Genomic DNA, 115343 nt, shown 5'->3' with positions numbered 1-115343 from the left:
CCTGTTCTATCTGTTTCAAATTCTTTTTTATTAAGAATTATTCCAGTATTCTTTTTAACATCAAGTTTTACAGTCATTTCAATGCCTTTTAATTCATTTCCATCTTTGTATCTTGATCTTATTTTTACTGGTTGTCCTGTAGTCATCTGTGATAATAATACACATCCACTACATCCTAGACCTTGTTGACCTCTAGATTGTATATTTCTGAATTTACTTCCAGCAAACATTTGACAGTATACCTTTGTTATGTAATCTTCAGGAATACCAGGTCCATTATCTGCATGTTTGAGTAGGTAATGATCTTTTCCTAATCTTTTTAATTCTATTGTTATATCAGGCAGTATTCCTACTTCTTCACATGCATCTAGACTGTTTGTTATAAGTTCGTGAAATACTATTGTTAATGATCTTATTTTTCCAGAAAAACCTAACATTTGTTTATTTCGTCTGAAAAATTCAGATGCTGTTAATTCCTTAAATTCTTCAAATAATTCTGATGTATCACGTTCCAAGGATTTCATTCCTCCGATAAATTATTACTTTTATTTTAAATAGTATTAAATTTTGTATTTGTCTAAGTTATAGTTTTAAGTTAATTCCTTCTCTAAATATTAAATAACTATTAAAAATATGACTTATTTTTTTTATTTCATACATATGTACTATTTAAAAAATGTTGATTTTTTATACTATATTTTATGTAAAACATGTAATATAAACGTTAGGATATATATCCTTGTTGAATATATTTATATAGGTTAGGGGGGGGTCTTGATAAGTAATAGTTGTTAGTAAAAATATTTAAATAGATTTTTATATAATCACTTATTTTAATAATGTAAAAATAATAATAAAAAAAAAATGTAAAAAGAGATTTTTTACAAGGTTTCAGATTCTTCTTCAAATTCATTATCTTCATCATCTTCACTAATAGCATTCTTATTGTAATCTTCCTCAGCATCAGTGAAGTCTTCATCAGTATCCAGGTCTTCTCTTAAAATATCTTTCATGTCTGGTTTACCATTAACCATTTCATCAAATTCTTTTCTTTTAAGTTTATCATGCATTTTTTCAAGATATGCATATACAGTTTTTTGTCTAGATCCTTCAAGTATCATTTCAATAGCTTCTCTTGCCATTTGTATATTTTCAATTTCTCCAATTAAAGATACTGTTTTACCATAGATACTAATTTCAACATCAAGCATATCATGCATGATTTGTCTTGTTCTTCCATTTTTACCAATGATTCTACCTTTTTGTCTTACTAAAGCTTTTTTAGATTTTCCAACATAATCTTGTAAATTAATAATTTCCAAAATTAAATCATCATTTTCAAGAGTTAAAGCAATATCAGGATTGAATCCTCTTCCAATAGCTTTAATCATATATCTAGCTTTCCAAATTGCTAAAGGATCATCTGTTTCATCAGTAGAACTTATAGCAATATTTCCAGTATCACTATCAATTTTAAGTTCTGTTTTTGTAATAATTTCTAATTGATGTTTTATTTTTCCATTTTTACCAATTGTTACACCGACTCTATCTTTCGGAATTTTAAGGTATTCTGTGTTAACCATTATAAAAAAGCTCCTTTATAACTTCTAGTCTTCTCTAATAGTAATAATATAAATCGATTGATTAATCGTATTTATGAATAAATAAGAAGGTTTATGATAACTTAATTTAACCAATCTTCATTAAATAGTAATAAATAAGATTGTTTTCTATTTAATTGGTGATATATAATAAATATCTGATAATTAGTTATAATCATTCTATAACCTATTTAATATTTATTATGGTTTATCTTAATACGAAGTTTATATTTATTATTTCTAAATTCTCTGTATCTTACTTTGTTTTAACTATTATAAAAAAGTATATGTAAAATATTGCTTCTACATACTATCCAAGAATATACTTAGTCATTTTTAATAATTCTATTTCTAACATATTCATATGTTAAATTTAATTTGAATTTCTTACTATCATATAGTATATTTTTAATATCGCGTTCAAGTAAACTTCTACTTGAAGGATGACTATCTAGTGTAGATTGTGAAACATCAATAATATAGGGGTGTCCATGTGATAAGAGAATATTGTATCTAGAAAGATCACCATGAACAAGATGTGCCTTGTTATATGCAACATCCATAAAATCAATAATCTCCTCAAAAACCTCACTAGCATTATCTAATTTGGCCTTACTCAGTGGAGGTGCTGCACTATTATCATCATCAGAGTATTCTAAGTATTCCATTACCAACACATTTTCCATGGCAATATATGGTTCAGGAACTCTAAGACCTAACTTATATAACCTACTAAGATTTTTAAATTCCTTCTGAGTCCATGCAGTAATAATCTGTCTTGTATTATTTCCATGACTCTTGAATCTAGGATCACCAGCAATATATTCCTTAATCTTTTTAAAATCAAGTGTCATAACCCTATATATTTTCACAGCAACAGGATTGTCATCATCATCAATACCAAGAAATACATTTGCTTCCTTACCAGTACTTATAACTCCATTTAAACTTCGAATATATCCCTTATTTGCAAGTTTATAGAGAACTTTTAATGTTTTGTCATCAAAAACTTCACTAGAAACTTGTTTATCTTCAACACTTTTTAATCTTTTAGTTTCTTCTAATTTTCTCATTTGCTTATCTGCATCAATATAGTGTTTATTCAAGTAACAACCCTCTTCTACTTCTTATTATTCTTTTGTATTTTTATTACCTAATATTTTTTTTGTATATATAACAACACTCTTGATACAATATATAAAACAGGTAATTCAATTAATGGTCCAACTACTAATGCTATTGCAATTAATTCATTGTTTGGAAAGGATTTTATAGCAATAGCAAGTGCAAGTGGGGAATTACGTGCTAATGTTGTAAGAGTTAAACTTACATAATTTTCATAATTAAAATCCAGTTGTCTAGATAAAATAAAATCTAATATGAAATTAACTATGAAAAATATCATTAATGGAATAAATATAAGACCAATTACATCTAAGTTTTCAAAAAGACTACTTGCTTCAGTATTAAACAATCCAAATATTGCAATACATAAAAATAGTATTTGACAACTTGAAAAAAATCCAGTAATTTTTTCTTTAGTCTTATTTTTATTTCTAAGAATAAATTTAACAACTTCTGATCCAATAAATGGGATAATAATAAATGTCAACAACCCATCTACTAAATCCAACATTACAATATTATTAGAATTTGAGAAAAATAACACTAAATATACTGGTAGTAATATTATCTGTAACAGTAAGTTAATTGGTAGTATAGATAAACTAAGTGGAACATTTCCCTTGGATATTTTAGTAAATAACAAATACCAATCAGTACATGGAGTTAATATTAACATGAAAAATCCTATAAAAATATCAACATGTCCATATAAAAATAAGCTTCCTAGAAAATATCCAAAAAGTGGTGTCCATATAAAATTAATTAAAATACTAATTATTGTGAATTTTCTATTTGAAAAACTACTTCTAATATCCTCGAGGGGAATATCTAAAAACAGTGCAAATAACATTAATGCTAGAAAAACAGTTATAAGTAAGGGGCTTATATTATTTAATAAGGAAATATCCTTAAATAGTAATCCTAGTATAATAGCTCCAAAAATTAAAATTGGCTCTAATTTTTCTATCATATTCATATTATTAACCTCTAATTATTATAAGAGCTATTATTAGGATTGTTTTATATTTTATTATATTTTTAGGAATCCTCTTCTTTCAAGGTAATTTGCTTCTGTACGGGTGTATCTCCAAATAACATCTGCTTTTTCATCACTTTGGAAATCCCATGGTTTTACAAGTACAACATCACCTTCACGAATCCATATACGTTTTTTCATTTTACCAGGAATACGACATAATCTGATTTGTTTATCATTACATCTTACTTTAAGTTTTCCATGTCCTAATATTTGTTCAACAACTCCTGGAATTTCACCACGTCTAGGTGATCTTACACGTATGTTTTCTCCACCTTGATTGTTATTATGGTTATTTTTATGATTATTTTTATTGTTAGATTTCTTCAAAATATATGTCCTCCCATAATTTTCCTTTATGAATTAATTATCCTAAAATCTCATCTTCTTATTTTAGTATCTTCCTTAGAAATACTAACTTTATATTACTATAATATATGTTTTTTGAAATATATATTATTTTTAATGTATTGTGATTATTAATGTATTTTTTTTAATTAAATCTATTATGGTATTATTTAAAGAAAAAAGAGAAATAAGAAATTATTTTTATCCTACTTTATTAATTTTAATCAATGATTTAATAGGTACATTATCAGAATCATCAAGTCCTTTTTTATCCACAAGAACTGTGACAACTAGAGGATTTGCACCATTTTTTTTACATACTCTAATAGCATCAGTAATTGTAGCTCCACTTGTTATAACATCATCTACAATTACAACTGTTTTATTTTTAATATTAGCAAAGTTATGACTTAGAGCTCCTTGTGCTGATTCATTTTTCATATGTTTAATTGGATGAAATACTGCAAGTTCAGCATCTAATATTTCAGCCATTATAGTAGCAAATGGTACTCCACTAATACTAATACCTACAACTGCATCAACAACTCCTTCTTCAACAGCCATGTCAGATAATGCTGAAGCAATATACTGCATACGTGATGAACTAGAACCAATAGTTTTCCAATTAATAGCAAAATCATCAGGTTTTTGTTTCTGTTTTGTTTTATTAACTGTGGTCATTTGCATAATTAACCATTGAGTTGTATCTTTAGATATATTTAATTCATCTGCAATTTCACCAGTGGTTAATCCCTTATTTCTAAGTTCAGTAGCTTTTTCAATTAATTTATTTTTCATTTTCATCACTTTAATCTAAATACACTAGTCTTTTATCTTTGGATGAGGTCATTGCAGCATCAACAATTCTCAATGCTTCATATCCATCTTTACCAGATACTTCTGGAGGAGTATTGTTTTGTACACAATCAACAAATGATCTTAATTCTTCTTTGAGAGGTTCTTTATTTTCAACTTTTATGTCTTCAACCTGATTATTTTCTTTAAATAATGTAACAGTTTGATTTCCATAATCAACACTTATAATTCCGTCAATTCCAGTAATATTTAATTGACGTTTTTTATATGGTGTTAACCAGTTAGTTTCAAGTATACTTAAAACTCCACTATCATATTTAGTCATAATTTCTGCATGGTCTTCAAACTCACAATTTTTAAGTTTACTACTCATATTTGCAAATACAGTATTTGCCCTACTATTAAATAGGTAATTGAAAATATCAATATCATGTATTGCTAAATCGATAGCAACTCCAACATCACGTATTCTTGGAGGAAAAGGACCTAATCTTTTTGAATTTGCAGTTACAACTTCACCTATTGCTCCTTCATCAATTAATTTTTTTGCAACTCTTACAGCCGGATTAAATCTTTCAACATGTCCTGTTGCCAAAGTTACACCTGCGTCTTCTGCTGCTTTGATCATTTCTTCTGCTTCATTTAATTTTGAAGCAATAGGTTTTTCTACAAGTACATTTTTTCCTGCTTCTATTGCCCGCATAACTACATCATGATGGAATACTGTTGGTACACAGATATTTACTACTTCAATATCATCAATTTGAAGTATATTATCATAATCAACATAACCTACAGTATTAAATTCTTTCGATACCTTATCAAGTGTACCTCGTACCATATCTGATATAGCTACTAAATTCGCATTTTCTAATTCAGAGTATATACGTACGTGGTTGTAACCCATAGATCCTACTCCAATAACACCTACATTTGTCTGTTTCATAAAGTATCCTCTCTTAATTTTGTTCCAATAACTTTTGCAGTATTAATAGCATTGTTTTTATCTGTTGTTTTGTTTACATCTGCTAAAAGTTTACCTTCAGGACTTAATAATTTACAATGTATATTTATGTTATTACCATCTACCTTTGAGACTATACCAATAGGCCATTGGCATCCAACACCTATAGTTTCAAGAATAGCTTTTTCTGTCATAGCTTCAATTCTAGAATCTTCATGATTTAATTTTGAAATAACATCATTATATTCTGAATCTTTATGTGTCATCACAGCTAAAGCTCCTTGTCCTGCAGGAGGAGTTATGTATTGTTCATCAAATACTTCTTTTATATGTTCCTGTAGGCCTAATCGGTTAATACCTGCTAAAGCCATTATTGTAGCATCATACTCTCCTTCTTCAACTTTACGTATACGAGTATCTATATTTCCACGTATAGGTTTTGTTTGAATCTTTTTACCATGTAATTTACAGAATGCTTCTCTTCTAACACTACTTGTACCTAATGTAGCATTTTCTGGTAGTTCATCCCATGAATAATTAGAAATTAATACTTCATTAATAGCTTCTCTTTGAGGTATGGCAGTTATTGTAAGCTGGTCATTTAATTCACTAGGTAAATCCTTAAAACTATGTACGGCAAAATCAATACTTCCATCAATGAGGGCTGTGTCTAATTCTTTTGTAAATATACCTTTAGCATCAATATTATATAACTGTGAATTTTTAATCTTATCTCCTGTTGTTTTAATTATTTTAGTTTCAATTTCTTCTCCAGTAATTTCTTCAAGAGCTTTTACAACAGTTTTAGTTTGTGTGGTGGCCAGTTTACTACCTCTAGTACCAACTATCAATTAATCTGCCTCCTCGACTTGACGTGATAATTTTAGTCACGTATTTTGTAGTAGTGATAATTAATTTTTTTTTATCTTAAAAAAAAATTAGTAAATTATTTATTCACTCTTTATTATTATATATTTAATTTATTTAATATATTTTTACCATGTCTTTGATTTAAATAAATATATTACTCAATAAGTTACTTCTTCTTTTTATACTCTTACAAATAATTTTAATTAGTTTCAATTTATATTTAATTTGGAAGATATGTAATATTTCTAGCATACTCACTTCTGTAAATTATTTGAATAACATCATAATCCTTTTTAAGTAAATAATTGAAAGCATCAGTGAGTTCATGATAGAATTCATAGTCTTTATCTAATTTTTTTAATAGATTATATCCAACATCTCCTGTTAAAACAATAGGTGAATCTATGGTGGATATGTATTTAGATAACTTCTCTTCATCTATTTCCTCACAAGTTATACCATAATCTCCACCAACAATCAACACATAATTATTTGAATATCTCTCTAGATTTGAAATACATTTTGATATGGATGTGGTGTTAAGTCCTGGATTAATATCTTCAAGAACTATTTTATCTTCAATATATTTAATTGATCCTCTACCTTCTATTGGTAGAGTATCCTTTATATTTGAGGTAATTGTTTTTATTGGAATATCCAACAACAAACCAACACACACAGCATATAGTATGTTATTTATATAAAAATCACATAGGGCAAAACAATTCACTCTAAATTCATAGTCACAGTATTTTATTCTAATTGAAGTACTCTTAATATTATAATCAATCTCTGTTGTATAGATATCTGCAGTTTTATCATCTAAACTAACAGTTATAATATTTTTGTCCATGTGTGGGTAGTACTTCTTAAGGGTAGTTTTATCACAAATAACCTTTTTTGATTTAAAAACTGATTTTTTTGCACTAGATGCACTTTGGCTATTATCTGCAATTGGATAATCCTCTAATATATTTGTTAGAATACCAATGTCTGTATTTGTTGTTATACCAAGAGATACTTCAAAAATACAGTAATCAATACTACTGAGTAAATTCATATCTTTTGCTCTATTAAGGGCATGAATTATACTGGCTGGTGTGATACTCAGTGTTTTATCCAAAACAATCTCCCTTTCACAACTTTTATATAGAAGATTATGGCTTGTTAAAACAAGAAGATTTTTATTTTTTAAAACTTCCATTATTAAGTTTGCAGTTGTAGTTTTTCCCTTAACACCAGTAATTTCTATAATCTTAAAATTCCATCCATAACATTCTTCATGTTTTTTAATTAAATATCCTGTAAATTCATGATGAGTATAATCACACCTAAATAATGGTTTCATATGTATGGGACTAATTGTAATATATTTATCCTCATTTTTCCTAATATCATCTAATGAAAGAAACTCAACATTATATTTTTTTTTATAAAATTCTTTCATATCTAAATTAAGTTTGTTGTATGTATCATAGAAAAATAAATTATTCTTGGTGTATTTTGAATATTCTTCAAGAAGTGTAAGTCCACCATGATTAGCATCACTAATTAATATGTTTTTCATATCAACACCTAAAAAAGAGAAAATTGTAGTTAACCTACAATTAATTTATTATTTACACTATTATAGAAATTCTTTTTAAATCTAACAAAATATGCTGAATTTTCGGATTTTTTAAGTTTAATTTCTCCTAAATAGTCAAATTCCTTATTTACAATACCATCAAGAACAGCAACTCCTTTTTTACCTTCTTTTAAGAATTTAACTGTGATGATACTATCTGCTGGAACTATTTTTGGCCTAGTATTTAATTTAAATGGACATATTGGTATGATAATTGCTGCATCAACCCTAGGATCAACAATTGGTCCTCCCGCAGACATAGCATAAGCAGTAGATCCACTGGGTGTGGATATAATTAAGCCATCAGCACGAACTTCATCTACAATTTCTTCATCCACAGAAACACGTAAATCTAACATTTTAGCAGGTTGACTTGTCATTAACACCAATTCATTTAAAACAGTATGCCATTGTGAATCAATTAGAACATCTAATTGTAATCTTTCTTCTATAAAGAAATCATAACTTAATAATTTATCAAGACATTCAAATATGTCCTCAGGATCAACTTCAGTTAAAAAACCCACAGTTCCCATATTAATACTAAGTATTGGTATTTTCTTTGGAGATAGATAACGTTGAGCATGTAGGACTGTTCCATCACCACCAACACATAATACAATATCAGCATTCATCTTTGTAATATCTACACTATTTTCTGAGTATTGTGGAAGTTTTTTAGTTAGTTGTGAATCTAATTCAACTTCAATATTATTTTCAAATAAATATTTTATAATAGTATCATCAAGTTCTATAGCTTCTTCTTTATCAGTACGTGAGATAATTCCAATTCTCATATAAATCACAAACTTATTCTAACAATTTAATAATATCTTCATGTATTTTCTCATTTGCTGCTGCTATTATCGATGTTTTTTCTTTTAAATTCAATTGATTATTTATATTTCCTGTTTTTGCATTGGTTACAATACCATTATTTTCTTTTATTATTAATTGTGCTGCAGCAATATCAAGAACTCTTACCTGGCCAATATCTAGGAATACATCGTATGTTCCATCGGCAACATAACATAATTCTATTGCAATAGCACCCATTAAACGCATACGTCTAACTGATGAACATAACTTACTAAGACTATTTTTCTTAGCTCTATAAACATAAGTGCTCACTGTTGATTCAGATGCTTTTGTAATCTCTGAAATCTGCATTGGTTTATCATTTTTTGTAGCTCCATGACCTTTTACAGCCATGTATACATCACCAATAGGGAAGTTTTTAACATAACCTATTTCTATATCTTCCAGTGTAATTTTTTCTAAATCCTCTCCAGAATTAATTTTAGCTAATGCTAGAGAAATACCATAACATGGTATGTTTTTTAAGGCATTACTTGTACCATCTAAAGGATCCATTATAATAATTGCTTCTGGATTATCACCTATTTTAATAGTTCCACTTTCTTCACTAATAACAATCAATGATTTTCCACTCTTTTTAAGAATATCAATAGCCATATCTTCAGCATATTCATCAATTTTATGGGTTGGTGTTCCATCTGCTCCTATCTTTGTTATTGTTCTTATTTGGGGATCGTTTCTGGCAGTATTTATTGCATCTTCCACTTTATTTGTCATATCTTCGAATAAGTCTAGCCAAAAATTTATTTCATTATCATTCATTTTTCCACTTCAAAATTCTCATTATATTGTTATATAATATATTGTAATTAATTTATTATAAAATTAGCATATATTATCAAAAAAAGATTTTTCTAATTGGAAATTATTTAATTAAAAAAAAATAAGGGGATTAGGGTGTTACTTTATTTATTTCATCAATGGAAATATTTAAAGGTTTATTTTCAGGTAATTTTAGTCCAAGAGCTTCATATAATACTTCATCAACAGTTTTCATTGGTTTGAATGTCATATCATCTTTAACTTCACATGGTACATCATCAAGATCCTTCATATTTTCTTCTGGAAGTAAAACTGTTTTTATACCAGATCTATGTGCAGCTATTACCTTTTCTTTTATTCCACCTACAGGTAGAACTTTTCCTCTTAATGAAATTTCACCAGTCATAGCTAGTGTGGAATCAACAGGAGTATTTGTTACAAGGGATGCTATTGTTGTAAGTAGTGTTACTCCTGCAGATGGACCATCTTTGGGTATTGATCCTGCAGGTACATGGATGTGAATATCTCTTTTTTCAATATCTGAATCTTTAAGTACAGTTGCAAGTCTTGATTTTATTAAACTTTGTGCAATCTGTGCAGATTCTTTCATAACATCACCAAGTTGTCCTGTTAATTTTAATTTTTCCTCTCCTGGTAAGAGTACAGCTTCTATAAATAATATGTCTCCACCTATAGGTGTCCATGCAAGACCTGTAACAACACCTGGTGGATTACTATCTGGAACTTTATCATAATGTGATTTTTCATGACCTAATATGTCATAGAGCATGTTTTCATCTACAACATAGGGTCTTTCAACATTATCAACAACAATCTTTTCAGTAACATATCTTGCAATTGCTGCAATTTCTCTTTTAAGACCTCTTACACCAGATTCTCGTGTGTATTTTTCAATTAAACAATCAATAGCATCGTATGTTATTTTAAGATCGTCCTCTGTTAGGCCATGTTCTAGGAGAACTTCTTTAATTAAGTGTTCATCTGCAATATGATGTTTTTCAGTGTTTGTATAACTATCTAATTCAATTATTTCTAGTCTATCTCTTAGTGGTCCTGGTATGTCTTGTAATGAATTAGCAGTTCCTATAAAGAATACATCTGATAGATCATATGGTACTTCAAGGTAGTTGTCTGAGAATGAATCATTCTGTTCAGGATCTAGAACTTCAAGTAGTGCACTAGTTGGATTTCCATTAAGAGATTCAGTCATTTTATCAATTTCATCAAGAACAAATACTGGATTTGTTTTTCCAGCTTTTTTCATTCCATTGATTATACGTCCAGGTAGAGCTCCAAGATACGTTCTTCTATGTCCTCTAATTTCAGATTCATCATTTACTCCACCTAGACTTACTCTTACATATGGTCTCTCAAGTGCTGCCGCAATACTTTTTCCAAGACTTGTTTTTCCAGTTCCTGGTGGTCCAACAAATAGTAGAATAGATCCTTGTTTGTCTTTTTTCATTTTAAGAACAGTTAAATGTTGTATAATTCTAGTTTTTACCTTTTTTAATCCATAATGATCATCATTTAATTGTTTTTTAGCTTTTACTATGTCAATTGTAGGATTTTCTTCTTTATGCCATGGTAGTTGAAGTATGGTATCAAGATAGTTTCTTATTATATTTTCTTCTGCATTGTTTTGTCCTTGTCTTTCTAATTTTGTTACTTCCTCAAGTGCAGCTTCTTCAACTTCTTTTGGAAGTTGGGCATCTTTTATACGTTCTCTGTAGGTTTTATGTGCTGGAGTATCATCTGTCATGTTAAGTTCTTCTTGAATCAACTTCATTTGTTCTCTCAAGAGAGTGTTTTTATGTGTTTCATTCATTTTTTTGTTAAGTTTTTTAGCAAGTTCCATTTGTATGCCTATTGCATCTTTTTGTTCAAGAAGTAGTTGTATAACTTTAAGAGCTCTTATTTTAACAGAATCTAACTCAAGTAGTTCTTGTTTTTTATTAATTGGAACTTTTAGAAATGGAAATACTTCTGCAAGTTTATCTTGTGTATCTAGTTTTCCAAGTATTTTTCTTGTATATTTATCTGTATTTGGTAGGAATTTTGCTATTTCAAGTACTGTTTCATCTATGTTTTTGTTTAATTCTGTTATTTCATCTTCTGTTAGAGTATTTTCTTCTGGAAGTATTTTATATTGAGCATGGAAGAATCCATCTTTTTTAAGGATTTTATTAACATATACTTTATCTTTAACTTTTAATTCAAGTACATATTCTTCGGGTAGTAATTCATTTTCTTTGTCTTCTGTTAAACTTTTTATTTCTAGAATTACCCCCACATCATAGAATTCTACATTTCCATTTCCTTCTTCTAATTTTTTTGGTGTTAATATAATTCCATGATTATTATCATCTACTGTGTGTAGTAGGTTGTCTGTGTGTTGTTTGTCAAGGTTAAGTGTTATATCTGTATGTGGTAAGAGTATTGTATTTGGTATGAAAATTATTGGTAATTGATTTTGGCTATCAGTATCATCAAAACATGTGGGATTGGTGTCTATATCTTTTATGAATCCATCTTTTCTCAGTTGTTGTGTAAATGATAGGTTTTCATTTTCCATCTCTTGGGTCATGTTTTTACTCCTTTTGTTTTTTATGAATTAATAAAATTAATCTTCATTATAATAATTAACTTTTATTTTATTTTTTATAATCTTCTTAAGCTTTTATTTATTCTTTCTTTTGTTTTTTTAGTAGCTTTTTCATGATTTACATATTTTTTATATATAAAAGTAGGCTTATATACTTTTTGATTTTTATAACTAAATGTAATTAAAAGAATCTTTCATATAACATATATGAAATAGAATACCTTTTTAAAAGATAATTTAAACATAATAATATAACAAGTCCTAGGAGGAAATCTAAAACATGAAAGTATCACTAACAAAAGGTGCATCAGAAGGACCAACAAAACTAAATGCATTTGACAATGCACTTCTTGATGCAGATATAGGTAATGTTAATTTAATTCCAGTATCAAGTATGCTACCACCAAATACTCAAGTAATACCAATGCCTAAATTAAAACCAGGAGAAATGACAAACTGTGTATTATCTCATCAATATTCAGATAATCCAGGGGATGAAATATCTGCAGTAATAGCATTTGCTCAAGCAGAAGAGATGGGTTGTGTAATTGAAACATCTGGGATTAACAGAACACTTAAACAACTAAAAGAAGAAGCAAAATTCATGGCAGAGTATATGATAGAAAAAAGGGGCCTTGAAATAATTGATTATAGGGAAGTAATTCAAACACATAAAGTAATAGATAAGGCAAGTGTAGTTGCTGCTTTGATATATCATGATCCTATAAGACACTAAAAAAAAATTAGATAATGAAAAAATAATAGAAATATTTTAATTTTCTACTATTTCTTTTAATATTTCAATAAATTTTTCATTTTTTGGATGTGTTTCAACACTAATGCGAATATAATATTCATCAAGACCAACAAAACTTGTACAGTCACGTACAATTACACCCCTAGACATTAACTTTGAAGTTAATTCTGCTGCTGTGTATCCTGTTTTTCGAACATCCATTAACAAATAATTAGATTTGGATTTATAAATATGAATGTTATCTATACTATTAACACTTTCATACAAGTATTCTCTCTCAGCAATTGCTTTTTCTGTGGATTCTTTAATAAATTCTTCATCATTTAATGTTGCAATAACAGCTTTTTGAGAAGGAACTGTTACACTAAATACTGGTTTTATTCTTGACATTTTTTCTATAAAATCTGGATTTGAAAGACCATATCCAATTCTTAAACCTGCAAGACCCATTACTTTAGAGAAGGTTCTTATTATGAATATGTTATTGTATTTTTTAAGTAAGTTCACATTATTAACTTCAGAAAATTCCCAATATGCTTCATCTATTACAACAAGAGCATCTGTAGCTTCAATAATTCTAACAATATCTTCTTGTGGAATAAGTCCTCCTGTAGGATTGTTTGGAGTACATAAGAAAATTACTTTTGTTTTATCTGTAATGTTATTAAGGACAGAGTCCACATCTAATTTATTTTCTTCAATATTCCATGTAGCATAAACAGCTTTAGCATTAGATTGTTTGAAGGTATATTCATAATATGTATATGTAGGTTGATGTACTATAAATTCATCACCTTCATCAATAACAGTTTTTGCTAATACTTCAAATAATTCATCAGCTCCATCTCCACCAATAATAACTTGATCTTTTGTTACATTAGCATATTTAGCAATTTGTTCTTTAATATATTCATGATTAGATTCAGGGTATCTATTTATTTCATCAATAGAATCAATAATTGCTTGTTTTGCTTTAGGTGAAGGTCCCCATGGATTTTCATTAGATCCAAGTTTAATAATACTTTCTTCAGCAACACCATATTCTTCAGCAATTTCCTTTTTAGATCTACCTGGAACGTAAGTTTTGTATTCCTCTAATATTGCTCTTGTTTTTACCATATAATCCCTTTTTTATTCTTTTTCAAATGCTAATTCAACGTATTCATCAGCATTTTCAGTAATTTCTTTAATTTCTTCTTTAGTTAATTCGCGTACAGCTTTTGCAGGTGATCCAATGATAAGTGATCCTTCGGGAAAAGTTTTATTTTCAGTTACAAGTGCACCTGCTCCAACTAAACAATTCTTAGTAATATGTGCACCATTTAATACAATAGCACCCATTCCTATTAAAACATTGTCTTCAATAGTACAACCATGTATAATTGCATTATGTCCAATAGATACATTTTTACCAATTTTAACTGGATAATTAGTACTTACATGTACAACGCTATTTTCTTGAATATTTGATCTTTCACCAACAGTTACAGGTTCAAGATCTCCTCTTACAACAGCATTATACCATACTGATACTTTATCACCTAATGTTACATCATCAACTACATGTGCACCGTCATAAATTTTAGTTTTATTAGCCATAATTATCACATATTTTTTTCCATATTTTAAATTTAATTAATATAACTAAAAATATTCTTTATTTATTATATATATTTTTTATTTAAACATTTATTTTTTTTAATAAATTAATTTATAAATAAACTTATTATATTACTATGAAACAATTTATTATTATATTAGAAAAAAATACTTATTTAGAATTTGAGTGATTTAATTGAATATACAACCAACTTATTCTTCACTAGATTATCCAGGTAAAATGGCATTAGTTTTATTTATACCAGGATGTGACCTAAGATGTAAATATTGTCACAATCCTCAATTATTAAAGAATGAATCATTATCACGGTGGGATATAGAAGAGGTTGAAGAAGAAATAGATAAAAATGTTGATTTTATTGATGCTATAGTAATAAGTGGTGGTGAAGCATTACTACATATAGATGTAGTAAAACATTATATTCAAAAAGCTAAAGAATTTGATTTATTAATTAAATTAGATACAAATGGATTGCATCCTGAAAATTTAAACCAAATTATAGATGACCTTGATTATGTAGCAATAGATATTAAAGCACCATTAGATAAATATTATAAAATTAGTGATGTGTATCCAAATAATGTTAAGGAAAGTATTAACAAATCAATTGACATAATATTAAATCACAATGTATTTTTAGAATGTCGTACAACATATGTTCCAAATTTGTTAAAACCAGAAGATATTCAAGAATTAACAAGAAATCTTAGATGTAATATATATACATTACAACAATTTAGAAACAGAGTAACATATGATATAAGTCTTTCAACATATGAAGAACCAAATCCAGAGGATCTTGTAGAAATTATAAATTCTCTAGATACAACAATACCTGAAATTCATCTTAAATCTAACCAATTTGGAAATCAAACAATTAAAAAAGAGTAAAAACCATGCCAATTTTATTACTAGGAAATAGAGATATTGATTTGATTAGTGGAAAACGCAATGTTACAATTAGACGTTTGTGGAAACAACCATTATATAGGGGTGATAGGTTATATTGTTACTGGAATATCCTATCTAAAGAACGGGAAAAATTATTTGAAGCTGAAGTTACAAGGGTGGAGATACTGACATTTAATCAAATAATAGAAGATGCAACACTGCCTACTAAGTTAGGATATAAAAATTCGAAGGAAATGGAGAAAGATCTTAAAAAAACATATCCCAACAATGCAAGTGGTAAAGATAAGTTTCAAGTATTTGAATTTCGTAAGTTACATGTAACACAATGGGAAGGTTCAGCAATTAATCAAAAAAACATGATTATTAAAAAGGCAGATGTATTATTTGAGATGGGTAAGTATAAACAATCATCAATCTGTTACAAGGCGGCATTAGAATATGATCATGATGATGTAAAATTACTAAATAGAATTGGTGATACACTCTCACGTCTGGGACAATTTGGGGATGCTATAAATCATTATAAAAAAGCAATAAAATTAGAACCAGACAATGAATATCTCTATAATAACATAGCAATAGCATACCTAAATAAACATGATTTGGAAAAGGCTCTTAAAATGAGTGATAAAGCATTAAGTATCAATATGCATAACACAACAGTATTATATTGGAGAGGATTGATCTATGAAATGCTTAATGATTTTGAAAATGCCTTAAATTCCTTTGACATGGTTATAGAAATAGATGATACAGATGCTGATGTATGGAATGAACGGGCAACAGTATTGAATATGCTTGGTAAAAGTGAAGAAGCATTATATTCCTATGATAAATCATTGGAATTATGTTTAGATAATGATAAAGATTCAAATACTTGGGCAAGTAAAGGAAATACACTCCTTGGACTGCAAAGATATGAAGAAGCAATTGAATGTTATAATAATGCATTAAAACTAAATGAAAACAATCCTATAGTGTTAAATAATAAAGGGGTGGCATATATGGAATTGGATGATTTTAACAATGCAATTAAATGTTTTAGAAAGGTTTTAGTGATGTATCCAGATAATCCTGATGCTCAAGTTCTTCAAGAGGTATGTCTTGAAAATCTATAAATCTATTCTATTTCAAATGCTTCTTTTACATGTGTGTTGTTAATTGAGATTAATTGTGGAATATGTCCAGTTTTACCAAGAGTTTCTCCCTTTATAACAAGAACTCCCTCATAGTAGTCACTGTATTTTTCAGCATAACTTAGAGCATTATGAACAACTTCATTTTCTGTATTTCCATTTCCATAATTACCAATACTTGTTGCAAGACTATCAGCTATGCTACTTTGTTTACTAAATACTATGGTTGCATCAGTACTACCAAAACTTTTTGAAGGACCATCATATGAGGAGGTGCATATGCCGTATTTATAAGGTTTAGGTTTTATTTTAAAACCATAATTATATGAAAAACTAGTTTTTCCAGCATAAATACCCATATTTATCTTTTTGTTTGTTTTAAGAGCAATATCTCCACCATTTTCTACTATTGAAAATTTACTTTTAAATGATTCAAGATAATCTAAACACATCTCACTTATACTTCCAGCAACAGCAGCCATAGGTCCAGTATTTGCTATTTCACCAGCTTTAGTCATTAATTTGAGTATAGGTTTCTTATCAATTAGGGGTATGGGGGTATATGATTTTAGAAAATTGGGATTTTCTTTAATTTCATTTAAAATTATTTCTCTCTGGTTTTGAATAAATGGTTTAATATCACAGTTAATATCTGTTTTTAACATGATATGTGTTGTTTGAATATCTATATTTTTTATATGGAGTGTATTTTTTGGCATTAAAATCACGATTTATTATTTTATAGAATCAAGTATCTTTTTTTTAAATCTTTTATAAAATTATATTATTTATTATTAACAAATATACTTAACATATTTAAAATAATAAATGGGGGCATGATTATCTATGATGCCAAAACCTAATCAATCTAGGCAAAATAAGTATAATACCTATGATAATAGACCATCTAATTGTGAACATGTTCTTCTTGAAACAAGACCGAACATATTATTATACTCAGATAATTTTGTACTGAAAATAGTGGTATTATTCCTGTTAGTATTTTTATTTGCACCATTAATAACAGTATTCTATGGTATACAAAGTAATTTATTAACAACTTTTCAAATCAATCTTGAAAATATGACTTTTATAATGGAATTAATACTTATTTTTTGTATTTTAATTGTAATTATAAAAATAGGATTGGATGTTTTAGATTGGAATTATACACTCTATACTTTAACAGAACAACGTGTAATAATAAGGAGGGGATTTTTCCATAAAGAAAAAATCGCCATGTCTTATAGTAAAATACAAGATATAGAAGTTTCTCAATCAATTATTGAAAGAATTCTAAACTGTGGAAATATGATAATCTATGGTGGACATGATAACTCAGAAACGATTCTTGATGCAGTACCAAATCCTAGTAAAGTTGAAGATATTGTAATGAATAAGATAAGTAATGTCCAATCAGACTCATATAGGGGATATTCAAATTTCAATTCCACATATGATCCTAGATTTAACAAATACAATACTCAATCAAATAATTATCAACAGGATTACCAATATGATAATTATAATCAGAATTTTGATAATCAAAGGGATTATAGAGGTATCCAAGAAGAAAATACTAAAACTTCTAAATGGAAACAAATGATGGGGGATAAGAAAAAATCTAAAAGAGAACTGGATGAAATAATTAACAAACATCAAAATAGATTTAAAAAGTATAAATAATTTTATTTCACCTTCTTTTTTTTTTAGATTGATGGAGTTATATTTATTATAGATTTTTTTTTGAATTATACAACAAATTGGATGTAAAATATGACAAATTATGATATAATTGTAGTTGGTGGTGGACCAATAGGATCTACATATGCATATAAAATGGCAAAATTAGGATATGATGTAGCTCTCTTTGATATGAAAAATAGGATAGGTCAACCACTACAATGTGCTGGACTGGTTTCAACAAATATTGATGATACTAAAAATTTACCAAGAGAATTTATATCTAATGAAGTTAGGGGAGCTAACTTAATATCACCAAATAAAACGACAGTACATGTTGAAAAAGATAATACAGTAGCATATGTGCTAGATAGGGTATTGTATGATAAGTACTTGTTTGATAGAGCTATCAATGCTGGAGTGGATGCCCATATAGGAACAATGGTGGATGATGTTGATATTAACAACACCACATTAAGAATAGGTAATGCATATCATAGAGCTAAATTAATAGCAGTAGCATGTGGACCTAATTCAAAAACATCAAAGAAAATGAATCCTAATTTAGATGAAGATTCATTCATGGCAATACAATACACTATACAAACAGATAATCCAAGTACTGAATTTGTGGATGTATCTGTTAGAGAAGAACTATTACCTGGATTTTTATGGAAAATACCAGTATCATCTAACCAATCAAGAATTGGTTTATTTACAAAAAATTCCTATGGTGGAGCAACAAAACTATTGGATAATGAGCTTTCATTAAATGATGAAATTATTCAAAAACATTATGGAATTATTCCTAGATTTAATATTAATAAGAAAATAGTTCAAAACAACACAATACTTCTAGGAGACACGGCAAGTCAAGTTAAACCTACAACAGGTGGAGGTATTATTTCAGGATTTAACTGTATAGAAATTGCAAAAAATAACAGTAATAAAATGCTTGAATCTGGAGATAATTCATACCTAGAAAACTATGAAAGAGAATATCATGAAAGATATGATGAAGAATTTAGGACTCAACATAATGTTCAAAATATAATGGAAAACATGACTGAGGATGATTTTAATTATATGTTCAATCAATTAAATGAATATGATGTTGATAAAATAATTTCAGAATATGGTGATATGGATAATCAAATTCCATTACTAAAACAATTAATAAAAACAGGAATAATTTTTAAATTATTACCAAAAATAGGTGTAAGGAGACTGAAAAATATATGGAAATCACTGTAGTACTTTCCCAAGAAAATGAAACATTACCTAAAGCAGAATTATTATCAAGACTAGAAACATTGGATATAAAATACACTATTTTAAATGAATATCCTGGAATAATAGAATTGGATGTTGGGGCTACATGGGAAGATATTGTAGAATTGGGAAGTCATTTAGGATATACTCATGAAATACTAAAAACAATATCTAAAACAACACCAGAAAAACTTGAAGAATCAATAGAGGATATAGATTGGACAAAATATGTTACAGATTCATTTAAAGTACGTGTTAAACGTATGGGTGGTGGTGATGTTGATAAAGATAAAATTGAACGTAATATTGGTGGATTTATTAAACAAAAATCAAACATGCCAGTATCATTAGATGATGCAATATGTACAATTAAGTTAATATACACAAATCCAGAACAAGTAGTAAATGAATACAAAGAAGTATCTATAAAAAAATATAATAAAGTAATAATAAGCCAATTAATAATAGAACAAGATAAAAAACATTTCTTTGACAACAAACCACATAAAAGACCATACTTTCATCCAGGTTCAATGAGTCCAAAACTAGCATTATGTATGGTGAATTTAGCTCATGTACATAACAACGACACTGTACTTGATCCATTCTGTGGAACTGGTGGAATTCTTATAGAAGCAGGAATATTAAATACTAAATTAATTGGTTCAGATATTGAAAAACATATGTATGAAGGTTCAAAACTTAACTTGGCACATGAAGGTTTTGAAGACTTTAAAATAATGTGGGAAGATGTACGAAAATTAGAACTTGATGAAACAGTTGATGCAGTGGCAATGGATCCACCATATGGTATATCAACAACTCTTGGTGGAGATAATACAAAAGAACTATATCATGAAGCACTAATTGCAATTTCAAATTATTTAAAAGATGATGGGTATATATGTATGGCAAGTCCACATTACATAGACCTAAATGAAGTTGTAGAGGGTACACCCCTTAAAATTAATCAACAACATGCTATTAGAATGCATAAAAGTTTAACACGTATAATAACTGTTTTATCAAAAAAATAGGTGATAATCATGTTAAATGATTTAAAAATATTGGATACTACTCTAAGGGATGGAGAACAAACACCTGGAGTATTAATCACATCTAATGAAAAGTTAAGAATAGCTTCAAAATTAGATGAGTTAGGTGTGGATGTTATAGAAGCAGGTTCTGCTATAACATCAAAAGATGAACAAAAAAGTATTAAAACCATAACAGAAAATAAGTTAAATGCAGAAATATGTAGTTTTGCAAGACCAATGAAGATAGATATAGATACAGCACTTGATTGTGATGTGGATAGTATTCATCTAGTAATTCCATCATCAGATTTACACATTGACTATAAACTACGTAAAACAAGAGAACAAGTAGAAGAAATGGCAGTTAATGCAACAGAATATGCTAAAAGTCATGGTTTAATAGTTGAATTATCAACAGAAGATGCAACAAGAACAGGTATGGATGATCTTAAACATCTATATAATCAATGTATTGAGGTTGGAGCAGATAGGCTATGTGCATGTGATACAGTGGGAATCTTAACACCAGAACGTTCCTATGAATTCTATAAAGAATTAGCACAACTTCCACAACCACTTAGTGTTCATTGTCATAATGACTTTGGACTTGCAGTTGCAAATACACTAGCAGCTTTAAATGCTGGAGCACAACAGGCACACGTAACAATAAATGGTCTTGGAGAGAGAGCAGGTAATGCTTCCTGTGAAGAGTTAGTAATGGCAATAGAATCATTATACAACATAAAAACAGGAATAAAAACTGAATTATTCTATGAAATATCTCAACTTGTAGAGAGAATATCTGGAGTTACACTTCAATCTAATAAGGCAATAGTTGGAAGTAATGCATTTGCACATGAATCTGGAATACATGCAGATGGAGTACTAAAAAAATCAGAAACATATGAACCAATAAAACCAGAAACAGTAGGACATAGAAGAAGATTTATACTAGGAAAACATGTTGGAAAACATGTGATACATGAAAAAATAAAGGAAACTAATACACAAGTAACAGATGATGAATTAAATAGAATATTTGAAAGAGTAAAATCATTATCAGACATGGGAAAAACAGTAACAGATGTGGATTTACAAGCAATAACAGATGATATTCTAAATATTGACATGGAAGACTCATTAGTACTTCAAGAATACACAACAGTTTCTGGAAATAAAGTAACACCAACAGCATCAGTAAAAGTAAATATAAATAATAGTGAAAGAATAGAAGCAGGAGTAGGTGTAGGGCCAGTTGATGCTGCAATTGAGGCAATACGAAAAACAATTAAAGATACTGCTGATATTACACTTGAAGAATACCATGTTGATGCAATTACTGGTGGAACAGATGCATTGATTGACGTACTTGTAAAACTTAAATATAATGATAAGGTAATAACAGCAAGAAGTACAGAACCTGATATTATAATGGCAAGTGTAGAAGCATATTTAAAAGGAGTAAATAAAATACTTACAGATGAAAAAAGAAGATGAAAGAATGGATTTACAGAAACAATTACTTAATGAATACACAATAACAATACATTCCTATCCTGATAATACAATTGAAAATATTCCAGAATTTCTAAAAAAAATAGATAACATAACTTCCCAAAAAGAAGATTCAACGATACAGTTATTGGATTGTGATTATATCTGTGGAATTAAACACTTAAATCAAGCAATAGCACAGTCAATAAAGGCATTTCAGGAAAAACAAAATTTTGCTCATGACAGAGGACTTGAAATATGTGTAAGATTATCAGCACAAAAACAAATAACACAGGCTCTTAACTTACTTGGAATTAAAAAACAAGGAAATATTACAGTAGTATATATTAATACAACAGATAAACAAATAATGGAAGTAGAAACGTTTTTATCCAATAGACGTGATGAATTACTAGAAGAATATGACTCTAAAAAAATAGTGGAGAAATATGAACTAGTAAATGATGAAAATATAGAGGATACTCTCTGTGAAAAAATTGCATTACTTTCAATAAAAAATTAATTCTCTTTTTCTTTTTTTAAATAATTTGTAATGATTTTTACACTTGAAATATATGACTGCATGGAGTAACTTCATTGTTCATTTATTGATTCTATTATAATTTCTATTAATTCATCAATTTTTTCTTGATTTAATTGATTTATATCTAAATTTTTTACTTCTATGGCAACACATGGTTTTTTTAGTCTATTATAATTAGGGCCTGTTGTTATTATACTTTTATTATCTGTAATATCGAGTTTTTGTCTTATATTATATGCTAATTTTTTAGTTTTACTTTTACTTTCTGTTGTAAATATGGTGTTTATTCCAATGGAGTTACTATGTATGACATTATGTGTTGTATCATCTTCTAATTTTTTTGATAATTCTTTTTTAAGATAAGTATTTAATTTTATTGTTTTATCTAATATGAGTGGTGCCTTTGTTATTTCATTACTTATTCCAGCACATGTTATATTATCTGCTTTAAATGTTTTTAATAGGTGGTTGTTGAATTTTAATTTCTGTGTTATGTTGTTTATAAATCCACCATTTTCTATATTCACTATTTTAGGTGAGCCTGTTGAACATACTTGGATATCACAGTGTTCTTGTGATGACAATTCATTAGATCCTACTGTACCTGAAATATCTAAAACAAGGATAACATCATATAGGGCACATAATTCAAAAATTTCATTTACAGGTTGTAATGCAGTATAACCAGCGAGAGTTGTAATATAAATAGAACCTACATTGTTATTTTTTAAATAATTATGAAGATATTCAATATTTATAATACCATCATCTGTGTCAATAGTATCTACTTGTTTTTTTAATATCTTTGCACTTCTTTCCAATCCATTCCATCCACCTTCATCAGGTATAAGTATAGGTTCAGGTAGTGCTTCAACAACAGTTAATATACAACTATTTGCACTATTGAGTATATGTGTTTCATTTGAAGGCAATAACTCTTGAATACCTTCAATAGCATCAGTATAATAATCATGATTAGAGTAAATAGCCTCCTTCATAAGGGAAGATGCATCTTCAGAACGTTTTTTATAATCTAATTTTAACAAATATATCACCAACCTAGAAAAACTCATCAAGAGTAGTTTGTCTTTCTTTTAATATTTCATCTAATAAATCACTAGCCCTTCTAAAATCTTTAATTGTAAGTTTTAATTTTGTTTCAATATAATCTAGTGATTGTTGCATAGTTTCAAATTCCTTAGGCTTTGAATTCATTGCATGACGAATATTCTCACGCACATTAAACACACCCAATGGAATATAATCTTCATTAGCTTCTCTGAAAATAATACAACCTGCTTGTTGTTTGTCCCGTTCCATCTGTTCAAGAACAGCCATCTTAGCAGTATAGTAACATCCACCAACACGTGAATATTCTTTTTTTCCATGATCTCGTTCATAATCAGTAAAAATCATAGCACCATTACTTGTATTTAAAAAGGCTTCCATCCATTCATACTGCCATGGTGTAGGTATTTCAAGAATAGCATAATAATTATTTAGACTGGTAAATTCATATACTTTATAACAATCAATTTGAGAATAATATTTAACATTCTTAAGTAAATTATTTGCAATTGTAGTATCAACAGCAGTTATTGACCAACGGGTAGGTACTAATTTTCTATTCTTCTTCTCACCCATAGTTCCAACAGAAAATGCTTTTTGTATCTGTGAAAATGGAATATTTTTCTTATGTAATATTTCAACAGCATCACTTGCCCTTAAATCAGTATCATAGTATGCTTTTTCTAGTTGATAATCCCATTTTACATTTTCAATATCAAATTTCTTAAGAAGAGCACTTGGTCCATGTGGGGTATTTTCTGCACTTAAAGTCATACCATATGGCTTTTTATTAAATTCTGCTTCACTAACTATTGATTTTGAAGCCATAGATATTTCCTGTAATTTTTCAACATAACTATTTTCAAGATCATTTATTCCAATTGTCTGTTTTCCCCTTACAAGATTCAGACGATAATTTATAATCTCTTGTTGAGAAGTATTTGTTGAAATCCATTCTTCAGGTTGATCCATAATCATGGAATCTTCAAATTCTGGTGCAATTAATGGTCCAGCATATACCTTAGGATAGTTATAACTACCAATAAAAATTGAAGGAGGTGTTGTACCATCAATTTCCTTGCCTATTTTCTTTGATTTCATATTATATAACTGTTTTGTTATGGTTTTTAGAAATTTATATTTACTTTCAATCATTGGTATTAACCCCCTCTTTTTTAGATTAACTATTATTATATTATTATATCTTAATAAAGTATTATAGTATTCAATTAGAGAATAATATTTATGAAAGATGATCTTTTTAAAAATAATATTGGAATAATAGGAGCAGGGCATATAGGCCAAGCATTAGCACTATCATTACTTGAAAAAAAATATCCTCGAGAAAATATACAACTATCATATAATGGTTCTATTTTCACATTCAGTGATTTATATGATAATAATTTAGATGAATTAATACATAATAATTCAGATATTGTAAAATCGTGTTCTATAATAATTTTATCTGTACCTCCACAGAACTTTAGACAGATTGGTGAATTTGGATTAGATGAAGATGTACTTGTAATTTCTTTCATGGCTGGTATAAGTATAGATACTATTAAAAGACAAACAGGATCAAACAATGTTGTACGCATTATACCAACAGGTCCTGGTACAATTAGAAATTATAATGCCATAGCAGGAGTATACCCAGAAAATAAGAAAGCTAATACTATTTTTAAATTATTAGAAATAGATTATTACGTATTAGATAATGAAAATCAAATGAAATACATGGTTTTAGCAGGATGTTTACCTGCAGTTTACTCTGTTGTCGATGCACAATTAGATGAAAATAAAGAAGCTATTGGAAAAATTGCTGAGGAATTTTCAGATTTTATTGAAATTTCTTCAAAAGCAGAGAAATTAGTTCCCAAATCAAATAAAGAAGAATTTGTAAAGGAAGTTTCAACACCTGGGGGTGTAACAGAAGCTATTATAAATAGTCTTTCTGAGGGAAAATCATTATATGATTCTTTAATCAAAGGTTTAGAAAGAAATGAGGAATTATCATAAAATGAGATTATGACATGATTGGAACAAGTAGTTATTAAATCATGTCATAACCTCTAAAAATAAAGTTATAGTTCTCTTAAAAAAAATAAATAGACTTTGACTTACTCCAACTATTATGGTTGGTGTTTCTCGGGCAATAAACTATTATTGTAGTTTAGATTAATCGAGCTATCCCCCACAGCCCATGGGTTTGTTTAATCATAGCTTCTTCTTTTTTAGGTTTAAAATAATTATCTTCAAACCATTATTTTAGTGTTACTGATGATTTTAATTCTTTATATTCTTTGTCTATCATCCTCAACATTATATATAGGGTATTTTAGACTAAGAAAGATAAATTTAATTTTTTTGTCTACAATTTCATATTTTATCAATAATATTATGAAATTGAGAGAGTTTTTATGAATAAATATTAATTTTCTAGGATAACTTCATTTTTTTTAAATAATTTTAATTTATACAATTAGTAGTATTTGCTTTGTTATAGTGGTTGTTTTTGTATAAATCAAATTATTTTTCGTGTATTTTTAGCATTGCTTTTTGATTTTTCACTAGTTGTTAATTGTAATATTTATATTACTTATTTAAAATTTCATCTAATCTTGTAGAACAATGAATTACGAATATGTTATAGTTGTTATGATGATACTATGATCATAATTCAGAAATATGATGCTATTTTTAAATAATGTATATAATTTTAGTAAAATCTTTAAGTTTTGAAATATTATATCATACTATTGTTATTGAGAGTCTTGATAGTGATAATTACTTTTATTATACTTGGTTGAATTATCATATTTATAATAGTAATTAAATTAATACTTTGATTATGTTTTATCTATTATTTAGTTAATCATTAACTTCAATTTTTTTTAAATAGATTGATTTTAATATTCCTATTTTAAATTTCGGATGGCTATCTATTATTTACATTGTTTTAAAGATTTTTTTGTAAATACACAGTTTCTCATGTTTTTTTAATTTCGATACAAATTACTTTGTATCTTAAGTTATTTTTTTTACACATATAATATATATATTTATCTAATATCTGTAATGATTTAATATGATATATTATTTTGTATCTGATTTTTAAAAAAAAAGTATAAGTTTTAAAAAGAAAATATTATTTGTACTAATACTCCATTGGATGCTTGTTTTAGAGTATTTTTTTTTATTTTCTTTTTGGCTTATGTTATATTATGTTTTTTTAATAAGGAGTGTTGAGTTATTATTTAAAAGAATTTATTTAATAATAGGTGATTTAAATATGATTAACTATTTTTATTGTGTAGTTTTATAATAGTTATTTTTGTTAATTCTTTTAATTGGATTTTTTAACTCATAACTAAGAATTTAGGTAAACCTAATTTTCTTAGTCAATTTAATATTATACTTCGATAGTATATAAAGGTTTTGGTATACCTAAAAATTTTTACAATATTAATGAATCACTTAAGTTTTCCTTGATTTACATATAATATAATAGTAGTGGTGGTAAATTATATAACCTGGTAGAAAATAGTATAATGATAAATACAATTACACAAAATACTACTAAAAAACAAATCTTTGATAGTAATTAGTAAAAAAGAATAATATCAATCAAAAAATACACATAAAAAAAGAAGAATTAAGAGTAAAAGATTAAAATATTAATCTTACTATTGTTTTATTTTATTAAAATCTATTCTTTCTTAATTAATTATCTCCCAGTAAATAATAAATTAATTGTTGGGCTGTACGTCCAGAAGGACCGCCATGGGTCATAATCCATTTATTAGCTTCTTGTTCTAATTCTTTTTCTGATAATTTAATTTCAGGATAATCTTTAGCAAGAGTAATTACAATATTAAAGTATTCTTTCATTGTAGGTTTATAATAACCAATAGACATACCAAACCTATCAACTAATGATAATTTTTCACGAATAGTATCAGATCTATACATCTCTTCACCAGATGAGGTATTAGTTCTTTCATTCCATGTTTCTTTAATAAGATGACGTCTATTAGATGTGGCATATATCAATACATTATCAGGATTAGTCTCAAGACCACCTTCAATTAAAGCTTTAAGATACTTATATTCACTCTCAGATTCTTCAAATGAAAGATCATCCATGTAAATAATAAATCTATAATTTCTATTTTTTATTTGACTAATAACCTTAGATAAATATTTGGCCTCATGTTTATATAATTCAATCATTCTAAGACCTTTATCATAGTATTGATTAAGTATTGCTTTAATACTTGTAGATTTACCAGTACCAGCATCACCATACAATAAAACATTGTTTGCTTTTTTTCCATTAACAAAAGCTTCAGTATTTCTAATTAATTTTTTCTTCTGCATTTCATAACCTACAAGATTATCAAGAGTAACATCATCAAGTGAGGTAATAGGAATAATAAAATCAGAATTTTCATCATGAGATAATCTGAATGCCCTATTTAATCCAAATTTACCAACACCATAACGTTTATAGAAATCAGTGACAATATCATATATTTCCATTTCATTAGAAGCTTCTTCAATAAGATTACTAAGTTCTTGAACTTTAATACTCACATCTTTGTTAAATAATTGTTCTTTTTTAATTATGGCATGATAATTAGTTATTATACTAAAACAGTTAATACCTAATTTTTCTTCTATTTCTGAAAAGTCATAGTCAAATAATTGTTTTATTATTAAAAAATCATTTTTTGTAAATTCATTAACACTACCTTCATTAACACCAACCTTCTCAGAAACAAGGGTGAAGGGATTTTCAACAGTAGCTAAGATAAAAGCTAAATAATTATGCCATAGGTTCTTATCAAAACCATAACTAGTTGCAAGAGAAAGTAATCTGTTAATTTGAGTATAAATTCTATTAATAATTTCCTCATCTTCATAATCATTTGTTTTAAAATCCTTAAATATTTCAGATAACTTAAATAAAATACTTTCTTTATCAATATTTCTATAAACTATTAATTTTGATGTTAAACAATTCATAAATTTCATTTCCTATATTATTTTTTTTATTTTTTTTAAAAAAAGTAATTAAATATTTTTTGTATTATAATTAAAAATTAATTAGACTAATAAAAATTAAAAGGAGGTTATAGAATTATTCAAATTCTATTGTACTAGGTGGTTTATTACTTAATGAGAGAGATACGTGTGTTATTTCGGGAACATTAGCAGTAATTTCCTGTGATACTTTATGTAGGAATGGCCATGGAATGTCTGGTACATTTGCTGTCATAGCATCGAATGATTGAACCATTCGTATAACAACAAGGTATCCAAAGTCTCTTTGATCTCCTTTTACTCCAGTTACTTTACTATCTGTTAAAACTACGAAATATTGCCATAAATCTTTATCTAATCCTTCGTTTTCAACGTGTTGTGTAAGAATAGCATTAGCTTCTCTACAAATTTCTAGTTTTTCTTTTGTAATGTTTCCAAGAACTCTTACTGCAAGTCCAGGCCCTGGGAATGGTTGTCTGTGAACAATAGCATCAGGTAATTCAAGTGCAGTACCTACTTCTCTTACTTCATCTTTGTATAATTCACGTAAAGGTTCTATAATTTTCAATACTAAACCTTCAGGTAATGTAAGATTGTGGTGTGATTTTATATTTCCTTTACTTTCAATCCAGTCTGGTGCTATAGTTCCTTGAAGTAAGTATTTAGCTCCTGATTTTTTAGCTTCTCTTTCAAATACTTCAATAAATTTGTGACCAATAATTTCACGTTTCTTTTCAGGATCTGTTACACCATCTAATGCTTCTATAAATTCATCTTGGGCATTAACTAATTTAAAATTTAATCTATCTTTAAATGTATCTTCAACTTCTTTAGCTTCATTCTTTCTAAGTAAACCATGATCTACAAATACTGCTTCGAGTTGATTTCCAATAGCTTTTGATGCAAGAATTGAAGCAACAGAACTATCTACTCCACCAGATAAGGCAATAATGACTTTTTCATCCTTAACTTCTTCTTTTATACTTTTTATTGATTCTTCTATAAATTTAGTAGTGTCCATCATCATCTTATTTCACTCAACCTTTAAATTAATTTAATAATTTTCACATATTTTATTGAAGTTTTCAAATATTTCTCCACCACGTGGTGTGTGTTGTACTTCAGGGTGGAATTGAATACCATATATATTTTTATCTTCATGTTTCATAGCTTCAATATCACATTTATCTGAGTTTGCAAGTATTTCAAAATTTTCAGGTAAAGTAACAACTTCATCTTTATGAGAAGCCCATACTTTAAGAGAATCACCAATACCTTTAAATAGACCATTTTCCTTAAGAATATTAAGTTCTATTTGTGCATAACTTTCAATCTCTGCAGATTTAGTTTCTCCACCAAAGACATCAGCTATAATTTGATGTCCTAAACATATTCCCAAAATTGGAATGTCCATATTTAAGATAATTTCCTTACAATTACCTATACGTTCAATAGATGGACCTCCACCTAAAATAATGCCTTTAGGGTTCATTTGCTCTATTTCTTCAAAACTAGTAGTATTTGGTATAAGACTATTTTCTATATTCAAATACTTCAAAGTTCTAGATATTCTATGATTATACTGTCCAAAATTATTAATAATAACAATGCTCATGATAAATTCCCATATTTTTTTTTAAAATAAGTTTTATAATAAAAAAATTACTGATTTAATAATTTATTATATATTACTTTTATCTATATATTATATTATGACAATTGATAATATAATAATTATTGTAATTAGTATAATCATTGCAAGTATATTTATATTTTTATTTTTCAAAGTTTTATTACCATTAATTCTTGTTATGATTGTAGCATTTCTAGTTTATGGAATAATAACTCGATGGCTTGATCAACGTAAATACCAATATTAATGTGGCTAAAATATGGATGATATAGAAATTAATCTAATGGAAAATACAATTTATGAGGTAATAATAACATCATTTAATAAACAAGTTAATTTTAAGCCATTTGGAATAAAATTCAATAATAAAAAAGTAATTCTAAATTTATATCCGAATAGAACTCTAAAAAATATAAAAACTAATCCTGAATTTCTAATTCAATTTACAACAAATCCTCTAGTATACACCAAGGCACTTTTAAATAAATTAACACCAAGTGATTATAATAAAGAGTATTTTTTATTAGATTCAAATATAGTTATTAAAGCTAATGTATATTCTATATGTGAATATGTTCATGAAGATAACTATGGAAAAGTTACACTAACACAGATTACTGCAAATATTGAGGAAATTCATGAAATAAATAATCAACCACCAGTAATTAACAGAGCAACAAATAAGATAATTGATTTATTAGTAGATTATACAAGAATACCATACATGAATTCTACTCAAAAAAATGATTATATTAATAAACTTCAGAATTTATCTAGTTTTATTAAAAAATCGGGAAATAATCAGCATATTCAGTCTTTAAAACTTTTAAAAAAAGAAATTATAGAAGAATAACTTATTTTTCTTCTTTTATTATATCAATAAATTGATGTGTATTAACATTAAACAATCCATTTGTTGTCATTTTAACTTCAGGTACAACAGGTAATGCCATAAATGATAATGATGTAAATGGGCTAGATAATTCACATCCCATGTTACTTACTAATTCATTTAATTTTGCTGAATTATTAGCAACTACTTTTGCTGGTTTATCACTCATAAGTCCTGCAATTGGTAGGGTAACATCTAATTTAGCCTGGTTGGATATTGCAGCAAGACCTCCCTTATTTTCAATTAAGTGATTAGTAGCACGAGACATGTATTCACTGTTAGTTCCAACAACTATTATATTATGTGAATCATGACTTACACTAGATGCTATTGCTCCATTTTTAATTCCAAATCCTTTAACAAAACCATTTGAAATAGTATTTCCACCATACCTATCTACAACACTTATTTTTAAAATATCTTCAAATACTGAAGGAATAATTGTTTTTTTCTGAATACTTAATTTTGCACTGGATTGTTTTGTAATGATTGTGTTATCAGATACATTAATTAAATTAACAGTAGCACTTTTATGTGCAGGATTTTGGGCTTTTAAATCAAAATCTTCTGGTTTAGTTAAGGACACATGTAATGTTGTATCAATAGGACGTGGATTTGCACGGAATAATAATTTTTGTTTTTTAAATATGGTATTACCATTTATAACTACACGTTTTACTGTGAAATCACGTAAATTATCTATAAATACTAAATCTGCACTTTTACCTGGACTGATACTTCCAGCATTTAAATTATAATGTTCTGCAGGATTTATTGTTACAAGTTTTATAGCTTCGTATGGATCCATTCCATAGTCAACAGCTTTACGTAGACATTTATCTAAATGTCCATTAATAAGATCTTCTGGTTTAAGATCATCAGATACTATAAAATCACAATTTGAGTAAATGAGTTTTTCTAGCATTTTAGATTCTGATCCTTCTCGGATCATTATCTTCATACCCATTCTCTTTTTTTCAGCTACTTCTTTTTTAGTGGTACTTTCATGGTCTGTAATTACACCATGTTTAACATATTTTTGTAGATTCTTTCCACTTAGTAATGGTGCATGCCCATCAATTGGTTTATGATATTTTTTTGCTATTTTTATTTTTTCCAAGATACTTTTTTCATTAGAAATTACAGCATTATAATCCATCACTTCACCTAATGCTACAAATTCAGGCCTGGATAATAGGTTGTCTATTATGTTTGGACTTATAGTAGCACCTGATTTTTCAAATTTTGTTGCTGGTACACAGGATGGTGCAGTAAAATAATATTTTAATGGTGTTTTTTTTGCATCATCAATCATATAGTCAATACCATCCATTCCCATGACATTTGCAATTTCATGTGGATCTGCAATGACTGATGTTGTTCCATGTCTTAGAGCTATTTCAGCAAATCGTGACGGTGTTAACATTGAACTTTCAATATGTATATGTGCATCAATAAAACCTGGAACTATAATATCATTAAAATCGGCATTAACTTCTTTTATTGATTCAATTATTCCATGTTCAATTTTAATTTCTCCTGGATATATTTCATCTGTAAATACATTTAAAATATTTCCCTTTATCAACATTTTTGTTTTACTCCCCTTTTAATAGTAACTCTATAATGAATTTTAATGTATTTTTAGTTTTATTTTTGAAATATAATATTTTTTTTATTTTATTCTTAAAAAAATAATGAATAATCTATCCCTATGACATATATTTCTTTTTAGTTTATTTAAAATTCATTTAAATGATTTAAGTTTAACTATGTGTTATTTGATTCATGTTTTTTTATTTCAAATATCTCTAGTTATTCTATTCATTTTTGTATTTATATAATAATTATATGTATTTATCTATTATAAAAAAATATACATTATATATGATTATTTTTTATTTGGGCTTTCTAAGATTTTAAGGAGTTTAAATGACTTTTTGTTCTGTTGTGTTTTTATTTTTTAAAAAGAAGGATTTTCTTTAGAAAATATTTTTAATTGATTTTCTTTAAAGTATTATTAAATATTGTATTTTCAAAAAAAAGGTTATAAAAAAGAAGTTATGTAAAAATCATATTATAATAAGATTTTACGTAATTTAAATAGTTTTCTTGGTGAAATTTTCATTACTACTTTGATTAATGATTTGGTAGAGAGCTTTGTAATATTAGCATTGGCTAATGCAGTAATATATTCATCTAAATCTTCATCACTTGAATTATATAATACATCTCTTATTGCAATATATTTCTTAAATTTTTTACCTAAGTGACTATCTATATAATCAGCATATTCTTGTAATTTTTCTTCAGAATAATCACGATTCTTTATTGCTTTTGCTGCAACTCTACCTGCAATCATACCACTTTCTAATGCAGTGTCAATTCCACCACCAGTTATTGGACTAACACATCCTGCAGCATCTCCAACTAGCATAACATTATCTGTGATAATTTTATCAAATATACCACATAGTGGATTTCCTCCAGCATTAATTTCAACAATCTGACCATCTTTTGTTTCATCACAATTAGCTATAAAATCATTTAAATATTTAACAGCACTTTTTTCGGCTTTAATTCCAGATATGTCAATTCCTACATTTGCAGTATCATATCCCTTAGGAAAAATCCATGCATATCCTCCAGGAGCTACACTTCCAAAGAAAAATTGAATTACTGAGTTATTTTTCATTTTAAGATTGGTCATCTCATACTGTAGGCCAGATTCCATCTCTGCAAGAGGTACTTTAGTATTAAGTTCTGCCCATCTAGCAACATGACCTTCAGGGCCATCTGCTCCAATAACAATATGTGCTTTAATTTGATTATATTCTTTGTTAAAACTTTTAATATCAACTAAGTATCCATCGCCCTCACGTTTCATGGATAATGCTTCGGTTTTTATCATAACTTCAGCACCTTCTCTAATAGCATCCATTGTCATATGTTTATCAAAAACTTTACGTTCTAATATTATACCTGTAGCAGGTGTTTCTAATGTTTCTGGTGTAAACCATGCACTTGTATTATTTGGTGAAACTATTCTAGCTCCATCAATTTTCCTTGCAATCCAACGTTCATCTGGTGTAATATGTACTCTTTCAAGAACACCACTCATAATTCCTTCAGCACATCTTTTTGGTGTACCAATTTCTGATTTTTTATCTATGATTAATGTTTTTGCACCATTTTTGCTAGCTTCTCTTGCAGCTAATGATCCTGCTGGTCCTGCCCCTATGATTAATACATCAACTTCTTTTATATTCATGTTTTATTTCCTTTGATTTTTGTCTATGAGTTAATTAAAATTAACATAATCTATTATTATATATAACAATATGAATTATTAGTGTTTTGTATTTGAAGTAAATAGTTATTTATTAATTGTTGTATGATAAATAATATTTAGAAAGAATTATTAATGGAATTTTTTTCATGTTTAAGATTAGAATTAGGGATATAGAAGTGGAGTACATTGTTGATTATCGTGATGTTAAATATGTTCGTTATGAATTATCAAGAGGTGTTCTTAAGTTAATTTTACCTAAGCATTTTAGGGGAGATGTTGAGTACTATATTCATAAGAAGGATAATTGGATTTATAATAAAATACTGGAATTTCATAAGTCTCAAAATATATTAAGACAATCAACTAAGGATAAATCTATTGAACATAATTCATTAAATATTTTAAAAGAAGTCTCAAAGAATTATATTAAAAAATATGAAAACTTATTAAATGTGAGGGTTAATAGGGTACAATTTAGAAGCATGACTACTAAATGGGGAAGTTGTAGTAGTTTAGGTAATATTACTTTATCAAAAGATCTTAGATTTCTACCTAATGATTTAATTGAATATGTTATTTATCATGAGTTGGTTCATTTAATAGTTCTAGATCATAGTGATGAATTTTTTAATATTATAAGGAAAAGGTTTCCTGATTATAAGGAGTATGATAATAGACTACGAGAATATTGTTTTTTAATAAATGAAGATAAATAATCATTTTAAAAAAAAGATAATTAATGTAAAAAGAAAATAGTTGTATTTACTCTTTAGATTATTTCTCTTTAGAGTTCTTAGGGAGTTTTATTTTTTTTTATTTTCTTTTTTTTACAAGTTATATTATGTTTTTTAATAAGGAGTGAGGATTTTTAAGACTTTTTTTTAAAAGAATTTTTAATTAATAATAGGTGATTTATTTAAACTATTTTTTTTATTCACATGTTTTGATTATGTGTAGGAGTAATAGTTTTTAATTCTTTTAATTTAATGTTTATAGTCTGTAATTGTTTGTTTAACTTGTCATTGACTAATAGTTTAGGATGGCTTATATGAATTTAGGATAACCTAAACTTCTTAGTCAATTTAATATTATACTTCCCGAGTATATAAATATTTTGGTATACCTAAAAATTTTGCATTGTTTTTAATAATATTAAATATGAAATAAAGCACAAAAATACTCTTAAATAATATATACATAAAAATAATTTAAAATAGACTTAAAATAATGGCATAACACACATAAAATTAGTAAATTAATAAGTAAAAAAAATAAAAAAATATATAGGGTAAAAAGATTACCTATTTTCAAGAGGATCATTTTTATCTTTTGAATGGGTAAATGGCATATTAAGACCATAATCAATCTGTTTATCAATACGTTTTTGGTGTTTTTTCTTTTTATTAGTAGATAATTTTCTAAGCATTTCTAAACCAAATTTACCTTCATTAGTTTCTGTTGTTTCAAGAACACCTTCTTTAATAGCTTTATCAATTAAAGAAGCTCCTTTATCGGTACGTTTAATAATAGTAGACCATCCAGGTTTTGCTCCAACAGACCCACAAGATAAATCAGACAACTCAGCAACATAATCCATACAATAATTACATCCGGCCTGTTCATAACCATGCGTTTCTTTAAGAGGAATCTTACCTTCACCACCAGTATGGGTTATAAATAACTTACCTTTAGTAATGTTCATTTTTGTAACTTGTGATGGTGTAACACCGACTTTATCATTGATGAAAGTTTTTAAAGATTCATATGGGAAGTTTTCCATACAATAAATACCAATGGATAGGGCTATTTTATCAACAACATTTCTAACACCAAGAGGATAAGTTTGCATTTTACGTAATCCCATAACTTGACAAGGTGTTCCAACAGTTCCAATCTTTTCAAGACCATATTCACGTGTTGCTTCTTTTATAACCGAAAGGTTAGGACACATGGTATATTTAGTTCCAGCACCTTTTAAAATTTCTTTTTTTGTTGTAGCAACAAGAGGTTCTGGTTTCCATGGTTCATCTCCAGGTCCAGCAACAATAGTACCATCAATAATATTTTCTTCTAATGCATAGATAAGAATTGCAGATACAATTCCACCATCTTGAGCTTTACTTAAAACTTTGTTGTCTGCAGCTTTTGCTGTTATAATTTCTTGATGTGGTCCAAGAACTGAATCTTGTATCATAATTTATTTCCTCCTTAATATCCTATTTCTTTTTTCATTTGGTCTATTGGTAACCAACTACGTGTACATTGATAGTAACATAAACCACATTTTACACATCTATCACAATTAAATAATGGTCTTCCATCTTTCATACTCATGGCACGAGTAGGGCATGTTGCAGCACAAGCTCCACAACCTATACATAATGAGTGATTTAAAACTTTTTTCTGTAAATCACAGCCACATACTTCCTTATTGGATGCAAAATCCATAAATGGTTTAAGATAATCCATATCATTGTTTATTGCAGCAAGTAAAATTTTCTTTATTATATCGGGTGATGGAGGACATCCAGGCACTGCAAGATCTACTTTCACAATGTTTTGTAGAGCTAAAAATGATGAATGTTGTGGTTGTGCTTGTTGTCCACCTTTAGCATATACTGTAAAACCACCAGTTGCAGCACAAGATCCAAGTGCAACTAATAATTTAGATTTACTTCTTGCTTCTTTTAATTCTTTTAGTGAATGTTTATCTTCTAAACACACAGATCCTTCAATGAGAACAAGATCCATCTCAGGCATTTCCCAAACATCTACTAATGTTTGTCCATAAACAATATCTACTGCTTCAAGTAAATCTGCAAAATCATCATAATTTTCAGTAAAAGACATTAAATCTCCAGTACATCCAGATAAATGAATATAACCTATTTTTAATTTATCACCTGATTTTTTAGTTTGTGGAGCTTCAATCTTTTTTTCATTTTCACTTTTTAATAAATTCTTAAGTTTTTCAAACAAGATACTCACCTTTTTTTATTGTTTTATCTCCCTTTGTAGTATATAATCATTTTAACATTTTATTAAGCAATTTAATAGTAATTTCAACAGCTTCAGGGATACTTGCATTTAATGTTTCTGTTAACTCTAAATCCATATCTTGTGGAACATTTTCTGGTTGACATCCCACAATTTGAATGTTGATTCTATCTTCTAAATCATGTAATGGGTATGTAGCCGATATACCATGTATATCCATGTATCTATCTTCTTCTTTCACCTGATTTAAATTTAAAACTTCAATAGTGCCTGGTTTTTTGTTTAATAATGCAATGTCTATGATTATAATATTTTTCCATTTGTCTTGAGGTAATGTAAAAATATAATGAGGAGCACTAGTTCCACCATCAATTAAACAAGTATCTCCAGGTATTTCAACATTATTTTCTTTCATATATTCAATAACCTTTGGACCAAAACCATCGTCTCCAAAGAGAATATTTCCACAGCCTACTATTAAATTTTCATGATTATATGACATAATATACCTTCAAATTATAATTGAACCATATCATCCTTTAATACTTCTTTAGTTTCATCATCTTTAACAATCATATGTGTAGCACATGATAAACATGGGTCGTATGCTCTTATTACATGTGGAGCATATTCATGATGGAATCCTTCAGTAGCAAGTCCCATTGTTGGAATATTCCATGTTGTAGGTACAATTGCATTATAATAACTGATGTATCCTTCTGGAGATATTTTTGCTGAATGAATATTTGTTCCTCTTGGACCTTCAATTACTCCTACACCTAAACGATTTGTTCCTTCTAATGTGTAATCTGCCATTACTTGTGCAGATGTATCAAGTTTATCAACTAATTCAAGTATTTTTTCAGCAGAATTTATCATTTCTTGTGCACGTGCAAGATGTTGTGCTTTAACTCCTACTTCTTTAAATTTACGGAATTTTGATGCTCTTGCTCTAGGTCCTGTTTCTACAACATTTCCTTTATATAATGGAATTTGTGAACATGCTCTTTCTCCAATATCTGGAAGATCATACCAAGAACTTGGTAATATTTCTTCTATTTCATTAATAGAAAGATTATTTTTTGAACCATATGTATTATCTGAAGCAAATACAGGTTGATTATGTGCTCCTAGTTTGTCTGGGAAATCTTTATCTTCTATTAGTCCAGCCATTGTTTCCACATGTTCTTCTAGAAGTTTCATCATCCCACTGATTCTTGTTTTAATTTTATTTTTTGTATTTTTTGTTATGTTATGTGCCATACCACCAATTCTAATATCAGATGGATGAATTCCTTCTCCTCCAACTGTATCTTCAACATATTGAGCATTTTTTCTTATTGTTGATATCTTTTTAACAACTTCTTTATACTGGTTATCTGGTACAAAGTCGGGAGCTACTAAAAAGTGGTGTATTGCATGACTATTTATCATATGTGCATTAAGACACATTTCTCTTAAAATACGTCCTGCTTGGGGTACTTCTATTTTTAGGGAATCATCAATTGCTTCAACTGATGCTAATGTATGTGTTACTGGACATACTCCACATATTCTTTGAACAAGTACTGGAGCAGTTTCTGGTCTTTTTCCAATAACCATTTTTTCTATTCCTCGTACAGGTGTAATACTAAAGTAACGTCCTGTTGTTACTATTCCGTTCTCATCAACTTCCATTGATAATTCTGCATGTCCCTCTTGACGACTTGTCGGGGATATTACTATAGTTTCACTCAAACTAAATCACCTATTCTCTTTATTAATTAAATATGAAACAACATTTTCTTCTATTTTTATATTAAAAAATAGCCTTTAATTCTATTTTATTTTGAATATAAATAGATTATATTGTTTTTTATTTTATGGGTATTTCTTTAACAGAAATATCTTTCCTTGTGTATTATATAACTATTTAATATTTTTAATATGTTGTGTTTTTTTATAATTATTAATTATTATCAAATATGATATTTTAATATAGTTTTGATTTCAGTAAATACATTATTTTATTGGAAAAATTAAATTTTTGAATATTTTAAACATTAATTAAATAAAAAGTAGCTTTAATAAAATAGATTATTTTTTATATACTTAATAATATTACATGGTTTTTTTTACTAAAAATAGTTGTGGTATTAAAAATTTATAAAAATGGGTTGTATCATATGTATCATTAATTTAAAAAAATAATATTTCTATTATTAAAAAGAAAAAAGGATTTAATTCTCTTTTTTTTCTTTTATCTTCTTAACAATAAGATTAGTTTCTGTGGAAACTAATGAAAATGATTCAATATCTCTATATAAAACACAACCTGCATTTATAAAGGAACCATTACCAATTTTCACACCAGGATTAACACTAGTATTAATTCCTGTTTTCACATCGTCACCAAAGATAGCTCCAAGTTTTCTACGACCAGAATCAATTCTATTGCCCTTTACAGTAACTTGCACATGTTTATCATCAAAACGTAAGTTAGCAAGATTAGTACCTGCACCAAGATTACAATTTACACCAATAACTGAATCTCCAACATATGATAAATGATTAACATTAGTTCCATCCATAATAATACTATTTTTAATTTCAACAGCATTACCAACATCTACATCGTTACATAAACATGCATATGGTCTAAGATAAGTGTTAGGTCCAACATCACAGTTTTCACCAATAAATACAGGACCTTGAATATAACAACCCGATCTAATGATACTACCTTTACCAAGATGTACTGGACCATGAATAGTTACATTATCTTCAATTTCGCCCTCAATACTATCGTCCATTTTTTCAAGGAAATCCTGATTACATTCTAATAATTCCCATGGTCTTCCAACATCCATCCATTTTTCATTAGAAATAAGACCTAATATTTCCCATCCTTCAGATAATTCTATATCTAATGAATCAGTAATTTCATATTCTCCACGTTTGGATAACTCAGTTTTTCTTATAGCATCAAATATTTCTGGACTAAATAAATAAATTCCTGCATTAGCAAGATTACTTGGAGCATCTTCAACTGAAGGTTTTTCAATAATCTCTGTTATTTTACCATTTTCTGTTGAAACAATACCATAACTTGATGGATCATCTACTTCAATTAATGTTAATACAGCTTTTACATTGTTACTAGTTCTAGTTGCATATTTTTCAATTAAATTTCTGATAAGATCGTAACTTACAATTATATCCCCATTTAAAACTATGAAACTTTCATCAATATATTCTTCAGCACTACCTATGGCATGGGCAGTTCCTAACTGGCCCTCTTGCACAGCATAAGTAATATTTACTCCATATTCACTTCCATCACCAAAATAATCTTCAATAACTTCTTTTTTATAGCCTACAACGAGAGTAATGTCTTTTATTCCAGCATCTCTTAATGATTCAATATTATATTGTATTAATGGTTTTCCACCAGTTATAAGCATTGTTTTAGGTCGTGTTGTTGTTAAAGGACGCATTCTTGTTCCTTCACCTGCAGTTAAAATTATAGCTTTCATTAGTATTCCTCTGTTTTATATTAGTATATTTAAAATATTAGTAATACATTTTTAATATAGTTTAATGAATACTATTTTTAATCAATGATATAAAATAAGTTGTATATATGGTTTTTTTTTAAAAATAGAGAAAAAAGGAGGTGAATTATATGATGTTGTTTAGGAATTCATTGGATATTTTTTCAATACTATTAAGATGTTCCTGAGTTTTACCTTCAGCAGTAATTCTAATGTATGGTTCAGTTCCAGAAGGTCTTATTAAAACCCAACTATCATCTTCAAAGGAAATACGAACACCATCAATTGTAAGAATTTCTTTAACATCATCAAATTCCTCTTCAAATTTCTCTTCAACAATACTCATAACAGTTTTCTTTTTACTATTTTCACAAGTAACTTTTTGTCTTATAGTAGGATAATTTTCAATAGCATCTAATTGCTTTGATAACTTACCATTTTTCTGTATTGTTCTAACTATTCTTAAACCAGAAAGAAGTCCATCTGGACACATACAGAAATCAGGATGTAACCATGTACCAGAAGGTTCTCCACCAAATGTTCCTTTATTTTTATTTATAGATTCAGCTACGTGAACATCACCAACAGGTGTTCTAAGAACATTTCCACCGATTTTTTGCATCTGAATATCTAAACAAGCTGAAGCATCAACTGTGGTTACAACAGTACCACCAAACTCTTTTGCCATAATAGTAAGTAATTTATCAAAATCAGATAAATTTCCATTTTCATCCACAGCAATCATTCTATCAGCATCCCCATCATGGGCTAAACCCACATCAGCATTTAATGCTTTCACTGTTTTCATTAATTCTCCTAAGTTAGCCTCATTTGGTTCTGGTCTACGTCCTGGGAACGATCCATCAGGTTGTGCATTAAGTGTAATCACATTCATACCAGCTCTTCTTAAAGCTTCTGGGGATAAATAAGAACCTGCACCACATGCACAGTCAACAACAACTTTCAATGGTTTTAAAGGATTAATTCCAGATTTAGCAACGATATCATCGATATATTTATCTTTGAATGAACTAATATCGTATTCTTTTCCAATTTCATTCCATTTAACAATATTAAAATCTTTTTCATAGACTAATTTTTCAATTGTTCTTTCTTGGTCTTGTTTATATGCTAATCCATCACTGTTCCATAGTTTAATTCCATTGTATTGTGAAGGATTATGTGAAGCTGTTATCATAATTCCGGCATCAGCTTCTTTTTTTAAGGTTGCATATCCTACAACTGGTGTTGGAACCATACCAAGAAGTAATACATCACATCCTGATTGTTGTAATCCTGCAGACATTACATTCTCAATGATTTTACCAGAAGTTCTTGTATCTCTTCCTATTACAACTTTCTTATTTTTTCCACCAATATATTTAGCTAAAGCTCTAGCAACATCTAATGCTAGTTCTAATGTAATTTCTTCCTGATATTTTCCTCTAATTCCTGAGGTTCCAAATAGTTTTGGTATGCTTTTCATATATTATAACTCCTTATATCTGTTAACATATTTATCATTTAATCTTTAAAAGAATAGTTGTTAATTTCATAGTTTAATATTTTCTTATTTACATATACATAAATCTATTTTATAGAAAGATAGGTTATTAATAATAATTTAGAAAGTTATATTCTTTTATTTATTATTTTAAAAGAATATGCTATATATAAGTTTAAAAAAAAATAAAATAAGTTAGATAAAATTTTATCTAAACTTATGCTCCGAATTTTTGTGTTACATTCATAAGATCTCTGATTATGTATAGAACATCAGTTCCTCTAATACGGCATAATCCACCTTTTGCAGCAGCTCTTTCACCATATTCTTTTACATCATCAACTCTTAATCCAGGTGCTTTTATAAATACTGGTACAGGATCTCCACTATGATCTTTCACACTTACTGGTGTTGAATGGTCTGCTGTAACAAATAATACAATATCATCCATGTCTTTTAAGTCAGCCATTATGTTATCTACTTTTTCTATAAAGTCTCTTTTACCAAAAATATCTCCATCATGTCCTGCTTCATCAGCACCATCAACATTTACTAATATAAAGTCATATTTATTACTTTTTATAGTATCAACGATGTATTTGTGTACACTATCAATATCAGTGTCAATTCCACCAGTTGCTCCAGGAATATCTATAGTATCCATTCCAGCAATTTTAGCTATACCTTTAATAAGTCCAGTTTCAGCTACACATACACCTTTAAGTCCATATAATTCTTCAAATGGTGTTACATGTGGAACTGCTCCAACTCCTCTTGGTAATATAATATTTGCTGGATTTTCACCATTTTCAATTCTTTCTATGTTTACTGGATGATCTTTTAATAATTCATATGATTGTTCTACGAATTTATTTACTATATCTGCTGTGAATTTTGCTTCTTCTGAATCATCTAATGGTTTTACAGTTTTTGGTTTGTTTCCTTCATGTTTAGGATCAGCATCTGTAATCTTATCAGATAAACCGTTTCCTCTTAGAACAAGAACACCTCTATGTCCATCAGATTCTTTAAAGATTACTTCAACATCATCTAATTTTACTTCATTGTTAATTACTTCAGCAAGTTTATCAGTTCCACTTTGGATTCTTCCTGCTCTTCTATCTGTTATGATAAGGTTTTCATCTGCTGTTGAAAAGTTACATCTAAATGCAATGTCTCCAGGTTTAACTTCAACATTAATACCTGCTGCTTCAAAAGGTCCACGTCCTGTATAAACTTCATAAGGATCGTATCCAAGTAATGTTAAGTGTGCTGTATCACTACCTGGTCTTACTCCTGGACGAATTGTATCCATAATTCCAGTTATACCTTCTTCAACCATTTTGTCCATAGCTGGAGTTCTTGCATTTTCAAGGGGAGTTTTGTCTCCAAGTTCTTTCACTGGGCGATCTCCCATTCCATCTATTACAAATATAATTCCTTTCATTTTTTTATGCTCCGATTGTTATTATAATGATACCAACTAATGCTCCAATTATTGTGGCAGTTAAATTAACATGTTCATTGTTAAAGAGTCCATTACGCTCTAATGTTGCACCAAGAAGACTATCTGCAAAACAACCAACCATTCCGGCCACAATTGCTATGCAGATACTGTGGGTAATGTCTGGAGATACATTTACTATAAAAGCTGAAACTCCTATTATTAAAGCTCCAATTAATCCTGCTACTGTTCCAAGTACTGAGATTCCACCATCGGTTCCAGGTTTTACTCTCTCTTTACTCGTGATTAATATAGGTTTACTCAATACTCCTATTTCACTTGCTAATGTATCGGCTGTTGCTGTTGAAATAGCTCCAATAAATCCAGCATAATTTCCAAATATTGCCATAATTACTGAGATAATTCCGTTTGAAACAACATTTTTAACGGTACGTTTTTCATGTATAATTCCAATACTTATTTTATAGTTCTTTTTGAATTTTGTAAAGGCAGAACCTAATAAAAGAAATAGTAAAAGTATTGCTAACCAGTTAAAACCTCTGGATATCACAATAAATATTCCAATAATTGTAACAAAAAATGAGCCTAGAAAATCAAGTGCACCACTTAAGTATACTATGATTCCGAGTATTACACAAATTATAAGGAATATTAATTGTATCATATTATATGATATTGTGTTTTATTAATATAATATCTTTGTATAAAAAAAAGAAAATTGGAGTGGATTAAAAAAAAATTAATAGTTTAGTTATTTTAAAACTAATTTAATTTAATATTCTGGATTTGATAGTTTCTACTTTTTTAAGTGGATAGATTTTTTTAGCTTCATGATATATGCTTGAAGCAAATTTACCAGAGATTATTTCTTTAACTAATTCTTCAGTAGTTTTTTCTGCAGCACTTTCAATAATCATGTTTTGCATAGTTTCTCTGATAAGTTTTTGTTGTGATGATTTTGCTCTTTTTACAGTTATTGCTAACATGTGAACATTGATTTTTTTACCATCTTTTGTAGTTGCATCAGTTATTGTGTCGATACGACTGGTTCCTCTTCTAATCATACTACGTACATAATCTGTTGTTACTTTGTGTCCTGTAAATACTGTGTGAGCTACTTCTCCACTTACATGATCTACTTCAAAGAATAATTTTACATATTGTCTACTGAAATCTCCAGTAATTTCACGCATTGAAGTTTCAATTTTACGACCAACAAGCATTTCAGGTTCTCTTGCAGGACTTGTTCCAAGGCTTGCATCATCAAATTCTTGTGGTGCTAATATTTCATACCAAATTTTTTCTTTCCATGTGTCACGTACTCGTCTTCTTGCTTTTGCCATTCTTTCACAATCTCCTTATATCTTTTAATGAATTTTTATTAAGTTTTTTAATTATTTTTAGAATAAATCTACACTTTTCAATGATTTATACTCTAAAAGAAATGTTATATTATTATAACAAATGTATTGGTGGTTATTTTTTTATATTAAATTAGTTAGTAACAGTTTAATCTATTAATTTGAAATAGTTCCGTCAGGTTTTGTGATATATAAAACAAATTTTAGTTGTTTTTTTATAGAAGATTTTAGATACTCATGACAACAGTCATAATCTTCTATAATAATCTCTATGACTTAGATTATAAAATACCATAAACCTAGTCTATATCTTAATTTATTATTATATTTTTTATTTAATATATAGTTAGTGAAAAATAGCCATATTTAGTAACAAAAAAATATTAATTTTTATTTATAAAAAAAAGTTTTTAGAGGGAAAGTATTATGATTAATATTTTTTTTTTAGATTGATCTTTTTTCATTAAAAAGTTCATCTAATTCATAATCCCATATATTTGTATTTCCTTCTGATTTTCTTTTAGTTATTTCATCATCCACAGTTTTAAATAATTCTTCAAGTGAAGATGTATCCTGGTTTTGTCTAAGATCAAATGATTCTATTTTTCTAGATTGGGAATTTTTAAGAATATCTAAGTAATCAAGGGTAATATCATATGGTTTAGTGTAGAGTCTGGTGTTGTTATTTTGACTTCCAGGTAATGATAGTATCTGTGAAAATGGTTCTATTTGTGAATAGATAAGTGTTTTAACTCCTGTATATTTTTCTATAAATTTATAGAAGTAATAATAAGTTAATGTAGGATTTTTTAATTTCATTTCACTTTCTGTAAATACATATAAGTAGCATTCATTATATCCATTGAATAAAACCCATGATTTAATATTAAATAATTCTTCTATTGCATCATATACTTTCCTTACATCTTCAAAAATTTCCTTGTTATTTCCTAAATTTAATGTTCTACGAGTAAACATGAATTTCTGAACATCTGTTAATTCCTTAGTTTCTTCTTTTATTATATCTGTATTTTGTATAAATCTAAATAAAATACAATTTTTCTTAGAATATTTTTCATATGGAGTATTATCTCGAGGATCCCATTTTATTGCAAGTTCATCTGAATCATAATCATAAAGACTAATGTAAAATTCTTTTTTAGGATAATTTTCTTCACACATTTGCCTTAGTTGGGCTAGTGATTTAATTGGATAATTTTCATATCCCTCATTAGGAGTACCTATTGTTAGAATTTTATTGAATGTAGTACCATATAATGATTCATATAACTCAAACCATTTCTCATCTAATTTCATATGATTACTCTCCCATGGTTATTGTTGAATAAAAATCTATTAAATTTTAATTTTTCTTAATATTTTTACTATAGTTCTTTTATTAGATTATATATACTTAATATTTACTCATTCATCATTAAAGTTCATTTAAGTTTTTATCTATTAATCTTAATTGGAAAATGAGTTATTTAAATTTTAAGAAAAAGTTGGGAGGGGGATGATTCATTCTATTGTTTTAAGGTAACTTAATATTGTTCTTATTAGTTTCAATTTTTATGAATTTATCTAATAAGTCTTCAGTATTACCTTCATCTTCTAGGATTTTAATACCTCTTTTTTTAACCTCTGTTTTTGCAACAAGACCTATTTTTTCACATATTAATATGTCACAACCATCTATAGCATCTGCAGATTTTTCCCATTCTTCACTATTTTTATCATGACTTTTTGAGGAGAAAATTACATCTTTGTAAGCAACATTATGAGTTTGCTCATCATAATCATATATTATAAAATATTCACATATACCAAAATGTTCAACTTTTTTTCCATTTTCTTTAACAGCTATTGCAATTTTCTTCATCTAATAATTCCTCTTTATATCGTTATATTATAGTTTATTAGTTCTCTTTTTAATATTTTTTTGAATTTAGTATAATTCCATAGAAATTGAATATAAAATGAGTTCTTAAGGAATTATTATTAACAGACATAGTTACTTACCTAATTTATATATTAAATCATGAATTATTAAAGTATCTATTTTTTCATGAATTTTAACTATTTAAATGACTGATTTTACATTCAAAAATCTAAAATATATCAAAAAGTTAAGTAATTAATTATATTTAAAAAAAGTAGATGGTATTGATTTTTTAAAAAAAAGAAGTTATATTATTTTAATAATGTATTAAAATTATTTTTTTTATTATATTATGCATTTACAATCTCAGGTGTATAATTGGTTGTAGGTTTCACTGTGTTTAGTAAATAAATTACTTCATTTTCATTAACTCTTGTATTAATACAACCATCATTTAATAGATATACGCCTTGTGTTATGTAATTTGATAAAAACATCAATGCTTGATTTAAATCAACAGGACATGCAACACAAATAACTCCTTTAAATGGACGTTGTTTTATTACACGTTTAATGAATGTAGAACCAGGTACTATGTAAATACCAATTCCTTTTCTTTCACATATTTCTTCGAAAATACCAACAGAACATTTTCCACATTTAATACAACTTAAACCAGAACTTCCTAATTTTGCGGGACAGTTTTTAGCACGTAGACAATGTGGTAGAATAACTATAAGATCCTTTGCATTTAACTTTTTAAAAGAATTTATATTTAATCTATTTCTAAGATTTATACTAACTCTATCAACAAATAATTCATCACATTTAAAGAATTTCATAATATTCTTTGTTGGTTGATATGTTAGATTAAGTGCAAGTAATAATAATTGTGGAAACATTAATTTATCATTATTTAAGGTATAGTTTCCTAGAATGAATGTGATACTAATTAGAAATATAAGTATTATAGCAATTAATACAATAATCTCTCCAACTAATGTAAATATATTAAAGTCCATATTCTCCCTTCTAATATTATTATCTTAATCCTATTATTTTTTTTAATTAATACTTATTATATTTTAACTTTTTTAAAACTATTACTTTTATAATTATGTTTATATATGTTCTTTCAAAAAAGGGCAATTATATATTTTTTAATAGAAATCTTTTTATTATTCAAAATAAAAATATAAGATATACTGTTCTAATAATATATATTATTCTATGATAAATACTTATATATGAATAATAATTAATTATAAGAATTATTTATTTGATTTAAAAATTATTAAAGTTTAATATGATGAAAATTGTAATTTATCACTCTAATGAGTGTGATCCTAAAAGATGCACGTCAATAAAGCTTCAAAAGCAAAATAAGGTTGTTATTACTCATAATATGAGAAAAATACCATATAATGCAATTGTATTAGATGCTGAAGCTGATAAAGCAGTATCTAGAGAAGATAGAGAAAAAATTACAAAATATGGCTTATCAGCATTAGATTGTTCTTGGAAAAAACTAAAGAAATCATCTTTTAATTTCAAATCTAAGAAAAATCACAGGTTACTTCCATTTTTAGTGGCAGCTAATCCGGTAAATTATGGAAAACCATGTATATTGTCAAGTGCTGAAGCATTAAGTGCTGCTTTATATATTGTAGGTTATAAAGATGAAGCACGTGATTTAATGAACTCATTTAAATGGGGACCTCATTTTATTACACTTAATGAAAATTTATTAGAAGCCTATAGTGAGGCAAAAAATAGTACTGAAATTGTTGAAGTACAAAATGAATTTTTAGGAGGAAAATAACATGGCAAAATTTGAAGAAGCTGAAAATAGAATGTTTAACATTAAAATTTGTTTAAAATGTAACGCAAGAAATCCTGCTACTGCAAAGTCCTGTAGGAAATGTGGATACACAGGTTTAAGATTTAAAGCAAAAGAACCAAGAGGATAAACAGATAGTACTAATATAGTACTTTATTTCTTTTTTATTTTTTATTATTAAAATTAAAACTTATTTTTTTCATAATCACTTTTTATAGTAAAATACTAAATTATAGTATGGATATATTAATTACATATATTAAGAAAATATTTTGTATAATGATTTTTTCAGTAGGTAAATAATTATGAATATTGAGAATTATCTAAATGAAACATTAAAAGAACATAAATTACATTTCACTTTGATTGATCCTGATGAACAAACACCTCAAGAAGCAGTTGAAATAGCAAAACAGGCAAAAAAAGCACGAAGTGATGCAATACTTGTTGGTGGATCAATAACTGATCAGGAAGATTTAAATATTACAGTTAAATCTATTAAAGAAGAAGTGGATTTACCAGTTATATTATTCCCTGGAAATATAAGTGGTGTTAGTAAATATGCTGATGCTTTATTATTTATGAGTTTATTAAATTCTACAAATCCTTATTGGATTACAGGAGCTCAAGCTTTATCTGCTCCTTCAATTAAAAAAATGGGTATAGAAACAATACCTATGGGCTATTTAATAATAGAACCTGGAGGTACAGTTGGATGGGTTGGTGATTCAAAACCTATTCCACGTAAAAAATCTGATTTAGCAGTAGCATATGCACTTGCAGCTGAATTTTTAGGAATGAGAGTTATCTATCTAGAGGCTGGTTCTGGAGCAGATAGTCATATACCTGTAGATTTTATTATGAAAGTAAAAAAATTAACTAATTTAATGGTTATTGTAGGTGGAGGAATTAAAACAGCACAAGATGCTCTTGAAGTAAAAGAAGCAGGTGCTGATATAATAATTACAGGTACTGTTGTTGAGGAAACTGATGATACCTACAAAAAGATTAAGGAATTAACAGATGTGATACATTAGACATGTTTCATTTTACTTTTATTTTTTTTAACTATATTTTAAAGTTGTTTTGTTTCTTTAGTTAAAATATTCTTGGTTTTACAATGCTTATTTTATAATTTTAATATATTAACGCTGTTATTTTTTTATTTATTAATAAAAATAATTTATATAATAAAAAATAGTATATTAAATAAAGAAAAATAATTCAAAGACCATCATGTAATAGTAGAATTTTTCTTGAATTAAGTATTTATTTAGGATTCAAGTACAATACATGTAATATTTGAATAATATAATAATAGGTGTGTAGTCAATGTCACAAGATAAAAATAAAGAATATAAGGAAATTGGAGAAAAATTAAAAATATTACTAAAATTAGATAAAAATCCTGTAGCAATAAAATTATTTGAATCAATAGATGAAGTAGATAAAATACTACCAAAACATGAAGATAAGGCAAGACATTGTCAAATGGTATATGAAGCAGCAAGTGAAGGTTCTTCCTTCTATGCAACATTAGATGAACAAGAATGTTTAGTAGGTGCTAGTGTACTAGGATTAAGTGATAATAAAGTAAAAGTAGCAAGTATAGAAACACCAATGAAAGCAATAGCATATGCACCACTACAAAAGGCTAATTTTGATGTGGATGTAATAATATTATATACTACAGTAATGCAAGCATTTGATTTTACAACGATATATAGACAAGCTACGGGAAAAAGATTTGAAGCAGATTTTGCTGCAACACAAGCTTTATGTTCAGAAGCAGTAGTAATACCATATCAAAATAAAAAACCAAATATGAGTTTAGGATGTAAAGGTTCAAGATCATATACAGGTTTTAAACCTGATGAAGTAGTAATAGCATTAACAGTTGAAGATGCAGAAGAAATTATGAATTATATTTAAATTCATTTTTCTATTTTATTTTTAACAAATAAATAATCATTATAATGATTAATATTTTTCAATTCAAGATCATTCTCTTTTTTTATTCCATAAAATTCAACATTATCCCGTATCATTCTACGTAAAATAGGATTTAAGTTCTGATTCTCATTTTTAATATAATTATACAACAATCTACCATAACATGCAAAGGGCATACCTAAACCTTCAGCTGAATCTAATTTTCCAATGTCTCTCCTTGCTAAAATACTAATGGTATTTTTGGGATTGGGACTATTTTCTAATGTATTTATTAAATTATTAATGGTATTTGTTGTTATTGTTGGCTGATCTCCTGCAAGATAAATGTAATTTTCATCTAAATTATCTTCTAAACAATTTAAAATAGTTTTAGATAATCCAACATCAACATTACTGTTAACCTTTATTTTCACAATTTTATTTAGATTATATTCTTTAAGAAGTTCATATATTTCCTCTTTATAATGCCCTAATGCAATTATAACTTGGTTAACTTCTGAATTCAATGTTTTTTCAATGGTATGTATAAGTATTGGTTTATTATTTATTTCTAATTTTAATTTATGAATAGGTTTTTTATTTTTTTTTCTAAAATCAGCAATCATTCTGGAATTTCTACCAGCTGCAGTAATTATAGCATCCATATAATCATCCTTTAATATTAGATTGTTATGAAGTAATTAATATTATTTTAAAAATAGTTTTTAAATAAAAAATGAGTAAAAAAAAGAAGGTAATGTTTATTAAACACTACTTTCATTTGTGCTGTCAGTATCAGAAGTACTGTTAGATGTGGAATTTGTGTCAGTATAGGTTGCATTATCTTTAAGTTCATAGATTTTGGTAAATATTTGAGTACTACCTCCATCTCCTTCACTCCACATAACAACTTTTATTGGATAATCTCTATTATTTGAAATAGCTACATCAATTGTAGGTCTATATTCATATAATATAGCTTCATCTCCTGCAGACATTCCAACAGGTAATGGGTTACCTAATGCAACAATAGCATCTCTTAATGATCTTCCTGCTGGACATACTCCATGAGTAGCACTTCCAGAAGTAGCTTCACTTTCTACTATAGGTGTGAATGAAACATTTTCTTTTCCATGAGCTGTTGAGTGTGGTGGAACTATGGTATTATTCCATCCATTAGCAAATTCTTTAGCATTTGCTGCACGAACCTGTGTAGGATATCCTGCAAGATCTCGAACAGTACTTGTAGCATTACTTATTTCATTTTCAGTAGCATTATGCTCATAAACAAGTACTGGTGCATATGCTGTATAATTTCTCATATAAGTGTATGTATCATTACCAAATAGGTGTGATATATTTTTTTCACCATAAACTCCTGTTCTATTATCATTGAAGTTACCAAGATAATAATCAACAGTTACATTATTTCCATCGTTTGCAGTTTCAAACCATGTTTTAAGAGAATTTGCACTAACAAAATCAGTAGGTACTGTGTCGTTGTTAATTTCACTTTCTTTTAATGTTTTTATAGTTTTATTATTTTGTACTAAATTAATACTATCTCCATTTTTAACAGCAACAGTGTATGGTAATTTATATCCCCATATCATAGATTTTGGAGCATTTAATGATACTTTACCATTTTCATCAATATTTACTTTAGCAGGACCATCTAATTTACTTGATATACGTCCATTAGCAGTAATGTATGAATTATTTTTAATAACATCCTTTGGTGCAGCACCAGTAATTAAGGACATATATGCAGTGGAAAAATCCCTATTTTTTATTGGTCTTAAAATGTTTCCAGGTTCAGCAAATAAGGGTACTTTCTTCATATTCTGTGTATCTATCAGAAGATCTCCCGATACAACAGTTGACCCATTAGCAACCATAATACTGTTAGTATTATTAGTATTAGCAGTAGTAATATTACACATTAAACCAGAAACAATCACTGTAAGAAGTAATACTCCTATAAATACATATGGATTACTTAGCTTTTTCATGATGTAATCAGCCCTCCCTTTTATTTTTATGAAAAAGATGATGGTATAATATAAAAAAATATTATTTTATATTTTTATAATTTAATTATAATTTTTTATTTTTTTTTATATAATATATGTATGTTAGTTAAATTACTTAACTTATTCTAAAAAGACACATTAGATAAATACTAATTTGAGTATTGTTTTAAATGATTACATAAATAAATATTTCTTAATAAAAATAATTTTTTTTAAATTAAATTCATATAGTATGTTTTTTCGTCTAAAAGAAGGAGTTTATGGTGTTGATTTTTATTAATCTATATTTAATGTTAATATTATTGAATTTTCATTGTCTATAATTTCTTTTTCTAACTTATAATTGTTCTTTTTAATCTTTTCTATTAATTTAACATATGTAATTTCTTGAATTTTGGATTTATAAGCATCATTAAGATTTTTAACATAATTACTAACTTCATCTTTTTGATAATTTCCAAAAAATACTAATTCATATGTATTATCTTCTAATTTATTTAGAGATATTTTTCCCCTTTCTTTAAATTCATTTAATTCCTCTTGTGAATGAAAACCTAAAAAATTTTCTTTCATTATTGATTCTATTATGTCAATGTTTTTCATATCTGTCCGTATCCTAAATTTTGGATGATTTTCATCCGTAATTTCTTTTAAATTAACATTAAAAATAGAATTCCCTGAATTTTGATCATATTCTTCACAAATACTTGTTACAAAATTAATGGCTTGATTTTTAGGGAAATTTCCCATAAACAGAATTTCAACATGTGAATCTACAATATAAAATAACATCTCACCTTGTCTACTGAACTTAAGTAGACTTTCTTTTGTTTTAAATCCAAATAGATTATTGGGATTTTTAATTATATCTTCTAAATCTACAACACTTGGTATGTTTGTCCTGATTTTAAAATTAACATCATCAGTATAGTATTCATCACCCAATTCATATATATTACTAGTTGAATCAATTATTTTACTCAAGGGTTGAGGTAGTGCTTTTATTTGTATACTCATAATATCACTTTTGAATTTAGTTACTTATACTTGAAATTAAATAAGGTTTTATCTATAAAAAAGAATCTATAAAAAAAATATTTAATGGAATGTTTTTTCTTCTTTTAGAATGTTTGTTATTTGAGTTATTTTTTCCTGTCCATTTCCACCAACGAATATTTTATATCCTTTTTTAGTATTAATAAAGTTTAGAATATCATCTATATTTTTAAGTACAATCATATCCTTAGTATAACCAATATTATTCAAGTATTGTACATAATCATATGTTATGTCTTCAAGTCCAGGGAAAATAATAAGAGTATCAGGTTTATAATTGTTAATGTAATCTAGAATATTATATCTACAAGTTTCATATTTACGTGGTGTACCAATAATTAGAATATCAAATCTTTCTTCTTCAAGAACAGCTTTTAGGGCATCTACATTATCAGTTTTTCCAGAAACTATTTCATTATCATTATAGTTGATTTTTATAGTTCGACCTTCAACAGATTCAAATGTTTTTAAGGAATTTATAATATTTTCATCTAATACACCTAACTTATTACATGTTATGCGTGCTGCTTCTGCATTTTGTAGATTAAATTTACCAAATAAATTTAGTTCATGTTTGTATGTATTAAAGAAGTATGTTTCCCTACTTTCATTTTTAATTTTTTGAAGGTTTTTATCATTATAATTTAGAATAGCTACTTTATTTTCTATAAAACAACCAACTTCTTCTGTATAATGTTCTATAGATTTATGAACATCCATATGATCATAACCAATATTAGTTACAACTACCATGTCAATATCAAACACATAGTTACAAAAGTCAAGTGTCATATCACATACTTCTATAATCATATAATCATATTCATTTTCATTAGTATCAAGTAGTAATTCATTGTATCCTGAAAAACCACCACCACCATTACCACCAATAGCCACTTTATATCCTTCATTTTTTAAGATATGATAAATCATATGTGTGGTTGTTGTTTTTCCATTAGTTCCAGTTACTGCAATTGTTTTAATTTGTTTATGTTTGGTTAGTATGTCTGAAATAAAGATTTCCCTTTCTATTATATTTTTACAAATCTCTTTTTTAAATAAACTTGGACTTACTGAGACAAGGTCTGATTTATATATTTTATCTAGATTATGACTTCCAATTTCTAAATCTAACTTCTGAGTATTTAAGGGTTCTTTTTCTAAAAGACTTAAATTTATGTTCCTATTAATATCTGATGAATATACATCATATCCTCGTTTTAATAAAGAAATGGTGGCTTTTTGTCCCTCAACACCTAATCCTACAACACTCACTTTCATTATAAAAACTCTCCTTTTATATAATTCTTCACATATTTTTTGTATTATCTCTATTAAATTGAATTATATAGTTTTTATCTAATCTTGATTATTCTTATATAATATATAAATATTTTAATTTTAATAATATTATTCATTGATAGATAAAAAAATAATTTTACTTAGTTTATAACAATTTCAATAAAAAATATATTTTTTTTAATTTCAACGGGTTTATAAGGAGTTTTTGAATAATATGAAGAATTTAACTAAAGATATAATTAAAAAAATAAATGAAATAAAACAGCCTATTAAAATTATGCATGTATGTGGTTCACATGAACATACAATTATGTACAATGGTATACGTTCAATGTTACCTTCTGAAGTTCAAATTGTTGCAGGTCCTGGATGTCCAGTATGTGTGGTACCTTCACATGAAATAGATGAATGTGTGGCATTAGCAGAACAAGGAGTAACAGTTACAATATTTGGGGATATGTTACGCGTACCAGGTACAGAAAAGTCATTAGCCGATGCTAAAGCAGAAGGTGCAGATGTAAGAATAGTATATGGTATTGGCAATGCAGTAGAATTAGCAAAAGAAATTGATAATGATGTTGTATTCATGGCAGCAGGATTTGAAACAACAGCACCAACAACAGCCAATGAATTATTAAATAATCCTCCTGAAAATTTTTCAGTACTTTCAAGTCATAGATTAATACCTCCTGCTTTAGATTTCTTAGTTCATGATGAAGTTGAATTAGATGGTTTAATAGAACCAGGTCATGTATGTACAATAATTGGAACAAAACCATTTGAATTTTTATCAGAAGATTATGGAATTCCACAAGCAGTAGCAGGATTTAATCCATTAGATATCTTGTATTCAATATACCTTATATTAAAACAGAAAAAAGAAGATAATCCTAGAATACAAAATGAATATAAACGAGCTGTAAGAGAAGAAGGTAATATAAAAGCTCAAAAAGCTATGGATGAAGTATTTAGAGTAACAACTGCTGAATGGAGAGGTTTCCCTGAAATACCAAATTCCATATATGATCTTAAAAAGGAATTTGATGATCATAATGCTAGAGTAAAATATGATATGGAACTTCCAGATTCTGAAAATGTTCCACAAGGATGTATCTGTGGACCAATACTAAGAGGTATGGCAAGACCAGAGGATTGTAAATTATTCCGTGGAGAATGTAATCCACTTCATCCAATAGGTGCATGTATGGTAAGTAAAGAAGGTACTTGTAATATAGCATATAGATACTCAAAAATGGATGATTAAATAGAGTGATATAATGAATCAATTACTTGACACAATATTGGATAAAGTGAATAAGCAAGTAGATCATGCAGAAATATACATGGAGAGAAATGAATCTGTGGATGTTGATATTCTAAATGATAAAGTAAATCATGCAAAGGAAGAAAATGTTCTTGGGATTGGTATAAGAATAATTAAAAATCAAAGACAAGGATTTGCATACACAACAAATCTAAATAAAATCGATGAAACAATAAAACAAGCAATTAATAATTCTAAATTGAATCAAATTGATGAAAACATAAGTATAATTGACAGTAATAAAAAATACACAAAAATCGATGGATTATATGATAAACAATTAGAAAATGTTGATTTACAGGAATTTATTGATTATTCAAAAACATTAATTGATCTTGTAAAGGAAAAAAAATGTAATCCTACTGCGGGAGGTTGTGGTGTTGGAATTAACAAAGTAAATCTTGTAAATTCTAATGGGGTTGATGTATCAGAAGAATCAACATCCTGTGGTGCATCAGTTTCAGTTAATGTAGCTGATAATGATGTGGTATCAAGTGCATATTATTATGATATTCGTCATGATAAAAATATAGATTTAGAATTAATAGCTGAAAAATCAACAAAATTGGCTTTAGATTCAAGAAATGCAAAACCAACAACAACACGAAATGCAACAGTAGTTTTAGATCATACAGCAACAGTATCATTATTAAATACTTTCTTTTCAGCATTAAATAGTGAAAATAAACAAAGAAATCGTTCAAAATTTAAAGATGAATTAAATAAACAAGTAGCTTCATCTAATTTTACATTAACAGATGATGGAACAATTCCTGGAGCATTATGCTCTTCAATAGCAGATGATGAGGGAACTCCAACAGAAAAAACAACATTAATAGAAGATGGTATTCTTAAAAATTTCATTTATGATACATATCATGCAAATAAGGATGAATTAGATCTATCAACAACAGCAAATGCAGTAAGGGCTGGTTATAAATCAACACCTACTGTAGGATTTACAAATCTAAAACTAGATTTCAATGATAAATTAGCAATATCTGATATTACAGATGGAATCATCGTGGATAGTGTTATGGGAGCTCATACAGCAAATCCAATAACTGGTGATTTTTCTGTGGAAGCATTGAATTCTTTCGAAATAAAAAAGGGTTCTATAGAAAATCCAATTAAAAAAGTAATGATTTCTGGAAATATTTTTGATATAATGATGGATGTTAAGGCATTGGAAGGGGATATTCGTCAAATAGGGTCATGTATAACTCCTAAAATTGTAGCAGATAACCTAAGAATAATAGGTTAACTTTTACTTTTTTTTAAATCTTTTCTTTAAAGATTAATTAATGTTATAATAATTAAATTGATAATTAGTCCATTTATAAAATATTTTTTATAAAAAATATCATCTTTTTTTTAATTATATTAATCTGTTGTATTTAATTAAATATTTTTTTTTATTTTTCATGATTTTTTAAATATTCTCATAATAATTTTCATCTAAACTTAATTTTTATATAACATAAAACACATAATTAATATTTAATATTTAAATATATTAGGGAAAATAAATAATTTAATTTTTTAAATATTAAATGAGATTTTTCTAATTCTTTTTAATATGGACCATATAAGCGTAATGGAGTAATGTAAAATGTTTTGTAGAAATTGTGGAACAAAACTAGAGGATACTGATAAATTTTGTTTCAATTGTGGAAATCCAACAGGTAATTTAGTAGAACAAAAGGCACCAGCACCACAAGAAGTTAAAGAAGAACCTGATGTTGAAGAAGTTATAGAAACTCCTAAAGTAGAAAAAACTACTGAAGAAGCTCCTAGTGAAGAAATTATAGAAGAACCTGAAGTTGAAGAAATTATAGAAGAAATTCCATTGGATGGGGAAGTAGTTGGGGAAGTTACAGAAGATGTTCCTAGGGAAACTCCTGAAGTAGAAGAAGTTATGGAAACTCCTAAAGAAGTTGTAACTGAAAAAAAATCTATAGATTCAAAAGATGATTTAGACGACTTAGATGAATTTTTAGATTTAGATGATAACTTTAATTATGGAGATGTGGTATGGGAAGAAGTACCAGATGATGATGTATTACTAGATGATGTTGAAGAAGTAGAATCACTTGAAAAAGAACAAAAACATGTATCTAATGAGAAAACAGCTAAAGATGTTACTACTGATGAAGAACCTAAAGATGCAAATGTTGACGATTTTATTGAAGAATTAACAGAACAAAAGGATGTATCTGAAGTTGAAAAGATAATAAAACCTAAAGAAACAAAATCTAATATTATTGAAGAGGATTTAGAATCTGATTCAATAAGTTCAATTAAATCTTCAATAGCAGATAAATTTAAAATTGATGATGATTCAGAAAATACTGATTTAACTAAAGTAATATCTTATGAAGATAAAGATGAAGATTTATCAATTAAATCAGTGAAAGAAACACAAGATGATAAAAAATCTGATGATGACTCTGATAGTATTAAATCCAAGTTTAATAAAAAATTAGATGATGAATTAGAAGAATTTAACACAGATTTAGATGAGAATGTTAACTCATTAAGTAGTAAGATTGTGTCTGTTTTAATAATATTATTAATTTTAATAATTGCAGTAGTTGTAGCTTTATCATTAATACAAATTGTAGGTATATAACTTCTTTCTTTTCTTTTTTTTTTAAATGATTTCTTATTTTTTTTTAAAAGAATAAAACATGCTTCTTTTTTAAATCCTGCCGAAATTATTATAAATAATATAATCTAATAAAATATAATTATGAATATTTTAGAGAGTAAAGGTAATATTTCAAGAATAAATGAAATAATAAGGATTTTAGCCAAGTATGGATTTGAAAGTATTGCTCAGAAAATAAGTAATACTCATCTAAGACACGTATCTCTAGACAATGATGTTTCTAATGATGAATATGATTTAAATACACGTATTAGGCTTGTTTTACAAGAACTTGGAACTACCTTTATTAAATTAGGTCAAACATTGAGCACTTATCCTGATATGGTTGGTTTTGAATTAGCAGAGGAATTATCTAAATTACAAGAATCTGCTCCAATAACAAGTTATGATGAAATTAGAACAATTATTGAAGATGAGTTTTCAAAACCTATTGACTCTATTTTTGATAATTTTGAAATAAAACCAATAGCATCAGCAAGTATTGGTCAGGTACATAAAGCAACTCTAAATAATAAAGTTGTTGCTGTAAAAGTACAACATCCTAATATTCAAGATACTATTTCTAAAGATATTCAAATCATGCGTTTTATTGCTAATCGTCTTGATAATAACGTTACAATGGCTAAAGCATATAATTTACCTGGTATAATTGATGTTTTTGAATCAGATATATATAAAGAATTAGATTATAAATTTGAAGCTGTGAATGCTATTCATATTAATGACTTATTATGTGAAGATGAAGTGCATATACCTAAAATTTATTTAGATTATTCTACTAATAAAGTTTTAGTAATGGAATTTTTAGATGGGGTTAGTCTTAATAAGGTGTTGATGGATTCTACTGATAAATATGATAAAGAAAAAATTGCACAGATAGGCACTGATTCTTTTGTTAAACAAATTTTAGTTCATGGATTTTATCATGCAGATCCCCATCCTGGTAATATATTTGTTTTAGAGGAGAATATTGTAGCCTTTGTTGATTTTGGAATGATGGGCCATTTAAGTTCTGATTTAAGGGCTGATTTAGCAAAATTATTTATTTTCATATCTGAAGGTGATTCAAAACTACTAACTAAACAATTATATTATATGGGTATAATTAAAAATAAAAATAATTTTGAAAATATTGAAAATGAAATCACACATTTGTTAGATAAGTATTATAATTCACAGTTTAACGATGTTTCTGGTGTATTTAAAGAACTTATGCATGAAGATTTATTAAATAAGTATGGATTAGTCATACCAAGAGACTTGATGATGGTTATTAGAACGATAATTATGATTGATGATATAGGAAAATCACTAGTTCCATCATTTAATGTAACAGAGGCATTAAAACCATATGCATTGAAGATGTTATTAAATAATTTTAAACCTAAAAGAATACTACAACGTACAAATGAAAATATTATGGATGTTCAAAATTTAGCTAAAAAATTACCAGACTCTCTATTAAACTTTTTTGATGTTGTAGATGATGGTAAAATACGTGTAAATCTGGAGTATGATGAGATTGAAAGAGTAATTCAACTTCTATCAAAAACAATGGATAAAATAGTAATTGCTTTGATAACTGCTGCAATACTTGTAGGTTCATCTCTAATTATGTTAACAGATCATGGAACATCAATAATGGGATATCCTATTATAGGGTTTGTAGGTTTTGTATTCAGTGCAATACTTGGAGTAGTTTTAATTTTCATGATTCTAAGTAAAAATTACTAGAAATTAAGTTATATTTTAAAGAAAAAAAGATATTATTTATTTTAGGCGGTGATTTATTATTTAGAAGAAACTATCTAAACTTGTTTGTATTTCATTGTTCATAATCTGTTCTTCAGTGTATCCTATAGCTTCTAGTATTCTTAAAGTAGCTGGTAATACTTGATTTTGAATGTAATACTCAGGATCATATGTTTTATTTCCAATATATTCTATTGGTTCTGCACGTCTACTAATTGGTTCTTTTCCTTTTGTAATAATGTAACGAATAATAGAACCACTAGTAACTGTTTGGCCATGTAACTCTAGTTTTTCTGCAGCAATCACATGTGGTGCAATTTGCTTATAGTTTTCAGGTTTTTTAGTTAATTTAGTATGGATAACTAAATCTTCTAATTCAACTTCACCATTATTTAATCTTTTAATAACATTTTTCACAATTTTTTTTGCTTTATTTGGTGAAGCATCCTTAAGAATAGCTTCTAATACTTCATGTTGGGTATTTTTAGCTACTGCTGCCCAATCACGACGAACAAGTTCTAAACCTTTAACAGTAATAACACCATCACATATGACAGCATATCTTTTTTTGGTTACAAAGAATCCTCTGTCATAATAGCCTTCTAACTCAAGCTCCATGTCTTGGGGTAAATTTTGGTTTATGGAGCTAAGTAGCTCCGTAACCTGTTTTTCAATTTTTTTTGGAATGCTCATTCGATTAATACACCATTAACTATTCCTTTTTGACCTGGTCTGGAAGTTATTTTTGCTTTACCAATTTCTGTTTCAACAATAGCTCCTTTTGTAATAATGTTTCTTCTTACAAAGTGGCTGTTAGCTCCATTTTCAAGTACTGTTAACATTTCAACGTTTTTACTGGAGTTGTCTTTAGGATCAATAACATTGATTCTTTTTGCTACGGTAGCTCTTGTTTTGGTACAGTTTCCTCTTGCTACTATTTCTTTTTTAACTTCGTCTCCAATCCTTGTTTCTGCTGGATTTCTTCCGAATTCAGCATTTCTTTTATTTTTATTTCTTCTTGATCTTGCTCCTGATGGTTTTCTTAAAGAGCTTCCTTGCCATATTGCCATATTTGTCACCTCAAATTTATATTAGGTTATACTGTGTAATTATAGTATAACTTAGTAATTCCGTATTAAAAAAATTATGTAACTTCTAAAAAGTTATCTTATAATTAATAAGTGTTTTGTTTAAATAGTTAGTTCATTAGATATGATTTTACTTCCTTATTTTATAGTATAATTATTTTATTAAAATAATACTTTATTAAGAGTTTTATCATTCTATACTATTTTACAATAATAATATAATATATTAATTCTATTGTATTTATATTTATTTATTACTAATATCAACTCATAACTAACAACTAGTTTTTTTTATAGTATATTGCTAAAATTTTATTAGATAAAGAATTAATAATATAATATATTATTGAATAAGATAATAAAAATAAATCTTAAATATTTATATTTTTTTTATTAAAACAACATGGAAGGAATTTACTATGGCATATAATGATGATAAAATAAACATGGTACATGGTGCTGGTGGAGAAGTCATGCAAGGTATGATTTCAGATATAATATTAAATAATGTCTCAAAAACTAGTGTAAATGGTGGAATAGGTTTGGAAGCATTAGATGATAGTGCAACAATACCTATTGATGATGAGCATGTTATAGTAACAACTATTGATAGTCATACAGTACAACCTTTATTTTTCCCTGGAGGAGATATTGGTAGAATATCAGCTGCAGGAACATTAAATGATATTTCTGTTATGGGAGTAAAACCATTATCTTTAAACAATGCAATGGTAATAAGTGAAGGTTTTGAACGTTCAGACTTAGAAAAAATTGTTAAATCCATGGATGAAACTTGTCAAGAAGTAGGTGCTGCAATTATTACAGGAGATACTAAGGTAATTGATAGTGACAAACTTGATGGAATGATAATAGCAACTGCAGGTATTGGAGTAGGTAAAAAAGAAAATATAGTATCTGATGCTGGTCTTAAAGTTGGAAACAAAGTTATCATCACTGGTAGTGTGGGTGACCATGGAATGGCAATAATGTCTAAAAGAGAAGGTTTTGGTTATGAAACAGAACTAAAATCTGATGTGGCACCAGTATGGGGTATGGTTGAAGCTGCTCAAAAAGTTGGAACAATTACAGCAATGAAAGATCCAACACGTGGTGGAATAGCCAATGCATTAAATGAAATGGCAAATAAGGCAAATGTGGGTATGAGGTTAGATGAGGAAAGAATTCCAATAAAACCTGAAGTAGAGGCTGTATCTGATATGTTGGGTATTGATCCATTTGAAGTAGCAAATGAAGGTAAAATTGTAATGGGTGTAGAAGCAGAAAATGCTGAAGATGTATTACAAGCTATACAAAAAACTAAATATGGAAAAGATGCCCAAATTATTGGTGAAGTTACAGATAAAAAACATGTAATAATGGAAACTATCATTGGTGGAGAAAGATTAATTGAACCTCCAATAGCAGATCCTGTACCAAGAGTATGTTAAGTGATTTTATGGAACATTTTATATTAAGAACAGAAGCTTTAATAATAGATGCAATAATAGTAACATTATTTGTTTCCTTGATAGATAATATTTTATATATATTACTTGCATTATTAAATATTCAAGTTACATTGGCTTATTATCCATATGTAGTATTAATTCTGGTAACAATGGGCTATTTCACATTATTTGAAGCTAAAACAAATAAAACAATAGGTAAAAAGATTCTTCACTTATATGTTTCTGATTCTGAAGGATATATGACATATAAAAGTGCATTTATTAGAAATTTAACAAAACTCTTTTGGGTACCTTTAATTTTCGATATTATAATTGGAAAAATAATGAACTATCCTTCACGATTATTTGATAAATTAGCAGGTACTGATGTATATTCTGATAAAGATTTAGAAGTAGTGGATGATTAAATAATAGATAAATAATAAAGGAGAAATAATAGTTGTTAGACATAAAATTATTCAGGGAAGAACCAAATAAAATATTTGACTCTGAAAAGAAACGATTTAGGGATACTATTAATGTTGAAAAAGTTATTGAGTATGATAATTTATGGAGAGAAGGATTACAAAATCTAAATAATTTACGTTCTGAAAAAAATAAATTATCTAAATCATTTAAACAAGCAAAAAAAGATGGAAATCTTGAAGAAGTTATAAGCAAATCCAAAAAAGTAGCTTCTGATATTAAAGAATTAGAACCTAAAATTGAAGAATATGAAAGAATACGTGATGAATATAGGTATAAAGTAGGTAATATTATAGATGAAAACGTACCTGTTTCTGATACTGAAGATGATAATGAAGTCATAAGAACAAATGGTGATTTTCCATCATTTGATTTTGAACCATTAAATCATGTTGATTTAATCAATTTAATTGATGGTGCTGACACAGACACTGCTTCTCAAATTGCAGGGTCACGTTTTTATTATTTAAAACAGGATATTTTATTCTTAAACTTAGCATTAATTCAATTTGCATTAAATGAATTAAAAGATAAGGGATATACTCCTCTACAAACACCTTTCTTTATTAAAAGTGAGGTTGCAGAAGAAACATCTGAATTGGGTGAATTTGAAGAAACATTATATAAGGTTGAGAATGAGGATTTATATCTAATAGCTACTGCTGAACAAACATTAGCAGCTCTACATAGAAATGAAATCATAGATTCTGAAGATTTACCATTAAGGTACTGTGCTCTTTCCACATGTTTTAGAAAAGAAGCAGGATCCCATGGAAAAGATACTTTGGGAATTTTTAGAGTACATCAATTTGAAAAAGTAGAACAATTCATCTATGCTACACCGGAAAATTCAACTTTAGAACATGAGAAATTATTAGAAGTAACTGAAGGAATCTATCAGAAACTTGGATTACCTTATCAAATTGTAGCTATAGTATCTTCAGCATTAAATGATAATGCAGCAATAAAATATGATCTTGAAGCATGGTTCCCTGGTTCTGGAACATATCGTGAATTAGTATCTTGTACTAATTGTAAGGATTATCAGGCAAGAAAAATCAATACACGTTATGGAAAAGCAGGTGCTGGTGATGCTCAAATATTACATACATTAAATAGTACAGCAATTGCTACAGAAAGAACTATATGTTGTATTTTAGAAAATTATCAACAAGAAGATGGAAGTATTAAAATACCTGATGTATTAATACCATATATGAATGGTAAAACTATTATTGAAGCTAAATAATAATCTTTCCTTTACTTTTTTTTATATTTTATTTCTTTTTTTTAATTAACTATTTTTATATCTTAATCACATATCTTATTAGTAATGATTAAATATTATAGTAATTGACAATAGTAATTATTATTTTAATTAATTGTTTTAAAAATACATGGACAGGTGATTATCATGAAAATAAGTGAAATAATGACAGAAAATGTTCAGGCAGGATCAGTTCCAGGGACAGTCAGTAGTATCTATGAAATTTTAAGAGAAGAGAAATTATCTGGTGTACCAATTGTTAAAAAACATACAGGAGAACTTGCAGGAGTAATAACAAGATCTGATCTTATTAAAAATCCTGATGAAGATCAAGTTGCAATGATTATGTCAAGAAATCCTATAACTGCAGCTCCAGATGAAGATGTAAATTCAGTTGCTCGTAAAATGATTAATAATAATATTCGTAGAGTACCAATTACTGTGGATAATAAATTAGTGGGAATTGTAACTTCGGCAGATATAACTAATAAAGCATTATGGAAGATTAATAATACTGAACCTGTTGAAAAATATATGGTACGTAATGTCCCAACAGTATGGGATAAAACACCATTACCTATAGCATATTCTATTACTAACTTCTTTAATTTTAAGTCAGTAATATCATTAAATGATGATGGTAAAGCATCTGGTATTTTAACAGAAACTGACTTTATTAATGAAAGTAGGGTTGTTGAAGAACAAACTATACATAACAGTTCAGTAAGTACTGAGGGAGATAAATGGACATGGAATAGTCAGAGTGTAATGTATATTTTAAAAAATAGATTACAATTTTCTGATAAAATAGTTAAAGATGTTGCTGGAGATAAATTAGTATCTGTTACTCGTAAAACTTCTGTTAAAGAATGTGCGAATATTCTAAGGCAATATAATATAGAACAAGTTCCTGTATTGAATATGGCTGATGAACCAATTGGTCTTGTAAGATCAAGTGATTTAATGCGTGCTATGATTCAATAATTTAAATTATTATTTTATTAAAAGAAGAATATAGTAGATTATATTCTATATTTTTCTTTCAATTGAAGGTAGAATTTTATTGAATTTATCAATAAAGTCATTAGTTTCAGGCATACTTATTTTACCATTATCTTCAATAGTTATATCCTCATAGTTTATGGTTTTTGAATTTAATTTACTTTCTTCTCCTAGTTTTGTATTTTCAATTATATTTTCATAAGTTCTTTTTAAATCTATGTTATATGGTAATTTATAGAAGTATATGTTATTATCTATGTTATATGTGAGTTTTGTTTTCATATATCCTGTTATGTCTAATAATACCTTTTTAAAACCTAATTCTTGAAGCTTGTCTCTTATATTTTTTATTAAATTCTTATCTAGTACTTCAAGAGGTTCATCTATTGATATTGTTGCAGTATATGAATCAAATCTAACTCGGATATTTTCTTGTTTTATGTATTTTTTTAGATATGTTTCAGCTTCATCTATTAATTTAAATTTTTCCATGCTTACTTCTTCATTTGTTTTTACTCTAGTTGCAAGACATGTTGTGTTATGGGAGTATGTGAGATTTAAGTATTTTATCATATTAAATACATCATTTTTTGTTATACCACATTCTATTAGGGGACTTGTCATGTTGTATGTTTTTCTTACTAAAATTCCAGGTCTATCTTCAAGAAGGTCTGTTAGATTGGTTCCTTCTAAGAAATAATCATATTCATTAAAATAGGATAGTTCTTGGATTTTTAAGTACATTATTTTTCTACAGTTATAACAGCGTTTTTGGTTGTTTGATATGAATTCTGGGTTTTTTAGAAAGTTAACATTTATTACGTCATGTTTTAAATTTAATTCTTTTGCTTTTTCTTTTGTATAATTTATAAAGTCTTTTGGCATCATGTTATTGTCTATTGTAACAAGTACTGAATTGGGACTTACTTGTGATAAAATGTATGCTATGAGTGTACTGTCTGAACCAGCACTAAATGCTAGTATTGATTTTTTATCTTTCAAATATTCTTTTAATTTCTCTATCTTCTCTTCTATTTTCATATTATCATTGTTTACTTATTTTTTTAATGTATTGTATAACCTTTTTTGCATCATCGTGTTTTATATCTATTTTATTTTTATTAATATAGTTAAGTAACGTTGTTATATTTTCTGGAGATAGACTTGATTTTCTAATTGTATATTCAAATGAACGTTTAGGATAATAGGTGTCTTTTGCAATTTTTAATAATTCATCTTCCTCTTCTTGTGTAATGATTTTGTCTTTTCTTGCGTTATCAAAATTATATTTAAGATTAATCCAGGGTTGAGATAATTGCTCTAAGGTATCTGGATTTAAAGCAACAGAAACATCATCATCAGAGTCAATAACACCTTTTTTATAGTCATTAAAAATAGTTCCAATTCCAATCATACCATATGGATATAATTCACAAGCACGAAGTGCACCCATACTAGCACCACCAACAACAGTAATATTCCTTTTCAATGCTCTTAAAATTTCTTTATGAGCTACAGCAGGACTTTGATGAAAAACGCCATCTATTATACCAATAATTTCAATATTATCATTTTTTGAGAGTAATTCATCAATATCGCCTCTTTTTACAGGAGGATAATACGTAGCATCTAATATTGTTTTAGCTTCTTTAAATGAAATTGATAATCCAGTATAAATTGCTATTGTCATGTTAATCATCTACTTTATTAATTCATTATGTAATTTAATAAGTCTGTCTATTGATTCTGTAGCCATGCCTTTTTTTGTCCATTTATTAATAACAAAATCTAAATCCACAGGTTCTGTTCCATGAACAAGATTATCTGCATGTGCAACAATTTTTTCCTCAAGAGTTTGGGGTATGTAATTACGTGGTGGTAATCTTAATTTTTGGGCTTCTTTAGCACTTATTCCAGCACCAATATGACGTTCTGTTATTTTACATATTTTTTCATCAACATTTAATTGACGAAGTAGATCTGCTCCAAGGTATGCATGTTTAATATCATTTGTAACAGTTCTTCCAACATCATGTAACATTGCTCCAGCTTTAATAAGATCTAAATCAATATTGTCATAATGGGGTGTAATATCTTTGGTTCTTTCATAAACTGTGGTGGAATGATCTATAATGTATTTAGAACATTCTAATTTATTATAAATATTTTTAATTAATTTATCAACTTCAGACATGTGTAATTACTTTCCTATTTTTGTTTAATATTAAAAAAAGAAGTTATAAAAAAAGAAGGTGTTTAATTTTTTTTATTCATTAATTTTGTATGCTGACTCTAATTTTTTGAGATCATGGATAAGATCACTGTTATCTTTAAATTCTAATTTTTCATTACATCTTGGACATATAAATTGAAATTCTGTAGCTTCATCAAATGGATATCTGCATCCATTAGGACATACAAAAAACATATTATTTTCTTCATATTCAATTGATTCTTTAATTTCTTGATTATGGTGGTTGTATTGTTTTTCTAGGATTTGTGCAGCTTTTCTTGAATCAAATCTCCAATAATAAGTAAACCATTGTGTTTCAGGATCTTTTTTTCTTGTATAATTAGCCATACCCACATCATAGAATTTGTATAATATTTTTCTTACAAAGTTTAATTTAATACCAGTAGCTTCAGCTATTTGTTCATCTGTAACTTCAGCAGTAAATAAACAGTCTAATATTTTATTACTAGTATCAGAATCATGAGTAAGTTCATATGCTAGTTTTTTAACATTGTGTTCATTTAAAAATTTAGAATCATAATCAAATGTATATTTAACTTTTTTCTTAGCCATTATATTATCTCTCTTATTATTTGTCTCTAACAATATTTTAATTGTTAGAATTTTGTTAATACAACTTCAAATAATCTCTATAATCTTCAATCATCTTTTTAGATAATTTAATTGAGTAAAATTTTTTTATTATATTTTAATCTTTTTCATAATAATTACATTTTATTATATTTTGACTATAGAGTTGATATACATTTAAAATTTTATTAAATGGATCTATCATAAATAACTAATATATTATTATGTCTTTACTTATTATAAATAGTTATTTAAAATCTTATAATCACTGCAGGTATATGTGTAATTGTATTTAGAAGCGCAGGGGTAACCTTATTATAATCAGTATCAAATGTAGTTTTCATATTATATACAGTTTCAAAAAAAGTATTGGTATTTTCAACTTGTGATTTTTCAGCAATTGCACATAGTTTTATTAACATTTCAACATCACACTTAACAGTAGATGCAAGAGGTGTTGGACCTATTTTTTTAGAGAAATTTCCAAGAATATATCCAAAAATACCAGTATTATTATGAATTGTCTCTATGGATTGGGGTAATGTGGTAAATTTCTTTCCATAGAAATCATATGTTGCATCAGTATCACAGATTATTATATTTACATTTTTCCCTGTTTTTTTGTGTATAATTTCTTTAATATAATCAGCACTCTTTTGTGGATTTTCTGGAAGAAGAGATACATATTGTTCAGGAACATTACTTAAATCAACACCAGCTTCAGATGTAGGTTGTAGTGCATATTTTAATCCATATTTTTCTAATATGAACTGTTTATGGTATCTTGCCTCATGGGGCATGTTTCTAAGATTGGTTATTGTTCTTTTTTTATAACCTAAAAATGGACATAAAACATATCCCCATAAATATTTACTCCATAACTCTGTTAAAATAGATGCAGCGATACTTGGTATGTATTTTGATTCATCAACTAAATTGCCTTCAGCTGTTGATATGGGAGTTTCACTAATTACAATATAATCATCATCTTGACAATATTTTATGATATTGGTTATAAGAGTATAGTATCCTTCATTTGGTTTGATATAATCTGTTTTAATGGGAATAACTTCTACTTTCATATTCATATCTCTAAAAATGGTTTTTTTATTAAAAAAATAAAAGAGGAAATTTATAATTTTCCAAGAGTGTCTCCTCTTAATCCACGACGTAATGTTTCAAGGGAGACTATTTCATTAGAATTAATGTTTCCAAGATTTACATCATTACTTAATGTAAGTATTAATTCTACTTGTTGATTTTTCTGTGGAGCTTCCCACAATACTTTTTCTTTAGGTGTATTTTCATAGATTGAAGTTAAATCATCTTTTTTTACATTACCTTTATCATCGTATATACCAATATTTTTACCACTTTCACGTCCTTCAATAATAACCATATCAGAACCTGCTTCAATATCTGTATTTATAAGATCTATACGTTGTTGTGTTGTATATTCAGAATCTTTTTGTGGATTTTTCTTACCTATTTCACTCAAAGTGTAGAAACCTAATTCTTTTGATTTATTAATTAACTGTGCACGTCTATCACTGTCAATGGTAGTTGATCCATCAGATATTTCCACAGCATTAAATCCTAATCTGTCAATTTCATTAAAATATTCATCTATTTTATTTTGTTTATTTGCTAATTCAAATAAAGTTCCACCAGTATATGTTCTAATATTATATGAGTGATATAATTCATTTTTATCTTTTATTATTTCTTCATCATATAATATTGAAGTTCCCCATCCATACTTCAATAGATTAAAATAGTTTCCACTAATTGTTAACATATCTTCAACTGTTTTGTATCCTAATGCCTTATCAAGAACCATGGTATTGGTATTTACTGGTCCAATTTCATCTAGAAACTTAAAAGCGTTCATATTATCATCTTTATTATTTTTATATTAAAAATATAATACTTAGTTATGTATTTAATTATTTTTAAATTAATATGAATTTTATATTTATTAAAATAGTACTTCTTTTTTTCTATTTTTAATATATTTCTATCTAAAAAAACTAAGTTTATATATTTAAGAAAACATACAAATATATTAATATAAAATTATATTATTTCAAATAATAAAGTATCTTAAAATTAGTATTATCAATTATTAATCGTTATAATAACGTGTTCTGATTATTGATAAGTAATCTATTTAAGTATTTCAATCAGTAAATGATTACCAATAATTATCAAGTATAAACATAGTTTTGAAATCTTTCTTTCATAGAACAATATTTAAATAATTCATAAAATATAAGATATTAAATTAATTTAATAATAAATATAATAATTAATAAACTGTTATTAAATACAATGTAATAGTGAGGGTGTTAAGTGAAATCTCTAATAAATGATAGTATAAAAGATTCAAAATCTAAAACTTCAACAGAAAGATCTATCTCTAAAAATAATATTTCTAATTCTAATGTAGATGATATTAATAGTATCTTAGTAGATATTATTAACAAAAGTAGAACAAAAATATTTGTTATTGGTGCTGGTGGAGCTGGAAACAACACTATTTCACGTTTAGGTGAAATTGGAATTGAAGGTGCAGAAACTATATCCATTAACACAGATGCACAAGACTTATTCTTCTGCAAATCTAATGATAAAATATTAATTGGGGAAGAAACTTGTGGTGGATTAGGTGCTGGTGGAATTCCAGATGTTGGAGAAGCAAGTGCTGAAGAAAGTGAAGAAGAAATAAAAGAAAGAATTGATGGAGCAGACATGGTATTTGTTACCTGTGGACTTGGTGGAGGAACAGGTACAGGTTCAGCACCAGTAGTAAGTAGAATTGCACAAAAATGTGGAGCATTAACTATAGCTGTAGTAACAATGCCATTTAGTGCAGAGGGAATTAGAAGGCGAGAAAATGCTGAAAAAGGTCTTGCAAAATTACAAGAAGCAGCAGATACCGTACTTGTAATTCCTAATGATAAACTCTTAGAAGTAGCTCCAAGTTTACCAATTAACAAAGCATTCATGGTTTCAGATGAATTATTAGGTAGGGCTGTAAAAGGTATAACTGAATTAATTACAAAACCAGGACTAGTAAGTTTAGACTTTGCTGATGTTAAAAGTGTAATGAGTGATAGTGGAATGGCTATGATTGGTATGGGCGAATCAGATACTGGTGATAGGGCTATTGAATCAGTAAATGAAGCTCTTAACAGTCCTTTACTTGATTTAGATATTTCTAATGCAAAAAGTGCTATTGTTAACATCAGTGGAAGTAATGACTTAACATTAAATGAAGCTGAAAAAATTGTACAAATAGTTGCAGATGAACTTGATCCTGAAGCAAATATTATTTGGGGTACTCAATTACAAGAAGATCTTGCAAGTACAGTTAGAACAACCATTGTTGTTGCAGGTGTAAGTTCTCCTTCAATAATGGGATCTGATGATTCTTACAAAGAAAAACCACGTGGAGAAGAAACACCAACACCAGATGCAGATCTTGAAGGATTTATTGATGATGTATTTTAGATATTAATATCTAAATATTTCATTAACTTTTTTTTGATTATAATAAAAATTATTATCTCTAGCTTTTTTAGGGTTTAAAGATCTATTAAAGTATTTATTTCAAAGTATATATTAAATTCAAGTTGATATGTTGTTTATATGATGTATGGATTGAATATAGTTATTTTTTAATGTATGTTTTTCTATAAATAAAACCAAAGGTTTATTAATAGTAAGATGAATAAATTATATATGATCCCTATCTTAGGTTTTAAATTTTCTCATTTTGAATTTTTAATGCAGGTAGTAATAATATGAATATAAACAAAGAATCAATACATGGTTTTTTAAAGCAATGTGAAAGAGTATTACGTATTTCAAAAAAACCAGATAATGAGGAATACTTAACTGTAGCAAAAGTTACAGGTGTGGGTATCATAATTATTGGTCTTATTGGGTTTATACTTTCAATAGTATCACAAGTATTGTTTTACTCATAGTTGTTTTAATAAACAAAATAATAATAAAAGAAATTTAATCAAAATATTATTTATATAATATTTGGGAATACATTAAAAAAAAGATAAAATATCTTTTTTAACAACGATAGAAAAAAGTGGAATTATGTTTTATGCGATGAGAGTACTTATTGGACAAGAAAAAAATGTAGCATCTTTATTAGCACAAAGTGTTAAACATGAAGATACAGGGATTTCTGCGATTTTATCTCCAGAATCTATGAAAGGTTATATTTTTGTTGAGTCTGATAAAACATTAGATATGAGGCATCCTGCACTTAAAGTTCCAAATTTGAGAGGTTTAGTCGAAGGTGACGTAGACTTCGATGAGCTCAAATCATTCTTAAGTCCAGATCAATCAATAGTCAATATTGAAAAAGGTAGTATTGTTGAATTGACTTCTGGCCCATTTAAAGATGAAAAAGCTAAAGTGGTTAGGATTGATGAAGCAAAAGAAGATGTAGTATTGGAATTAATTGAAGCAGCAGTTCCAATACCTGTCACAGTAAAGGGTGACCAAATCAGATTAATACAAAAGGAGGCTGAATAGTGGCTAGTCAAACTATTGAAATCCTAGTGGAAGGTGGAAAAGCCACACCGGGACCACCTTTAGGTCCAGCTATAGGTCCATTAGGTATTAATATGATGCAAGTTGTTGAAGAAATCAACAAAAAAACTGCTGATTTTGGCGGTATGAAAGTACCAGTAAAAATAACTGCAGACATGGATACTAAAGATTTTGAAATTTCTATAGGTACACCACCTACAACTGCTTTAGTTCTTGATGAGTTAAGTATTGAAAGTGGTTCTCACGAACCTGGTACTGAAGTAGCAGCTGATTTCTCAGTTGAACAAGCATTTAAAGTTGCAAGAATGAAATTTGATGACTTACTTGCAAATGATTACAAACACGCAACAAAAGAAGTGATTGGTACATGTGTAAGTATGGGTATTAATGTTCAAGGTAAAGATGGACGTGAAACTCAAAAAGACATCGATAATGGCGATTATGATGATGTATTTACCCAATAAATACTCATTGTTTTATTTCATTTAAGTAACAATTAATTATTTAATATTAATCATAATGATTAGACTTTAAATATAAAAATTTTATACAATGTACATAGTACATAATTTATTTACACGTTGAACTCGATTTATTTTTTTTAAATCCTGTTCTTTGGAGGAAATTGAATGACACAAGTAATTGAAGAAGCAGTGAAGAAGGTTTTAGAAGAATCTAAACCGAGAAACTTCACACAGTCTATTGATGTGGTCATAACCATCAACGATTTAGACATAAACAAACCAGAAAACCGTTTAGATGAAGAAGTGCTTCTCCCTAATGGACGTGGAAAAGATGTTAAAATTGCATTTATTGCTGAAGGTGAATTAGCTTATCAAGCAGAACAAGCTGGTGCAGATTTAGTTATTAATAAAGAAAAATTAGAAGAATTAGGTAAAAACAGACCTGAAGCTAAAAAATTAGCAAATTCTTATGATTTCTTTGTAGCTCAAACTGATTTAATGCCAACTGTTGGTAGATTCTTAGGTCCAGTACTTGGTCCAAGGAAAAAAATGCCTAAACCAATTCCAGCAAGTGCAAATCCAGAAACCATATTAGGAAGATTAAGAAGTACAATTAAAATAAGAGTGAAAGACCAACCTATTATACAATCTATTGTAGGATCTGAAGATATGACTGAAGCACAAGTTGCTGAAAATATAGATGCTATAATGGATGTTCTTGATCGTAATTTAGAAAAAGGGTCTAAACAGATCAAAGCAATGTATTTAAAAACAACAATGGGACCTGTAACGAGGGTGATCTAGATGCATCATGTTGCAGATTGGAAAAAAGAAAAAGTAGCTGAACTTGAAGATTTAACAAATTCTCATGAAATAATAGGTATTGTAAACTTAGCTGATATTCCAGCAAAACAATTACAAACCATGAGAAAATCTTTAGGAGATAATGCAATTCTTAAAATGTCACGTAAAAATTTCATTAAAATTGCATTAGAAAACTCTGATAAAGAAGAAGTTGAAGGTTTAGCAGATTACCTCGAAGGTCAACCAGCTATGGTCTTCACTAAAATGAATCCTTTCAAACTATTTAAAATCTTAGAAGATAGTAAAACGGAAGCTCCAGCAAAAGCTGGAAGTATTGCTCCAGCGGATATTGTTGTTCCAGCAGGAGATACATCTTTCCCACCTGGTCCAATTCTTGGTGAATTACAACAAGTAGGTATTCCAGCTAAAATTGATAAAGGATCAATTGTTGTAACCGATGATGCTAAAATTGTCGATGAAGGCGAAGAAATTCCTAAAGCAGTAGCTGATATATTAACAAAACTTGAAATTCATCCTATGGAAGTGGGAATAGATTTACTAGCAGTTTGTGAAGGAGATACAATATATACTGCAGATGTACTTGCAATTGATGAAGAAGAAACTATTCAAACACTTGCAAATGCATATCAAAGTGCAATTAACTTATCAGTTTATGCAGGTATATTAAACAGCGAATCTGCTCCATTACTCATACAGAAAGCAGCAAGAGATGCTTTAAACTTAGCTATCAATGCTAATATATTAACTTCTGAAACAACTGATAAAATATTATCTAAAGCATATGCTCAAATGTTAGCAGTTGCTAAATTACTCTCTAGCGAAGCTATTGATGATGAACTTAATGAAAAATTAAATTCACAAGCAGCAGCAGCTCCTGTAGCAGTAGAAGATAATACAGAAGAACCTGAAGAGGAAGAAGAAGAGGAAGAAGATGCAGCAGAATCTGCAGCTGCAGGTCTTGGAGCTCTCTTCGGATAACTTTGAAGGCTACTAGTAAAAACGGAAAATTCTAATCTTAATAGCAAGTTAAGATTAACTTTATAAAAGATTTAAAAAGATTAATAAAATTGTATTTATACAATAAAAATATATATTAAATTTAAAAGGTGTATTAACATGGAATACGTATACGCAGCATTATTATTAAACGCAACAGAAAAAGACATTAACGAAGAAAACGTTACAGCTGTATTATCTGCAGCTGGAGTAGATGTAGACGATGCAAGAGTAAAAGCTTTAATCGCATCTTTAGAAGATGTAGATATTGAAGAAGCTATTGCAACCGCAGCAGTAGCAGCAGCACCTGCAGCTGGAGCAGCAGCACCTGCAGCAGAAGAAGCTGAAGAAGAAGAGGAAGAAGAAGAGGAAGAAGAAGAAGCTGAAGAAGCAGCAGCAGCTGGATTAGGTGCACTTTTCGGATAAGTGCATTATCCAACTTTTTTCTTTTTAAATCCTTTTTTTGAACTTTAAATACTATTTTTGTCTATAATCTAAATCTTTTCATAATCTATTTTAGAAACACCTGTTTTCGAATTATGTAACTTTTTTTAATATTTTTCATAAAAAAATGAATATTTTAAAAATATTTAATTTTAATACATAATTTACTCATGTTTTTATATTATTATTAATAAACCTATAATTAGTATAAAAAACTAGAAAGTTATAATAATTAAGATATTAATTACTTTTTAAAACAATTTTTATAGTGAAAGAATATGACTTATGAACTTGAACAATTAGGATATAAAAAACAAGTCTGTCAGAAATGTGGAAATACTTTCTGGTCTATTCGTGAAAGAGCAACATGTGGTGATGCTCCATGTGATGAATACGAATTTATTGGAAATCCTGTGACAGATAAACAATATGATTTAATGGGAATACAGAAGAAATTTAAAGGTTTCTTTAAAGATCATGGTCATACTCCAATAAACAGGTATCCTGTTTTAGCAAAAAGATGGAGAAATGATGTATTTCTAGTAGGAGCTTCAATCTATGATTTTCAACCATGGGTAACAAGTGGTATGGTAAGACCTCCAGCAAATCCATTAGTAGTTGCTCAACCATCTATTAGATTAAATGATGTAGATAATGTTGGAAGAACTGGTAGACATATGACCTGTTTTACTATGGGTGCACATCATGCATTTAATACAGATGAAACTCCTATCTATTGGAAAAATGAAACTTTAAGATACTGTCATGAATTCTTAGTAAGTATTGGAATTAATCCTGAAGAAATTACTTATATTGAATCATGGTGGAAAGGTGGAGGTAATGAAGGACCATCCTTTGAAATATGTGCTCATGGAGTAGAACTTGCAACATTAGTATTTATTCAATATGCAACTACAAAAGATGGATTAAAAGAAATTCCTCTAAAAATAGTAGATACTGGTTATGGTTTAGAAAGAATTGCATGGGTAAGTCAGGGAACTCCAACAGCATATGATGCAACATTTGGTTCAGTTATAGATAAACTCACTGATATAAGTGGTGTAGAATTAAATACTGAAATATTATCAGAAAATGCACGTATTGCTGGAATGATGGATATTGAAGATATATCTGATTTAAAACTTTTACGTAAAAAAGTAGCAGATAAATTATCTCTAGATCCAGATATGCTCAAAAAGACAACTGCACCTATGGAAGCAATATACATAGTTGCAGATCATACTAGATGTTTAAGTTTCATGTTAGCAGATGGAATTATACCATCTAATGTTAAAGAAGGTTATCTTGCAAGATTAGTTTTAAGACGTACTGTAAAATATATGAATGAATTAGGTCTTAATGAATCATTATCTGATATAATGAAAATGCAGGTAGATTACTTATCAAAAACATATCCTGAAATTAAGGATAATAAGGATCATATAATAAACATTACAGATTTGGAAGAGGAAAGATATCATACAACATTAACTAAAGGAAAAAACTTAGTTAAAAGATCTATTAAAACACTTAAAAAACAAAACAAAAAATCTTTCCCAACAGATATGTTAATTAATTTCTATGATTCACATGGAATTCCACCTGAAACTGTAGAAGCAATATCAAAAGAAAATGCATTTGATGCTAACATACCTGATAACTTCTATACACAAATTGCAGCAGCTCATGAAGAAGAAGAGGAAGAAGAAATTGAAGAAATGGAATTAAATTTCCCTAAAACAAAATTATCATTCTATGATGATTTAAAACAAAGAACATTCACTGCAAAAGTATTGGGAGTTGTTGATTCAAATAAAATCATACTCAATCAAACAATATATTATCCTGAAGGTGGAGGACAACCATCTGATATAGGTACAATAACAAGAGTAAATGGTGAGGTATTAAATATAACATATGCACAGAAAGTAGATGGTATTGTACTACATCATGTTGCAAAAGAAGATGAATCAAAACTTGATAATATTGTTGGTGAAGAAATAACTGGAGAAATAGATTCCAAACGTCGAGATTTATTAACAAGAAACCATACAGCAACACACCTTGTAATAGCATCTGCTAGAGAAGTGTTAGGAAAACATATATGGCAAGCAGGGGCTCAAAAAGGACTTGATAAAACAAGAATTGATTTATCACATTATAAACGTATATCTCATGAAGAAGTTCAGGAAATTGAAAGATTAGCAAATAAAAGAGTACAGGAAAATCATCCAGTAAATATTCAATGGTATGACCGTACAGATGCTGAAGTTAAATATGGTTTTAAATTATATCAGGGTGGTATAGTACCAGGTAAAAACATAAGAGTAGTTGAAATACCAGGTATTGATGTACAAGCTTGTGCAGGTACTCATTGTGAAAAAACTGGTGATATTGGAGTTATTAAATTACTTAGAACTGAAAGAGTACAAGATGGTGTTGAAAGATTGGAATATGCAGTATCTGACTCTGGAATTAAGAAAATACAAGATGATGATGATATTATCAGAAATAGTAGTGATGTTTTCGGTGTAGATGCTGAACAATTACCAAGAACATGTAAAAGATTCTTCAATGAATGGAAAGAACAACAAAAACGTATTAAATCTCTTGAAAAACAATTAGCTCAAGTAAAAATATTCTCATTAGAAAATGAAATTGCTAATATAAATGGATATAATGTTATAACAGAAGTATTAGATGTTGATAACAATCAATTAAGAGAGATTGCAATAAATCTTGTTGAAAAAGAAGAAGTTGCAGATATTGCTATATTAATTAATAATAATGGTAATATAGTAGCATCATCTAACAATAAAATACTAGAGAAAGGTATGAAAATGGGTGATGTTGTAAATGATATTGGTAAATTCCTTGGTGGAAGAGGTGGAGGAAAACCTACACTAGCACAGGGAGCTAAAATGACAGATCTTTCAAGAAAAGATGAGGCATTTGAATCAGTTAAAGAACAAATAAGAAGTTGGAATTAAATAAATTCTTTTTTTTCTACTTTTTTTTATTTTAAAACTTTTTTTTTTAATTTATTATTAGCTATACTTTTTTAAAGTAGATATAATATAATTAAGATTATAAATAAATTCTATAAAAAAATTAAATTTTAGTATTTATTCAATAAAATATGGATGATATATTATTTAATTATGGAATCGGGCTTAAAAACATGAACTTTATCTTTAGTTTTATTATGTAATTAAATAAATTTGGGGTGTTATTATAACAAAAACATTGAAAGATATTCAAGAAAAATTAGATTCTAACGATGCTGTTGTGTTAACAGCAGAGGAATTAAAAACTAAACTACGTAATAATGAAGAAGTTACAGTAGATGATGTGGATGTTGTAACTTGTGGTACTAGTGGAATTATGTCTGGTACAGCTGCATTATTCCACATGCCAGTTTCAGAACCTGGAAAATTTAATAAAGCAAAAGAAGTATATATCAATGGAATACCTGCATATCCTGGACCTTGTCCTAATGAATTATTAGGTTCTGTAGATGTAATGTTGTATGGAACAAATCATAGTGAAACTATTGATAATTATGGTGGAGGATTTTTATTAAAGGATCTTATAATGGGTAAGTCAGTAGAGGTAAAAGTTATTGATATTGAAGACAATGAATTTACTAAAACAATTACACTTGATGAAATTGGTACTGCTAGATTATTTGGTACAAGAATGGCATTTAAAAATTATAATTCCTTTACTAATCCTGATTCTCATGCACAAAAATCAATATTCAATGCTTCACCAATGGAAGGTCCATTTAATTCATATTCATTCTCGGGTTGTGGTGATGTAAATCCATTAGCAAATGATCCAAATCAAGATGTTATAAAACCTGGTTTAAAAGTGTTATTAAATGGTGCAGAAGGTATTATTATTGATAATGGTACTAGAAGTTCTTCTGATAAACCAAATCTTTTATTAACAGCTAATATTAAGGATATGGATCCACATTATGTTGGGGGTTATAAAACTGGTATGGGTCCAGAAGTATTTGATTCAGTTGCAATACCAATTCCTGTACTTAATGAAGATATATTAAACAATCTTAAAGTACTTAATAAGGATATTCCATTACCTGTATGTGATATTCATGGTAGACATTTACCTATAGCTACAATTGATTATAGTGTATGGGATAATACTGATTATAGGCCAACAACAAATCCTGAAAACTGTTTTGAATGTATTCCGTGTCTTCCGGAAATATATTGTCCAGTAAATGCATTTAAAAAGGATAAAACTGTGGATACTGATTTATGTTATGGTTGCGGATATTGTGCAACTGTATGTCCAAGAGGAGTACCTATTATTAATACAGGTGTGGTATCATTTGAATCTGGAGATAAATTAAGAAAGATTCCTGTTACATGTAGACAATCTGATAAAAAACGAGCTATTGAAATAGCAAATGATCTTAAAGAGGCTATTCTTGATGGTTCATTCAAGTTATAATATTGTAGAAAGATTTTATAACACTCTTTTTATTTTTTTTTAAATTTCATCTATGTATATATAAATTAAACTTCATAATATATATTATATGATTCAAGCAGTTTTTTTTGATATGGATGATACATTGTATGATACATCAGGTTTTGCTTCTATTGCACGTAGAGCTGCAGTTAAATCTATGGTGCATAATGGCCTACAATGTAGTGAAGAGGAAGGTTATGAACATTTAATGGAAATTGTTAGAGAAAAAGGTTCTAACTATAGTAAACATTTTAATATTTTAACAAATGATATTAATGGTTCTGAAGATCCTTTGATTATTGTAAATGGAATTATCACATATCATAATACTAAATTTGCAATGTTAAAATTACAACCAGACTCTTTTGCAATTCTTTTATATTTAAAAAGTAAGGGTTATAAGGTTGGTTTAATAACTAATGGAAAAGAATTTAAACAATGGGAAAAATTGATTCGTTTAGGACTTTATCCATTTTTTGATGAAATTGTTACATCTGAATCTGTAGGTGTTGAAAAACCAGATGCTAAAATATATCAAATAGCTATGGATAGATTGAATGTAACTAAGGGAACTTCGATCATGGTTGGTAATAATTTTGATGTTGATATTATGGGTGCATATAATGCAGGTATGCAGAGTATGATTATTAATTCAAAACTTACTGATGAACAAAATAAGAAACTTGAGCAATTAAATTATCAGGTTAGACAACTTGATACTTTAACTGATATTATGAAGATATTGTAGTTATATCTAAAAATTGTATATAATTTGTTTAATATAAGAGATTACTATAATGAAATGATTTTATTTAATAATTAGAAGGGAGGTTAATGTTATGGTACAGTCAGTAATTGTATATTCAGAAATTATTCCAACTATATTAGCTGTAATGGGAATATTTTTCTTATGTTCAGGGGTTTTAGATCATAACAGAGCATATACAACATTAGGTGTATTTTTATTTATTTTAGCAGTTGTGCTTCCATTTATTATCCTGACTAGTTTAATATAATTCTTTTTTCTAATTCTTTTTGAATTAGTTTTTCATCTACTTTTAAAGGGCCTTTTGATTCTAATTTAAATTTTGATGCTATTGAGGCATATAATCCTGCTTCATAGATGTTATTAGAATCTAGTTTTGCAGTGTATGCTGCAATATATGTATCACCTAGACCTGTGGCATCAATGTTATTTTTGGTTTTTATCGCTGGAATTTCTATTTTTTTATTTTTTGTATAGATATTTGATCCTTTCTCTGCTTTTGTCATAATTATCGTGTTTAAATTGTATTTTTGTATGATGTCTTTGATAATTGTATCTGTGATTTCTTGAATATTAAATGCAGTTTTCATTTCATCTTCATCTAATGCAATTATATCTACATTTTCAAGATATTTTTCTTTATCATCCCATTTACTGCTTATTATGTTGTTATTATCATCTGTTGTACGTAAATATCCTTGGGGTGCAAGTATTATTTTTATATTGTTTGTTTTAAGATATTTTATTGTTTCTGGTGGTATGTCATTCTTAGATAATGGGGAAAGTATGGCTGTGTCATATTCTTTAATGTTAATTTTTTCACTTATTTTTTCGGGTGTTATTGGGTTGTTTGGAAGTTTTGCTTTCTGTGTTCTTTCTAACTGTTTGTTGTATATGTTTGTGTATTCCATTGTTTGTGTTGTTATGATTGGTTTTATGTTATTTTTTTCTGGAAAATCATTAATCATTTCAACATCACAAATACCTATTGTAATAATTGCAGTAGCTTCTTTTTTTAATTGATATAATGTCCACATCTGATAATATGATGCACCGCCTGTTTGAATATATGTTTGTGTTGGTGTTTTTATAATATCTTTTGTAATTGGACCTATAGTAAGTATTTTATTTTTCATTTTTTTTACTTTCCATATATAATTTATAACTAAGATTACCTTCATGAAGTAATGTTCCAATAAGGAAGTTGTTAATATTTTTTTTAGTGTATGTTTCAATATCACTATTTCTAATACCACCTGCTATACAACATTTTGTGTGGGGTATTTTTTTAGTAATTTCTTCTATTATATTAGTATTTACACCTTTTTTAGTTCCAACATATGAAATATTAAGAATTATAGTATATTTTGGTTTATACTTATTAATTAAATAAATTACATCCTCAAGATCAATATCCTTATTATTAACAAGAAGCTCATTATTTTTAATATCTATACTAACAACTAGCTTATTACTATCATACTTTTTAAATATTTCTTCTATGTTGTCAAGACTTGTCATAGTTTCAGTAGCTAATATATTGTAACTACATATATTTTTATTATTTTCAATATCTTCAATAGATGAAATACCATTATCTAACATTACAGGAATAATATTATTTATAGAAGATATTATATTGTTATTATCATCTATCCTTTCAATTTTATCTAAATCAGCAATATATATTAGTTGAGCACCATCTTCTTTTAGAGCAGTTGCAATATCTAATGGATTATCACCATAAATACTTCTTAATTTTTTATAAGTACTTCGTCTACCAGATTTTCCACTAACACATTCATTGTGCATAATGTCAATTACAGGAATAATCATAAAAATCAAAACTTAATTGTTTCTATTTTCAACATATTCATCAACTGCTTCTAGGGCCACATCAATAGCACTATTTGCTAAATTTTCAGGTAGTTTCATATCACTATCTAAGTCAATATCAATATCAATATTAAAACTATCATTAGTAGTATTTAAATTAATAGTAATTTGAATATTCTCAAAGTCCTTCTTATTTACATAATTTAAAATATACTTTTGACAACTATCATATGCTAAATTAATTATTTCATTTACTTCAGAATCATTCAGTGGTTTCATAATAAAAATCTCCTTTATAAAAAATTCAAAAAATCAGTTAAAATATATTTTACATAAAAATATTATTTTTATCATTATATTAATAGGAGGGGATAATAAAAAAAAATAGATTTATAAAAAGAATTTATAATCTATTGTTTCATTTGACTCATAGCTTCTTGAAGATTTTTTTGTAATTCTTCAAGTTTACCAGTTATACGTTTTTCTTGTTTTTCAATAGTTTTTTGTCTAATTTCAAGCATTTCAATACTATCTTTTAAGTCTGCTTCAGAATCAGTTTTTGTTGTTTTTATAAGTAGTGGTCCAGCTGTTTTATAAACATCTTGATCATCTGCTGTTTTTGATAATTCATCTAAAGCTTTTTTAGACTCATTAATTTGTAAAGTTAATGTTTGTTTTTGCATAGCAATTGATTGAGCTTGTTGTTGTACTTGTTGGAATTGATTTAATTGTTCTTGAATATTTTGTGGCATATCCATCTATATCACCTAAATTTTTTTCTTTATATTAAATAAATCTAATTTTATATTCTATGTGAATGAATAATAATATAATATATCTTTTATGTTCCTTTTATATTTTTAAGATTTCCATTGATAAGTTAATCCAACGAACATAAGAATTAATAGAAGCACGTAGAGAAACAACATCTTTTGAATTAATTTCAATAATAATACTCTTATTTTTAAGTTGTATCGTAGTTGTTGATCTATCGTTACGTGAAAATGATAACTCTGGTTTAATTGAATTATAAATTATCTGTGCATGGTTTTCACTATTAAATTCAACTTCAAATATAGTTTCAATATTCTTTAATATGTTTTTATTATCCATCAAATCACACATTTTATTAATTATTATTAAATCCCCTAATATATACTTTATATTTAGTGTCTATACCTTTTTTATCAATAAATGAAACTGTTGCAATAATATCTTCTCTATCATCATCTTTTATAATGATACAATTAGTTTTCACCTTTTTTTCAGGTTTAAATGATATAAACCTAGATGTAATTTCATTTAATGATTTTGTCTTAGAAAGTACAATAATATTACCATTATCTACATTGATATTACATTTTTCTTGTGGTAATGAAACATTTACATATAAACTATACAATGGATTTTCAGAATCAATACCAATATCATAAACATTAATACTACTTGGGTTACCCTTAGTTTCATTAATAATAACTAACTTAGATTCATCAGGGACCTGATTTTTTATCTTATTGAAACTAGTTTTTCCTCGATTAATATATGTAGCATTAAAATAGTGTTTAAGAAACTGAGCAAATCTTCTAGTAATTTGGGAAGGTTTTCTACTTGTTGTAATAATTAAATTAGAACTTATTGTAAATATCATAATAAAATCTCATTATAAAATTAGTTTTTTCTTTAAATAAAAATTAAAATAATAAAGGAGATTTAAAATATCTCCCTTATAAAAATAGTTTATAACTTATCGAGCTTTAACAGTACGTTTAACTACAGGAACTTCTTTAAATAAGATTCTGTATCTGCAATATGGACATTTAGATTCTGCATATGTTTTAATATCAACTTCTTTTCCACAGTGAATGCATTTGTACATGCTTATTCTCCTCCAGTTATACGTTTAATGTTACGTTTTGCAACTTTTCCCATTGGTGTTGTAGGAATGTATGCTCCACCAGTAAATACTGCGCCACATTTTCTACATTTCCAGATACCTGCATGGGTTCTTTTTACACCAGGTCTATCACATTTAGGACAAACATGTTTTGCATGCATTTTGTCTTCTATGTCTTTTACGGTTCTTTTAGCTTTTCTACCATATCTAGCACCAAAACGACCAGTAGATCCTACTTTACTTTTTTTTACCATTTTTTCACCTTCCATTCAGTTAATATTAAAAATATCATGTTATCTTTCTACAAATACTCTGATTTTGTTGATAGATAATAACTTTTTTTGAGAATTAATTAATAATAACAAAAACCTATAAAATGTTATTTTAATATGTACTCACTTTTGTATTCATTAACTAAAAAAGTAACGGCAATATGCCTTACTTCTAATAATTAGCTTAAAAAATAATATTATTTCGGAATTAAACTAATAGACACCTAAAATCTATTATCCTTATAATATAACTATATAATATTTTTAGTAATCATATAATATATAGTTTGTTATTATATAGTATCAATTATAGAAAATAATTCTTTTGCACGAATACTTGCAATCTTCATAGCTTTTGTAACTTCCTTATGTGTTAATGTATTAAGACCACATTTTTGAAGGGCACATAAACTACCATCCTCTCTAAATCCAAATGATACACTTGAATCCATTAATATTTCCTCAATTTTTGAAGGATCAACAATTAACTGGTTGTTGATTTTCACAACTGTACATAAAATACTTCTATTTTTAATAGGAAGGGGAGTTAAATTTTCTTCATCAATAACAATCTCACCATTTACACTGGTTGCTGTAGGAATTTTTGTTGTTAAAAGTGCACAAATAGCTCCAAGGCATGTCGCATCCATAATATTTCCATCAAAGTCAACAATATACATATCAATATGTAACTTCCATGATTTACTTCCTTCAATAACACATAATTTATCTAAATCAACAACAGGAGATTCACGAATAGCTCTATCTACAACGCGTGATATTTCAACAGCAAATTTATTTGGAGGGCCATATTCAAAATTACGACTTGCAATGGCAAGTAACTCAGTATTTGTTATGATAATACCACTATTTGGAGCATTATTAAATGGTGTTGTCATTTGAGCTTTAACTCCAACAATCACAGTAGTACAACCAATAGACACCATTGCAGAACCATCAGCCTTTCCAATATAATCGGTTTTTATGGAAATATTTCTATATTCACTAAATTTTCTATCATCAATTCTTTTTCCCTGATTTAATAAATCAAATACTTTTTCTTTAGAAACTTCAGAGATTACATTTACCATTAATAACTACCCCCATATTTACTAAGTAAAGCTTCTTTTTGTAGTTGATTTATATAATAACATCCATCATAAGCTAAATCTAATGCTTCTTCAAATTCTTCCTGTGTTAAGTTACCATCCATTTGAAGAAAAGTAATTTCTCCAGTTCTGGGAATGATTGCAAGTGGCATGTCTGCTTGTCCAGTTTGATCTTCTTGTTCTGATAAGTCAAGAACTATATGGTCATCTACTTTACCAACAGCACATGCACTAATAAGATCTTTCATAGGAATTTCAGCATCTGCTAATGCAAGACTAGCACCTACAATTCCAAGACATCTTGTTCCACCTTCAGCTTCAAGTACTTCAATAGATATGTCAATTGATGCCCTTGGGTATTTCTCAAGGAAGATATTTGGTGTTATAGCTTCAGATATTAACTTTGAAATTTCAGTGGATCGTCTATTTGGTCCAGGTCTTTTTCGTTCTTTTACAGAAAATGGTGCCATATTATATTTACATCTTAATACTGCACCATCAGGTTTTGAATGTTTTTTAGAATGTATTTCTCTAGGTCCATATACTCCAACTAATATTTTATTATTTCCACATTCAATGTATGCAGAACCATCAGCATTGTTAAGAACTCCTACTTCCATTTTCATGTTTCTAAGAGTATTATATGCTCTTCCATCTTTTCTTATAAATTCATTAGTCACTATATCCCTCTATTTTGGATTTAATATCATACTTTGAATATGTTTGATAAGGTTATGTTTTAGTGGTTCTTCTTTTTCAATAAGCTCTATTATTTCTATGATACGTTCAATATTTTCTTTCAATCCATTTATCCATATAAGTCCATTTTTTCCAATAATTACATCAGTATATGTATATTCTTGTATCATAGTTGTTAAAAATGCATTTTCTTCACTTAAAAAATGTATTGTTGGTTGTTTAACTTTTATAATTGTTCCTTGATTGAATTTACCAAGACCTCTAGATCTTAGAGTTAACTTCACTCTATTTATTTCATCAACATTGGCTACTCTAAGAAGTAACATATCTTTAATATTGATTATGTTGTTAATATTGGGCTCATTTTTATCATATAATTCTGTTGTTGGTAGAAAACCATGATATGTACTGTTAATATCAATAGACCATGAAGAATATGATGAACCAGTTACTCGTCCAATAACTAAATCACCATAATTTGGACTGTATGTATCTTTTAGTGGAATTACTTTTATTTGTTCACTTTCAAAGTATACTAATCCAGTTATACTGGAATATATCTTTCCATTTTCTTTATAAGTACCTCTACCTAGTTTATAATTATTGTCTGTTAATAAACTACCTGGTAGTACTATTTCTTTATTTTCTACAAATATCATAGATACACTTCAATCTATTTAATTAATTTGGTTTCAACCTCTCCATGTGTTAGACCACTTAGTGCTGTGTAAAATTCATCTTGTAGTCCTCCAGGGATTTCTACAATACCAATCCAACTTCCATCATTTTCCCATTCTTCTTTAATTAATTTACCATATTGGGTTATTGTAGAATATCCTTTTCCAGCATATGTTCCAGGAATTTTAACTGCAACTTGTACTTTTTCTATTCTTATTGGTATTTTTGTTAAAATTGCTTTTACAGTAGGTGCAATTTGTTCTTCTACAGTTTTCATTGGATCAATATGTACTTTTGCTTCTTCCATAGCTTTTGCTATACGTTTTGGTGGATGGGGAAGTTTTGTTTGTGGATTTATTGCTTCACGAGCTATTTGGTTAATAACTTGTTTAGTTTTTTCTTCTTGCATTTTACGTTTTTGATTTGCTGTAATTTGTATTTGGCCTTTATGTATGATTTTATCAGCTACTTCTAATGCATCTGTAGTTTCGAATGCTTTTTCCATAGCTTCTTCTGAGGCTTTATCTGCTTTATGTGCATCTTTAAATACTTCTTCAACAGCTATTACTTTGGAGATATCGATGTCTTCTCCTCTTTTATAATCTGCAGCAAGTTCAGCATCTACTAATATTTCAAATCTTTCACCATATCTTTCTAAACGTGCGATTACTGCATCATCAACATTAACCATAGTTTCACCTATTTATTTTAATTATTGGATTTTGTTATTTTTTTAATTTATAAAAATTTATTTCCTTATTCGTTATATATTATTATATTTTATCTTATTTAATAATAAGTAGGTATTAAAATAAGTATCTTTAGAACTTTTATTTTTTTAGTTAAAAAAAAGTATTGTTTAATTTTTTATTAAAACAAGTGATTTTCAGGTGGTAAAATATTTTTTTTTCTTATAAAAAAAGTGTGAAGATATTATTCTTCATTAATATCTTCATTTTCATCATCAGAGGATTCTTTAGCTTCTTCTTCAGCTTTTCTTTTTTCTTCAGCGTCTTTTTGTTCTTGTTCTTTACGGTCAAGGAGTTTTTGAACGTATTTTTCAATTTCATCCTCATCGAATTTACGGTATTTTGCATTTTCCTTCTCAATTACTGATATTTCTATACTATCATCAGCAACTTTACCATCTGTTGCAACATAAATACCTTCAATTGCTAAGTCAATAGCTTCATCTAATGTAAGATCGTCTTCATACTTATCTTCAAATAAATTTAAGGTTTTATCTCTTCCAAGACCTATTGCTGTAGCTTTATATTCAACTAATGCACCACTTGGATCAGTTTCATAGATTCTACATTCTCCATCAGATACACCACCAATGATTAAGGAAATACCAAATGGTCTTACACCTCCACTTTGGGTGTACATTTGTTCTAAGTCACCAAGATATTTTGCTAATCCTGTAACAGTGATTGGTTCATGGTACTGTAATTTATTTACTTGTGCTTGATTTCTAGCAATATCAATTAATCTTCTAGCATCAGCTACAAGTCCACTTGAAGCAGTAGCAATATGATCATCTATTTTGAATATTTTTTCAATTGATGATGGAACAATTAGTTTGCTTTTAATTTTTTTATCAACAGCAAAAACTACTCCTTCTTTTGAAATAATTCCAACAGATGTAGTTCCTCTTTTCACTGCTTCTCGTGCATATTCAATTTGGAATAAACGTCCATCTGGACTGAATACTGTTAATGCTCTGTCATAACCTGCTTCTGAAAATTGTCGCATATATATCTACCTCTTTTTTATTTTAATTATTTTAGCATTATGATTTATTTTAAAAATTCTTTTTTCTATTAATATATTATTTATGTATACAATTACTTATTATTACTATTTGTTATTAATATATTTTCAGTATATTTTTGTTATAATAACATTTTCTATGATTTAGTTTTTCATTGAATTACTTCTTAACATAGAGTGTTAGAATATTCCTAGATTAAGAAGTTAAATCCTAGATTAAATGATAGTAAAATATTAATTTAAAAAAGAAAACATTTTTAAATTCTAAAAAAAGAAAATTATACTTTGATAAGTCATATAATTTAAAAAAAAGAATAAGAAATTATTTTTTCATTATTCTTTTATAGCTTTTTTTGCATATTTAATTACATTATCAACAAATTTAGCACTGCTTCCAAGGTATGTATGAGGATCCATTGTTTCTTCAATTTCTTCCATTGTTAAATGTTCAAGAATTTCTTCTTGTTTTGATAATATGTCTTTAAGTCCAGTATCTTGAGCATAAGCTTCCATTGCACATGATCTTACAAGGCTGTATGCACTTTGTCTTCCCATACCTTTTTGTGTTAATTTTGACATGAATCTTTCAGCCATTACCAATCCATTACTTAAGTTTAAGTTACGTTCAATATTTTCTTCATGGAATTCAAGTTTACCAAATAATTTTAATGAAAGATTTAATATATAATCTGTTAATATAGCTGATTCTGGTAATATGATACGTTCACAAGAGGAGTTAGTTAAGTCTCTTTCATGCCATAATGGGTTGTTTTGTAGTGCTGCATTTACATATGATCTTACAACTCTAGATACACCACATATTCTTTCACCAGTTATGGGATTTCTTTTATGTGGCATTGTACTACTACCTACCTGTTTTTTAGGATCGAATTTTTCACCAACTTCCATTATTTCAGTTCTTTGTAAGTTACGAACTTCTAATGCCATTTTTTCAAGTGTACTACATATATTTGCAAGAGTCATAACATATTCTGCATGATTATCCCTTTGAACTACTTGGTTTGAAATATGTACAGGATTAAGTCCTAATATTTCAGATACTCTCATATGAATATCATAACCTACATCACCAAGAGCAGCTGTTGTACCAACTGCTCCAGTCATCATACCAACACATAAATGTTCTTTTGTTAAATCTAATCTATCTAATTGACGGGTAAGTTCATCTATGTATATAGCAAATTTCATACCATATGTTGTAGGAAGTGCATGTTGTCCATGTGTTCTTCCAATTGTTACAGTATTTTTATGTTCTTGAGCTAAATCAATTAATAATTCAATGAGTTTTACAACTTTTTCTCTTATAATTATAATTGAATCCTTAAGTTGTATTGATTGACTTGAATCAATAATATCATTACTTGTTGCTCCATAGTGAACATATTCTCCAGCATCATTTTCACATACTTCTTCTAATGCTTTCATTAATGCTGCAATATCATGGTGTGTAGCTTGTTCAATTTCATCTACACGTTCTTGTTTAACATATTCAGTTGTAGCTTTTTTATTTATTTCATCTGCAGCATCTTTTGGAATTAAGCCTATTTCAGCTTCTGCTTTTGCAAGTGCGGCTTCAACTTTTAACATATTCTGTAATTTTGATTCTTGTTCCCATATAGCCTTCATTTCTGGAGTACCATATCTAAATTCTATTGGATGTATTGCCATAATAATCAGTTAATTAATTTTTTTTTAGTAACTCTTTAAATTTCAAAATTAAAACTTTTTTTTTAAATATTAAATCATTGTAAAAAAGTACTTATTATTATATATTTATGATTCTTTTTGTTTTTATATTCTTAGTAAAATAGATTTTTTTGGGAAGTAAATTATTTTTTCTATAAAAAAAAGTTAAAATATTTTATAATTAGAGGAGGTTAAATTTATTATCTAATGATTTAATAGTACCAGAGGTTGCTAATGTATGGATTACAACTCTATTTTTTTTATATCTAACTATTGAATTAAGGGCAGTAATCATCTTATTTTCATATCCACGTCTACATTTTATAATACATTTATACTGAAATCTGTTGGGATTTTCAACTTGTTTTACATTTATAAGCCATAAATTTATTTTACTTGACTCTATTTCACCATATATGTTTATTAGGTTATTCCAGAGAAATGTGATAATTTCATCTCTTTTAATTTTAGTTTCACTATATAAATTAAAGGCTATGTATCTTTTTTTTTCTCTTAATGTAGGTGGTAAAATTTTTAATTTAGTCATAATAACATCATACTGTATAATTTATTTATTATTCAATAATTTGAACTCCATCAATAATACTATTTTTATGTTTTGTTATATTTTTAATTATTTCAAGAGGATTTTTTGAAATAGTATTTTTGGCATGTTTTAAATCCATATTCATTGTTTGATTTAATAAAATCATACTTTTAGGAGATCTAACATCGTAAAAACACTCACTACCACTGCTTATAACAACACGAAAATTATATTTATTTTCTAATAATAATAATTGATTGATTTGATTAAGAATTCTTGCCTTATAATAACCTCTATTTTTCAATATATCCATTAGATTTATATTGACACTAATATTGTTTTTAACTAATAACTTAGCAAGTACATGATTAATACCACTATTACGATTATTTAAGTATGGATGATTAATAATATCAATTTGGGGCATTTCACAAATAGCACGATTAATTTTAGAATCACCACCATTTGCCATAATTAAATCTACTTTTTTATAAAAACGTTGAACAGTATTGCGTAGTAATTTAGGATTAGTTTCATCAATACAAACACCATGATATAAAGTCATATGTGTATCTTCATTTAATTTATCAAAAGATTCTTTAATACTCATATCATATTCATTTGAATCATAAAATATACAAGCTCCATTAAATCCAAATTCTTCTAATTGTTCAATAACTTCTATTTCTGGTGCAACATTTAAATCATAAAAAATAGTCATATAATTAATCCTGTAAATTTTATTAGTAGGGTTTTATTTTTTTTTAAAAAAAATATTATAGTTATAAGAAGTCAAAGAGTTTATAAGCAACTTTCAATGCATTCTCTTTACTTACTGGATAACTAGCAATTTTTATTCTAGCATGTATAGCATTACCTGAGTATGTTAACTTAAGATTTCTATTATAAGCTTCTTGTTTGTCAAAACGTAGGAAAAAGTTTCCTTTTTCATCCATTCTACGACTTAACTCGTTTTTAATAATTTCTTTATCTGAATTAGATAAATTTTCATTAAAAAACTTTATAAAATCTCGATTATGTCGTTTTTTAGTTATTTTCTCAGATAATATTATTATATCATTACCAAAGTGATCTTCAGTAATGGTTTTTTCAGGTAAAAGGTTGGGAAAAATATAACTGATAGCATCAGTTACCTTTTCTTCATCCTCTGTTCCATAAACAAATGTTCTATAAGAAATATTATGGATCATTTATCTAACCTTTTCAGCACCTTTACCTTTTTTATTTAATCCTCTTCCTTTTTTACCTGCAGAAGTTAAACCTCTGAAAGCACGTCTTGTGTGTTTTTTACTACAAATCCAATTGATTTTGTTATCATGTTGGATTGAAGGACATTGAGGATCTACAAGGATTACTTCGTAGTATTTTGCTTTACCATCTTCCCATACCCAGTATGAGTTTAATACTTCTAAGTTAGGATATTTACGTGCAACACGTTCTTCAGCCATTCTTTGAATGGATTTTTCTCCTGAAATTTTGTTTACACCCATTCTTTTAGGATCTCTTCCGTTTTTGAATCTGGATTTTCTTCTTGATCCTCTTCTTACTCTAATTCTAGCGACTACATATCCTGTTTTAGCTTTATAACCTAAACGACGTGCTCTGTCGATTCTTGTTGGTTTGTCAATTCTTATAATTACAGGTTGTCTTCTCCATTTAGGTAATCTTTCTCTCATGAGTTCTTTCACATAAGATTCATCTGGGTTTTTCCATGCTTCTTTCATATACTTATACATTATATAACACCTCATTGTTCAGCTATAAAAGCCACATCCAATTTTAGTTTTTTAATATGTTGTATATTAAAGGAGTATAAAAATAGAATAATAGTAAAAACATATATTCAAAGAAACTAAGAGTTTCTAAATATTAATATTCTCCTAAAATATAAATAACTAATTATTATTAGTTTTTATTATTATATTCATTAAATTTTGGAGTATTAATCCCTTAATTTTCATATAATAAAATATAAAAATAGACTATATTATCATATAATCTTTATACTATACAATATTTCTTCATAGTATTATATAATATTTTGTAGTATAATCTAAAAATAAAAGATAATAGTAAATATGTTATAATATTAAAATAGATTTATAACTGGGGAATTGATAAAATATGGAATTTTGTCCTAATTGTGGAAAGGTGTTACTTCCAAAAAAGGGTATTTTACATTGTTATGGATGTAACTATGAGAAAAAATTATCTGATGATGAGAAACAGGATTATGTTATTAATAAGGATGTTTCAGATAAACAAAATATTATAGTAACGGATGATTCAATAAATACACATCCTACAACGAGAGGTTTATGTTATAGGTGTGGTAATAGGGAACTAGAATGGTGGATGGTTCAAATGCACCGTTCTGATGAGGCAGAAACAAGATTTTATAGATGTACAAAATGTGGTAATACATGGAGGAGATCTAATTAAAAAAAAATATTGTAAAGAAAAAGAGTATTATTTTATAATAAATTTGTAAATTTAAATATTTATTTTTAAATTATTATTCACTGTGAAATGTTGTTCATTAGTTTTTCTTTGAACAGATTCCAATGTATTTTCTTGTTTTTTACGTGTTTCAATAATTCCCAGAATTTTTTCTACTTTTTCAACATCTTCACTTTTACACATCCATCCTTTTGTTTTACCAGCTACATTATTTAAATCATCAAAATTTTCTGGTGTATAATACTCAAAGTATGGTTTAATTTTTGATTTTTCAATTTCAGGAATTTCTGCTGTTAATTGATAATATTTAGTTGAAGTGTTGCAATCTACTGTTGAAAGACGTAATCTTAGTATTGATTCATTTTTATTCATAATACCATATTTTCTTATATACATAGTATATAGTATATTTTTTGGTATTTTATATCTTTATTTATTATTCAATGTTTAAATAAAATAAGAATGTATTAGAAATAGTTATAATAAATATCTTATAGTAATATGTAAAATTATCAACATCTTTTTTATTAAAAATAGATACTTTTTATTTTCTTTAAAATCAAATATTTAAATCTTTTTAAAATTTTTCTTTTTTTATTTTATTATTACTAGTTTCATATTTTTATTAGAATAATTTTTCTACAAGTTTTTAAATAAAATACATCATTAAAATAATATCCTGCCTTATAAAAAAAGACTTTTTAAACTTTATAATTAAAATAAAGTAAACTTATTATTCATGAAAATAGAATATTTTTAATTCATGTTAAAAAAATGCTAAAAGGAGGGATATGAGTAAATAAGTTCTTAAAACTCAAATACTCATAATATTTTTAGTTTTAATATCCAATCTCTTTATACAAGTATTCATATAATTGAGCACCACATATTGCTCCTAAAATTGGGGCAATAATATACACAGCTAGAACTAATAGGTCTATAGGAGTACCTGCCACTATAAGATTTCCAATCATTGGTGTTAGTGAACGAGCTGGATTAATACCAGATCCACTTATATTACCTATAGCAACAACGATTCCTAGAATTACAAGTCCAATTATCAATGCAGCAAATCCAGGTTGTGCATTTTTATCAACTGCCACAGCCATAATTGCATACATTAATAGAAATGTACCTAAAAATTCAGCAATAAACACTCCAAGTAATGTAACATCACCAAAAGGTGCTACAGATCCAAGAACACCTATAGTTGATGCTTGTTTACCAAGTATAGCTACTATTGTAAAAGTAGCAAGTAATGATCCTATTATTTGTGAAACTATGTATGGTATAACATCCTTTGTAGGAAATTTCTTTATAGACCATAATCCAATAGTTACAGCAGGATTAAAATGGGCTCCAGATATCCTAGCAAAAGCATATATTGCTGCTATTAGTGGCATTGCAAATGCAAAACCTATGGATAACCAATCACCCACTCCACCTAATGCTCCAATTCCTATGTTAAATATGTTTGTAGTTTCTACTCCTTGGGCTATTAATAATGTTACTACTACTGATAGAGTACCAAAAAATACGAGAGTATAGGTACCTATAACTTCACTTAGTATCTTTCTAAATTCAGTCATAATTATACAGCCTCCGTGTTTTATAATATTTCTACATTATTTTTATTTTTCTTAAAATGATTTTCTTATGTTAATTATATTAGATATATATCGTTTTTTACAAATTCATGTTTTGAATTGACTTGATATTAAATAATTAAAGATAACTTATAGAATAACTATTTTTTATTCATTTTTTAGGTAAATAGTATTACCTAATTATTCCCTCCTTTATCATGTTTTTTTCTATTTTTCTATTTTAATTTTTCGAGGGTAATTTCATTTTACTTGATAAATACATATAGTTTCTTGTATGTGTAGTTAAAACAAAACTCATAAAAATAGTGAAATAAGTTTCATAATCTAAACAAGCAGAGTATTAGAAAAAAAATAAGTAAGGAGGTCATTAATTAATTATAAAAGCAATAGGATTATAATGGTCCTTTATTTTCTCGACCTTCACGTACACCAGTTCCAGCTTCTTTTTTCATAGCTTCTGGCTTAAATAACATTTTTACAAGATTATCTGCATGTTGGGTTGCACGGTTATATGCTAATTCTTTAAGATCTTTTTCATCTTTTCCTTCATCTTCATGAACAAATACTTCAAGTATATGGGTATTAGTCATTAGTTGTGCTTGTATAAGACCAGTACTTGCTTCATGAGCACATAACTTATCGATCTTTTCGCCACCAGGCATTCCAAAAGCCATAACAATGTCACAGTTTTCTTCTTCAATTAACTTTTTAGCAGCAACTGGTAAATCTTTAACACCAGGAACATAACGTTCGATATATTTAACACCAGTAACTTGTTTTTTTATTTGTTTAATTGCTGCACTTGCCATATCAAATCGTGCAAAGGTAGTACTACAAATTCCTATTCTTTTTGACATTATTTAACAACACTCCTATTGAAAAATTATTTTTCATAAATTATTTCTTTAACTTCAAAAGATTTTTTTAGACGTTTAAGATCTATAAATCCTGTGTGGAACATTTGACCAGTTATCATATCATTAACAATAACTTGTGCTGGTGCAAAAATATCCTTAGGCATTTTATAGAAATCCTGATTTGCTTCTTTAAATAATTCAATAAAGCTTTGACCATAATTATCAGAAGCAGATGATGGTAAATTAGCAGCTAATTCTTCTAAATCTTCACCTTCATCAGGTTCAATATAATAATATGCTCTTCCACCAAACATGATAGCATCATTAGTTTTACCCATAGCTTTAAGACTATCAGGATCAACTGGTGTAATAGGGGTAATACCTGCAGCATATGTAATTTTAGTAACATCGAAGTTCATTATTTCATACATTTTGTATATTCCAGTTTCAAGAGCTCTACCAGATATTTGAATAGATCCAACAAGAGAAGATGTAGGTGCAACAAGTATGGTTAAATTTTCTGGTTTTACACCACACTCATCTGCAATATAATTAGCAATATCTTCATCAGGTAATTTATCTGCTTCAAGAGTAATAACTGCAATATCTGAATCTTCAATATAGTTAGTTATTTTATAAATGTTATTATCTTTAAATTTATGTGTCTGAGCAGGTCCAGAACCTATAGCATAATATCCATTAACATCTATTTTCCATCCTGCTTTCTGAGAACCAAGAGTGGTTAATGCTGGAAAATCAGTTTTAACCTTAACAGCAGGCATAGCCATTATATCACTTAAGTCACCAGGTATTGAAATTCCAACATCACAAATTCCACCAAGACATACTTTTGTAAATAATTCCCCACCTTTAATACTTCCCTTAGCATTAACACCACAATCTATAATAGATGTTCCATTGGATAATGTTGATGGAATTACTTTTAATTTTTCTGCATCTTGAACCATTTTATCAGCAATTTTCTTTGCTGCTATGTTCATACTTTCACTCATGCTTTTATCTCCATTAAATAATAATTTAAAATATATCAATAATGAGTTATTTCTCATTATAGGTAATATAATATTATATCTAGCTTTTTTTAACTAATAATTTTTCTTCTATTTTTATAAAAAAATTATTATAACTAATATTTTCTTAAAATTTCTCTACATTTATCCCAGTCATGTTCATATATATGAAGGCTCATAGCATGATGAACCATATTAACAAGTTCAGTATCTGTATTTTTAGCAACATAATAACCAACCTCTCTTATACCAAAAAGATTAGGAAATGTTGCTCCACCACAATCATTGCTTCTAAAGAAATCTGTCATATATAATTGATTATCCCTAATTAAAAAAGCTATTTCCTGTAAACAAGGGATTTCATCCACCTTGTTATCTTGAATTGGATCTATTGTAATAGCAATAGCTCTTCGGGATTGGGGACAATTATTTAATTTTTCGATACAAGTATCAATCTGATCTATTTTGAAATACTGTCTTAATCTGTTACCATATGTATATACAAATCCTTGTTCATTATCAGGATCAAGTAATTCCTTTTTATATGTTTCAAGTCTATCATCATGCCATGGTGAACATTCAGGTATGGTATTATCATTAGGATTTGTAATTTCAAGAATTACATTTTGAAGTTCCTTAGTTAAACTTCCCCTTTCATCAGTTACTTCATGTCCTTCTTGCATTATTTTTTTAACACATGTAAGCCATGCTTGTGATATTGAATTAGTACGAATAAATTTTGCCATTGTTTACACACCATTTTCTCTGAAATATTTTAAAATATCAAGTTTTTCATCTGCAATATCTTTATCTAACATACGCATTCCACAGTCAGGATCAAGTATAATATTACTACTTTTAGTAATAGATAATACATCCTTTATTGTTTTATGTACATTCTCTTTTTTATCAACAGATTTTAATTTAGTATTTACACAACCAATACCTAATAGTTTATTACAATCAGATGTCCATTTATTTTCTAGATGATCAATATTTTGTTTCATTCCTGAAAATTCAAAGTCAAGAACATCAACATTAAATTTTAATAAATCTCCTAAAACATGTTCTAGATCTCCACATACATGTAATATTACAGGAATATCTACTGAATCAACTATGATTTCAATAGCTTTTCTTGAAACTTCTATATCTTCAGCACCAGTTGAAATAAATGGTTCATCTATCTGCAGAGCACATGCTCCAAATTTTTCAATTGCTTGAGCTTCAATACTTAATGCTCTTGCCATATCATATATGGCATTTTCTTTAGTAGTATAAAAATTATCAATAATTGATGAATGAACAAGTGTTGTTGGACCAGTAATTATACCTTTAATACCCTTCATTTCATGTTTAAATATACCATCTAGTGGAGCATTTAATTCATATTGAGGATTTAATGCTTTTGCTGTTTTATATGCTAATTGTAAATCACGTATAGAAATAGGATGTGCTGCAGGAGTAATTTTTCCAATGATATGTGTAGTATTTTCTATGATTTTTAATCCATTGATTTTTCTAGCAAATATCTGCACCATATCTCCTCTTACTTGTCCATCACATATAATATCAATATCTTTATTAACAAAAGAGGTAACAGTATTTTTTATTGCTTGTTTATATGGATCATATAATCCAAGTGTCTGTGTTACTTTTTCATTAAAACTTTCTGCTCTAAAACTACGTGTTGGGTAACTACCTACAATAGTTGTAATAATATTCATATTATCAAAACTCTCTGTTTTAATTATATATGTTCATATGTAAATTCTATCTAAATAATCTTTTTTTTAATAATATTTAATCATTTTATTATTTTTTTTTAAAATAATTGGAAGAATTAATTATTTATATGTTATTTTTATAGTCTTATGTGGTATTGTTCTTTTAAATTTCTTTCTAGGATAACCTATAATGAATGCACATTGCATATGCTTATTAGAATCAATATATGGGAAAAATTCCATTAATTTATCATGATTAATAACATCAGCTTTTTGTATGAAAAATGAATAAAATCCTCCAAGACCCATTGAATATGCAAGTAACTCTAGTCTTGTCATTGCAATAATAGTACTTGTTATATCAGTTGAAAATCCTAGAATCAATTGTTTTCCTTCCCAGAGTAGTGGATTATGTTTATATGATGTTTTATCTTGAAGATATTCACCTAACTGTTTTATACGAGGAAATTTATCTTCATCTTCTTTTATGATACGGTATATAAACTCTATAAATTCATCTAATTCTTTAGTAATAACTACAAATTCTGTATCTTGAATGTTTTGAGCACTAGGACTATAATATGCTGCTTCAAATAAGGTATTAAACGTTTTTTCATCTATTAGTTTATTTTTAAACCATCTAATACTTCTACGTTGTTTATATAGTTGGAGAAGATCGTTAGTTTCTATTGGAATATTCGTAGCATCATATTTTTCAACACGTTCTGGTTGATTTTCATATATCTTTAATGTTATAGTACCTGTAGGACATATTGCCATGCAATGTCCACATTCAAAACATTCATTATTGTCTACCTCATGAAGTGATGGCTTAGTTTTTATATGATTTTTAATACATACATTTTCACATAAACCACAACCAACACATCTAATACTATCAATATTTAATTTCATATGAAAACTTCCTTATAATACAGTTTTTATATTTATGTAAAATATTTTTTTCTAAAAAAAAAGAGTAAAAATGGGAGTTTATGTTTTATCTTTTTGTTGTTACAACATGTGCCATAACCATAGCACTTAAGAAGAGATAGGTTACAAGTGCTGAACCATTAATTGTCCTTGTGATAATAAACAATCCAAGAATTGTTTGAGCAATAAATGCTGATAATGATCCTATTAAAAGTGCTTCTCTTCCTATATATCGTTTACTTCCACGTTCACGTTGTAATTTATATTTATTTAATATAACAAGTCCTATGATTATAACTACTAAAATCCAAATAATTACAGCAGCTAATGCAAGATATCCAAAGTCGAATCCAATTCCAAATATTCCTGGTAAGAAATAATCTATTATGTCTTTTTTTGTAACAAGGATACCATAAAACAATGGGAATGGTAAACCAAAGGATGTTATGAATGTTAATGGTAGTGATATGTATCCATCACTATTTCCCATACTTGAATTTCCCCAATATGTAGCATTTGCTGAATGTCCAAATAAGTTAGTGTTATCAATAACTAATTTAAGACTTGAAAATTGATTTGCATTCATACGATCAATTCTTGATAATGGACTTATAATTTCCATATGTAATACTTGAGATAAACCTTCCATAATACCAAATAATAAGAACATTGCTACAACTACAAGAAGCATATTTCGTGGTGTTAATATTGAATGTTCATGTTTTCCTTTTCCATTGGTTTTATCAAGTATGAAAAATCCTATAAGAATACCTAAAATGAACATAATTAAGAAGTCACGATGAACAACTGCTCCAAAGATAGCTATACCCATAGTTTCAAGTAAAACCAACAATTTTAAATTTGATGTTCTTACACCTTGTCCTTGTAACATATACGTCATTGCCCACGAAGTTACTATAACAAATATTGCTATAGGACCATATGGGTGTGTAAACTCATGATGACTGAGCATAGGTAGTAATAGGCAAACTGCATCTATAAAAAACATCAAAGTTATTCCAGCACCTAATACCAAAGATAACATGTATACCACATTACTATTTAATGGTAGGAAATTTAAAAGTAAAAGAATTCCAATATGCATTAATATAGCAAATTCAATTATTAAGGCAAGGTGGTTTGTAGCTATTAATGCCATATAATCATCTATCCTCCAATAAATTCAATTTTTGAATCTATTTTTTTTTGAATTATTATAATTTTTGAATAATAAATTATTTCATTATAATTTAACTATGTTTATATTATTTCATTTGTTTTATTAATAATTATGTAAAATTAAAAAAATAAGTAGTTACATTTAATGGAAAGGTATGTTTATAAAAAAGTTAAAAACTAAATTAATGGTGATTATAATATCTATTTTTTAAAAAATTTATAATAAGACATAAATATTATAAAAACATATTATTAAAATAATTAAGTATTATTTTTTTAAAGGGCTAGTAGCTCAGCTTGGTAGAGTGTCGCCTTGGCATGGCGGAGGCCTCGGGTTCAACTCCCGACTAGTCCATTTTTAATGTTTTATTTATTAAATTCCTTGTATGTTTTATATATTTCATCAACAATTAAATCAATAAGATTATCTGTTTTTAATTCTACTTCTTTAGATTTTTTTGTTAATAATTCTTTAGCCAACTTTATAATTTCATTTAAATCTGTTGAACGCTTCATTAAACCTTTTTCAATGTAATATTTATCTACAGATAGTACTTTTCCAGGATAACATGAAATTACTGGAGTTTTAAGCAGTGCAGCTTCACGATTCATAGTACCTCCAGCGCCAATTAAAAGATCTGCTCTTTTTGTTAAACTAAATGTATCTACAGGTGTTTTTATAACATGTACATGTGGAATATCTTTAAATATTGTACTTTGTGCTTTAAATCTAGGAATAACTAGTATGTTTGCAATGTCTTTTAATTCATTAACAATTGGTGTTAGTACAGACTTTGTACAATCAGTATGTAAGTATGATGCTAATGAAGGCTCAGGTCTCATTAGAATAATTTTTTTATTATCATCTAAATCTAAGTTAAGAGTTTCTAATATCTTTTCATTGTATTTAAAATCCTCAAGATGAGTAATTTCACAGGTTCCATTGTATTGTACAATGTTGTTGGGATTCATTCCAAATTTAATAGTATTCCATACATCAAAGATTTCTGGAATTATTAATTTGTTTGTTAATGGAAGTGTTAATTTATTAGCAGCAATTGCATGTTCATTATCTAAAATAAAAATATTTGGAATTCCAAGTCCAAAAGCTACACGTGGAAGTTCAATTGAATGTTTAGTAATTGCAATATCAATATCTTCTTTACTAATAAATTTGGATAGATCGTATGCTCTTTTTGTACTGGATAATAGTTTTTCTTCAAGAGTAACTCCATGATCACCAATAGATGTATATTCTAATCCAAAAATATCAAGTAAATCATGAATATTTGAAAAATCTCTAGCAGTTATTAGTACTTCATGTCCATCTTTTCTTAATTTTTTAATAATTCCATTAAAAAATCGTACATGGGGTGTATTTACAATATCTATCCATATCTTCATAACAATAGCATCCTATTTATTATTTTTTTAAAAAAAAAGTAGATAAAATAAGTTTTTAAAACTTATTCTTTATTTTGGAATTTCTTGTATAGACTAATAATTTCATCTACACCTTCACCAGTTTTTAAACTACATTTAACAACAGGTATATCAGGATTTATTGTTTTAACATCTTCAACCATTTTATCAGCATCTGCACCTACAGCTTCAGCTAAATCTACTTTGTTGATAATAGCCATGTCTGCTCCTTTAAAAATCATTGGATGTTTCTCAGCAGTATCATCACCTTCAGTTACACTGATAATAACTGTTCTAACATGTGCTCCAAGATTAAAGTCAGCTGGACAAATTAGGTTTCCTACATTTTCTATGAATAATATGGAAATGTCATCTAATGGGATATCAGGTAGTGCATGTTCAACAAGATGAGCATCAAGATGACATTCTTTTCCAGTATTAAGTCCTTTTACAGGTACATTTTTATTTTCAATTCTTTTTGCATCGAATTTACTTAGTATATCTCCTGCAATAACACCGATTTTATCATCCATTTCATCAATTAAAGTTTCAAGAAGTGATGTTTTACCAGAACCTACAGCTCCAACTAAATCAACAGCAAAAATATCTTTTTCTTCAAATTTTTTTCTATTTTCAGAAGCTAATTTATCATTAGCTTGGATTATGTCTTGTTCAACTTCTATACTAGCAATATTATGCATTTTCATCTTCCCTCTCAATTTTTATAGTTTTAATATTACATTCTTGTCCTTTTAGAATATGAACATGAGTGTTGTCACATTCAGGACAGGTGGCTACAGCCATTAAATGATCCATACCTTCATCAGTTTTACTAATTCCATGAAAACCACAATCTTCACATTCTACTTCAATAGGTATCATGTTAATTATGATTTCAGCATCCTCGAAGATAGTATCTTCTCTTAAAATATCCATCATAAAACGTAACTGTTCAGGATTAAGCATAGTGAGTTCTCCAACTTCTAAAATGGCTTCAGTTATTTTAATAGCATTATTTTTCTTTGCAGTATCAAGTATAGCTTCAACCATACTATTTGCCATGGATAATTCATGCATTTTTTTTTAACTCCACTATTGTATTTTTCAATATAAATTAATTAATTTAATTTTATTTTATTTTTCTTTGTAATTATTATATATGTGCTAAATAGTATTATAATGTTTAACTTTTAATATTTTTTTTTAGATAAAATTAATGAAATATATTAGAAATAAAAATCATAAATTAATAGTAGATAACTTGAATATTAATAGAATAATATTAATAAAAGTCATATGGTAATTATTTAGAATAAAATAAGGAGAGTAGTATTAAGTGATTATTGGTGGATCTGCATCACAAGCATTAGCTACAGAAGTAGCAAGAGAAATGAATGATAAATTATGTTCAGTTGAAACAAAGAAGTTTCCTGATGGTGAAAGATATTTTAGAATAAAAGATGAAATATCAGAAGATGAACATGTAATAATAATTCAATCTACAGGATATCCTCAAGATGAAAATATGATGGAATTATTTTTTATTTTAGATACTCTTAGTGATATGAATGTAACAAATATAACACTTGTATCACCATATCTTGGATATAGTCGTCAAGAACGTAGATTTAAAGAAATAGAATGTATATCAGCTAAAGCTACAGCTAAATTAATTCAAACAATGGGAGTAAAACATTTAATATCAATAAATTTACATGAAGAAAGTATATGTGATTTATATGATATACCTGTAGATAATTTATCAGCAATGCCTGCAATAGCAGAACATATACGTGAGAATTATCCTGAGAAGAAACCTATTATATTAGCACCAGATAAGGGAGCAGAAAACTTTGCAAAAGAAGTAGCAACACTACTTAACACAGATCATGATTATTTAGAAAAAGTAAGATTATCACCAGAAAAAGTTAAAACAAAAACTAAAAATATTTCTGTTAAAAATAGAGCAGTAATTATAATTGATGATATAATAAGTACTGGTGGAACTATTGTAAATGCAATTAACATACTAAAACAACAAGGTGCAAAGGCAGTAGATGTTATATGTGTTCATCCAGTGTTAGTTAATGATGCTATACTAAAAATAAATGCTGCTGGATCAAATTCTGTACAAGCAACAAATACATTAAAAAGTGAAGTTGCAAAAATAAGTGTGGCTAAAACAATAGCTAACCATTTGAAAAATATATAATTACTTTAATAAAAAGAGTTGGGGAATGAATTAATATGATTCATTTCCATAATTATCTTTTCTAAATTTACTTTCTTTTCGATAAGTATCCTTTCTATAACTATCTTTTTGATGATAATCATTTCTATGTGGATTAAATTTTTTACTTTTACGTCCTCGTTTTTTATTAAAATTCCTATTGTTATTTCGGGTATTGTTTTTCTTAGATTTATCTCTAGGTCGTGCAGGTTCTATATGTGCACGTTTATTTTCTATATAGGTATCACCCATAAATCTATAGAAATCTGAAGCATTAGCCTTTGGAATTTCTACAAATGAAAAATTATCAAATATGTCAATGTTACCTATTTGATGACCTGTAAGTCCAGTTTTTTCATAGATGGAATTTAATATTACACTAATTGTAATGTTTTGTTTTCTACCAACACTCATAAAGAAACGTACAAATCCTTCATGAGCTTCAGTATCTCCAAATTCTTCTTCTTTATAACGTTTATCATCAATTACTCCTTTAAGTAAAGTAGCAGCAATATCTATTGAGTTATAGTCTTCTTCAACTAATTTTTCAATTATGTATGTTTCTTTGGAAATATCTTCAGTATTAATTTTTTCTTTTAATTCTTCAATGAAGTTATCTTTTTTAACTTCTTCAACATCACTAAGGGCAGGAATAGGTGCTTGTTCTATTTTAGTTTTAGCATATCTTTGAATATCTCTTAGTTGATATATTTCACGTCCAGATACGAAACTGTATGCTTTTCCAGTTTTTCCAGCTCTTCCAGTACGTCCTATTCTATGAACATAATATTCATTATCATTTGGTATATCAAAGTTAAATACTGCTTCAACACCACCAACATCAATACCTCTAGCAGCAACATCTGTTGCAACCAATATTTCGATATTTCCCTTTTTAAATTTACTCATTACTCGATCTCTTTGATTTTGTGTAAGATCGCCATGTAATCCATCTGCAAGGTATCCTCTTATTTGAAGGTGACTTACAAGTTTATCAACTTTTCTTTTTGTATTACAAAATACTAATGATAAATCAAAATCATGTAAATCTAATAATCTAGATAATAGTTCAAGTTTCATATCTTCTTTAACTTCAAAATATTTCTGTTCAACATCAGGTGTTGTTAATTCATGTTTTGTAACCTTAACAATCTCTGGATTTGTCTGGTATCTCTGTGCTAATTGAAGTATTTCTTGAGGTAATGTTGCAGAGAATAATAGGAATTGTCTTTCATATGGGATATCTTCTAAAATATATTCAATATCTTCTCTAAAACCCATATCTAACATTTCATCAGCTTCATCTAAGATTACTGTTTTAATGTTATTTAAACTTAAAGTTCCCCTATCAATATGATCCATTACACGTCCTGGTGTACCTATTATTATTTGAACACCTTTTTGTAATGCTTTAATTTGTCTATCTATTGGTTGACCACCATAAACTGGAAGTACATCTATTTTAGGAAGGTAAACAGATAATTTTCTTAATTCTTCTGCTACTTGTATTGCTAATTCACGTGTAGGACATAAAATAATTGCTTGTAAATTATTATCTTCACTATCTATATTTTCAAGTAATGGTATTCCAAATGCAGCAGTTTTACCAGTTCCAGTTTGAGCTTGACCAGTAACATCTTTATGGGCTAATATTTGAGGTATTGCTAATGATTGAATAGGTGATGCTTCTTCAAAACCCATATCTGCAACTGCTTTTTGTATTTCGGGAGATATATTTAAGTCTTTAAATTTTAATTTTTCCATTTTTTGGTTCTCCTGTTTCAGAGTATAATTATCTTTTTATATTTCTTTCATTTTATAGGATATTCTGTGTAATAATACTGGCGTATTCTTCTATTACTTATGTTACATCTTTTAAAATGAATATTATGTTCTTTTTTTATTTTAAATTTTAGTATTATTTTAAAAAAAAGAATTATTATTTTTTTATTTCTAGTGTTAATTTTTCTACTTATTACTATTTATGTATATCTTGGAAAATAGTTAATAATGATTTTTAAAAAATAAAAAAAGAAGAGGTTATTATTTAATTGTTACTTTTGGAAGGTTTAGAATTGATTATGTCTGTGGGATTTGGTATGTAATTTTTTATTTTATCAATTTTATTTTCTTTTAGACTTTTGATAAATTCATCTTTTTGAGGTCCTACAAGTGCATGTTCTAATACATCAGTCAATGTTTTAACTGGAATAATCTCGATTTGATCTACATATTTTTTATCAATAAGTACATCATCCATGTTTGATGCAGGTATAAGTACTTTTTTCATTCCAGATTCAGCAGCAGCTTCTATTTTATATGTTGCTCCACCAATTGGAAGTACTGTTCCCCTTACACTTAATGAACCAGTTAATGCTAGTGTTTGATCGATTGGTATGTTTTCTATTGCTGAAATAATTGCTGTAGCCATAGATACACTTGCACTATCTCCTTCTACTCCATCATATGATTGTACAAATTGGATGTGTATATCATAATTTGATATGTCAGTACCAATACTTTTTTTAATAATAGCACCAACATTTTGCACAGCTTCTTTTGCTATATCTCCAAGTTTACCTGCTGCAATTATTTTACCTTCTTCTTTACTCTGGGATGGTGCTGCTTCTGCTGCTATTGGTAGAACAATACCACTTGAATTTCCTATAACTGCTAAACCATTGATACAACCAATTTTAGATCCTTCATTTGAGAATACACTGTATTCTTTTCTTTGGGATATGTATCTGTCTGCTATTTGTTGTTCTAATGTTCTTGATTGTTTTCTTGCTTCATGTACATGTTCTACTGTTACTTCTTTAGCATTTTCTTCAACAGCTACATCTCCAGCAGCCCTTACAAGTCCACCAAGATCTCTTAGTTTGAGTGTTAAAGCATCTTTTTTTCCAGCTCTACGTTGTGCTTCTTTAATAACTTCTGCTACTGCTTCTTTTGTAAAATGTGGTATTCTTCCATCGTTTTTAACTTCTTGTGCTACAAATTGACCTAATTTTTTACGATTTTCAGGGGTGTCTTTCATGGAATCTTTCATGAATACTTCATATCCATATCCACGTATTCTTGATCTAAGTGCTATATGCATATCTTTTAATACTTCCATGTTTCCTGATGCAACTAATACAAAATCACATGGAACTGGATTTGTTCTAACCATTGCTCCACTACTGTTATCACTTTGTCCTGTAATTTGGTACTTGTGTTCTTGCATTGCTGTTAGGAGTTCTTGTTGTGTTTTCATGGTCATTGTACCGATTTCATCTATGTATAGTACTCCTTTGTTTGCTCTGTGTATCATTCCACTTTCTACTCTTTCATGAGCTGGAGTTCCTAATCCTCCAGATTGGTATGGGTCGTGTCTTACATCACCAAGTAATGCACCTGCATGTGCTCCAGTAGCATCAACAAATGGTGCTACTTCTTTACCATCACTATTTATAAGAAGTTTTGGTGTTGATTGTTGTCCTTTTGGTCTGAGTTGGTAGAGTGCAAAGAACACTATTCCCACAGCAATTATTGCACTTAGGAATTGATTTGTTAAAAATCCTATTGCCATAATAAATGCAATTATAGTAATCATCAGTATGTTTCTACGTTCTTCTTGGCCTTTATTTTGTTTTTTAGCATTTTCGATTACTTTTTTACCTTGACCTGCCGGCATAACTCCAACTAATGGATTGTTTGTATCTTCAACATTGGGATATACTAGTATGTCTTGTAAATCTTCAGGTGGTAATAATTCTGCCATTGCTTTAGCTATCATGGATTTACCAATACCAGGTTCTCCTATAAGTAGAACATTACGTCTTTGTTTTGCAGCTTTTTTTATAGTTTCCACTGCTTCTTCTTGTCCAATTATTTGGTCAATTAACATGGGTGGTATGTCTATTTCATCTGTATCAATATATTCTTCTGGATTAATTTCAGATACAACATGTTTTGTTAAGTCGGTTTTGTCTTTGTTAGTATTTTCTGTGTTGTTTGTGTTTTCCTGATTTTCTTTTTCATTATTTTGAAGGACGGTTTCTTCTTTTTTCTCTTCATTATTTATTTCATTGGTTATATTTAACCCTCCTTTTAATTATGTTATATTTTTAATTGTTATCCTAATACTTTTTTTTTTAATATTTTTCTATATTTATTATATATTTAAAGTTCATAATAAATTTAAGTAACCGCAGGTATTTAAAACCTACTATTTCTCAATATAATATATAGTGCTTTTATTTTTTAGAAAATATTACAATTATAATGTCGTGTATCTATTATTTTTTCAATAGTATTAAATTTTAACTAATACAAATATAAAACTATCAAATTTAACAAAATATATGGTGGGATAAATTAATGAAATATATAATGTTTCAAGGTACATCATCAAATGCTGGAAAAACATTAACTGTAGCAGCATTATGTAATTTATTATCAAGAAAAGGATATAGAGTAACACCATTTAAATCACAAAACATGTCCTTAAATTCATATACTACAGTTGATAATGATGAAATGTCTATAGCACAAGTTATGCAATCAGAAGCAGCAGGAATAGAACCAAACTGTAATATGAACCCAATATTACTTAAACCAAAAGAAGATTTTACTTCGCAAGTGATTGTTCAAGGAAAACCTGCAGGAAATATGAGATTTGATGATTATCAAAATAACTTCAGAACACAAGCAATTAAAGCAATTGAAGAATCTTTAGAATATCTTAAAGAAGATTATGATATAACAGTTATAGAAGGGGCAGGATCACCTGCAGAAATTAACATGTATGATAAAGACTTGGCAAACATGTTAATAGCCCGGATGACTGATGCAGATGTAATATTAGTAGCAGATATAGATCAAGGTGGAGTATTCGCATCAATAGTTGGAACATATTTTTTAATACCTGAAGAAGATAGAAAACGTATAAAAGCAGTTATTATCAATAAATTTAGAGGAAATGCTGATGTACTAAAACCAGGTATTGAAAAAATAGAAGAACTAACAAATATTCCAGTTATTGGAATAATACCATATGATGAGACATTAAATTTACCAGAAGAGGATTCAGCTTCCTTATCAACACATCATTTTAGTGAAAATGAAAAAATAACAATTGGAACGCTACGTCTACCAAGAATTTCTAACTTCACAGATATAGATCCACTTGACTATGAAGAGGATATTGGAATAAAATTAGTAAGTATTTATGATGACCTTGAAGACTTAGATGCATTAATAATACCTGGAACAAGAAATACTGTAAATGACTTAGTAGAACTTAAAAAATCAGGAGCATTTGATAAAATTAAAAAAATCTCAAAAGAAATACCAATATTTGGAATCTGTGGTGGATATCAAATGTTGTCTAATAACATAATAGATGAGTCATGTTCTGAATCAAAGTATGGATCTGTAGAAGGATTAGGACTACTTGATATGACTACTGAATTTGGACAAATAGAAAAAGTTGTTCAACAAAGTGAAGGTACAATAATAAAAGATAGTTCACTTGGATTTGAAAAAGATACTAAAGTAACAGGTTATGAATTACATGAAGGTATAACAATACTTGGTGATGTAGAACCATTAATTAAAATAAAAAAAGGACAAGGTAATGATGAATCAGGTCTCTATGATGGAGCAATAAATGGTAATGTGTGTGGAACATACTTCCATGGAATATTCCATAACTTTGAATTTAGAAGAAAATTCACAGATCAGCTACGTATAAACAAGGGATTAAAACCATTAGGCCTAACAAAAGATGACTTTAAAGAATCAAAAAGAGTAAACTATGATCAACTTGGAGATTTATTTGCAAATAATGTAGATATGTCCTTTTTTAAAGATTTATTAAGGGATTAATCCCTTTTTATATTTCTTTAATTACCTTAGCAAACTGTTTAAGGGTGCTTGTTTCATAAACTTTTGCACCAACTTCCTGATAATCCCTAACACAACTTGTGGGAGTGTTCCACCTATACTTATTCTCGGGATTTAAAATAATAACATTTCTAGATTTAATAATTATTTTATGTAAAACCTTAGCACTCTCAAGGACACCATTAGTTCGTTTACCTGTCCAATCTCTACAATCTGTAAGTAATATAACATCAGTATGTTTATTTAATTCAGATTCTTTTAAAAACTGATTAAATGATTTAGTCATATCTGAATGACCTCTAGGTCTAAGACCTAATGATTGTAAACCTACATTTATTTGATATGAATTTTTAAAAGTAGAATCAAGTGCATGTGTTACATCAATTACTCTATTATCAAAATTATATAATGTTAATTTATCAAATGAATCATGACATCCAGTAAGCATTGCAAAAAACCATGTTGTTGCCCATTCACATGAACCACTAATATCACAGAGAAATATATGTTTTGATTTATGCATTGGAGGAGTTTGATGAATAAGATTTATTAAATGTCCACCATTTTTAAGATTTTTCCTAATTGTTTTAGGAATATTTACACTTCTGGATTTTTTACTTTTTTTTCGTATAGATCTATGATTAGCTACTTTTTTACTAAAATCTCTACATATATCATAAACTCTATAATCGATAGTATCTAATCTAACAAATTCCTCATCTAAAATGCTTTCATCCACAATTTTTTTCTGTTTTAAACGTCTTTTAATTATTGTTTCTCGAGTAGTATCCTTTTCTACTTTTTTTTGTTTTTGATTAGTTTTATGGTTTGTAGTATTTATTTCAACATGATCTTGTTTGAGGGGATTATTTTCAATAGATTTATTATATATAAAAACATAATCATAAGAGCGTTCAAATCTGGGAATATCTTCCTTATTTTTAACATAAACACTTCTCAGAGCATCTTTTAATTCTTCTGAATTAAATTTGTTATGAAAGTTATCCCATATATTTGAAGCCCTAATTGTACTTCTAATACTGACATTTATTCCCTCAAATCTTAGAAATTGACTCAATGTTAGAATTTTATTGTTAATCATATTCATCTTTTATATTTTTTTAAGTATTATAATGCACTTATAACTCTAGCAAACTGATCTAAAGTACCTGTTTCATAGATTATAGCACCTGCTTGTTCATAGTCAGATACACAACTGGTTCTTGTTTTCCATCTGATTTTCTTCTCTGGATTTAATATAATAACTTTACGTGATTTTTGAACAATTTCATGAAGTATTGTTGCACTTTCAAGAACTCCATTTTCACGTTTACCTGTCCAATCTCTACAATCTGTTAATATTATTACATCTGTATGGTTGTTTAGTGTTGCCTCATCTCGAAATTGTTTAAATGATGTGGTCATATCTGATTGTCCAAAGGGTCTAATGCCTAATCGTTGATGTGCAAAATTTATTTGATAGGTATTTTCATATTCTGAGGTTAATGAATCTGTCACATCAATGATTTTATTATCAAAATCATAAACTGTTATTTTATCAAATGTTTTATAACAACCATATAATATTGCAAAAAACCATGTACTTACCCATTCACATGAACCACTAATATCACAGAGAAATATTTGTTTTGTCTTTTTTTTAGGTGGTTTTTGATGAATTAATTTTACTAAATGTCCACCATTTTTAAGATTATATCTGATAGTATTTGGCATATTTATATTGTGTGAATGAGAACGTTTTTTACGTTTAGAACGCTGGTTAGCTATTTTTTTACTTAGTCTTTGACATATATCAAATACTCGTCTATCATTATTATCTAAAAGTACTATACTCTCCTTCATTAATTTATCATTAATTACTTTTTTTTGTTTTCTATTTTCAATTAATTCTTGGTTTTCAAGATATTCTGTATTTGGATTACTTTTTTGACTTTTAATTTCATTATTGGAAGTATTGTCATATTTTTGTCTAGGTTCTTGTTTTTGTCTTTTTGTTTTTCTTTCTATTTTTTTCGAAAATAATCTGTTGTATATAAGATCAAATTTATGTATATCTTCCCTATTTTTAACATAAATACATTTTAATGATTCTTTAATTTCTTCATCATTAAATGTTTCATGATATTTCTCCCAAATATTTGCTGCTGTTATTGTACTGCGTATACTTACAATCATTCCTTCTTTTCTTAAGAAGTTAGATAATGTAATTATTTTAGGATTAATCATTTTCAAACCCCAATATAGTTATATTATTCAAGTTCTGATGTATTTTTAGTAAATAAGTCTTGTATTTCATTTACATATTCAGTTTTTACAAGTACTGCTACACTATCATCATATCCAAGCATTGTTTCTTTGGTTGGAATAATAGTTTCATTATCTGTATACACCATAACTATGATAAATTTATCTGTGTTATTTTCAATTTCAGAGATGGGTATGAATGCAAGATCTTTATTTTTAACTTTTAATTCTAAAATTTCAGCATTTCCTTGTCCTAATGATACTAGTGATTGTGCAGTTGGTCGTACAATACTTCTTGCAATAAGTCTCATAGCACTAGTTTCAGGATTAATAAAGGGTATATTAAATTTAGTGAATATTTCAGCATGTTCTGTGTTATTTAATCTTGATATAATTATATTAACACCATGTTCTTTAGCATATACTGATGATAAAAGATTTACTTCATCATTTCCTGTTGTTGCAACAAAAAAGTCTGCTTTTGTTATATCAGCATCTTCAAGAATTTTAGTATTTGTACCAGTTCCATGAATAACATAACAATCAAGTAGATAATTTGTTTTTTCACATAGTTCCTTATCTTTATCAATAAGTGTTATATCATGTTTTTCAGCCATATTTCTTGCTAAATTATAACCTATACGTCCAGCACCTACAATTATACCCATCAATTTAATCATCTATTCTTTTTTCATTAAAATTTTTTTTTGTATGTATATATTATAGTATGCTGTTTTAATTAAAAGTTTGTTTTATAAAATAAGATTTAATTATTTTTTTGATTTGTTTTTAGAATTAGTAGAAATATTTGTTAAAA

117 protein-coding genes, 1 tRNA gene and 1 pseudogene (1 of these 119 running past the window's edge) are annotated in these 115343 nt (G+C 27.6%); 39 read left to right on the top strand and 80 right to left on the bottom strand.

The annotated features are described in order from the left end of the window. From top6B to lon, 12 genes and pseudogenes are all read right to left on the bottom strand, one after another. A protein-coding gene (gene top6B, locus BZ132_RS06430) for a DNA topoisomerase VI subunit B (RefSeq protein ID WP_011406915.1) crosses the window boundary here: on the bottom strand, positions 1-515 show its start. The gene continues 1150 nt to the left of window position 1, outside the view; 515 of the gene's 1665 nt are visible here — the first part of the coding sequence; it begins with the start codon at positions 513-515; its stop codon lies beyond the left edge, outside the window. 456 nt (positions 516-971) lie between these two features. Then, positions 972-1583, bottom strand: a pseudogene (locus BZ132_RS06425) (KH domain-containing protein); the annotation flags it as partial. Between the two features lie 344 nt (positions 1584-1927). Continuing rightward, positions 1928-2707 (bottom strand): serine protein kinase RIO, encoded by a 780-nt coding sequence (locus tag BZ132_RS06420; protein ID WP_011406913.1) that lies wholly within the window; start codon positions 2705-2707, stop codon positions 1928-1930. A 47-nt stretch (positions 2708-2754) separates the two neighbouring features. After that, positions 2755-3702: an arsenic resistance protein gene (locus tag BZ132_RS06415; RefSeq protein ID WP_011406912.1), complete on the bottom strand. Its 948-nt coding sequence runs from the start codon at positions 3700-3702 to the stop codon at positions 2755-2757. A 54-nt stretch (positions 3703-3756) separates the two neighbouring features. Next, entirely contained in the window at positions 3757-4092 is a 336-nt protein-coding gene (gene eif1A / locus BZ132_RS06410; protein WP_011406911.1) for a translation initiation factor eIF-1A, read from the bottom strand. A 219-nt stretch (positions 4093-4311) separates the two neighbouring features. Beyond that, the gene (locus BZ132_RS06405) at positions 4312-4908 is read right to left on the bottom strand and encodes an orotate phosphoribosyltransferase-like protein (protein WP_011406910.1); all 597 of its coding nucleotides are present in this window, start codon (positions 4906-4908) and stop codon (positions 4312-4314) included. 10 nt (positions 4909-4918) lie between these two features. Further along, on the bottom strand, positions 4919-5872 hold the full coding sequence (locus tag BZ132_RS06400) for a Gfo/Idh/MocA family protein (RefSeq protein ID WP_011406909.1): 954 nt from the start codon (positions 5870-5872) through the stop codon (positions 4919-4921). Beyond that, complete coding sequence (gene hemC / locus BZ132_RS06395; RefSeq protein WP_011406908.1) at positions 5869-6741, bottom strand: hydroxymethylbilane synthase; 873 nt, start codon at positions 6739-6741, stop codon at positions 5869-5871. The genes BZ132_RS06400 and hemC overlap by 4 nt, the downstream gene beginning before the upstream one ends. 239 nt (positions 6742-6980) lie before the next feature. Beyond that, positions 6981-8327: a coenzyme F430 synthase gene (gene cfbE / locus BZ132_RS06390; RefSeq protein ID WP_112149716.1), complete on the bottom strand. Its 1347-nt coding sequence runs from the start codon at positions 8325-8327 to the stop codon at positions 6981-6983. Positions 8328-8356: 29 nt separating this feature from the next. Further along, positions 8357-9184, bottom strand: a complete 828-nt coding sequence (locus BZ132_RS06385) for an NAD(+) kinase (protein WP_011406906.1) — start codon at positions 9182-9184, stop codon at positions 8357-8359. A gap of 13 nt (positions 9185-9197) precedes the next feature. Beyond that, entirely contained in the window at positions 9198-10028 is an 831-nt protein-coding gene (locus BZ132_RS06380; RefSeq protein WP_286940663.1) for a bifunctional fructose-bisphosphatase/inositol-phosphate phosphatase, read from the bottom strand. Positions 10029-10158: 130 nt separating this feature from the next. After that, positions 10159-12636 (bottom strand): endopeptidase La, encoded by a 2478-nt coding sequence (gene lon / locus BZ132_RS06375; RefSeq protein ID WP_011406904.1) that lies wholly within the window; start codon positions 12634-12636, stop codon positions 10159-10161. Between the two features lie 298 nt (positions 12637-12934). On the opposite strand from lon, the gene BZ132_RS06370 reads away from it, so the two are divergent. After that, a complete protein-coding gene (locus tag BZ132_RS06370) occupies positions 12935-13390 on the top strand; it encodes a pyruvoyl-dependent arginine decarboxylase (protein ID WP_011406903.1) in 456 nt (151 codons plus the stop codon). 36 nt (positions 13391-13426) lie between these two features. Here BZ132_RS06370 and hisC read toward each other — a convergent pair whose 3' ends face one another. Together hisC and BZ132_RS06360 are read right to left on the bottom strand one after the other, a co-directional pair. Further along, complete coding sequence (gene hisC / locus BZ132_RS06365; protein ID WP_286940662.1) at positions 13427-14530, bottom strand: histidinol-phosphate transaminase; 1104 nt, start codon at positions 14528-14530, stop codon at positions 13427-13429. Positions 14531-14542: 12 nt separating this feature from the next. Continuing rightward, positions 14543-15010, bottom strand: a complete 468-nt coding sequence (locus BZ132_RS06360; protein ID WP_011406901.1) for a gamma carbonic anhydrase family protein — start codon at positions 15008-15010, stop codon at positions 14543-14545. A gap of 196 nt (positions 15011-15206) precedes the next feature. On the opposite strand from BZ132_RS06360, the gene BZ132_RS06355 reads away from it, so the two are divergent. Both BZ132_RS06355 and BZ132_RS06350 read left to right on the top strand, forming a co-directional pair. Beyond that, entirely contained in the window at positions 15207-15923 is a 717-nt protein-coding gene (locus tag BZ132_RS06355; protein ID WP_011406900.1) for an anaerobic ribonucleoside-triphosphate reductase activating protein, read from the top strand. 5 nt (positions 15924-15928) lie between these two features. Beyond that, positions 15929-17062, top strand: coding sequence for a tetratricopeptide repeat protein (locus tag BZ132_RS06350; RefSeq protein ID WP_286940661.1), 1134 nt, complete (start codon positions 15929-15931; stop codon positions 17060-17062). Positions 17063-17064: 2 nt separating this feature from the next. On the opposite strand, the gene BZ132_RS06345 is transcribed toward BZ132_RS06350, so the two are convergent. Next, positions 17065-17799, bottom strand: a complete 735-nt coding sequence (locus BZ132_RS06345) for a UPF0280 family protein (protein WP_011406898.1) — start codon at positions 17797-17799, stop codon at positions 17065-17067. A gap of 127 nt (positions 17800-17926) precedes the next feature. Here BZ132_RS06345 and BZ132_RS06340 point away from each other — a divergent pair, with 127 nt between their 5' ends. The 5 genes from BZ132_RS06340 (at position 17927) to cgi121 (ending at position 23089) form a co-directional block, all read left to right on the top strand. After that, entirely contained in the window at positions 17927-18766 is an 840-nt protein-coding gene (locus tag BZ132_RS06340; protein WP_286940660.1) for a PH domain-containing protein, read from the top strand. A gap of 90 nt (positions 18767-18856) precedes the next feature. Beyond that, positions 18857-20017: an NAD(P)/FAD-dependent oxidoreductase gene (locus BZ132_RS06335; RefSeq protein WP_286940659.1), complete on the top strand. Its 1161-nt coding sequence runs from the start codon at positions 18857-18859 to the stop codon at positions 20015-20017. Then, on the top strand, positions 20002-21072 hold the full coding sequence (locus BZ132_RS06330) for a DNA methyltransferase (protein WP_286940658.1): 1071 nt from the start codon (positions 20002-20004) through the stop codon (positions 21070-21072). Before BZ132_RS06335 ends, BZ132_RS06330 begins: the two co-directional genes overlap by 16 nt. A gap of 9 nt (positions 21073-21081) precedes the next feature. Then, positions 21082-22569 carry a (R)-citramalate synthase gene (locus tag BZ132_RS06325; RefSeq protein ID WP_011406894.1) on the top strand — a complete coding sequence of 496 codons (1488 nt, stop codon included), beginning with the start codon at positions 21082-21084 and terminating at the stop codon, positions 22567-22569. Positions 22570-22573: 4 nt separating this feature from the next. After that, complete coding sequence (cgi121, locus tag BZ132_RS06320) at positions 22574-23089, top strand: KEOPS complex subunit Cgi121 (RefSeq protein ID WP_181454863.1); 516 nt, start codon at positions 22574-22576, stop codon at positions 23087-23089. A gap of 71 nt (positions 23090-23160) precedes the next feature. Here cgi121 and BZ132_RS06315 read toward each other — a convergent pair whose 3' ends face one another. Further along, positions 23161-24156, bottom strand: a complete 996-nt coding sequence (locus BZ132_RS06315) for a hypothetical protein (protein ID WP_011406892.1) — start codon at positions 24154-24156, stop codon at positions 23161-23163. 13 nt (positions 24157-24169) lie between these two features. Beyond that, positions 24170-25333, bottom strand: a complete 1164-nt coding sequence (locus BZ132_RS06310; protein WP_011406891.1) for an Nre family DNA repair protein — start codon at positions 25331-25333, stop codon at positions 24170-24172. Between the two features lie 90 nt (positions 25334-25423). Here BZ132_RS06310 and BZ132_RS06305 point away from each other — a divergent pair, with 90 nt between their 5' ends. Then, positions 25424-26200 (top strand): pyrroline-5-carboxylate reductase, encoded by a 777-nt coding sequence (locus BZ132_RS06305; RefSeq protein ID WP_011406890.1) that lies wholly within the window; start codon positions 25424-25426, stop codon positions 26198-26200. 1704 nt (positions 26201-27904) lie between these two features. Here BZ132_RS06305 and BZ132_RS06300 read toward each other — a convergent pair. The 3 genes from BZ132_RS06300 to BZ132_RS06290 all read right to left on the bottom strand — a co-directional run bounded on the left by BZ132_RS06300 (position 27905) and on the right by BZ132_RS06290 (position 30842). Then, on the bottom strand, positions 27905-29209 hold the full coding sequence (locus BZ132_RS06300) for an ATP-binding protein (protein ID WP_112149711.1): 1305 nt from the start codon (positions 29207-29209) through the stop codon (positions 27905-27907). Between the two features lie 115 nt (positions 29210-29324). Further along, entirely contained in the window at positions 29325-30251 is a 927-nt protein-coding gene (gene guaA, locus BZ132_RS06295) for a glutamine-hydrolyzing GMP synthase (RefSeq protein ID WP_011406888.1), read from the bottom strand. 30 nt (positions 30252-30281) lie between these two features. Next, positions 30282-30842, bottom strand: a complete 561-nt coding sequence (locus tag BZ132_RS06290; RefSeq protein ID WP_011406887.1) for a GMP synthase subunit A — start codon at positions 30840-30842, stop codon at positions 30282-30284. Between the two features lie 97 nt (positions 30843-30939). Here BZ132_RS06290 and BZ132_RS06285 point away from each other — a divergent pair, with 97 nt between their 5' ends. Together BZ132_RS06285 and BZ132_RS06280 are read left to right on the top strand one after the other, a co-directional pair. Continuing rightward, on the top strand, positions 30940-31107 hold the full coding sequence (locus tag BZ132_RS06285) for a hypothetical protein (protein ID WP_011406886.1): 168 nt from the start codon (positions 30940-30942) through the stop codon (positions 31105-31107). 12 nt (positions 31108-31119) lie between these two features. Next, entirely contained in the window at positions 31120-31713 is a 594-nt protein-coding gene (locus BZ132_RS06280; RefSeq protein WP_011406885.1) for a DUF447 domain-containing protein, read from the top strand. Position 31714: 1 nt separating this feature from the next. Here the strand turns inward: BZ132_RS06280 and ade are convergent, their stop codons facing one another. Next, positions 31715-33343: an adenine deaminase gene (gene ade / locus BZ132_RS06275; RefSeq protein WP_011406884.1), complete on the bottom strand. Its 1629-nt coding sequence runs from the start codon at positions 33341-33343 to the stop codon at positions 31715-31717. Between the two features lie 486 nt (positions 33344-33829). Then, entirely contained in the window at positions 33830-35023 is a 1194-nt protein-coding gene (locus BZ132_RS06270) for an NAD(P)/FAD-dependent oxidoreductase (protein ID WP_011406883.1), read from the bottom strand. A 167-nt stretch (positions 35024-35190) separates the two neighbouring features. Here BZ132_RS06270 and BZ132_RS06265 point away from each other — a divergent pair, with 167 nt between their 5' ends. Beyond that, entirely contained in the window at positions 35191-35760 is a 570-nt protein-coding gene (locus BZ132_RS06265) for a M48 family metallopeptidase (protein WP_011406882.1), read from the top strand. Positions 35761-36341: 581 nt separating this feature from the next. On the opposite strand, the gene frhB is transcribed toward BZ132_RS06265, so the two are convergent. The 12 genes from frhB to BZ132_RS06205 all read right to left on the bottom strand — a co-directional run bounded on the left by frhB (position 36342) and on the right by BZ132_RS06205 (position 48808). Beyond that, positions 36342-37238, bottom strand: a complete 897-nt coding sequence (gene frhB / locus BZ132_RS06260) for a coenzyme F420 hydrogenase subunit beta (RefSeq protein WP_011406881.1) — start codon at positions 37236-37238, stop codon at positions 36342-36344. Between the two features lie 14 nt (positions 37239-37252). Beyond that, complete coding sequence (gene frhG, locus BZ132_RS06255) at positions 37253-38023, bottom strand: coenzyme F420 hydrogenase subunit gamma (protein WP_011406880.1); 771 nt, start codon at positions 38021-38023, stop codon at positions 37253-37255. 46 nt (positions 38024-38069) lie between these two features. Continuing rightward, on the bottom strand, positions 38070-38543 hold the full coding sequence (frhD, locus tag BZ132_RS06250) for a coenzyme F420-reducing hydrogenase, FrhD protein (RefSeq protein WP_011406879.1): 474 nt from the start codon (positions 38541-38543) through the stop codon (positions 38070-38072). Between the two features lie 14 nt (positions 38544-38557). Beyond that, positions 38558-39778, bottom strand: coding sequence for a coenzyme F420 hydrogenase subunit alpha (frhA, locus tag BZ132_RS06245; protein ID WP_286940655.1), 1221 nt, complete (start codon positions 39776-39778; stop codon positions 38558-38560). Between the two features lie 482 nt (positions 39779-40260). Continuing rightward, entirely contained in the window at positions 40261-41556 is a 1296-nt protein-coding gene (gene glmU / locus BZ132_RS06240; RefSeq protein ID WP_112149708.1) for a bifunctional sugar-1-phosphate nucleotidylyltransferase/acetyltransferase, read from the bottom strand. 145 nt (positions 41557-41701) lie between these two features. Further along, on the bottom strand, positions 41702-43060 hold the full coding sequence (glmM, locus tag BZ132_RS06235; protein WP_011406876.1) for a phosphoglucosamine mutase: 1359 nt from the start codon (positions 43058-43060) through the stop codon (positions 41702-41704). 235 nt (positions 43061-43295) lie between these two features. Next, on the bottom strand, positions 43296-44525 hold the full coding sequence (locus BZ132_RS06230; protein WP_011406875.1) for a 2,3-bisphosphoglycerate-independent phosphoglycerate mutase: 1230 nt from the start codon (positions 44523-44525) through the stop codon (positions 43296-43298). 4 nt (positions 44526-44529) lie between these two features. Further along, complete coding sequence (locus BZ132_RS06225; RefSeq protein WP_011406874.1) at positions 44530-45207, bottom strand: TIGR00297 family protein; 678 nt, start codon at positions 45205-45207, stop codon at positions 44530-44532. 103 nt (positions 45208-45310) lie between these two features. Then, positions 45311-45886, bottom strand: a complete 576-nt coding sequence (locus BZ132_RS06220; protein ID WP_011406873.1) for a 30S ribosomal protein S3ae — start codon at positions 45884-45886, stop codon at positions 45311-45313. 462 nt (positions 45887-46348) lie between these two features. Beyond that, positions 46349-47221 (bottom strand): hypothetical protein, encoded by an 873-nt coding sequence (locus BZ132_RS06215; protein ID WP_112149707.1) that lies wholly within the window; start codon positions 47219-47221, stop codon positions 46349-46351. A 217-nt stretch (positions 47222-47438) separates the two neighbouring features. Next, a complete protein-coding gene (locus BZ132_RS06210; protein WP_011406871.1) occupies positions 47439-47786 on the bottom strand; it encodes a NifB/NifX family molybdenum-iron cluster-binding protein in 348 nt (115 codons plus the stop codon). A 350-nt stretch (positions 47787-48136) separates the two neighbouring features. Continuing rightward, positions 48137-48808: a DUF116 domain-containing protein gene (locus tag BZ132_RS06205; RefSeq protein WP_112149706.1), complete on the bottom strand. Its 672-nt coding sequence runs from the start codon at positions 48806-48808 to the stop codon at positions 48137-48139. Between the two features lie 287 nt (positions 48809-49095). On the opposite strand from BZ132_RS06205, the gene BZ132_RS06200 reads away from it, so the two are divergent. The 4 genes from BZ132_RS06200 (at position 49096) to BZ132_RS06185 (ending at position 51558) form a co-directional block, all read left to right on the top strand. Further along, a complete protein-coding gene (locus BZ132_RS06200; protein WP_286940668.1) occupies positions 49096-49608 on the top strand; it encodes a DUF367 family protein in 513 nt (170 codons plus the stop codon). Position 49609: 1 nt separating this feature from the next. Beyond that, on the top strand, positions 49610-49756 hold the full coding sequence (locus BZ132_RS06195; protein WP_011406868.1) for a 50S ribosomal protein L40e: 147 nt from the start codon (positions 49610-49612) through the stop codon (positions 49754-49756). 175 nt (positions 49757-49931) lie between these two features. Then, positions 49932-50663 (top strand): geranylgeranylglyceryl/heptaprenylglyceryl phosphate synthase, encoded by a 732-nt coding sequence (locus tag BZ132_RS06190; protein ID WP_011406867.1) that lies wholly within the window; start codon positions 49932-49934, stop codon positions 50661-50663. Between the two features lie 295 nt (positions 50664-50958). Continuing rightward, positions 50959-51558: a DUF169 domain-containing protein gene (locus BZ132_RS06185; RefSeq protein WP_286940653.1), complete on the top strand. Its 600-nt coding sequence runs from the start codon at positions 50959-50961 to the stop codon at positions 51556-51558. A gap of 2 nt (positions 51559-51560) precedes the next feature. Here BZ132_RS06185 and BZ132_RS06180 read toward each other — a convergent pair whose 3' ends face one another. From BZ132_RS06180 to BZ132_RS06165, 4 genes are all read right to left on the bottom strand, one after another. Further along, entirely contained in the window at positions 51561-52223 is a 663-nt protein-coding gene (locus tag BZ132_RS06180) for an NTP transferase domain-containing protein (RefSeq protein ID WP_011406865.1), read from the bottom strand. A 99-nt stretch (positions 52224-52322) separates the two neighbouring features. Continuing rightward, the gene (locus BZ132_RS06175) at positions 52323-53570 is read right to left on the bottom strand and encodes a hypothetical protein (RefSeq protein ID WP_112149705.1); all 1248 of its coding nucleotides are present in this window, start codon (positions 53568-53570) and stop codon (positions 52323-52325) included. A 297-nt stretch (positions 53571-53867) separates the two neighbouring features. Continuing rightward, on the bottom strand, positions 53868-54608 hold the full coding sequence (locus tag BZ132_RS06170; protein ID WP_286940652.1) for a hypothetical protein: 741 nt from the start codon (positions 54606-54608) through the stop codon (positions 53868-53870). An 81-nt stretch (positions 54609-54689) separates the two neighbouring features. Beyond that, entirely contained in the window at positions 54690-55928 is a 1239-nt protein-coding gene (locus tag BZ132_RS06165) for a Mur ligase family protein (RefSeq protein WP_011406862.1), read from the bottom strand. 235 nt (positions 55929-56163) lie between these two features. Between BZ132_RS06165 and hypD the strand changes: the two genes are divergently transcribed. The 4 genes from hypD to BZ132_RS06145 all read left to right on the top strand — a co-directional run bounded on the left by hypD (position 56164) and on the right by BZ132_RS06145 (position 61678). Then, positions 56164-57213, top strand: a complete 1050-nt coding sequence (hypD, locus tag BZ132_RS06160; protein WP_011406861.1) for a hydrogenase formation protein HypD — start codon at positions 56164-56166, stop codon at positions 57211-57213. 13 nt (positions 57214-57226) lie between these two features. After that, positions 57227-58537 (top strand): TldD/PmbA family protein, encoded by a 1311-nt coding sequence (locus BZ132_RS06155; RefSeq protein WP_011406860.1) that lies wholly within the window; start codon positions 57227-57229, stop codon positions 58535-58537. Between the two features lie 348 nt (positions 58538-58885). After that, positions 58886-59905, top strand: a complete 1020-nt coding sequence (locus tag BZ132_RS06150; RefSeq protein WP_011406859.1) for a zinc ribbon domain-containing protein — start codon at positions 58886-58888, stop codon at positions 59903-59905. Positions 59906-60025: 120 nt separating this feature from the next. After that, a complete protein-coding gene (locus tag BZ132_RS06145) occupies positions 60026-61678 on the top strand; it encodes an AarF/ABC1/UbiB kinase family protein (RefSeq protein WP_286940650.1) in 1653 nt (550 codons plus the stop codon). 60 nt (positions 61679-61738) lie between these two features. Here BZ132_RS06145 and BZ132_RS06140 read toward each other — a convergent pair whose 3' ends face one another. Next, positions 61739-62389 carry a DNA polymerase domain-containing protein gene (locus BZ132_RS06140; protein ID WP_011406857.1) on the bottom strand — a complete coding sequence of 217 codons (651 nt, stop codon included), beginning with the start codon at positions 62387-62389 and terminating at the stop codon, positions 61739-61741. Beyond that, positions 62386-62766: a 30S ribosomal protein S8e gene (locus BZ132_RS06135; RefSeq protein ID WP_011406856.1), complete on the bottom strand. Its 381-nt coding sequence runs from the start codon at positions 62764-62766 to the stop codon at positions 62386-62388. Before BZ132_RS06135 ends, BZ132_RS06140 begins: the two co-directional genes overlap by 4 nt. A 437-nt stretch (positions 62767-63203) precedes the next feature. Between BZ132_RS06135 and hypE the strand changes: the two genes are divergently transcribed. The 4 genes from hypE to BZ132_RS06115 all read left to right on the top strand — a co-directional run bounded on the left by hypE (position 63204) and on the right by BZ132_RS06115 (position 66969). After that, complete coding sequence (hypE, locus tag BZ132_RS06130; RefSeq protein ID WP_011406855.1) at positions 63204-64232, top strand: hydrogenase expression/formation protein HypE; 1029 nt, start codon at positions 63204-63206, stop codon at positions 64230-64232. Positions 64233-64240: 8 nt separating this feature from the next. Continuing rightward, positions 64241-64660: an RDD family protein gene (locus tag BZ132_RS06125; RefSeq protein ID WP_011406854.1), complete on the top strand. Its 420-nt coding sequence runs from the start codon at positions 64241-64243 to the stop codon at positions 64658-64660. A 32-nt stretch (positions 64661-64692) separates the two neighbouring features. Next, the gene (serS, locus tag BZ132_RS06120; protein ID WP_011406853.1) at positions 64693-65967 is read left to right on the top strand and encodes a serine--tRNA ligase; all 1275 of its coding nucleotides are present in this window, start codon (positions 64693-64695) and stop codon (positions 65965-65967) included. A gap of 165 nt (positions 65968-66132) precedes the next feature. Continuing rightward, positions 66133-66969, top strand: a complete 837-nt coding sequence (locus BZ132_RS06115) for a CBS domain-containing protein (protein ID WP_048059762.1) — start codon at positions 66133-66135, stop codon at positions 66967-66969. Between the two features lie 45 nt (positions 66970-67014). On the opposite strand, the gene larE is transcribed toward BZ132_RS06115, so the two are convergent. The 6 genes from larE to comA form a co-directional block, all read right to left on the bottom strand. Next, positions 67015-68028 (bottom strand): ATP-dependent sacrificial sulfur transferase LarE, encoded by a 1014-nt coding sequence (larE, locus tag BZ132_RS06110; RefSeq protein ID WP_011406851.1) that lies wholly within the window; start codon positions 68026-68028, stop codon positions 67015-67017. Between the two features lie 4 nt (positions 68029-68032). Further along, on the bottom strand, positions 68033-68686 hold the full coding sequence (locus BZ132_RS06105) for a TfuA-related McrA-glycine thioamidation protein (RefSeq protein ID WP_011406850.1): 654 nt from the start codon (positions 68684-68686) through the stop codon (positions 68033-68035). Further along, on the bottom strand, positions 68687-69181 hold the full coding sequence (locus BZ132_RS06100; RefSeq protein ID WP_011406849.1) for a TIGR00295 family protein: 495 nt from the start codon (positions 69179-69181) through the stop codon (positions 68687-68689). It abuts the gene before it with no gap. A 72-nt stretch (positions 69182-69253) separates the two neighbouring features. Next, the gene (gene tfe / locus BZ132_RS06095) at positions 69254-69793 is read right to left on the bottom strand and encodes a transcription factor E (RefSeq protein ID WP_011406848.1); all 540 of its coding nucleotides are present in this window, start codon (positions 69791-69793) and stop codon (positions 69254-69256) included. A gap of 269 nt (positions 69794-70062) precedes the next feature. Then, positions 70063-70893: a coenzyme F420-0:L-glutamate ligase gene (locus BZ132_RS06090; protein ID WP_052273669.1), complete on the bottom strand. Its 831-nt coding sequence runs from the start codon at positions 70891-70893 to the stop codon at positions 70063-70065. A gap of 50 nt (positions 70894-70943) precedes the next feature. Beyond that, positions 70944-71702 carry a phosphosulfolactate synthase gene (comA, locus tag BZ132_RS06085; protein ID WP_011406846.1) on the bottom strand — a complete coding sequence of 253 codons (759 nt, stop codon included), beginning with the start codon at positions 71700-71702 and terminating at the stop codon, positions 70944-70946. Between the two features lie 524 nt (positions 71703-72226). On the opposite strand from comA, the gene ftsZ reads away from it, so the two are divergent. The 11 genes from ftsZ (at position 72227) to BZ132_RS06030 (ending at position 82637) form a co-directional block, all read left to right on the top strand. Next, positions 72227-73324: a cell division protein FtsZ gene (gene ftsZ, locus BZ132_RS06080; RefSeq protein WP_369814997.1), complete on the top strand. Its 1098-nt coding sequence runs from the start codon at positions 72227-72229 to the stop codon at positions 73322-73324. A gap of 293 nt (positions 73325-73617) precedes the next feature. Further along, on the top strand, positions 73618-73803 hold the full coding sequence (locus BZ132_RS06075; RefSeq protein ID WP_011406844.1) for a protein translocase SEC61 complex subunit gamma: 186 nt from the start codon (positions 73618-73620) through the stop codon (positions 73801-73803). A gap of 106 nt (positions 73804-73909) precedes the next feature. Continuing rightward, a complete protein-coding gene (locus BZ132_RS06070; protein WP_369814998.1) occupies positions 73910-74371 on the top strand; it encodes a transcription elongation factor Spt5 in 462 nt (153 codons plus the stop codon). Beyond that, positions 74371-74853, top strand: a complete 483-nt coding sequence (locus BZ132_RS06065) for a 50S ribosomal protein L11 (protein ID WP_286940648.1) — start codon at positions 74371-74373, stop codon at positions 74851-74853. The genes BZ132_RS06070 and BZ132_RS06065 overlap by 1 nt, the downstream gene beginning before the upstream one ends. A 165-nt stretch (positions 74854-75018) precedes the next feature. Continuing rightward, on the top strand, positions 75019-75657 hold the full coding sequence (locus BZ132_RS06060) for a 50S ribosomal protein L1 (RefSeq protein ID WP_011406841.1): 639 nt from the start codon (positions 75019-75021) through the stop codon (positions 75655-75657). Further along, positions 75658-76656: a 50S ribosomal protein L10 gene (locus BZ132_RS06055; RefSeq protein WP_011406840.1), complete on the top strand. Its 999-nt coding sequence runs from the start codon at positions 75658-75660 to the stop codon at positions 76654-76656. A gap of 138 nt (positions 76657-76794) precedes the next feature. Then, positions 76795-77100 (top strand): 50S ribosomal protein P1, encoded by a 306-nt coding sequence (gene rpl12p, locus BZ132_RS06050; protein ID WP_011406839.1) that lies wholly within the window; start codon positions 76795-76797, stop codon positions 77098-77100. Positions 77101-77396: 296 nt separating this feature from the next. After that, a complete protein-coding gene (alaS, locus tag BZ132_RS06045; protein WP_011406838.1) occupies positions 77397-80108 on the top strand; it encodes an alanine--tRNA ligase in 2712 nt (903 codons plus the stop codon). Between the two features lie 256 nt (positions 80109-80364). Beyond that, complete coding sequence (locus tag BZ132_RS06040) at positions 80365-81600, top strand: methanogenesis marker 16 metalloprotein (protein WP_011406837.1); 1236 nt, start codon at positions 80365-80367, stop codon at positions 81598-81600. An 88-nt stretch (positions 81601-81688) separates the two neighbouring features. Further along, positions 81689-82369 (top strand): TIGR02253 family HAD-type hydrolase, encoded by a 681-nt coding sequence (locus tag BZ132_RS06035; protein ID WP_011406836.1) that lies wholly within the window; start codon positions 81689-81691, stop codon positions 82367-82369. A 91-nt stretch (positions 82370-82460) separates the two neighbouring features. Continuing rightward, positions 82461-82637 (top strand): hypothetical protein, encoded by a 177-nt coding sequence (locus BZ132_RS06030; RefSeq protein ID WP_011406835.1) that lies wholly within the window; start codon positions 82461-82463, stop codon positions 82635-82637. Here the strand turns inward: BZ132_RS06030 and BZ132_RS06025 are convergent. From BZ132_RS06025 to BZ132_RS05940, 18 genes are all read right to left on the bottom strand, one after another. Continuing rightward, the gene (locus tag BZ132_RS06025) at positions 82624-83523 is read right to left on the bottom strand and encodes a PfkB family carbohydrate kinase (protein ID WP_158005504.1); all 900 of its coding nucleotides are present in this window, start codon (positions 83521-83523) and stop codon (positions 82624-82626) included. The genes BZ132_RS06030 and BZ132_RS06025 overlap by 14 nt on opposite strands. After that, a complete protein-coding gene (locus BZ132_RS06020; RefSeq protein ID WP_048059760.1) occupies positions 83513-84223 on the bottom strand; it encodes a HisA/HisF-related TIM barrel protein in 711 nt (236 codons plus the stop codon). The genes BZ132_RS06025 and BZ132_RS06020 overlap by 11 nt, the downstream gene beginning before the upstream one ends. A gap of 12 nt (positions 84224-84235) precedes the next feature. After that, positions 84236-84502 carry a DUF3194 domain-containing protein gene (locus BZ132_RS06015; RefSeq protein WP_048059759.1) on the bottom strand — a complete coding sequence of 89 codons (267 nt, stop codon included), beginning with the start codon at positions 84500-84502 and terminating at the stop codon, positions 84236-84238. Positions 84503-84633: 131 nt separating this feature from the next. Next, entirely contained in the window at positions 84634-84981 is a 348-nt protein-coding gene (locus BZ132_RS06010) for a prefoldin subunit beta (protein WP_048059758.1), read from the bottom strand. Positions 84982-85075: 94 nt separating this feature from the next. Beyond that, entirely contained in the window at positions 85076-85336 is a 261-nt protein-coding gene (locus tag BZ132_RS06005) for a KEOPS complex subunit Pcc1 (RefSeq protein WP_011406831.1), read from the bottom strand. Between the two features lie 16 nt (positions 85337-85352). Next, entirely contained in the window at positions 85353-85871 is a 519-nt protein-coding gene (locus BZ132_RS06000) for a hypothetical protein (RefSeq protein WP_011406830.1), read from the bottom strand. Positions 85872-85967: 96 nt separating this feature from the next. Further along, entirely contained in the window at positions 85968-86099 is a 132-nt protein-coding gene (locus BZ132_RS05995) for a DNA-directed RNA polymerase subunit P (protein WP_011405870.1), read from the bottom strand. A 2-nt stretch (positions 86100-86101) separates the two neighbouring features. Next, a complete protein-coding gene (rpl37A, locus tag BZ132_RS05990; protein WP_011406829.1) occupies positions 86102-86371 on the bottom strand; it encodes a 50S ribosomal protein L37Ae in 270 nt (89 codons plus the stop codon). A 311-nt stretch (positions 86372-86682) separates the two neighbouring features. Further along, positions 86683-87480 carry an exosome complex protein Rrp42 gene (gene rrp42, locus BZ132_RS05985; RefSeq protein ID WP_286940646.1) on the bottom strand — a complete coding sequence of 266 codons (798 nt, stop codon included), beginning with the start codon at positions 87478-87480 and terminating at the stop codon, positions 86683-86685. Beyond that, complete coding sequence (gene rrp41, locus BZ132_RS05980) at positions 87480-88178, bottom strand: exosome complex exonuclease Rrp41 (protein WP_011406827.1); 699 nt, start codon at positions 88176-88178, stop codon at positions 87480-87482. The genes rrp42 and rrp41 overlap by 1 nt, the downstream gene beginning before the upstream one ends. 9 nt (positions 88179-88187) lie before the next feature. Then, positions 88188-88856: an exosome complex protein Rrp4 gene (locus BZ132_RS05975; RefSeq protein ID WP_011406826.1), complete on the bottom strand. Its 669-nt coding sequence runs from the start codon at positions 88854-88856 to the stop codon at positions 88188-88190. A gap of 14 nt (positions 88857-88870) precedes the next feature. Then, a complete protein-coding gene (locus BZ132_RS05970) occupies positions 88871-89566 on the bottom strand; it encodes a ribosome assembly factor SBDS (protein ID WP_011406825.1) in 696 nt (231 codons plus the stop codon). Positions 89567-89808: 242 nt separating this feature from the next. Then, positions 89809-90630, bottom strand: coding sequence for an archaeal proteasome endopeptidase complex subunit alpha (psmA, locus tag BZ132_RS05965; protein ID WP_286940645.1), 822 nt, complete (start codon positions 90628-90630; stop codon positions 89809-89811). A gap of 351 nt (positions 90631-90981) precedes the next feature. Beyond that, entirely contained in the window at positions 90982-92337 is a 1356-nt protein-coding gene (purB, locus tag BZ132_RS05960; RefSeq protein WP_011406823.1) for an adenylosuccinate lyase, read from the bottom strand. A 199-nt stretch (positions 92338-92536) separates the two neighbouring features. Beyond that, positions 92537-92902 (bottom strand): Rpp14/Pop5 family protein, encoded by a 366-nt coding sequence (locus tag BZ132_RS05955; RefSeq protein ID WP_011406822.1) that lies wholly within the window; start codon positions 92900-92902, stop codon positions 92537-92539. A gap of 28 nt (positions 92903-92930) precedes the next feature. Continuing rightward, complete coding sequence (rnp3, locus tag BZ132_RS05950; RefSeq protein WP_011406821.1) at positions 92931-93623, bottom strand: ribonuclease P protein component 3; 693 nt, start codon at positions 93621-93623, stop codon at positions 92931-92933. Between the two features lie 61 nt (positions 93624-93684). Next, positions 93685-94113: an RNA-binding domain-containing protein gene (locus BZ132_RS05945; RefSeq protein ID WP_011406820.1), complete on the bottom strand. Its 429-nt coding sequence runs from the start codon at positions 94111-94113 to the stop codon at positions 93685-93687. Continuing rightward, a complete protein-coding gene (locus tag BZ132_RS05940) occupies positions 94114-94659 on the bottom strand; it encodes a 50S ribosomal protein L15e (protein ID WP_048059757.1) in 546 nt (181 codons plus the stop codon). A gap of 388 nt (positions 94660-95047) precedes the next feature. On the opposite strand from BZ132_RS05940, the gene BZ132_RS05935 reads away from it, so the two are divergent. Then, a complete protein-coding gene (locus tag BZ132_RS05935; RefSeq protein ID WP_011406818.1) occupies positions 95048-95365 on the top strand; it encodes a transcription factor S in 318 nt (105 codons plus the stop codon). Between the two features lie 51 nt (positions 95366-95416). On the opposite strand, the gene BZ132_RS05930 is transcribed toward BZ132_RS05935, so the two are convergent. From BZ132_RS05930 to BZ132_RS05895, 8 genes are all read right to left on the bottom strand, one after another. Further along, positions 95417-95755, bottom strand: a complete 339-nt coding sequence (locus BZ132_RS05930; protein WP_011406817.1) for a hypothetical protein — start codon at positions 95753-95755, stop codon at positions 95417-95419. Positions 95756-96222: 467 nt separating this feature from the next. Further along, complete coding sequence (locus tag BZ132_RS05925) at positions 96223-96972, bottom strand: MIP/aquaporin family protein (RefSeq protein WP_011406816.1); 750 nt, start codon at positions 96970-96972, stop codon at positions 96223-96225. Between the two features lie 410 nt (positions 96973-97382). Next, on the bottom strand, positions 97383-97847 hold the full coding sequence (ribC, locus tag BZ132_RS05920; protein WP_011406815.1) for a riboflavin synthase: 465 nt from the start codon (positions 97845-97847) through the stop codon (positions 97383-97385). Positions 97848-97873: 26 nt separating this feature from the next. Further along, positions 97874-98860, bottom strand: coding sequence for a methenyltetrahydromethanopterin cyclohydrolase (gene mch, locus BZ132_RS05915; protein WP_011406814.1), 987 nt, complete (start codon positions 98858-98860; stop codon positions 97874-97876). Positions 98861-98994: 134 nt separating this feature from the next. Beyond that, the gene (locus BZ132_RS05910; protein WP_011406813.1) at positions 98995-99624 is read right to left on the bottom strand and encodes a thymidylate synthase; all 630 of its coding nucleotides are present in this window, start codon (positions 99622-99624) and stop codon (positions 98995-98997) included. A gap of 3 nt (positions 99625-99627) precedes the next feature. Beyond that, entirely contained in the window at positions 99628-100605 is a 978-nt protein-coding gene (locus BZ132_RS05905) for a methionine synthase (protein WP_112149696.1), read from the bottom strand. A gap of 120 nt (positions 100606-100725) precedes the next feature. Next, positions 100726-101520: a nitroreductase family protein gene (locus BZ132_RS05900; RefSeq protein ID WP_011406811.1), complete on the bottom strand. Its 795-nt coding sequence runs from the start codon at positions 101518-101520 to the stop codon at positions 100726-100728. Positions 101521-101605: 85 nt separating this feature from the next. Beyond that, positions 101606-102697 carry a hypothetical protein gene (locus tag BZ132_RS05895; RefSeq protein ID WP_011406810.1) on the bottom strand — a complete coding sequence of 364 codons (1092 nt, stop codon included), beginning with the start codon at positions 102695-102697 and terminating at the stop codon, positions 101606-101608. A gap of 301 nt (positions 102698-102998) precedes the next feature. Here BZ132_RS05895 and BZ132_RS05890 point away from each other — a divergent pair. Continuing rightward, positions 102999-103072, top strand: a tRNA-Ala gene (locus tag BZ132_RS05890). 11 nt (positions 103073-103083) lie between these two features. On the opposite strand, the gene BZ132_RS05885 is transcribed toward BZ132_RS05890, so the two are convergent. The 3 genes from BZ132_RS05885 to hypA form a co-directional block, all read right to left on the bottom strand. Continuing rightward, the gene (locus BZ132_RS05885; RefSeq protein WP_011406809.1) at positions 103084-104121 is read right to left on the bottom strand and encodes a DUF354 domain-containing protein; all 1038 of its coding nucleotides are present in this window, start codon (positions 104119-104121) and stop codon (positions 103084-103086) included. Between the two features lie 62 nt (positions 104122-104183). Continuing rightward, entirely contained in the window at positions 104184-104840 is a 657-nt protein-coding gene (hypB, locus tag BZ132_RS05880) for a hydrogenase nickel incorporation protein HypB (protein ID WP_011406808.1), read from the bottom strand. Further along, positions 104833-105216, bottom strand: a complete 384-nt coding sequence (gene hypA / locus BZ132_RS05875; RefSeq protein WP_011406807.1) for a hydrogenase maturation nickel metallochaperone HypA — start codon at positions 105214-105216, stop codon at positions 104833-104835. The genes hypB and hypA overlap by 8 nt, the downstream gene beginning before the upstream one ends. A 259-nt stretch (positions 105217-105475) precedes the next feature. On the opposite strand from hypA, the gene BZ132_RS05870 reads away from it, so the two are divergent. Next, positions 105476-106351 (top strand): ribose-phosphate diphosphokinase, encoded by an 876-nt coding sequence (locus BZ132_RS05870; RefSeq protein WP_011406806.1) that lies wholly within the window; start codon positions 105476-105478, stop codon positions 106349-106351. A 30-nt stretch (positions 106352-106381) separates the two neighbouring features. Here the strand turns inward: BZ132_RS05870 and BZ132_RS05865 are convergent, their stop codons facing one another. Beyond that, positions 106382-108133: a DEAD/DEAH box helicase gene (locus BZ132_RS05865; RefSeq protein ID WP_011406805.1), complete on the bottom strand. Its 1752-nt coding sequence runs from the start codon at positions 108131-108133 to the stop codon at positions 106382-106384. Positions 108134-108416: 283 nt separating this feature from the next. Continuing rightward, positions 108417-110438, bottom strand: a complete 2022-nt coding sequence (lonB, locus tag BZ132_RS05860) for an ATP-dependent protease LonB (RefSeq protein ID WP_083757023.1) — start codon at positions 110436-110438, stop codon at positions 108417-108419. Between the two features lie 296 nt (positions 110439-110734). On the opposite strand from lonB, the gene cobQ reads away from it, so the two are divergent. Then, complete coding sequence (cobQ, locus tag BZ132_RS05855) at positions 110735-112243, top strand: cobyric acid synthase CobQ (RefSeq protein ID WP_011406803.1); 1509 nt, start codon at positions 110735-110737, stop codon at positions 112241-112243. Between the two features lie 7 nt (positions 112244-112250). Here the strand turns inward: cobQ and BZ132_RS05850 are convergent, their stop codons facing one another. Genes BZ132_RS05850 through BZ132_RS05840 form a run of 3 tightly spaced genes read right to left on the bottom strand, consistent with a single transcriptional unit; the run spans position 112251 to position 115206 of the window. Continuing rightward, on the bottom strand, positions 112251-113363 hold the full coding sequence (locus BZ132_RS05850) for a VWA domain-containing protein (protein WP_011406802.1): 1113 nt from the start codon (positions 113361-113363) through the stop codon (positions 112251-112253). Between the two features lie 26 nt (positions 113364-113389). Further along, positions 113390-114508, bottom strand: coding sequence for a VWA domain-containing protein (locus BZ132_RS05845; protein WP_011406801.1), 1119 nt, complete (start codon positions 114506-114508; stop codon positions 113390-113392). Between the two features lie 23 nt (positions 114509-114531). Continuing rightward, the gene (locus BZ132_RS05840; protein WP_112149692.1) at positions 114532-115206 is read right to left on the bottom strand and encodes a TrkA family potassium uptake protein; all 675 of its coding nucleotides are present in this window, start codon (positions 115204-115206) and stop codon (positions 114532-114534) included. Positions 115207-115343 lie beyond the last annotated feature (137 nt).

Source organism: Methanosphaera sp. DEW79 (assembly GCF_003266085.1).
Lineage (GTDB): Archaea > Methanobacteriota > Methanobacteria > Methanobacteriales > Methanobacteriaceae > Methanosphaera > Methanosphaera stadtmanae.
Note: the sequence above shows the minus strand (reverse complement) of the source record. Positions and strands in the feature narration are given on the sequence as shown.

Bases quoted from the DNA above. Each gene is read 5' to 3' on its own strand.
- BZ132_RS06190 (WP_011406867.1), top strand. From the start codon at position 49,932: ATGAATATTGAGAATTATCTAAATGAAACATTAAAAGAACATAAATTA.
- BZ132_RS06265 (WP_011406882.1), top strand. From the start codon at position 35,191: ATGTTTAAGATTAGAATTAGGGATATAGAAGTGGAGTACATTGTTGAT.
- rnp3 (WP_011406821.1), bottom strand. From the start codon at position 93,623: ATGACTATTTTTTATGATTTAAATGTTGCACCAGAAATAGAAGTTATT.
- BZ132_RS06340 (WP_286940660.1), top strand. From the start codon at position 17,927: ATGATGCCAAAACCTAATCAATCTAGGCAAAATAAGTATAATACCTAT.
- BZ132_RS06290 (WP_011406887.1), bottom strand. From the start codon at position 30,842: ATGAGCATTGTTATTATTAATAATTTTGGACAGTATAATCATAGAATA.
- cgi121 (WP_181454863.1), top strand. From the start codon at position 22,574: ATGGATTTACAGAAACAATTACTTAATGAATACACAATAACAATACAT.
- glmM (WP_011406876.1), bottom strand. From the start codon at position 43,060: ATGAAAAGCATACCAAAACTATTTGGAACCTCAGGAATTAGAGGAAAA.
- psmA (WP_286940645.1), bottom strand. From the start codon at position 90,630: ATGCGACAATTTTCAGAAGCAGGTTATGACAGAGCATTAACAGTATTC.
- hypE (WP_011406855.1), top strand. From the start codon at position 63,204: ATGGCATATAATGATGATAAAATAAACATGGTACATGGTGCTGGTGGA.
- BZ132_RS06270 (WP_011406883.1), bottom strand. From the start codon at position 35,023: ATGAATATAAAAGAAGTTGATGTATTAATCATAGGGGCAGGACCAGCA.
- BZ132_RS05945 (WP_011406820.1), bottom strand. From the start codon at position 94,113: ATGATCCATAATATTTCTTATAGAACATTTGTTTATGGAACAGAGGAT.
- BZ132_RS06230 (WP_011406875.1), bottom strand. From the start codon at position 44,525: ATGAAAGGAATTATATTTGTAATAGATGGAATGGGAGATCGCCCAGTG.
- BZ132_RS06405 (WP_011406910.1), bottom strand. From the start codon at position 4,908: ATGAAAAATAAATTAATTGAAAAAGCTACTGAACTTAGAAATAAGGGA.
- BZ132_RS05955 (WP_011406822.1), bottom strand. From the start codon at position 92,902: ATGACTAAATTAAAAATTTTACCACCTACATTAAGAGAAAAAAAAAGA.
- BZ132_RS05885 (WP_011406809.1), bottom strand. From the start codon at position 104,121: ATGAAGATATGGATAGATATTGTAAATACACCCCATGTACGATTTTTT.
- BZ132_RS06075 (WP_011406844.1), top strand. From the start codon at position 73,618: ATGAATATAAACAAAGAATCAATACATGGTTTTTTAAAGCAATGTGAA.
- frhB (WP_011406881.1), bottom strand. From the start codon at position 37,238: ATGATACAAGATTCAGTTCTTGGACCACATCAAGAAATTATAACAGCA.
- BZ132_RS05905 (WP_112149696.1), bottom strand. From the start codon at position 100,605: ATGAATATTATTACAACTATTGTAGGTAGTTACCCAACACGTAGTTTT.
- BZ132_RS06205 (WP_112149706.1), bottom strand. From the start codon at position 48,808: ATGGACTTTAATATATTTACATTAGTTGGAGAGATTATTGTATTAATT.
- BZ132_RS06180 (WP_011406865.1), bottom strand. From the start codon at position 52,223: ATGGATGCTATAATTACTGCAGCTGGTAGAAATTCCAGAATGATTGCT.
- BZ132_RS05900 (WP_011406811.1), bottom strand. From the start codon at position 101,520: ATGAAATTAAATATTGATAGTATTAGATGTGTTGGTTGTGGTTTATGT.
- BZ132_RS05930 (WP_011406817.1), bottom strand. From the start codon at position 95,755: ATGAATAAAAATGAATCAATACTAAGATTACGTCTTTCAACAGTAGAT.
- BZ132_RS06010 (WP_048059758.1), bottom strand. From the start codon at position 84,981: ATGGATATGCCACAAAATATTCAAGAACAATTAAATCAATTCCAACAA.
- BZ132_RS06100 (WP_011406849.1), bottom strand. From the start codon at position 69,181: ATGTCTGAAGTTGATAAATTAATTAAAAATATTTATAATAAATTAGAA.
- BZ132_RS06000 (WP_011406830.1), bottom strand. From the start codon at position 85,871: ATGATATTTACAATAAGTTCTAATTTAATTATTACAACAAGTAGAAAA.
- BZ132_RS06060 (WP_011406841.1), top strand. From the start codon at position 75,019: ATGACACAAGTAATTGAAGAAGCAGTGAAGAAGGTTTTAGAAGAATCT.
- BZ132_RS06025 (WP_158005504.1), bottom strand. From the start codon at position 83,523: ATGAAAAATAAAATACTTACTATAGGTCCAATTACAAAAGATATTATA.
- BZ132_RS06380 (WP_286940663.1), bottom strand. From the start codon at position 10,028: ATGAATGATAATGAAATAAATTTTTGGCTAGACTTATTCGAAGATATG.
- BZ132_RS05845 (WP_011406801.1), bottom strand. From the start codon at position 114,508: ATGATTAATCCTAAAATAATTACATTATCTAACTTCTTAAGAAAAGAA.
- BZ132_RS06150 (WP_011406859.1), top strand. From the start codon at position 58,886: ATGTTTTGTAGAAATTGTGGAACAAAACTAGAGGATACTGATAAATTT.
- hypA (WP_011406807.1), bottom strand. From the start codon at position 105,216: ATGCATGAATTATCCATGGCAAATAGTATGGTTGAAGCTATACTTGAT.
- BZ132_RS06165 (WP_011406862.1), bottom strand. From the start codon at position 55,928: ATGAAAGTGAGTGTTGTAGGATTAGGTGTTGAGGGACAAAAAGCCACC.
- BZ132_RS06350 (WP_286940661.1), top strand. From the start codon at position 15,929: ATGCCAATTTTATTACTAGGAAATAGAGATATTGATTTGATTAGTGGA.
- BZ132_RS05975 (WP_011406826.1), bottom strand. From the start codon at position 88,856: ATGATATTTGTAGAAAATAAAGAAATAGTACTACCAGGTAGTTTATTA.
- BZ132_RS06115 (WP_048059762.1), top strand. From the start codon at position 66,133: ATGAAAATAAGTGAAATAATGACAGAAAATGTTCAGGCAGGATCAGTT.
- larE (WP_011406851.1), bottom strand. From the start codon at position 68,028: ATGAAAATAGAAGAGAAGATAGAGAAATTAAAAGAATATTTGAAAGAT.
- comA (WP_011406846.1), bottom strand. From the start codon at position 71,702: ATGAACGCTTTTAAGTTTCTAGATGAAATTGGACCAGTAAATACCAAT.
- BZ132_RS06400 (WP_011406909.1), bottom strand. From the start codon at position 5,872: ATGAAACAGACAAATGTAGGTGTTATTGGAGTAGGATCTATGGGTTAC.
- BZ132_RS06300 (WP_112149711.1), bottom strand. From the start codon at position 29,209: ATGAATTGTTTAACATCAAAATTAATAGTTTATAGAAATATTGATAAA.
- BZ132_RS06220 (WP_011406873.1), bottom strand. From the start codon at position 45,886: ATGGCAAAAGCAAGAAGACGAGTACGTGACACATGGAAAGAAAAAATT.
- BZ132_RS06155 (WP_011406860.1), top strand. From the start codon at position 57,227: ATGAATCAATTACTTGACACAATATTGGATAAAGTGAATAAGCAAGTA.
- BZ132_RS06280 (WP_011406885.1), top strand. From the start codon at position 31,120: ATGGATGATATAGAAATTAATCTAATGGAAAATACAATTTATGAGGTA.
- BZ132_RS06210 (WP_011406871.1), bottom strand. From the start codon at position 47,786: ATGAAGAAAATTGCAATAGCTGTTAAAGAAAATGGAAAAAAAGTTGAA.
- BZ132_RS05910 (WP_011406813.1), bottom strand. From the start codon at position 99,624: ATGGCAAAATTTATTCGTACTAATTCAATATCACAAGCATGGCTTACA.
- rpl12p (WP_011406839.1), top strand. From the start codon at position 76,795: ATGGAATACGTATACGCAGCATTATTATTAAACGCAACAGAAAAAGAC.
- BZ132_RS06195 (WP_011406868.1), top strand. From the start codon at position 49,610: ATGGCAAAATTTGAAGAAGCTGAAAATAGAATGTTTAACATTAAAATT.
- hypB (WP_011406808.1), bottom strand. From the start codon at position 104,840: ATGCATAATATTGCTAGTATAGAAGTTGAACAAGACATAATCCAAGCT.
- ade (WP_011406884.1), bottom strand. From the start codon at position 33,343: ATGTTGATAAAGGGAAATATTTTAAATGTATTTACAGATGAAATATAT.
- hisC (WP_286940662.1), bottom strand. From the start codon at position 14,530: ATGGTAAAAACAAGAGCAATATTAGAGGAATACAAAACTTACGTTCCA.
- rpl37A (WP_011406829.1), bottom strand. From the start codon at position 86,371: ATGGTAAAAAAAAGTAAAGTAGGATCTACTGGTCGTTTTGGTGCTAGA.
- BZ132_RS05895 (WP_011406810.1), bottom strand. From the start codon at position 102,697: ATGGCATTAATAGCTACAAACCACCTTGCCTTAATAATTGAATTTGCT.
- BZ132_RS06125 (WP_011406854.1), top strand. From the start codon at position 64,241: ATGGAACATTTTATATTAAGAACAGAAGCTTTAATAATAGATGCAATA.
- BZ132_RS05970 (WP_011406825.1), bottom strand. From the start codon at position 89,566: ATGGTTAATGTTGATGATGCAGTAATCGCACGTTTAGAAAGATATGGT.
- BZ132_RS05995 (WP_011405870.1), bottom strand. From the start codon at position 86,099: ATGTACAAATGCATTCACTGTGGAAAAGAAGTTGATATTAAAACATAT.
- BZ132_RS06370 (WP_011406903.1), top strand. From the start codon at position 12,935: ATGAAAGTATCACTAACAAAAGGTGCATCAGAAGGACCAACAAAACTA.
- BZ132_RS06325 (WP_011406894.1), top strand. From the start codon at position 21,082: ATGTTAAATGATTTAAAAATATTGGATACTACTCTAAGGGATGGAGAA.
- BZ132_RS06135 (WP_011406856.1), bottom strand. From the start codon at position 62,766: ATGGCAATATGGCAAGGAAGCTCTTTAAGAAAACCATCAGGAGCAAGA.
- hypD (WP_011406861.1), top strand. From the start codon at position 56,164: ATGAAGAATTTAACTAAAGATATAATTAAAAAAATAAATGAAATAAAA.
- BZ132_RS06005 (WP_011406831.1), bottom strand. From the start codon at position 85,336: ATGGATAATAAAAACATATTAAAGAATATTGAAACTATATTTGAAGTT.
- BZ132_RS06015 (WP_048059759.1), bottom strand. From the start codon at position 84,502: ATGAAACCACTGAATGATTCTGAAGTAAATGAAATAATTAATTTAGCA.
- BZ132_RS06330 (WP_286940658.1), top strand. From the start codon at position 20,002: ATGGAAATCACTGTAGTACTTTCCCAAGAAAATGAAACATTACCTAAA.
- BZ132_RS06360 (WP_011406901.1), bottom strand. From the start codon at position 15,010: ATGGCTAATAAAACTAAAATTTATGACGGTGCACATGTAGTTGATGAT.
- cfbE (WP_112149716.1), bottom strand. From the start codon at position 8,327: ATGAAAAACATATTAATTAGTGATGCTAATCATGGTGGACTTACACTT.
- BZ132_RS06175 (WP_112149705.1), bottom strand. From the start codon at position 53,570: ATGAAAAAGCTAAGTAATCCATATGTATTTATAGGAGTATTACTTCTT.
- BZ132_RS05850 (WP_011406802.1), bottom strand. From the start codon at position 113,363: ATGATTAACAATAAAATTCTAACATTGAGTCAATTTCTAAGATTTGAG.
- ribC (WP_011406815.1), bottom strand. From the start codon at position 97,847: ATGTCAAAAAGAATAGGAATTTGTAGTACTACCTTTGCACGATTTGAT.
- purB (WP_011406823.1), bottom strand. From the start codon at position 92,337: ATGGCAATACATCCAATAGAATTTAGATATGGTACTCCAGAAATGAAG.
- BZ132_RS06335 (WP_286940659.1), top strand. From the start codon at position 18,857: ATGACAAATTATGATATAATTGTAGTTGGTGGTGGACCAATAGGATCT.
- BZ132_RS06140 (WP_011406857.1), bottom strand. From the start codon at position 62,389: ATGAGCATTCCAAAAAAAATTGAAAAACAGGTTACGGAGCTACTTAGC.
- BZ132_RS06170 (WP_286940652.1), bottom strand. From the start codon at position 54,608: ATGAGTATACAAATAAAAGCACTACCTCAACCCTTGAGTAAAATAATT.
- frhD (WP_011406879.1), bottom strand. From the start codon at position 38,543: ATGTCATATAATCATGAAAATTTAATAGTAGGCTGTGGAAATATTCTC.
- mch (WP_011406814.1), bottom strand. From the start codon at position 98,860: ATGAGTGAAAGTATGAACATAGCAGCAAAGAAAATTGCTGATAAAATG.
- BZ132_RS05840 (WP_112149692.1), bottom strand. From the start codon at position 115,206: ATGATTAAATTGATGGGTATAATTGTAGGTGCTGGACGTATAGGTTAT.
- BZ132_RS05925 (WP_011406816.1), bottom strand. From the start codon at position 96,972: ATGACTGAATTTAGAAAGATACTAAGTGAAGTTATAGGTACCTATACT.
- glmU (WP_112149708.1), bottom strand. From the start codon at position 41,556: ATGAAAGCTATAATTTTAACTGCAGGTGAAGGAACAAGAATGCGTCCT.
- BZ132_RS05935 (WP_011406818.1), top strand. From the start codon at position 95,048: ATGGAATTTTGTCCTAATTGTGGAAAGGTGTTACTTCCAAAAAAGGGT.
- BZ132_RS05865 (WP_011406805.1), bottom strand. From the start codon at position 108,133: ATGGAAAAATTAAAATTTAAAGACTTAAATATATCTCCCGAAATACAA.
- tfe (WP_011406848.1), bottom strand. From the start codon at position 69,793: ATGGCTAAGAAAAAAGTTAAATATACATTTGATTATGATTCTAAATTT.
- BZ132_RS06030 (WP_011406835.1), top strand. From the start codon at position 82,461: ATGGTACAGTCAGTAATTGTATATTCAGAAATTATTCCAACTATATTA.
- cobQ (WP_011406803.1), top strand. From the start codon at position 110,735: ATGAAATATATAATGTTTCAAGGTACATCATCAAATGCTGGAAAAACA.
- BZ132_RS06035 (WP_011406836.1), top strand. From the start codon at position 81,689: ATGATTCAAGCAGTTTTTTTTGATATGGATGATACATTGTATGATACA.
- BZ132_RS06020 (WP_048059760.1), bottom strand. From the start codon at position 84,223: ATGATTATTCCTGTAATTGACATTATGCACAATGAATGTGTTAGTGGA.
- BZ132_RS06225 (WP_011406874.1), bottom strand. From the start codon at position 45,207: ATGATACAATTAATATTCCTTATAATTTGTGTAATACTCGGAATCATA.
- BZ132_RS06200 (WP_286940668.1), top strand. From the start codon at position 49,096: ATGAAAATTGTAATTTATCACTCTAATGAGTGTGATCCTAAAAGATGC.
- BZ132_RS06345 (WP_011406898.1), bottom strand. From the start codon at position 17,799: ATGCCAAAAAATACACTCCATATAAAAAATATAGATATTCAAACAACA.
- BZ132_RS06055 (WP_011406840.1), top strand. From the start codon at position 75,658: ATGCATCATGTTGCAGATTGGAAAAAAGAAAAAGTAGCTGAACTTGAA.
- rrp42 (WP_286940646.1), bottom strand. From the start codon at position 87,480: ATGGTAAATGTAATCTCTGAAGTTTCTAAAGAAAAAGTATTTGATTTA.
- alaS (WP_011406838.1), top strand. From the start codon at position 77,397: ATGACTTATGAACTTGAACAATTAGGATATAAAAAACAAGTCTGTCAG.
- BZ132_RS06285 (WP_011406886.1), top strand. From the start codon at position 30,940: ATGACAATTGATAATATAATAATTATTGTAATTAGTATAATCATTGCA.
- BZ132_RS06090 (WP_052273669.1), bottom strand. From the start codon at position 70,893: ATGAAAGTAGAAGTTATTCCCATTAAAACAGATTATATCAAACCAAAT.
- BZ132_RS06105 (WP_011406850.1), bottom strand. From the start codon at position 68,686: ATGATTAACATGACAATAGCAATTTATACTGGATTATCAATTTCATTT.
- BZ132_RS06215 (WP_112149707.1), bottom strand. From the start codon at position 47,221: ATGAAATTAGATGAGAAATGGTTTGAGTTATATGAATCATTATATGGT.
- BZ132_RS06415 (WP_011406912.1), bottom strand. From the start codon at position 3,702: ATGAATATGATAGAAAAATTAGAGCCAATTTTAATTTTTGGAGCTATT.
- BZ132_RS06185 (WP_286940653.1), top strand. From the start codon at position 50,959: ATGTCACAAGATAAAAATAAAGAATATAAGGAAATTGGAGAAAAATTA.
- lon (WP_011406904.1), bottom strand. From the start codon at position 12,636: ATGACCCAAGAGATGGAAAATGAAAACCTATCATTTACACAACAACTG.
- BZ132_RS06305 (WP_011406890.1), top strand. From the start codon at position 25,424: ATGAAAGATGATCTTTTTAAAAATAATATTGGAATAATAGGAGCAGGG.
- guaA (WP_011406888.1), bottom strand. From the start codon at position 30,251: ATGATGGACACTACTAAATTTATAGAAGAATCAATAAAAAGTATAAAA.
- BZ132_RS06385 (WP_011406906.1), bottom strand. From the start codon at position 9,184: ATGAGAATTGGAATTATCTCACGTACTGATAAAGAAGAAGCTATAGAA.
- BZ132_RS05940 (WP_048059757.1), bottom strand. From the start codon at position 94,659: ATGTATAAGTATATGAAAGAAGCATGGAAAAACCCAGATGAATCTTAT.
- BZ132_RS06145 (WP_286940650.1), top strand. From the start codon at position 60,026: ATGAATATTTTAGAGAGTAAAGGTAATATTTCAAGAATAAATGAAATA.
- BZ132_RS06310 (WP_011406891.1), bottom strand. From the start codon at position 25,333: ATGATTGAAAGTAAATATAAATTTCTAAAAACCATAACAAAACAGTTA.